The organism is Micromonospora sp. NPDC049903 (assembly GCF_044460945.1).
GTDB lineage: Bacteria > Actinomycetota > Actinomycetes > Mycobacteriales > Micromonosporaceae > Micromonospora.
The window spans coordinates 500,880-616,222 of the sequence record NZ_JBITKL010000002.1; the positions used below are offsets into that span (position 1 = coordinate 500,880).

General features: G+C 71.5%; 89 protein-coding genes and 2 CRISPR repeat arrays (1 of these 91 only partly in view). Of the genes, 45 read left to right on the forward strand and 44 right to left on the reverse strand.

The features are described from left to right. The 4 genes from ACIBO1_RS07130 to dacB all read right to left on the reverse strand — a co-directional run. Positions 1-719 carry the beginning of a gamma-glutamyltransferase family protein gene (locus ACIBO1_RS07130; protein WP_396742199.1) on the reverse strand. The gene continues 916 nt to the left of window position 1, outside the view, so only the first 719 of its 1,635 coding nucleotides appear in the window; its start codon is at positions 717-719; the stop codon falls past the left edge of the window. Beyond that, positions 716-1,744 carry a tRNA lysidine(34) synthetase TilS gene (gene tilS / locus ACIBO1_RS07135; protein ID WP_396742201.1) on the reverse strand — a complete coding sequence of 343 codons (1,029 nt, stop codon included), beginning with the start codon at positions 1,742-1,744 and terminating at the stop codon, positions 716-718. Before tilS ends, ACIBO1_RS07130 begins: the two co-directional genes overlap by 4 nt. Before the next feature lie 2 nt (positions 1,745-1,746). Further along, positions 1,747-2,814 carry a zinc-dependent metalloprotease gene (locus tag ACIBO1_RS07140; protein ID WP_396742203.1) on the reverse strand — a complete coding sequence of 356 codons (1,068 nt, stop codon included), beginning with the start codon at positions 2,812-2,814 and terminating at the stop codon, positions 1,747-1,749. A 66-nt stretch (positions 2,815-2,880) separates the two neighbouring features. Next, positions 2,881-4,371, reverse strand: coding sequence for a D-alanyl-D-alanine carboxypeptidase/D-alanyl-D-alanine-endopeptidase (gene dacB, locus ACIBO1_RS07145; RefSeq protein ID WP_396742475.1), 1,491 nt, complete (start codon positions 4,369-4,371; stop codon positions 2,881-2,883). 535 nt (positions 4,372-4,906) lie between these two features. Between dacB and ACIBO1_RS07150 the strand changes: the two genes are divergently transcribed. Beyond that, positions 4,907-5,413 (forward strand): inorganic diphosphatase, encoded by a 507-nt coding sequence (locus ACIBO1_RS07150; RefSeq protein ID WP_350698623.1) that lies wholly within the window; start codon positions 4,907-4,909, stop codon positions 5,411-5,413. A gap of 30 nt (positions 5,414-5,443) precedes the next feature. Here ACIBO1_RS07150 and eccD read toward each other — a convergent pair whose 3' ends face one another. Further along, entirely contained in the window at positions 5,444-6,841 is a 1,398-nt protein-coding gene (gene eccD / locus ACIBO1_RS07155; protein WP_396742205.1) for a type VII secretion integral membrane protein EccD, read from the reverse strand. A gap of 101 nt (positions 6,842-6,942) precedes the next feature. Between eccD and eccCa the strand changes: the two genes are divergently transcribed. The 3 genes from eccCa (at position 6,943) to ACIBO1_RS07170 (ending at position 13,074) form a co-directional block, all read left to right on the forward strand. Then, the gene (gene eccCa / locus ACIBO1_RS07160) at positions 6,943-10,890 is read left to right on the forward strand and encodes a type VII secretion protein EccCa (RefSeq protein WP_396742207.1); all 3,948 of its coding nucleotides are present in this window, start codon (positions 6,943-6,945) and stop codon (positions 10,888-10,890) included. A 74-nt stretch (positions 10,891-10,964) separates the two neighbouring features. Next, positions 10,965-12,281, forward strand: coding sequence for a type VII secretion-associated serine protease mycosin (gene mycP / locus ACIBO1_RS07165; RefSeq protein WP_396742209.1), 1,317 nt, complete (start codon positions 10,965-10,967; stop codon positions 12,279-12,281). 67 nt (positions 12,282-12,348) lie between these two features. Further along, positions 12,349-13,074, forward strand: a complete 726-nt coding sequence (locus ACIBO1_RS07170; RefSeq protein ID WP_396742211.1) for a phosphatase PAP2 family protein — start codon at positions 12,349-12,351, stop codon at positions 13,072-13,074. A gap of 3 nt (positions 13,075-13,077) precedes the next feature. Here the strand turns inward: ACIBO1_RS07170 and ACIBO1_RS07175 are convergent, their stop codons facing one another. The 6 genes from ACIBO1_RS07175 to ACIBO1_RS07200 form a co-directional block, all read right to left on the reverse strand. Further along, entirely contained in the window at positions 13,078-14,256 is a 1,179-nt protein-coding gene (locus ACIBO1_RS07175; protein WP_350698629.1) for a MarP family serine protease, read from the reverse strand. 63 nt (positions 14,257-14,319) lie between these two features. Further along, positions 14,320-15,051: an NUDIX hydrolase gene (locus ACIBO1_RS07180; protein ID WP_396742477.1), complete on the reverse strand. Its 732-nt coding sequence runs from the start codon at positions 15,049-15,051 to the stop codon at positions 14,320-14,322. Between the two features lie 5 nt (positions 15,052-15,056). Continuing rightward, a complete protein-coding gene (locus ACIBO1_RS07185; RefSeq protein WP_396742213.1) occupies positions 15,057-15,665 on the reverse strand; it encodes a TlpA family protein disulfide reductase in 609 nt (202 codons plus the stop codon). Then, positions 15,662-16,477, reverse strand: a complete 816-nt coding sequence (gene nth, locus ACIBO1_RS07190) for an endonuclease III (RefSeq protein ID WP_396742479.1) — start codon at positions 16,475-16,477, stop codon at positions 15,662-15,664. The genes ACIBO1_RS07185 and nth overlap by 4 nt, the downstream gene beginning before the upstream one ends. Before the next feature lie 24 nt (positions 16,478-16,501). Further along, on the reverse strand, positions 16,502-17,587 hold the full coding sequence (locus ACIBO1_RS07195) for a CapA family protein (RefSeq protein ID WP_396742481.1): 1,086 nt from the start codon (positions 17,585-17,587) through the stop codon (positions 16,502-16,504). Positions 17,588-17,827: 240 nt separating this feature from the next. Continuing rightward, positions 17,828-18,490: an adenosylcobinamide amidohydrolase gene (locus ACIBO1_RS07200; RefSeq protein ID WP_396742215.1), complete on the reverse strand. Its 663-nt coding sequence runs from the start codon at positions 18,488-18,490 to the stop codon at positions 17,828-17,830. A 217-nt stretch (positions 18,491-18,707) separates the two neighbouring features. On the opposite strand from ACIBO1_RS07200, the gene ACIBO1_RS07205 reads away from it, so the two are divergent. The 8 genes from ACIBO1_RS07205 (at position 18,708) to ACIBO1_RS07240 (ending at position 28,875) form a co-directional block, all read left to right on the forward strand. Next, positions 18,708-19,385 carry a Crp/Fnr family transcriptional regulator gene (locus ACIBO1_RS07205; protein ID WP_013736306.1) on the forward strand — a complete coding sequence of 226 codons (678 nt, stop codon included), beginning with the start codon at positions 18,708-18,710 and terminating at the stop codon, positions 19,383-19,385. 190 nt (positions 19,386-19,575) lie between these two features. Beyond that, the gene (locus ACIBO1_RS07210) at positions 19,576-20,211 is read left to right on the forward strand and encodes a TetR/AcrR family transcriptional regulator (protein ID WP_396742217.1); all 636 of its coding nucleotides are present in this window, start codon (positions 19,576-19,578) and stop codon (positions 20,209-20,211) included. An 18-nt stretch (positions 20,212-20,229) separates the two neighbouring features. Further along, positions 20,230-21,039: a TIGR03084 family metal-binding protein gene (locus ACIBO1_RS07215; protein WP_396742218.1), complete on the forward strand. Its 810-nt coding sequence runs from the start codon at positions 20,230-20,232 to the stop codon at positions 21,037-21,039. Beyond that, complete coding sequence (locus tag ACIBO1_RS07220; protein ID WP_396742220.1) at positions 21,036-22,805, forward strand: acyclic terpene utilization AtuA family protein; 1,770 nt, start codon at positions 21,036-21,038, stop codon at positions 22,803-22,805. The genes ACIBO1_RS07215 and ACIBO1_RS07220 overlap by 4 nt, the downstream gene beginning before the upstream one ends. Next, positions 22,802-24,004 carry an acyl-CoA dehydrogenase family protein gene (locus tag ACIBO1_RS07225; RefSeq protein WP_396742222.1) on the forward strand — a complete coding sequence of 401 codons (1,203 nt, stop codon included), beginning with the start codon at positions 22,802-22,804 and terminating at the stop codon, positions 24,002-24,004. Before ACIBO1_RS07220 ends, ACIBO1_RS07225 begins: the two co-directional genes overlap by 4 nt. Then, the gene (locus ACIBO1_RS07230; RefSeq protein WP_396742224.1) at positions 24,001-25,602 is read left to right on the forward strand and encodes an acyl-CoA carboxylase subunit beta; all 1,602 of its coding nucleotides are present in this window, start codon (positions 24,001-24,003) and stop codon (positions 25,600-25,602) included. The genes ACIBO1_RS07225 and ACIBO1_RS07230 overlap by 4 nt, the downstream gene beginning before the upstream one ends. 91 nt (positions 25,603-25,693) lie before the next feature. After that, positions 25,694-27,700 carry a biotin carboxylase N-terminal domain-containing protein gene (locus tag ACIBO1_RS07235; RefSeq protein ID WP_396742226.1) on the forward strand — a complete coding sequence of 669 codons (2,007 nt, stop codon included), beginning with the start codon at positions 25,694-25,696 and terminating at the stop codon, positions 27,698-27,700. Next, positions 27,697-28,875, forward strand: coding sequence for an acyl-CoA dehydrogenase family protein (locus ACIBO1_RS07240; RefSeq protein WP_396742228.1), 1,179 nt, complete (start codon positions 27,697-27,699; stop codon positions 28,873-28,875). Before ACIBO1_RS07235 ends, ACIBO1_RS07240 begins: the two co-directional genes overlap by 4 nt. A gap of 9 nt (positions 28,876-28,884) precedes the next feature. On the opposite strand, the gene ACIBO1_RS07245 is transcribed toward ACIBO1_RS07240, so the two are convergent. Continuing rightward, on the reverse strand, positions 28,885-30,009 hold the full coding sequence (locus ACIBO1_RS07245; protein WP_396742230.1) for a hypothetical protein: 1,125 nt from the start codon (positions 30,007-30,009) through the stop codon (positions 28,885-28,887). Then, positions 30,006-30,947, reverse strand: coding sequence for a transporter substrate-binding domain-containing protein (locus tag ACIBO1_RS07250; RefSeq protein ID WP_396742232.1), 942 nt, complete (start codon positions 30,945-30,947; stop codon positions 30,006-30,008). The genes ACIBO1_RS07245 and ACIBO1_RS07250 overlap by 4 nt, the downstream gene beginning before the upstream one ends. Before the next feature lie 390 nt (positions 30,948-31,337). Between ACIBO1_RS07250 and ACIBO1_RS07255 the strand changes: the two genes are divergently transcribed. The 10 genes from ACIBO1_RS07255 (at position 31,338) to ACIBO1_RS07300 (ending at position 44,623) form a co-directional block, all read left to right on the forward strand. Continuing rightward, complete coding sequence (locus ACIBO1_RS07255; RefSeq protein ID WP_396742234.1) at positions 31,338-32,039, forward strand: tryptophan 2,3-dioxygenase family protein; 702 nt, start codon at positions 31,338-31,340, stop codon at positions 32,037-32,039. A 44-nt stretch (positions 32,040-32,083) separates the two neighbouring features. Next, the gene (locus ACIBO1_RS07260; protein ID WP_396742236.1) at positions 32,084-33,343 is read left to right on the forward strand and encodes a tryptophan 2,3-dioxygenase family protein; all 1,260 of its coding nucleotides are present in this window, start codon (positions 32,084-32,086) and stop codon (positions 33,341-33,343) included. Next, positions 33,340-34,518, forward strand: a complete 1,179-nt coding sequence (locus tag ACIBO1_RS07265) for an aminotransferase class V-fold PLP-dependent enzyme (RefSeq protein ID WP_396742238.1) — start codon at positions 33,340-33,342, stop codon at positions 34,516-34,518. Before ACIBO1_RS07260 ends, ACIBO1_RS07265 begins: the two co-directional genes overlap by 4 nt. Continuing rightward, a complete protein-coding gene (locus ACIBO1_RS07270) occupies positions 34,515-35,546 on the forward strand; it encodes a methyltransferase (RefSeq protein ID WP_396742240.1) in 1,032 nt (343 codons plus the stop codon). Before ACIBO1_RS07265 ends, ACIBO1_RS07270 begins: the two co-directional genes overlap by 4 nt. A gap of 280 nt (positions 35,547-35,826) precedes the next feature. Further along, positions 35,827-36,492 (forward strand): YceI family protein, encoded by a 666-nt coding sequence (locus tag ACIBO1_RS07275; protein ID WP_396742242.1) that lies wholly within the window; start codon positions 35,827-35,829, stop codon positions 36,490-36,492. A 139-nt stretch (positions 36,493-36,631) separates the two neighbouring features. Then, positions 36,632-37,264: an HNH endonuclease family protein gene (locus tag ACIBO1_RS07280; protein WP_396742244.1), complete on the forward strand. Its 633-nt coding sequence runs from the start codon at positions 36,632-36,634 to the stop codon at positions 37,262-37,264. 134 nt (positions 37,265-37,398) lie between these two features. Then, positions 37,399-38,340, forward strand: coding sequence for an AEC family transporter (locus ACIBO1_RS07285; protein WP_396742246.1), 942 nt, complete (start codon positions 37,399-37,401; stop codon positions 38,338-38,340). A 278-nt stretch (positions 38,341-38,618) separates the two neighbouring features. Further along, positions 38,619-40,061, forward strand: a complete 1,443-nt coding sequence (locus ACIBO1_RS07290) for a family 43 glycosylhydrolase (RefSeq protein WP_396742248.1) — start codon at positions 38,619-38,621, stop codon at positions 40,059-40,061. Then, the gene (locus ACIBO1_RS07295; RefSeq protein WP_396742249.1) at positions 40,058-43,333 is read left to right on the forward strand and encodes a discoidin domain-containing protein; all 3,276 of its coding nucleotides are present in this window, start codon (positions 40,058-40,060) and stop codon (positions 43,331-43,333) included. Before ACIBO1_RS07290 ends, ACIBO1_RS07295 begins: the two co-directional genes overlap by 4 nt. A gap of 192 nt (positions 43,334-43,525) precedes the next feature. Beyond that, positions 43,526-44,623 (forward strand): NAD(P)/FAD-dependent oxidoreductase, encoded by a 1,098-nt coding sequence (locus ACIBO1_RS07300; protein WP_396742250.1) that lies wholly within the window; start codon positions 43,526-43,528, stop codon positions 44,621-44,623. On the opposite strand, the gene ACIBO1_RS07305 is transcribed toward ACIBO1_RS07300, so the two are convergent. Both ACIBO1_RS07305 and ACIBO1_RS07310 read right to left on the reverse strand, forming a co-directional pair. Continuing rightward, a complete protein-coding gene (locus tag ACIBO1_RS07305) occupies positions 44,598-46,307 on the reverse strand; it encodes a sugar ABC transporter permease (protein ID WP_396742251.1) in 1,710 nt (569 codons plus the stop codon). The two genes, ACIBO1_RS07300 and ACIBO1_RS07305, sit on opposite strands and share 26 nt — an antisense overlap. A 171-nt stretch (positions 46,308-46,478) precedes the next feature. Then, positions 46,479-47,927, reverse strand: coding sequence for a thrombospondin type 3 repeat-containing protein (locus tag ACIBO1_RS07310; protein ID WP_396742252.1), 1,449 nt, complete (start codon positions 47,925-47,927; stop codon positions 46,479-46,481). A gap of 131 nt (positions 47,928-48,058) precedes the next feature. Here ACIBO1_RS07310 and ACIBO1_RS07315 point away from each other — a divergent pair, with 131 nt between their 5' ends. Next, positions 48,059-49,504 carry a LuxR C-terminal-related transcriptional regulator gene (locus ACIBO1_RS07315; protein WP_396742254.1) on the forward strand — a complete coding sequence of 482 codons (1,446 nt, stop codon included), beginning with the start codon at positions 48,059-48,061 and terminating at the stop codon, positions 49,502-49,504. Positions 49,505-49,654: 150 nt separating this feature from the next. On the opposite strand, the gene ACIBO1_RS07320 is transcribed toward ACIBO1_RS07315, so the two are convergent. Beyond that, entirely contained in the window at positions 49,655-50,602 is a 948-nt protein-coding gene (locus ACIBO1_RS07320) for an FAD-dependent oxidoreductase (RefSeq protein ID WP_396742256.1), read from the reverse strand. 151 nt (positions 50,603-50,753) lie between these two features. On the opposite strand from ACIBO1_RS07320, the gene ACIBO1_RS07325 reads away from it, so the two are divergent. The 3 genes from ACIBO1_RS07325 to ACIBO1_RS07335 all read left to right on the forward strand — a co-directional run bounded on the left by ACIBO1_RS07325 (position 50,754) and on the right by ACIBO1_RS07335 (position 54,910). Next, on the forward strand, positions 50,754-53,231 hold the full coding sequence (locus ACIBO1_RS07325; protein WP_396742258.1) for a M14 family zinc carboxypeptidase: 2,478 nt from the start codon (positions 50,754-50,756) through the stop codon (positions 53,229-53,231). 236 nt (positions 53,232-53,467) lie between these two features. Beyond that, positions 53,468-54,001, forward strand: coding sequence for a DUF1772 domain-containing protein (locus ACIBO1_RS07330; RefSeq protein ID WP_396742260.1), 534 nt, complete (start codon positions 53,468-53,470; stop codon positions 53,999-54,001). Between the two features lie 117 nt (positions 54,002-54,118). Next, positions 54,119-54,910: a hypothetical protein gene (locus tag ACIBO1_RS07335; RefSeq protein ID WP_396742262.1), complete on the forward strand. Its 792-nt coding sequence runs from the start codon at positions 54,119-54,121 to the stop codon at positions 54,908-54,910. A 385-nt stretch (positions 54,911-55,295) separates the two neighbouring features. Here the strand turns inward: ACIBO1_RS07335 and ACIBO1_RS07340 are convergent, their stop codons facing one another. The 4 genes from ACIBO1_RS07340 to ACIBO1_RS07355 form a co-directional block, all read right to left on the reverse strand. After that, a complete protein-coding gene (locus ACIBO1_RS07340; RefSeq protein WP_396742483.1) occupies positions 55,296-55,985 on the reverse strand; it encodes a response regulator in 690 nt (229 codons plus the stop codon). Positions 55,986-56,220: 235 nt separating this feature from the next. After that, positions 56,221-56,586, reverse strand: coding sequence for a hypothetical protein (locus ACIBO1_RS07345; RefSeq protein WP_396742264.1), 366 nt, complete (start codon positions 56,584-56,586; stop codon positions 56,221-56,223). A gap of 318 nt (positions 56,587-56,904) precedes the next feature. Next, positions 56,905-57,999 carry a three-Cys-motif partner protein TcmP gene (locus tag ACIBO1_RS07350; protein WP_396742266.1) on the reverse strand — a complete coding sequence of 365 codons (1,095 nt, stop codon included), beginning with the start codon at positions 57,997-57,999 and terminating at the stop codon, positions 56,905-56,907. 104 nt (positions 58,000-58,103) lie between these two features. Beyond that, positions 58,104-58,868, reverse strand: a complete 765-nt coding sequence (locus ACIBO1_RS07355) for a DUF5131 family protein (RefSeq protein ID WP_396742268.1) — start codon at positions 58,866-58,868, stop codon at positions 58,104-58,106. Positions 58,869-59,526: 658 nt separating this feature from the next. Here ACIBO1_RS07355 and ACIBO1_RS07360 point away from each other — a divergent pair. The 6 genes from ACIBO1_RS07360 to ACIBO1_RS07385 all read left to right on the forward strand — a co-directional run bounded on the left by ACIBO1_RS07360 (position 59,527) and on the right by ACIBO1_RS07385 (position 66,277). Next, positions 59,527-60,726: a helix-turn-helix domain-containing protein gene (locus tag ACIBO1_RS07360; protein ID WP_396742270.1), complete on the forward strand. Its 1,200-nt coding sequence runs from the start codon at positions 59,527-59,529 to the stop codon at positions 60,724-60,726. Between the two features lie 396 nt (positions 60,727-61,122). Continuing rightward, positions 61,123-61,317: a hypothetical protein gene (locus tag ACIBO1_RS07365; RefSeq protein ID WP_396742272.1), complete on the forward strand. Its 195-nt coding sequence runs from the start codon at positions 61,123-61,125 to the stop codon at positions 61,315-61,317. After that, positions 61,314-61,574, forward strand: a complete 261-nt coding sequence (locus ACIBO1_RS07370) for a hypothetical protein (RefSeq protein WP_396742274.1) — start codon at positions 61,314-61,316, stop codon at positions 61,572-61,574. Before ACIBO1_RS07365 ends, ACIBO1_RS07370 begins: the two co-directional genes overlap by 4 nt. Before the next feature lie 127 nt (positions 61,575-61,701). Continuing rightward, the gene (locus tag ACIBO1_RS07375) at positions 61,702-62,898 is read left to right on the forward strand and encodes a multiprotein-bridging factor 1 family protein (RefSeq protein ID WP_396742276.1); all 1,197 of its coding nucleotides are present in this window, start codon (positions 61,702-61,704) and stop codon (positions 62,896-62,898) included. 977 nt (positions 62,899-63,875) lie between these two features. Beyond that, positions 63,876-65,471, forward strand: coding sequence for a diguanylate cyclase (locus ACIBO1_RS07380; protein WP_396742278.1), 1,596 nt, complete (start codon positions 63,876-63,878; stop codon positions 65,469-65,471). A gap of 275 nt (positions 65,472-65,746) precedes the next feature. Then, positions 65,747-66,277: a hypothetical protein gene (locus ACIBO1_RS07385; protein WP_396742280.1), complete on the forward strand. Its 531-nt coding sequence runs from the start codon at positions 65,747-65,749 to the stop codon at positions 66,275-66,277. Between the two features lie 3 nt (positions 66,278-66,280). Here ACIBO1_RS07385 and ACIBO1_RS07390 read toward each other — a convergent pair whose 3' ends face one another. Beyond that, positions 66,281-67,162, reverse strand: a complete 882-nt coding sequence (locus ACIBO1_RS07390) for a LysR family transcriptional regulator (RefSeq protein WP_396742282.1) — start codon at positions 67,160-67,162, stop codon at positions 66,281-66,283. Positions 67,163-67,230: 68 nt separating this feature from the next. On the opposite strand from ACIBO1_RS07390, the gene ACIBO1_RS07395 reads away from it, so the two are divergent. Both ACIBO1_RS07395 and ACIBO1_RS07400 read left to right on the forward strand, forming a co-directional pair. Next, the gene (locus ACIBO1_RS07395; protein WP_396742284.1) at positions 67,231-68,133 is read left to right on the forward strand and encodes an EamA family transporter; all 903 of its coding nucleotides are present in this window, start codon (positions 67,231-67,233) and stop codon (positions 68,131-68,133) included. A 97-nt stretch (positions 68,134-68,230) separates the two neighbouring features. Next, positions 68,231-70,375 carry an APC family permease gene (locus ACIBO1_RS07400; protein WP_396742286.1) on the forward strand — a complete coding sequence of 715 codons (2,145 nt, stop codon included), beginning with the start codon at positions 68,231-68,233 and terminating at the stop codon, positions 70,373-70,375. A gap of 11 nt (positions 70,376-70,386) precedes the next feature. Here ACIBO1_RS07400 and ACIBO1_RS07405 read toward each other — a convergent pair whose 3' ends face one another. The 3 genes from ACIBO1_RS07405 to ACIBO1_RS07415 all read right to left on the reverse strand — a co-directional run bounded on the left by ACIBO1_RS07405 (position 70,387) and on the right by ACIBO1_RS07415 (position 73,748). Continuing rightward, positions 70,387-72,777: an ATP-binding cassette domain-containing protein gene (locus ACIBO1_RS07405; RefSeq protein ID WP_396742288.1), complete on the reverse strand. Its 2,391-nt coding sequence runs from the start codon at positions 72,775-72,777 to the stop codon at positions 70,387-70,389. A gap of 105 nt (positions 72,778-72,882) precedes the next feature. Continuing rightward, positions 72,883-73,293, reverse strand: coding sequence for a VOC family protein (locus ACIBO1_RS07410; RefSeq protein ID WP_396742290.1), 411 nt, complete (start codon positions 73,291-73,293; stop codon positions 72,883-72,885). A 5-nt stretch (positions 73,294-73,298) separates the two neighbouring features. Beyond that, entirely contained in the window at positions 73,299-73,748 is a 450-nt protein-coding gene (locus ACIBO1_RS07415; protein ID WP_396693755.1) for a helix-turn-helix transcriptional regulator, read from the reverse strand. 142 nt (positions 73,749-73,890) lie between these two features. On the opposite strand from ACIBO1_RS07415, the gene ACIBO1_RS07420 reads away from it, so the two are divergent. Then, positions 73,891-74,403 carry a VOC family protein gene (locus ACIBO1_RS07420; RefSeq protein ID WP_396742292.1) on the forward strand — a complete coding sequence of 171 codons (513 nt, stop codon included), beginning with the start codon at positions 73,891-73,893 and terminating at the stop codon, positions 74,401-74,403. Between the two features lie 87 nt (positions 74,404-74,490). Here the strand turns inward: ACIBO1_RS07420 and ACIBO1_RS07425 are convergent, their stop codons facing one another. After that, the gene (locus ACIBO1_RS07425; RefSeq protein WP_396742294.1) at positions 74,491-75,672 is read right to left on the reverse strand and encodes a hypothetical protein; all 1,182 of its coding nucleotides are present in this window, start codon (positions 75,670-75,672) and stop codon (positions 74,491-74,493) included. A 165-nt stretch (positions 75,673-75,837) separates the two neighbouring features. Here ACIBO1_RS07425 and ACIBO1_RS07430 point away from each other — a divergent pair, with 165 nt between their 5' ends. Together ACIBO1_RS07430 and argS are read left to right on the forward strand one after the other, a co-directional pair. Then, the gene (locus ACIBO1_RS07430; protein WP_396742296.1) at positions 75,838-76,782 is read left to right on the forward strand and encodes a hypothetical protein; all 945 of its coding nucleotides are present in this window, start codon (positions 75,838-75,840) and stop codon (positions 76,780-76,782) included. Positions 76,783-77,047: 265 nt separating this feature from the next. Beyond that, on the forward strand, positions 77,048-78,766 hold the full coding sequence (gene argS, locus ACIBO1_RS07435) for an arginine--tRNA ligase (protein WP_396742298.1): 1,719 nt from the start codon (positions 77,048-77,050) through the stop codon (positions 78,764-78,766). A gap of 104 nt (positions 78,767-78,870) precedes the next feature. On the opposite strand, the gene ACIBO1_RS07440 is transcribed toward argS, so the two are convergent. Further along, a complete protein-coding gene (locus tag ACIBO1_RS07440) occupies positions 78,871-79,638 on the reverse strand; it encodes a glyoxalase (protein ID WP_396742300.1) in 768 nt (255 codons plus the stop codon). Between the two features lie 292 nt (positions 79,639-79,930). On the opposite strand from ACIBO1_RS07440, the gene ACIBO1_RS07445 reads away from it, so the two are divergent. Further along, positions 79,931-81,382 (forward strand): glycoside hydrolase family 43 protein, encoded by a 1,452-nt coding sequence (locus ACIBO1_RS07445; RefSeq protein ID WP_396742302.1) that lies wholly within the window; start codon positions 79,931-79,933, stop codon positions 81,380-81,382. A gap of 60 nt (positions 81,383-81,442) precedes the next feature. On the opposite strand, the gene ACIBO1_RS07450 is transcribed toward ACIBO1_RS07445, so the two are convergent. Further along, complete coding sequence (locus tag ACIBO1_RS07450; RefSeq protein ID WP_396742303.1) at positions 81,443-83,398, reverse strand: LuxR C-terminal-related transcriptional regulator; 1,956 nt, start codon at positions 83,396-83,398, stop codon at positions 81,443-81,445. 271 nt (positions 83,399-83,669) lie between these two features. On the opposite strand from ACIBO1_RS07450, the gene ACIBO1_RS07455 reads away from it, so the two are divergent. From ACIBO1_RS07455 to ACIBO1_RS07475, 5 genes are all read left to right on the forward strand, one after another. After that, positions 83,670-84,920: an Nramp family divalent metal transporter gene (locus ACIBO1_RS07455; protein ID WP_396742305.1), complete on the forward strand. Its 1,251-nt coding sequence runs from the start codon at positions 83,670-83,672 to the stop codon at positions 84,918-84,920. Between the two features lie 45 nt (positions 84,921-84,965). Further along, on the forward strand, positions 84,966-85,247 hold the full coding sequence (locus tag ACIBO1_RS07460) for a hypothetical protein (RefSeq protein ID WP_396742307.1): 282 nt from the start codon (positions 84,966-84,968) through the stop codon (positions 85,245-85,247). Beyond that, complete coding sequence (locus ACIBO1_RS07465) at positions 85,228-86,361, forward strand: cupin domain-containing protein (RefSeq protein WP_396742308.1); 1,134 nt, start codon at positions 85,228-85,230, stop codon at positions 86,359-86,361. Before ACIBO1_RS07460 ends, ACIBO1_RS07465 begins: the two co-directional genes overlap by 20 nt. Positions 86,362-86,540: 179 nt before the next feature. After that, positions 86,541-86,768: a potassium transporter TrkA gene (locus ACIBO1_RS07470; protein WP_131053759.1), complete on the forward strand. Its 228-nt coding sequence runs from the start codon at positions 86,541-86,543 to the stop codon at positions 86,766-86,768. A gap of 51 nt (positions 86,769-86,819) precedes the next feature. Continuing rightward, positions 86,820-88,295, forward strand: coding sequence for a cation:proton antiporter (locus tag ACIBO1_RS07475; protein WP_396742310.1), 1,476 nt, complete (start codon positions 86,820-86,822; stop codon positions 88,293-88,295). Between the two features lie 9 nt (positions 88,296-88,304). On the opposite strand, the gene ACIBO1_RS07480 is transcribed toward ACIBO1_RS07475, so the two are convergent. From ACIBO1_RS07480 to ACIBO1_RS07490, 3 genes are all read right to left on the reverse strand, one after another. Further along, positions 88,305-89,036: an MIP/aquaporin family protein gene (locus ACIBO1_RS07480; protein ID WP_396742312.1), complete on the reverse strand. Its 732-nt coding sequence runs from the start codon at positions 89,034-89,036 to the stop codon at positions 88,305-88,307. Positions 89,037-89,198: 162 nt separating this feature from the next. Continuing rightward, positions 89,199-90,815 carry an FGGY-family carbohydrate kinase gene (locus tag ACIBO1_RS07485; RefSeq protein ID WP_396742314.1) on the reverse strand — a complete coding sequence of 539 codons (1,617 nt, stop codon included), beginning with the start codon at positions 90,813-90,815 and terminating at the stop codon, positions 89,199-89,201. Between the two features lie 5 nt (positions 90,816-90,820). Further along, the gene (locus tag ACIBO1_RS07490; protein WP_396742316.1) at positions 90,821-93,112 is read right to left on the reverse strand and encodes an aminotransferase class III-fold pyridoxal phosphate-dependent enzyme; all 2,292 of its coding nucleotides are present in this window, start codon (positions 93,110-93,112) and stop codon (positions 90,821-90,823) included. Positions 93,113-93,234: 122 nt separating this feature from the next. Here ACIBO1_RS07490 and ACIBO1_RS07495 point away from each other — a divergent pair, with 122 nt between their 5' ends. Then, on the forward strand, positions 93,235-94,428 hold the full coding sequence (locus ACIBO1_RS07495; RefSeq protein ID WP_396742318.1) for a PucR family transcriptional regulator: 1,194 nt from the start codon (positions 93,235-93,237) through the stop codon (positions 94,426-94,428). A 270-nt stretch (positions 94,429-94,698) separates the two neighbouring features. Continuing rightward, complete coding sequence (gene abc-f / locus ACIBO1_RS07500; protein ID WP_396742320.1) at positions 94,699-96,336, forward strand: ribosomal protection-like ABC-F family protein; 1,638 nt, start codon at positions 94,699-94,701, stop codon at positions 96,334-96,336. A 119-nt stretch (positions 96,337-96,455) separates the two neighbouring features. After that, a CRISPR array of direct repeats spans positions 96,456-97,887; the repeat unit is 29 nt; unit sequence CGGAGCACCCCCACGTGCGTGGGGAGGAC. Between the two features lie 17 nt (positions 97,888-97,904). On the opposite strand, the gene cas2e is transcribed toward abc-f, so the two are convergent. The 14 genes from cas2e to ACIBO1_RS07570 all read right to left on the reverse strand — a co-directional run bounded on the left by cas2e (position 97,905) and on the right by ACIBO1_RS07570 (position 115,293). Next, a complete protein-coding gene (gene cas2e, locus ACIBO1_RS07505; RefSeq protein WP_396742321.1) occupies positions 97,905-98,237 on the reverse strand; it encodes a type I-E CRISPR-associated endoribonuclease Cas2e in 333 nt (110 codons plus the stop codon). Between the two features lie 11 nt (positions 98,238-98,248). Continuing rightward, positions 98,249-99,211 carry a type I-E CRISPR-associated endonuclease Cas1e gene (cas1e, locus tag ACIBO1_RS07510; protein ID WP_396742323.1) on the reverse strand — a complete coding sequence of 321 codons (963 nt, stop codon included), beginning with the start codon at positions 99,209-99,211 and terminating at the stop codon, positions 98,249-98,251. Further along, positions 99,208-99,828: a type I-E CRISPR-associated protein Cas6/Cse3/CasE gene (cas6e, locus tag ACIBO1_RS07515; RefSeq protein ID WP_396742325.1), complete on the reverse strand. Its 621-nt coding sequence runs from the start codon at positions 99,826-99,828 to the stop codon at positions 99,208-99,210. The genes cas1e and cas6e overlap by 4 nt, the downstream gene beginning before the upstream one ends. After that, entirely contained in the window at positions 99,825-100,610 is a 786-nt protein-coding gene (cas5e, locus tag ACIBO1_RS07520; protein WP_396742327.1) for a type I-E CRISPR-associated protein Cas5/CasD, read from the reverse strand. Before cas5e ends, cas6e begins: the two co-directional genes overlap by 4 nt. Next, positions 100,607-101,749, reverse strand: a complete 1,143-nt coding sequence (gene cas7e / locus ACIBO1_RS07525; RefSeq protein WP_396742329.1) for a type I-E CRISPR-associated protein Cas7/Cse4/CasC — start codon at positions 101,747-101,749, stop codon at positions 100,607-100,609. Before cas7e ends, cas5e begins: the two co-directional genes overlap by 4 nt. Next, entirely contained in the window at positions 101,746-102,402 is a 657-nt protein-coding gene (gene casB, locus ACIBO1_RS07530) for a type I-E CRISPR-associated protein Cse2/CasB (protein WP_396742331.1), read from the reverse strand. The genes cas7e and casB overlap by 4 nt, the downstream gene beginning before the upstream one ends. Continuing rightward, complete coding sequence (casA, locus tag ACIBO1_RS07535) at positions 102,399-103,871, reverse strand: type I-E CRISPR-associated protein Cse1/CasA (RefSeq protein ID WP_396742333.1); 1,473 nt, start codon at positions 103,869-103,871, stop codon at positions 102,399-102,401. The genes casB and casA overlap by 4 nt, the downstream gene beginning before the upstream one ends. Positions 103,872-103,978: 107 nt before the next feature. Beyond that, entirely contained in the window at positions 103,979-106,738 is a 2,760-nt protein-coding gene (cas3, locus tag ACIBO1_RS07540) for a CRISPR-associated helicase Cas3' (protein ID WP_396742485.1), read from the reverse strand. 118 nt (positions 106,739-106,856) lie between these two features. Further along, positions 106,857-109,144: direct repeats of the CRISPR family, unit length 28 nt; unit sequence GTCCTCCCCACGCACGTGGGGGTGCTCC. 63 nt (positions 109,145-109,207) lie between these two features. Beyond that, entirely contained in the window at positions 109,208-109,891 is a 684-nt protein-coding gene (locus tag ACIBO1_RS07545) for a hypothetical protein (protein ID WP_396742335.1), read from the reverse strand. A gap of 95 nt (positions 109,892-109,986) precedes the next feature. Next, the gene (locus ACIBO1_RS07550) at positions 109,987-110,958 is read right to left on the reverse strand and encodes a lysostaphin resistance A-like protein (protein ID WP_396742337.1); all 972 of its coding nucleotides are present in this window, start codon (positions 110,956-110,958) and stop codon (positions 109,987-109,989) included. Positions 110,959-111,466: 508 nt separating this feature from the next. Next, positions 111,467-112,360, reverse strand: coding sequence for a hypothetical protein (locus tag ACIBO1_RS07555; protein ID WP_396742339.1), 894 nt, complete (start codon positions 112,358-112,360; stop codon positions 111,467-111,469). Between the two features lie 13 nt (positions 112,361-112,373). Further along, entirely contained in the window at positions 112,374-113,135 is a 762-nt protein-coding gene (locus ACIBO1_RS07560) for a class I SAM-dependent methyltransferase (RefSeq protein WP_396742341.1), read from the reverse strand. Beyond that, positions 113,132-113,785 (reverse strand): GNAT family N-acetyltransferase, encoded by a 654-nt coding sequence (locus tag ACIBO1_RS07565; RefSeq protein ID WP_396742343.1) that lies wholly within the window; start codon positions 113,783-113,785, stop codon positions 113,132-113,134. The genes ACIBO1_RS07560 and ACIBO1_RS07565 overlap by 4 nt, the downstream gene beginning before the upstream one ends. Before the next feature lie 14 nt (positions 113,786-113,799). Next, on the reverse strand, positions 113,800-115,293 hold the full coding sequence (locus ACIBO1_RS07570) for an APC family permease (protein ID WP_396742345.1): 1,494 nt from the start codon (positions 115,291-115,293) through the stop codon (positions 113,800-113,802). Between the last annotated feature and the right edge of the window lie 50 nt (positions 115,294-115,343).

Sequence of the window (115,343 nt, forward strand, 5' to 3'; positions counted from 1 at the left end):
CCGGTCCGGGCCGCGTGGTCGGCCAGGGCCGCCGCGATCCGGCCCCGGTAGAACTCCTCGGCCCCACTCTGCGCGATCAGTCGCAGGGTCCGCGCGGCGTCCGGGTTGCGCCAGCGTTCGCCGGAGCGGGGTGCCCGTCCCTCCGGGGCGAAGACCCGGGCGAACTCGGCGTACTCCCCGCCGGTGCGGCCGGCGTGTCCGGCGGCCGCTCGGGCCCAGGTCTCGGCGGTACCGGTGGAGACCGGGTGGCCGTGCTCGGCGTACCCGATGGCGTCGGTGAACAGGTCGGCGAAGGGCAGCGAACCGAACCGGTCGTGCAGGTCGCGCCAGCCCGCCGGTACGCCCGGCACGGTCACCGGCAGCCAGCCACGGGCCGGCATCGCCGGTCCCCGGGCCTGCGCCCCGCCCAGCGCGTCGGCGGGTTCGGCACCCCGGCCGTCGGTGGCGGCCAGGACCAGGTCCCGGGTCAGCGCGGCCGGTGACCGGCCGGAGGCGTTCAGCCCGTGCAGCCGGTGGCCGTCCCAGACGATGGCGAACAGGTCACCGCCGATGTCGTTCGACGGCGGCTGCACCACGGTCAGCGTGGTCGCGGTGGCCAGGGCGGCGTCGACCGCGTTGCCGCCCCGGCGCAGCACGGCCAGCCCGGCCGCCGTGGCCAGCGGATGACTGGTGGCGACCGCGCCGTGCGGGGCGAACAGCGGCCTGCGGGGGTACGTCACGTGTCGACCTCGTCGTCGTCCGTCGGGGGTGTGGCGGGCCGGTCCGCCGGCAGCAGGCGGTCGCGGTGTCGGCGAATCCGCAACCCACCCGGCAGGTACGCCGCGCCCTGGCCCCGCCAGCCGGTGACCAGCGTGTCCAGCGCGACGACGTGCCGGTGCGACAGGGCGGCCGGCGCGGCACCCAGTTCGTGCGCCCAGGCACGCAGCACCCGACCCCGCAGCGCGGGAGCGAGGTCGGCCAGCGCCTTGACGGCCAGTCCACCGTCGGGATGCCGGGCGGCGGTCAGCGCCTCGACGGCCAGCCCGTCCAGCACCGCGTTGTCCGCCGCGACCAGCCGGGCGGTACGGGCCAGGTTGTCCACCACCGCCGGGCCGAGCGCCTCGACCAGCGCGGGCAGCACGTCGGCCCGTACCCGCGACCGGGCGTACGCCGGATCGGTGTTGTGCGGGTCCTCCCACGGGGTCAGGCCCAGCGCCGTGCACGCCGCCCGGGTCTGCTCCCGAGCGGTCTCCAACAGCGGCCGGAGCAGCGGCACCCCAGCCAGTTCCCGGTACGCCGGCATCCCGGCCAGCCCACGGGGGCCGGCGCCTCGGGCCAGCGCGAGCAGGACCGTCTCCGCCTGGTCGTCCCGGGTGTGCCCGGTGAGCACCGCCGCCGCCCCGTACCGACCGGCGACCTCGGCCAACGCCTGGTAGCGGGCCTGGCGGGCGGCGGCCTCCGGGCCACCGGGTCGGCCGGCGACCTCCACCCGGACCACCTCCACCGGTGCCAGCCCGCTCTGCCGCGCCCAGTCCGCGACCGCCTCGGCCCGCTCGGCGGATCCGGGCTGCAACCCGTGGTCGACGGTGACCAGCCCGGCGGCCCGTCCCGACCGGGGTGCCACGAACGCGGCGGCGGCGGCCAGGGCGAGCGAGTCGGCTCCGCCGGAGCAGGCCACCAGCACCGGTCCGGACGCCGTCAGCTCGGCCAGCGCGCGACGGACCGCGACCCGGATCGCGGCGACCGGCGGGGCGAGTGGGGTCATGCTCAGTCGGCGGGGGGCTTCGGCCCGACGGGACCGTGCACCCGGGCCACCCAGGCGTCCGGTTCGCTCAGCTCGGAGAGGCGGGGCAGCGTCAGCGGGGACTGGAAGATCCGGTTGAAGCCTTCCATCCCGACCCGGTCCACCACCGCGTGGACGAACTTGCGGCCCTCCGCGTACTGCCGGAGCTTGACGTCGATGCCGATCAGGCGGCGGACCGCCTTCTCCACCGGGTTGCCGGCCTCCCGACGCCGGTCGAATCCGGCTCGGATCCGCTCGACACTCGGGATCACCTGCGGCCCGACGCCGTCCATCACGAACTCGGCGTGCCCTTCCAGCAGCGTCATCAGCGCGGTCAGCCGGTCCAGCACGGCGCGCTGCCCCGGGGTCTGCACGATGTCCAGCACGCTGGCCCGGCTCTCCGGGTTGCGGACCACGTCGGCGAGGGTGCCCACGCCCCGGCGCAGCCGTTCGACCAGGTGCTCGCCCCCCTGCGAGGCGTCCACGAACGCCTGCACCTCACCCAGGAAGTACGCCCGCATCCACGGCACCGCGGTGAACTGCGTCCGGTGGGTCACCTCGTGCAGGCACACCCAGAGCCGGAAGTCCCGTGGCTCGGCGCCCAGCTTCCGCTCCACCTCGACGATGTTTGGCGCGACGAGCAGAAGCTGACCCGGGTCGGCGGAGAAGACCTCGTACTGACCGAGCACCCGGCCGGACAGGTACGCCAGCACCGTTCCCGCCTGGACTCCGGTGACCCGCGACCCGATCGCCTCGGTGAACGCGCCCGGCTGCTTGTCCTCGGCGAGCCGGCCGACCAGCGGGGTGATCACCTCGCGCAGGCCGGCGATGTTGGTCGCCGCCCAGTCGCGCCGGTCGACCACCCGCACCGGCGGATGGGCCACCTGCGACGTCAACCCGGTGTAGTCGGCGACGTGCCCGGCCGCCTCGTCGGTCAACCGACGCAGCTCGGTGACCACCTCGGTGGCCTCGGCGTACGACACCCGGGGGCCCGACTTACCCAGCGCCCCCGCAGTAGCGGCGGCCAGATCCCAGTCCACGAACTGCGCCATGCCACCCACCGTACCCGCGCCACGACACCCGTCCCCGGATCGCGCCGGGTGCACCGGCCTTCCCGGTCAGGGGCAGCCGCAGGTGGCGAGCGCCGCGGCGATCCGGTCCAGGGCCACCCGGGCGGGTTCCATGCCCTCCGGCGGCACCTGGTCGGTGAGCACCGCGAAGGTGAGTAGCCGTCCCTCGGCGGTGGTCACCACACCGGCGATGGCGTGCACCCGGGTCAGCGTGCCCGTCTTGGCGCGGACCACCCCTACACCGGCGTCCGTGCCGGGCGCCGAACCGTAGCGGTCGCGCAGCGTGCCGGACCAGCCACCGACCGGCAGTCCACCGAAGATGCCGCCCAGTTCGGGCCGGTCCGGACCGGCCGCGAGGGCGAGCAGTTCGGTCAGCAGCGCGGGGCTGATCAGGTTCTTCCGGGACAGGCCACTGCCGTCGGCGAGCGTCAGCCCGTCCACCGGCAGGCCCAGTTCGGGCACCAGCTCGGCCATCGCCGTGGCGGCGCCGGCAAACGACGCGGGCTGGCCGCGGGCCAACGCGACCTGGCGGGCCAACGCCTCGGCGACGATGTTGTCGCTCTCGCTGATCATGACATCGACCAGACGGATCAACGGTGGCGAGTGCACCACGCCCAACTCGGCGCCGGGTTCGGTGCCGCCGGTCGCGTCGACCGGGGCCACCGGGGCGGTGCCCTTGCGTACCGCACCGGCCGGTACGCCGAGCAGCTTGGCGAAGGCGCGCCCGGCGGTCAGGTCCGGCTCGGGCACCCGCTCGGCCCAGCCCCGCCCCGCCTTGGGGTCCTTGCGGGCACCGTCGAGCATCAGCGCGGTGATCGCGCCGCCGTAGCCGCCGGTGGGGATGTCGTCGTCCCAGCCCGGCCCGAACACCGGCCCGGGATAGAGCGACGAGTCGACCACGACGCTGGTCGGCGGGGTGCCACCCAGGGCCGTACGCACCTGCTCGGCGAGGTTTTCCAGGCTCGCGGCACCGGTGTAGAAGCCCTTGGCACCGGCGGACAGGGACGGGTCCCCGCCACCGACGATGACCACCTCACCAGGCTGGGCGCCCGCCACCACCCGGGTCGGGAGCCGATGACCGGGGCCGTGGGCGGTCAGCACGGTGACCGCCGTCAGCAACTTCGTCACCGAGGCCGGCACGGTGGCCTCGGCGCCGCCCCGGTCGAAGAGCAACTGCCCGGTCAGGGCGTCGGCCACGGCGAGGTTGACCCGGTCGCCAAGCGCGGCGTCACCGATCAGCGGGTCGAGCAACACACGCATCCCGTCGGCACTGGGCACGGGCGCGCCGACGTCGGCCGCAGCCAGCACCGCGACCGGATCGGGCTCCGGCGACTCCGCGACCGTCGACGTGTCGGGGTCGTCGCCCAGCCACTGACCGACCGGGCCGGGGCGTACCACGGCCACCCCCACCCCGACCAGCACGAGCGCCAGCACGGCGGCGAGCACCAGCGGCAGTCGGCGGCGCGGGGCGGACGGCGGCGCGGGCGGCGTCCCCTGGCCGGCCGGGGCGGCGGTGTCCCCGGGTGGGGCCGGCGGCACCGCGCCGGAGTCCGCCTGCGGGCCGGACGGCGTGTCGGCCGTCCCGGACGCCGCTGCGGCCGGGACCGCCGCGGAACCGGCCGGGACGCTCACCCGACCGACCGAACCGGACCCGGTGCCGGGCGGCACGGACGCGGTACCGGGCGGCACCGAGGCAGACGCGGTGCCGGACGGCACCGGCGGTACGGACGCGGTGCCGGAGGCGGGTGGGGTGGCACCGGGTGCCGGGCTCGTCGGAGCGGGGTCCGCGGGTGTCGGCGACGGTGTCCGGAGCAGGTGCGCGCCAGGCACCACTACCCGCCCGGTCGCCGGTGTGACCGGCGGTGTCGCGGTACCACCTTCGGCGGCACCCTCCGGACGGTAGTGTGAATCTTCCCTCCCCACGACCCCCTCCTCCCCCACCGGAAACCGGCCTGGGTGACACTACTTCGGTCCGAAGACTATGCGGCGGCCGGACTCGGTGGGCGAGCATTCGCCTGTCCGGGCTGGTCGCCGGTTCCGTCAAGCCAGCGTCGGCGAACGAGGGAGCGTGCGAATGGATTTCGACGTCACGGTTGAGATCCCCAAGGGTCACCGCAACAAGTACGAGGTGGACCACGTGACCGGCCGGATCCGGCTGGACCGCACGCTCTTCACCTCCACCCAGTACCCGGCCGACTACGGCTTCATCGAGGGCACCCTCGGCGCGGACGGCGACCCCCTGGACGCCCTCGTGCTGGTGCCCGAGCCCACCTTCCCCGGCTGCCTGATCCGGTGCCGCACCATCGGCATGTTCCGGATGACGGACGAGAAGGGCGGCGACGACAAGGTCCTCTGCGTGCCGTACGAGGACCCCCGGCAGGAGCACCTGCGCGACATCCACCACCTCGGCGAGTTCGACCGGCTGGAGATCCAGCACTTCTTCGAGGTCTACAAGGACCTGGAGCCGGGCAAGTCGGTCGAGGGCGCGACCTGGGTGGGGCGCACCGAGGCCGAGACCGAGATCCTGGCCTCCTACCGGCGGGCCAAGGACGCCGAGGAGCGCGGCGAGACCACGCACTGACCCGACCTCGCGACGGGCCCGCCGGATTGCTCAGCCGAGCAGTCCCCGGGCCCGTTCGTAGAGTCCGAGCACCGCACAGGCGACCGGCACCACGGAGATCACCAGAGCGGTGTCGGTGAGGTCGGCGATCCGCCCGGCATAGGGCGAGACCGGCCGGTGGGCGTAGCCGGTGCCGGCCGCCGCGACCGTGAGACCGACCAGCAGGCCGCCGACCGGCAGGAGCAGCGGTCCGGTCGCGGTGTCGACGGCGAGCACCGTGCCGAGGGCCGCGTACCCGGCCAGCCCGGCGAGCAGCGGCGGCACCCGGTGCCGTGCCGCCGCGAAGAGCCGGGCGCGCAGCAGGAACACCATCGAGGTCACCCCGACCAGCAGCCAGCCGGCGACGCCACCGCTGACGGCGAGCACCAGGCCGGCCACGCCGGCCAGCACCGCGTGCCCGATCAGCATTCCGGTCAGCATCTCCTCGGTGCGGGCCACCGCCGCATACACCCGGCCGCGATCGGGCAGGTCACGAGCCTGGTCCAGGTCGTGGGCGGCGCCGCTCGGCAGAGTGGTCGGCGGCAGCGGCACCCGGCCCAGCCGGATCGCCAGCAGCGGGACCGCGCCGATCGCGAAGGCGAGCACGCAGAGCAGGACGGCTGTCGCGCCGGCCGGGCCGAGCAGCACCCCACCGAGGGCGGTCGGGACGCCGACCGCACCCACCACCACCCCGGCCACGAAGACCCGCTGTCGGGTGGCCACGCCGAGCAGCCCGAGCACCGACACCAGCAGCAGTGTCACCGCTGCGGCCAGCGCCTCCTCCGCACCGACCCAGCGCAGCGGACCGAGCGGGCCGACCGGGTCGCCCGAGCTGACCGCCAGGGCACCGGCCACGGCGGCGTACGGCAGCGCGTACCCGCCGAGGACGGCACCGGCCGTGCTGTCGCCCCGGGCCCGGGAGAACACCGTGCCGGCGAGCACCAGCAGGACCGTGACCAGGGTCGTCACCGGCCAGGCGGCCTGAACGTCGGGACCGGAGGCGATCAGGGCGACCAGGCCGACGCCGAGCGGCACTCCGGCACCGGCCAGCGCGGCGACCCGGGTGGCCTCCGGTGACCAGGCGGCACCGCGTTGTCGTGCGCCGTCGGCGATGGCCTCCACCACGTCGTCGTACTCGGGCTCGGGCCACTCGGCGCGGCCCGGCACCAGATGCAGCACCTCGCCGTCGCGGACTCCCTGGGCGAGCAGCGCCTGTCCGGTGGCGAGTGTGCTGCCGTCGGCCCGGCGCAGCAGCCAGCCGCCGTGCCGTTCGCCGTCGTCGGCGAGCCCGACACCGGCGTGCCGGAGCACCTCGGGCAGCAGCTCGACGAGCGGCACCTGCTCGGGCAGGGCCACGTCGACCCGGCGGAGGGGGGAGCTGACGGTGACCCGGGCCAGCCCGATCGTCATCGGCTGATCTCCATATCGAGCGGGGTGACGGCCTGCGCGGACGGAAGGAGATTACCTACCATGAGCCAGGCTCGGGTCACCGTGCGTCGTCGGGAGGTCGAGTGTCCACTGTCGTCGTCCGGCGGCCGGCCCGACGTCCGGCACCGGAGATCCCCGTCGGCGAGGTGCCGGTGCAGGCCCCGCCGGAGATCCCGGCCGGCGCCGGTGGACGCTGGCACCAGATGCTGATGGTGCTGCCGATGCTCGGCGGCACGGTCGCGATGGCGATGATGTTCGGGCGGGGCGGCGGCGCGTACGCGTACGTGGTCGGCGCGATGTTCGGCCTCTCCACGCTGGCGATGCTGGTGACCTCCTGGGGCAGCGCCTCGGGCAGCCCGCGGAAGTCCGAGATGATGGCCGCCCGCCGCGAGTACCTGCGGCACCTGGCGACGTTGCGACGGCAGGTCCGGCAGACCGCGGCCCGGCAGCGCAGCGGCCTCTGCTACCGGCACCCGGATCCGCAGGGCCTCTGGTCGACGGTCGAGAGCCACCGGGTCTGGGAACGTCGCCCCACCGATCCGGACTTCGCCGTGGTGCGGGTCGCCGTCGGGCCGCAGACGCTGGCCACTCCGCTGGTCCCACCGGTCACCCGGCGGCTGGAGGAGTTGGAGCCGATGACCGCCGGGGCGCTGCGTCGTTTCCTCGACGCGTACTCGGTGGTGCCGGACCTGCCGGTGGCGGTGTCGCTGCGCAGCTTCGCCCGGGTGTTCGTCCGGGCCGCGCCGGCCGGTCCCACCGGGTCACCGGCCGCGCAGTCGTTGGTCCGGGCGATGCTCACCCAGCTCGCGGTCTTCCACTCTCCGGACGAGCTGCTGATCGCGGTCTGCGCCGGGCCGGAACGGCGGGCTGCCTGGGAGTGGGTCAAGTGGCTGCCGCACGCCGGTCACCCGTCCCGGGGTGACGCCCTCGGCCCGGTCCGGCTGGTCGCCAGCGCGGCGGTGGACCTGGAGAAGCTGCTCGACGAGGTGCTGGCCAGCCGGTCCCGGTTCAGCCCGGCCGGTCCGGCCACCGACGGTCCGCACCTGGTGGTGGTGCTCGACGGCGGCGACCTGACCGGCGCCACCGAGCTTGCCGGTGACGGCGGCATCGACGCGGTCACCCTGATCGACCTGAGTTCCCCGCCGCCGCGCCTGCTGGACCGTTTCGCCCTGCTGCTGGAACTGCGCGGGGGCCGACTGCACTCGCACTCGGCGGACGGACCGGCCGAGGTGGGCACGGCCGACGCGCTGCGGGTCGCCGAGGCGGAGGCGGTGGCCCGCCGGCTGGCGCCGTTGCGCCCGGCCGCCGCCCGTGGTCCGGACGCCGCGACCGGTGCCGAGCCGGGCCTGCCGGAGCTGCTCGGCATCGGCGACCCTGAGGGCTTCACCACCGAACAGGGCTGGGCACCCCGGTCGGCCCGCGACCGGCTGCGGGTGCCGATCGGCGTCGGTGCGGACGGCGCCGCCGTCGAGCTGGACCTGAAGGAGTCGGCGCAGGACGGCATGGGTCCGCACGGGCTGCTGATCGGGGCCACCGGCTCGGGCAAGTCCGAGCTGCTGCGGACCCTGGTGGTGGGGCTGGCCGCCACGCACTCCTCCGAGCAGCTCAACTTCGTGCTGGTCGACTTCAAGGGCGGGGCCACCTTCGCCTCGTTCGACCGGCTGCCGCACACCGCCGCCGTCATCACCAACCTGGCCGACGCGTTGCCGCTGGTGGACCGCATGGTCGACGCGATCAACGGCGAGTTGGTACGCCGGCAGGAGCTGCTGCGTCGCGCCGGCAACTTCGCCGGCCTGCGTGACTACGAGCGAGCCCGGGCGGCCGGCAGCGCGCTGGCCCCGCTGCCGTCGCTGCTGCTGGTCTGCGACGAGTTCTCCGAGCTGCTGTCGGCCAAGCCCGACTTCGTCGACCTGTTCGTGCAGATCGGCCGGTTGGGGCGGTCGCTCGGGGTGCACCTGCTGCTGGCCAGCCAGCGGTTGGAGGAGGGCCGGCTGCGGGGGCTGGACACCCACCTGTCGTACCGGATCGGCCTGCGGACCTTCTCGTCGCTGGAGTCGCGGACGGTGCTCGGCGTGCCGGACGCGTACGAGCTGCCCCGTTCGCCGGGTCACGGCTACCTGCGCTCCGGCACCGAGCCGCTGGTGCGTTTCAAGACCGCGTACGTCTCCGGGGCGGTCCGTCGACGTACTGCGGCGGTCGGCGCGGCCGGATCCGAGCGCCCACGTCTGCTCACCTTCACCACCCACTTCACACCCGAACCGGAGCCGCCCGTCGCTGCGGTCATCGAGGAGGACGAGGAGCCGGGCCGGGAGACTCTGCTGGACCTGCTGATCGGACGCCTCGCCGGCCAGGGGCCGCCGGCACACCGGGTGTGGCTACCGCCGCTGGACGGCGCACCGGGGCTGGACGAGGTGGTCGGGCCGGTGGCCGTGCACCCGTCCCGGGGGCTGAGCTCCGGCAATCCGGAGCTGCACGGGGCGTTGCAGGTGCCGGTGGCGGTGGTCGACAAGCCGTACGAGCAGCGGCGCGACCTGCTCTGGCTGGCGTTGGACGGCGCCGCCGGGCACGTGGCGGTGGTCGGCGGTACGCAGAGCGGCAAGTCCACCGCGCTGCGGACGCTGATCTGCGCGCTGGCGCTCACCCACACTCCCGCCGAGGTGCAGGTCTACGGTCTGGACTTCGGCGGCGGCGGGTTGGCCGCGCTGCGCGACCTGCCGCACGTCGGCGGGATCACCGGTCGTGCCGACCCGACCGGTGTGCGCCGCACCGTGGGCGAGATGGCCACCCTGCTGACGGACCGGGAACGCGCCTTCGCCGAACTCGGTGTCGAGTCGATGGCGGCCTGGCGGCGTCGGCGTGTCGAGCAGACCGCCGACGCCGCGCCCGGCTCCGACCGGTTCGGCGACGTCTTCCTGGTCGTCGACGGCTGGACGACGCTGCGCGGCGAGTACGACGACCTGGAGCCGCTGATCACCGACCTCGCCACCCGGGGACTCTCCTACGGCGTGCACGTGGTGGCAACGGCGGTGCGGTGGTTGGACTTCCGACCGGCCATCCGGGACCTCTTCGGCTCGCGGCTGGAGCTGCGCCTCGGTGACCCGTCGGACTCGGTGGTCGCCCGGCGGGCGGCGGCGGACGTGCCGGAGCGTACGCCGGGTCGCGGCATCACCACCGGGAGCCTGCATTTTCTCACCGCTCTGCCGCAGCTCGCCGACGCGGACACCGCCGCTCTGGTGCGACGGGCGGCGGAGGGCTGGTCCGGTCCGCTGGCGCCCCGGGTACGGCTGCTCCCGGCGGTGCTGCCCTATGCCGAGGTCGACCTGACCACCACCGCCGGGCTGCGGATCCCGGTCGGGATCGCCGAGGCGGACCTGCGTCCGGTGGTGCTCGACTTCGCCACCGAGCCGCACTTCGTGGTCTACGGCGACGCCGAGTGCGGCAAGTCGTCGTTCCTCCGCGCGCTGGCCCAGACGATCGTCACCCGGTTCACGCCGGAGCAGGCGCGGGTGATCCTGGTGGACTACCGGCGCAGCCTGCTCGGCGCGATCGGGACCGAACACCTGATCGGGTACGGCACCGCCGCCGCGCACACCGCCGACCTGGTGGAGTCCGCAGCCGGCTACCTCCAGGACCGTACGCCCGGTCCGGAGGTCGGTCCGGCGCAGTTGCGCGACCGGTCGTGGTGGACCGGCCCGGAGTTGTTCGTCCTGGTGGACGACTACGACCTGGTGGCGAGCGGGCCGGCGAACCCGCTGCGGGCGTTGGAGGAGCACCTGCCGCACGCTCGCGACGTCGGGTTGCACCTGGTGCTGGTCCGCCGCTGCGGCGGTGCCGCCCGCGCCCAGTACGAGCCGGTCGTGCAGCGACTACGCGAACTGTCCACCTCGGGCCTGGTGATGTCGGGCAGCCCCGAGGAGGGTGCGTTGGTCGGTGCGGTCCGGCCCGGTCCGCTGCCGCCCGGACGTGGTCGACTGTCCACTCGGCGGGAGGGCGTCCGCCTGGTTCAGCTGGCGTACCTGCCGCCACAGTGACGTCGAGTCCACGGAACGTCCCTGGAAGCCGGAGTGAACCGGTAATCTCCGATCGTCATGTGTCCCTGCGACGAATGGCTGAGGATGTGACCAGGGTGCGGCAGAGCGGCCCGCCGGGGCCGCGACGGTTCGCGCATCGCGTGCTGCTGGCGGCGGCGGTCACGGCGCTGTCGGTCGCGGTCGCGGTCGTGCCGGCCGCCGCCGTGCCGGTCGCCCCGACCTCGTTCGGCGTGCCGGTGGCCTTCGCCCCGGACACCGCCGAGCGCGCCGACCAGGTCCGTGACGAGCAGTGGCAACTCGACAAGCTCGGCGCGCAGATCGCCTGGCGTACCTCGACCGGGCGCGGCGTGATCGTCGCGGTGATCGACTCCGGCGTGGACGGTTCCCACCCGGACCTGGCCGGCCAGGTGCTTCCCGGTCTCGACCTGGTCTCCCCGGACGGTGCCGCCGAACCCGATCCGGTCGGGCACGGCACCACGGTCGCCGGCCTGATCGCCGGACGCAACGACGACCGCCGGGGCGTGGTGGGGCTGGCCCCCGACTCCCGCATCCTGCCGGTACGCGTGCTCGACGAGGAGAACCGGTACGACGACGCGTTGATCGTCGCCAAGGGTGTCCGGTGGGCGGTCGACAACGGCGCCAAAGTGATCAACCTGTCGCTCGGCGGTAACGGCGACAGCCCCGCCCTGGCCGCCGCCATCGACTACGCCTTCGCCAAGGACGTGGTGGTGGTCGCCTGCACCGGCAATCTCGCCACGTCACCGGAGGCGAAGGTGTGGTACCCGGCCCGGGAGCCGGGCGTCATCGCGGTCTCCGGGTTGGAGCGCAACAGCGACAACCTGTGGAGCGGCGCGATCACCGGTCGCGCCACCGTCCTCACCGCCCCGGCCAGCGGCCTGGTCGGCGCCCGACCGCCGCAGGGGTACTGGCGGGTGCAGGGCACCAGCTTCGCGGCGCCGCTGGTCGCCGCCACCGCCGCCCTGGTCCGGTCCCGCTACCCGCAGATGTCCGCCGGGGACGTGGTGAACCGGCTGCTGGTCACCGCCAAGGACATCGGGCCCACCGGGCGCGACGACCGGTTCGGCTACGGGCTGGTCGACCCGATCGCGGCGCTGACCGCGGACGTCCCGCTGGTCGGTGACAACCCGCTGGACGACAACGACTCGCCCGGGGTGACCGGCTTCGGCCCGGCACCCGGCTCGGTGCCGGTCGGCGACCACGACGCCGAGCAGCTCGGCCTGACCGGATCGCAGCAGGAGACCCGGTGGCGGGCGCGCGCCGCCGGGGCGGCGGAGGACACCGGCCCGGTACGCCTCTGGGTCGGCTCGGCGGTCCTCGTCGCCCTGGTCACCGGCGCGGCGCTGATGGTGCGCCGGCTGCGGCGACGCTGAGCGGGTCCGCCGGGCAATCCGGCGATCCCGGGTCTTCGATCCTGCTCGGCGGGGTACAACCGTCGGCGTGAGTGCCTCAGGCTGGCGTACGACGGCGTGCCCGCCGGTCCGCGACCCGTTCGGTCCCGCGGACGGCCCGTCGGGCCTGCGTCCCGGTCACACCGCCTCCGGCCTGTCGATGCTCGTGCCGTTCGTGCTGCTTGCCACGCTGGTGGTGGGCGACTGGCCGCCGCTGCGCCGGCTGGACGCGGCGATCACCGCCGACCTGCACGACTTCGCCCACGACCACCCGGCCTGGGTGTCGGTGATGGGCCTCTGGACGGACGTGTTCGCGCCGATGCCGCTGCGTGCCGGCGCGTTGTGTCTGGTGGTCTGGCTGGCCTACCGGGGTGCGCGGCGGCTGGCCGTCTGGGTCACCACCACCATGGTGCTCGGCGGCCTGCTCGGGCCGCTGCTCAAGCTCGTGGTGGGTCGTCCGCGACCGGATCTGCCCGAGCCGGTGGCGCTGGCCCCCGGCCTGTCCTTCCCGTCGGGACACGCGCTGAACGCGGCGCTGGCCGCCGGTGTGCTGCTCGTGGTGTTCCTGCCCCGGACCAGGGCGCGGTCGGCGGCCCGGGCGGCGGTCTGGTCCGCCGCGCTGGCCATCGCCCTGGTCACCGGGTTCAGTCGGATCGCGCTCGGCGTGCACTGGACCAGCGACGTGGTCGCCGGATGGCTGCTCGGCACGGCGGTGGTCACCGCGACCACCGTGGCCTTCACTCTCCTGGCCCGGCGCTCGCCGCCCGACGACTGACCGTCAGGTGCACTCGCCGGTGCCCACGCCCCGGGTACGCTCCGCACCGGCCAGCGCCACCGGCCGGGCCTCGGCGGCGGTCACCGCGAAGCCGGTGTTCGGGTCGTACGCAGCCGCCGCGAAGATCACCCCGAGCACCAGGCCGTTCGAGGAGACCAGCGGCCCGCCGGAGTTGCCGCTGCGCACCAGGGCCCGGATCGTGTAGATCTCCCGGGTCACCTCCCCGGACGAGTAGATGTCCGGCCCCTTGATCCGGTCGACGTCGCGGATCCGCGCCGACTGGGCGTTGTACGGTCCGTCCAACGGGAAGCCGAGCACGATGGCGTCCGCGCCGGAGGTGGTGTTGCCGGCGGCGAACCGCATGGACGGGCCGGGCAGGTTCGGCACGTACAGCACGGCCAGGTCTCGGTCCGGGTCGTAGACGACCACGACGCCGTCGTACCGCTCGCCGCGCAGTTCCACCGCGACCGAGTCGGTGCCGGCGACCACGTGCGCGTTGGTCATCACCCGGTCGTCGGCGTACACGAAGCCGGAGCCCTCGATGCGGCGCGAACAGCTCTTGGCCGAGCCGAGCACCTTGACCACCGACTGTTGGCCGTTGGCCACCACGGGCGATCCGGCCAGCGCCGGGTCGGGCGGCTCGACCTGCCGGGCCTGGGTACGGCGCAGGCCGTCGAAGACGTCCGGGAAGCCGTTGGTGTCGACGGTGTCGCGCAGCGCGGTGGAGAGCTGTTGGGCCTGGTCCGGCATCACCTGGTCGACCACGTTGAGCAGCGCGCTGCTGCGTACCGAGTTGGCGAGCCAGGGCACCGAGGAGGAGCCGAGCGGCACCGCCACCAGCCAGGCGACCAGGAGCACCGCGAAGAGCGAGACGAATGCGCCGCCGATGTCGTCGAGCCGCCGACCCGTGTCGCTGGCGATCGTGCGGCGCAGATGGGAGCCGAGCCATCCGGCGAGCGCCTGACCGATCACCGCCAGGCCGAAGATGGCGACGAGCGAGATCAGCACCCGGGTGCCGCTGTCCACGAACTGCTGGGCGAACATCGGCCCGATCTGGAGCCCGATCAGCGCACCGAGGAAGAACCCGGAGAACGAGAGCACCCCGATGACGAACCCCTGTCGGTATCCGCTGATCGCGAACACGAGCATGAGTAACAGCAGAACGAGATCAACGGCCGACACGGGTCAAGCGTACGGGCCGCAGGCTCGTGGGATGACGATCGCTTGCGGAAGGTGACTACGCGGTCAGCGGACCGCGCTCTCGTCCACCTCGTCGGTGCCGGCCGAGGGGGCGGGTGACGCGCCGGACGGGGGCAGGTCGATCACCCGTCCGTGCGGCCACGGCCGGCTCCAGCCACCCATCTCCAGCAACGCGGCGAGCACCCCGGCGGTGAAGCCCCAGACCAGCATGCCGCGGACCGAGAAGGCGGGGCCGACCCAGCCGCTGGAGTGGCGTACCCGGACCCGGTTGTCGGGGTCGACCAGTTCGGTGACCGGAAGTCGGGCCACGTGTGCCACCTCGGCCGGTTCCCGGGGGTGCACCCGGTGCGGCGCGTGCCACCAGGCGAGCACCGGCGTCACCACGAACTCGCTGACCGGGATCCACAGTCTCGGCAACTCGGCCAGCACGGTGACGCTGGCCGGGTCGAGGCCGACCTCCTCGTTGGCCTCGCGTAGCGCGGTCGCGGCGGCGTCGGCGTCGCCCGGGTCGGCGGCACCGCCCGGGAAGGCCGGCTGGCCCGCGTGGTTACGCAGCGTCGCGGCCCGCTGGAGCACCAGCACGTCCGGGCCGGTCTCGGCGTCCTCACCGAGCAGCACCAGCACGGCGCTCTCCCGGCCGCCCTGCTCCGGGGTGCGGACCTGGGTGAAGTCCTCTATGCGTGCGGTACCGAGCCGGACCAGCAGCGGGTCCAGCCAGTCCGGCACCGGCCGCCGCGTGCCGGACGCCGCCCGGCCCCCGGTCACACCGGCTGGCATCTCGCTCACGCCGGTACCGCGATGTCGAGGTGCTGCTGGACGAGTTCGGCGAGGCGGGCGTCGTCGAGGGCGCCCGAGGTGTCGATGTGCCGCACACCGCCGTCGGCCCCCACGAACACCGTCATCGGGAACGCGTTGCGTTCCAGGGCCCGTTGGAACGCCTTGCCCTGGTCGAACAGCATCGGGAACCGTACGCCGAAGTCCTCGCCGATGGACTGCGCGGCGCGGCGGCTGTCCTGGGTGTTCACCCCGACCACCCGCAGTTGCCCCTCGGTCTGCTCGCTGAGCCGCTGGAAGGCGGGCAGTTCCTCGCGGCAGGGCGGGCACCAGGAGGCCCAGATGTTGATCACGGCCGGCCCGGGGATGTCGCGCACGGCGACCGGGGTGCCACCGGTGAAGCAGGTGAGGGTCAGCTCGGGCAGCCGGTCGCCCCGCGGAGTGCCGTTCCCGGCAGCGCCGGGCTCGGCGACGAGGGAGGTGCACTCCTCGAACGGGGACGGCCGGCTGGTGCCCGTGTCCGGCCCGGCAGCGGAGGGCTGGTCATTCTCGGGCGTGCACGCCACGGTGCCGAGCAGCAGCAGCGGCAGGGACATCAGGGCCAGTCGGCGGATCATGGCGCCTCCGCCCGGACCGCCTGCACCGGCACCAGGTCGGGGTCGACTCCGGCGGCAACGGCCAGGTCACGGGCCCGGGGGCCCTTGAGCAGCTTCGCGGCGGCGGCGGCCTCGGTCGGGCCGGTGCCGTACGACGGGCAGAGCTTTGCCAGCGTGCACGCGCCGCAGGCGGGCTTGCGGGCGTGGCAGACCCGTCGGCCGTGGAAGATGATCCGGTGCGACAGCATCGTCCAGTCGCGCTTCGGATACATCGCCCCGATCGCGTGCTCGATCTTGACCGGGTCGGTCTCGGCGGTCAGTCGCCACCGCTGGACCAGCCGCTGGAAGTGCGTGTCGACGGTGATGCCGGGCACGTCGAAGGCGTTGCCGAGGATGACGTTGGCGGTCTTGCGGCCGATCCCGGGCAGGGCCACCAGGTCGGCCAGCCGGCCCGGCACCCGGCCGTCGTGCCGCTCGACGAGGGCCTGGCCGAGGTGGATCAGCGAGCTGGTCTTGTTGCGATAGAAGCCGGTCGGCCGGATCAGCTCCTCCATCTCGTCCCGGTTCGCCCCCGCGTAGTCGGCGGCGCTCGGGTAACGGGCGAAGAGCTTCGGCGTGACCTCGTTGACCTTCTTGTCCGTGCACTGAGCCGACAGGATGGTGGCGACGGCCAACTCCAGCGCGTTGCCGTGGTTCAGCTCACAGTGGGCGTCGGGATGCGTCTCGGTCAGCACGCGGCCGATCCGCCGCGCCCGACGCGTACGACCGAGGTCGGTCTCGGGGGCGCTTCTGGTCACGACGGCCAGCCTACGTCGCCGCGCCGACGCTCCGATCGGCCCACACGGCCGAGCCGGCGATCAGCCCTCGTCCGGCGGGCTGATCTTGCCTGACTTGGTGAACTGCGCACCGGTCTCCGGGAAGTCGAGCTTGGTGAGGTCGCGGAGCAGGCCGAGGCCCCGGTCGTCCGGGTCCATGGTCGGCTTGCCGATCCCGTTCATGTACGTCGAGACGAACGACCCCTCGGACCAGGTGCCGTCCGGCTCCAGGGTCACCTTGAGCACGCCGCCCCAGCCGAGGCGGCCGTTGTTGCTCAGCATGCCGCCGCCACCGGCGAAGTTGCCCAGGCTGTACGCGATCAGCCGACCTTTGTAGAACTCCATGCCCCGCAGCACGTGCGGGCCGTGGCCGACGATCAGGTCGGCGCCGGAGTCGATCATCGCGCGGGAGAACTTGATCGGGTCGCCCCGGTTCTCGCCGAGGAACATCTCGGTGCCCGGACGGGTCCGGGTCATCTCCGAGCCCTCGCCCCCCATGTGCACCTGCACCACCACGATGTCGGCCATGGTGGCGGCCTTCTCGATCACCTTCTTCGCGGCCGGGATGTCGACCAGGCTGTTCGACCAGCGGTACGACGAGAAGCCGGCCACCGCGACCTTGACGCCGTCGACCTCGACCACGGTGATCTGGTCGGGCGCCCCGGTGTGCGCCAGGTCGTGCTCCTCCAGCGCCTTCTGGGTGTTCTCGTATCCCTTGGGCCCGAAGTCGTAGCCGTGGTTGTTGGCCTGGTTGAGCAGGTCGAACCCGGCGTCGGCGAGGTGCGCGGCGTACTCCGGCGGCGCGCGGAACTGGAAGCAGCGGGTCGAATTCGCCCCGCACTTGCCGGTGCCGGTGTCCACCGTCAACGGCTCTTCCAGGTTGCCCATCGCCACGTCGGCGGCGATCGCCTTCTTGACCGAGTCGAAGAAGCCCTTGCCGCCGTTGGGCGGCAGCCGGTTGGGCGCGTTGCCCATCACGATGTCACCGGTGGCGGAGAGGGAGATGGTCTTGACCTCGGGCGGGGTCGACTCGACCGGCCCGGCGGTCCCACCACCGCCCGCGCCGGGCTGCCAGACCGGCTCCTGACCGAGATCGGCGCAACCGGCGAGCAGCAACACGGCGAGCAGCGCACCGAACGCGGCCGGGAAACGGCGACGCGAACGTGACGCGAGAGCGGCGTGGGGGCGCGGACGCGACGCCGTGGAGGCACGGCGGCGTGGACGCGACGCGAGGGGGGCGCGGCGGCGTGGACGCGACGCGAGGGGGGCGCGGCGGCGTGGACGCGACGCGAGGGGGGCGCGAGCATACATCGGGGGCGACCCTACCGGGCGGGAAACACCGCGACGACGGCCGATCGGGTGGAGGATTCAGCCTCGGAGCCGATCCGACCATGGGACGACGGTGTCGGTGCCGACCGCCGCGACCGCCGCGTGCACCGCGCGGGCCAGCGGGGCGCCCCAGGCCGAGCGCGGGCCGCCGTAGGCGCTGACCGGCCCGTCCGGCGGGCAGAGCACCGTGACCGCGTCCGTCGGGGTGCCGGTGCCGGGCAGGCCGAGGTCCGAGATCGCCTGCGCCTTCGCCTCCGTCGCGGTGGCCACCGCGTTGACCAGGGCCGCGTCGCCGAGCCGAGCCGGCACATACACCACGATGTTGACCGTGCCGACCCGCTGGGCCGGGGCCGCCACGTCGGGTGCCGCCGCGGGCACCGGGGTACCCAGGCCGACGGTGGCCCAGACCTGCACGCCGGTGTCGGTCCGGGCGACCACCTCGGTCACGTCGACGCCGGTCAGCAGACCCACCCCGGGTCCGTCGAGGCCGAGCCGCCGGGCCATGCCGGCCAGGTGGTCGGCGGGGTCGTCCCGGTCGTACGACATCGGCACGGTCGCGTTCAGCACCCATCGCCGTACGCCGAGCCCGCCACCGAGCGGGCCGGTGCCGACTGCCCGCAACGGCCGCACGGCGCGCCACACGAGTAGCGGAATGTCCCTTCCGTCCTCGTGGCGGGTGGTCACCTGGGGCTCGCTCAGCACGCCGTGACCCTACGGCCGACGGCCTCGCCGGTCGTCGGCGGCCCGCGCGGGCGAGCGATGGTACCGGGCGACCGACACGGGAAGGTTACGCCCAACGATCAAGATTCCAGGGGTGCACCTCTGATTCCTGCTCACGTGCGCCTAGACTGGGCGGCGCGCGAGGGATCAGCGGACGGCGACCCGGCCGACAGACGGCACGCGCAACCGGAGGTGCGCGATGGACGAGGTACTGGCCCGCAGCGGGATCTTCCAGGGAGTCGACCCGGAGGCTGCCGAGGCGCTCGCCAAGGAGATGGAGACGATCGAGGTCCGCAAGGGCGAGGTCGTGTTCAACGAGGGCGAGCCCGGCGACAGTCTCTACATCCTGCTGTCCGGCAAGATCAAGGTCGGACGACGGGCCGCGGACGGCCGGCAGAACCTGATCGCGGTGATGGGCCCGTCGGACATGGTGGGCGAGCTGTCGCTGTTCGACCCGGGTCCGCGTACGGCCACCGCCACCGCGGTGACCGACAGCCGCCTGGCCCGGCTGCGCAAGCAGGCGCTGCGTCCGTGGCTGAACAACCGGCCGGAGATCGCCGAGCAGCTGCTGCGCGTGCTCGCTCGCCGACTGCGCCGGACCAACGACGCCCTGGCCGACCTGATCTTCACCGACGTCCCCGGCCGGGTCGCCAAGAACCTGCTCCAGATGGCCGGCCGCTTCGGCACCCGGGACGGCGGCGTGTTGCGCGTGACGCACGACCTGACCCAGGAGGAGATCGCCCAGCTCGTCGGCGCCTCCCGCGAGACGGTCAACAAGGCGCTGGCCGACTTCGCCTCGCGGGGCTGGCTCCGGCTGGACGGCAAGAGCATCATCATCCTCGACCCGGAGCGCCTGGCCCGCCGCGCGCGGGTCTGACCACCCTCTTTCCTCCACCGCCCGGTCGCCCACTCGCGGCCGGGCGGTGTCGTGTCCAGGCGGGGTCGCGGCCGGGCGGTTTTCGTGTCCGGATTCGCCGCCGTCGCCGGTGACCGTGACGGGCGGCGCACTGCCCGGCCGCAAAAAAGTCAGTCTTGACTGTTTGTTTTTCGGGCGGCAGGCTGTGTCCGTGCCTCCCGCATCGACCCGCGTCCCTCAGCAGCAGCGCAGCCGCGCCACCCAGGCCCGGCTGCTGGAGGCGACCGTCGAGTGCCTGGTCGAGCACGGCTGGTCCGGCACCACGACCACGGTGGTGGCGGCCCGGGCCGGCGTCTCCCGAGGCGCCCAGCTGCACCACTACCCGACCCGGACCGCCCTGGTCACCGCCGCCGTGACACACCTGACCGAACGCCGGGCGGCGGAGTTGCGGGCCGAGGCGGAGGCGCTGCCGGCCGGCCCCCGTCGGCTGGACCGGGTGGTCGACCTGCTCGCCGCCGCCTTCACCGGGCCGCTCTTCGTGGCCGCCCTCGAACTCTGGGTGGCCGCCCGCACCGACGCCGAACTGCGGGCCGCGTTGCTGCCCCTGGAGACCCGGGTCGGGCGGGAGATGCACCGACTGACCGTCGAGCTGCTCGGCGTGGACGAGCGACGGCCGGGCGTACGCGAGGCGGTGCAGGCCACCCTCGACCTGCTCCGAGGACTCGGCGTGGCCAACCTGCTCAGTGACGACTCGGCCCGCCGGGCCGCCCTGCTGCACGCCTGGAAACGCCAGTTCACCACCCTGCTCACCCCCGCCGACGCCCAGCCGGAAGGCGAGCGGGACTGATCCCCCACCGGAGGCACCGTGGTCGACCTGGCCGTCCTGCTCACCGACCTGGCCGCCGAGTCCGCGCAGCTCGACGCGCTCGTCGCGCCCCTGCCCGAGGCGGAGTGGGAGCGGCCCACCCCGGCGGCGGGCTGGACGGTCGCCCACCAGATCGCCCACCTGGCCTGGACCGACCATGTGTCCCACCTGGCCGCGACCGACCCGGACGCGTTCCACGCCTCGATCGCCGCCGCCCCGGACCCGGCCCGTCTGGTCGACGCGGGCGCGGAGGCGTTCCTCGCCCCGCCGGAGGTGCTGCTGAGCCGCTGGCGGGTCGGCCGCAGCACGCTCGCAGCGTCACTCGCCGCCGCTCCGACCGGACAGCGACTGCCCTGGTACGGCACCCGCATGTCGCCCGCCTCGATGGCCACCGCGCGGATCATGGAGACCTGGGCGCACGGCGAGGACGTGGCCGACGCGCTGGGCGTGTCCCGGCCGGCCACCGCCCGGCTGCGGCACATCGCACACCTAGGCTCCCGTACCGTCGGGCACAGCTTCGCCGCGCACGGCCGGGCGGTGCCGACGGTGCCGGTCCGGGTCGAGCTGCGGGCACCGGCCGGGGACACCTGGGCCTTCGGTCCGCCCGACGCGACCGACCGGGTCACCGGCCCGGCGCACGACTTCTGTCTGCTGGTGACCCGGCGGCGACACCGCGCCGACACCGCCCTGGTCGCCGACGGGCCGGTGGCCGCCGCGTGGCTCGACGTGGCACAGGCGTTCGCCGGACCACCCGGTCCCGCCCCCGCGCCCCGGTCACCGGGCGACGACCGGGCCGGAGCCGCCGCGTGAGCGCGTCCGGCCGACCGGCCGGCACCGATGTGCTGCGGGTCGGCAACGCGTCCGGCTTCTACGGCGACCGGTTCTCCGCCTGGCAGGAGATGCTCGACGGCGGCGAACTGGACGTGCTGACCGGCGACTACCTGGCCGAGTTGACCATGCTGATCCTCGGCCGGGACCGGATGCGCGACCCCGACCTGGGGTACGCGAGGACGTTCCTGCGACAGCTCGAAGGCTGCCTCGGCACCGCCTTGGACCGTCGGGTCGCGCTGGTCACCAACGCCGGCGGACTCCACCCGGCCGGGCTGGCCGCCGCGATCCGCACCCTCGCCGACCGGCTCGGGCTGCCCGTGCGGGTCGGGTACGTCGAAGGCGACGCCCTGGCCCGCCCGGACGCGCTCACCGCGAACGCGTACCTCGGGGCGTTCGGTATCGCCGCCTGCCTCGACGCCGGGGCGGACGTGGTGGTGACCGGCCGGGTCACCGACGCTTCCCTGGTGGTCGGCCCGGCCGTGGCCCACTTCGGCTGGACGCACGACGATCTGGACGCGCTGGCCGGCGCCACCGTGGCCGGGCACCTGATCGAGTGCGGGGCACAGGTCACCGGCGGCAACTACAGCTTCTTCACCGAGCTGCCCGACGGCGGCCATCGGCCCGGCTTCCCCGTCGCCGAGCTGCGTCGCGACGGCTCGTCGGTGCTGACCAAGCACCCCGGCACCGGCGGCGCGGTCACCGTCGAGACGGTCACCGCGCAACTGCTCTATGAGGTCGGTGCGCCCGCGTACCTCGGGCCGGACGTGGTGACCCGGTTGGACACGGTCGCGCTGAGCCCGGACGGGCCGGACCGGGTACGCGTCTGCGGTGTCCGGGGCACGCCACCGCCGGAGACGCTCAAGGTGGGCGTCAACAACCTCGGCGGTTTCCGCAACTCGATGACGTTCGTGCTCTGCGGGCTGGACATCGAGGCGAAGGCGGCCCTGGTCCGGGCACAACTGGAGGCGGCGGTCGGCACCGACGGGCTGGAGTTCCAGTTGGCCCGTACCGACCACCCGGATGCGACCGACACCGAGGTGGCGAGCGCGCTGGTGCACGTACACCTGCGCGACGGCGACCGGACGCGGGCCGGGCGGACCTTCTCGGCGGCGGCGGTGGAGTTGGCGCTGGCCTCGTACCCCGGTTGCACGCTGACCACGCTGCCCGGCGACGCCACCCCGTACGGCGTCTTCACCACCGACACCGTTCCGCAGGACGCGGTCACCCACGTCGCCGTACTGCCCGACGGCACCCGCCGCCCCATCCCCCCACCCCCGGTGCGGTGTAAGGAGGGGTCCCTTCCTATACACCAGGCGATAGCAGGGGACCCCTCCTTGCATCCGGCGGCGGTGCGGCGGGGGCCGCTCGGGGAGCTGGTCGGGGCGCGCTCGGGCGACAAGGGCGGCGACGCGAACCTCGGCGTGTGGGCGCGTACCGATGCGACCTGGGCGTGGCTGCGCGGTTGGCTGACCGTGGCCAGGTTGGCCGAGCTGCTGCCGGAGACGGCCCCGCTGACCGTGCGACGGTACGAGCTGCCGAACCTGCGCGCGGTCAACTTCGTGATCGAGGGACTGCTCGGGCCCGGGGTCGCCGGATCGACCCGGTTCGACCCACAGGCCAAGGCGCTCGGCGAGCTGCTCCGCGCCCGGGTGGTCGACCTGCCGGCGGAGCTGCCCACCGGGCCGGCATCGGCCGACGCGGAGCTGCCCGCCGGACCGGCGGCGGCCGGGGGGCCGCAGGCGTGACCATCGTGGACACGCCGGAGCGGCGTCAGTTGCGCGAGCTGACCCGGGCCTTCGTGACCCGGGAGGTGCTGCCGCACCTGGCCGACTGGGAGAAGGCCGGTGAGGTGCCCCGCGCGCTGCACGTCACCGCCGCGCGGACCGGGCTGCTCGGCGTCGGTTTCCCCGAGTCGGTCGGCGGCAGCGGCGGCGACCTGCTCGACTCGATCGTCGTCACCGAGGAGATGATCCGCTCCGGCGGATCGTCGGGGCTGGTCGCGGCGCTGTTCACGCACGGCATCGCGCTGCCGCACATGGTCACCGCGGCCGGCGGCCGGCTCGGCGGCACGCTCCCGGGCGCGGCCGGCCCGCCGGTGCAGCGCCCGCCGGCCGATGACGACCTGGTCGACCGGTACGTCCGGCCGACGCTCGCCGGTACGACGATCGGTGCGCTCGCCGTCACCGAGCCGGAGACCGGCTCCGACGTCGCCGGGATCCGCACCCATGCCCGCCGCGACGGCGAGTACTACGTGGTCAACGGTGCGAAGACGTACATCACCAGTGGCGTCCGGGCTGACTTCGTGACCACGGCGGTGCGGACCGGCCCACCGGGCGGCGGCGAGTTGAGCCTGCTGGTGATCGAGAAGGGCATGCCCGGGTTCACCGTCGGGCGACGGCTGGAGAAGCTCGGCTGGCACTGCTCGGACACCGCCGAACTCTCCTTCGTCGACGTACGCGTCCCGGTGGCGAACCGGATCGGCGAGGAGGGCACCGCCTTTCTCGCGATCATGCAGCACTTCGCCGCCGAGCGGCTCTCCCTGGCCACCCAGGCGTACGCGATCGCGCAGCGCTGCGTCGAGCTGTCCGTGCGCTGGTGCCGGGACCGGTCCACGTTCGGTCGTCCGTTGGTCGGGCGGCAGGTGGTCCGGCACCGGCTGGCCGAGATGCACACCCGCGCCGAGGCCGCCCGGGCGTACGTGCACCAGGTGGCCGCCCGGGTCGTCGCCGGGGAGCCGGTGGTGACCGAGGTGGCGATGGCCAAGAACGTGGCCGTGGCGGCCGGTGACTGGGTGGTCGACCAGGCCCTGCAACTGCACGGCGGCTTCGGCTACCTGCGCGACGCCGAGGTGGAGCGGCACTACCGGGACGCCCGGATCCTCGGCATCGGCGGCGGCACCACCGAGATCATGAACGAGATCGTCGCGAAGGGCATCGGCCTATGACCACGTTGCAGAGCACGGTCGACCTCACCTCGCCGACCCACCGGGCAAACCGGGAGGCGTTGCGGGACCGGATCGCCGAGCTGGACGCCGCGCTCGACCAGGCACGGGCCGGCGGTGGCGAGAAGTACGTGACCCGGCACCACGCGCGCGGCAAGCTGCTCCCGCGCGAGCGCATCGAGCTGCTGCTGGACCGGGACAGCCCGTTCCTGGAACTGTCCCCGGTGGCCGCGTACGGCACGGACTTTCCGGTCGGGGCCAGCGTGGTGACCGGAATCGGGGTGGTCGAGGGCGTCGAGTGCCTGATCGTGGCGAACGACCCGACGGTACGCGGCGGTGCGGTGAACCCGTGGTCGCTGGCGAAGACCCGGCGGGCCGGGGAGATCGCGCTGGCCAACCGGCTGCCGATGGTGAACCTGGTCGAGTCGGCCGGCGCGGACCTGCCCACCCAGGCGGAGATCTTCATTCCGGGCGGCCGGGTGTTCCGTGACCTGACCCGGCTCTCGGCCGAGAAGATCCCCACGGTCAGCGTGGTCTTCGGCAACGCCACCGCCGGTGGCGCGTACGTGCCCGGGATGTCGGACTTCACCATCATGATCCGGGAGCGCTCGCAGGTCTACCTGGCCGGGCCGCCGCTGGTGAAGATGGCCACCGGCGAGGACGCCGACGACGAGTCGCTGGGTGGTGCGGCGATGCACGCCACCCGCAGCGGCCTGGCCGACTTCCTCGCCGCCGACGAGCGGGACGGCATCCGGCTGGCCCGACAGTGCGTCCGCCGGTTGAACTGGCGCAAACAGGGGCCGGGTCCGCGTACGCCGCACCCGCGCCCGCCCCGGCACGACCCGGAGGAGTTGCTCGGCATCGTCAGCGCCGATCTCAAGGTGCCGTTCGATCCGCGCGAGGTGCTCGCCCGACTGCTCGACGGCAGCGAGTTCGACGAGTTCAAGCCGGCGTACGGCACCGCTCTGGTCACCGGGTGGGGTGAACTGCACGGGTACCCGGTCGGCGTACTGGCGAACGCCCGGGGGGTGCTGTTCAGCGAGGAGGCGCAGAAGGCGACGCAGTTCATCCAGCTCGCCAACGCCGCCGACACCCCGCTGATCTTCCTGCAGAACACCACCGGCTACATGGTCGGCACCGAGTACGAGCAGCGCGGCATCATCAAGCACGGCGCTCTGATGATCAACGCGGTGTCGAACTCGACGGTGCCGCACCTGACGGTCAACCTGGGCGCCTCGTACGGGGCCGGGAACTACGGCATGTGCGGCCGGGCGTACGAGCCGAGGTTCCTGTTCACCTGGCCGAACGCGCGCTCCGCGGTGATGGGTCCGGCCCAGTTGGCCGGCGTGCTGTCCATCGTGGCCCGGCAGGCCGCCGCCGCCCGGGGCCACGAGTTCGACGAGGACTCCGACGCCGCCATGCGGATGATGGTCGAGCAGCAGATCGAGTCCCAGTCCGGCGCGCTGTTCCTCTCCGGACGGCTCTACGACGACGGGGTGATCGATCCCCGGGACACCCGTACCGTCCTCGGGCTCTGTCTGTCGGCAGTGCACAACGCACCGGTACGCGGTGCCGCCGGCTTCGGCGTCTTCCGGATGTGAACCCCCGTGAGCGCGAGGAACGCAGCGCAGCGGAGTCCCGCAGTCGCGAACCAAAGACAGGCCCCGTTAGCGCGAGAAAGGCTCTGCTGCCATGATCACCAGGCTTCTGGTCGCCAACCGGGGCGAGATCGCCCGCCGGATCATCGCCACCTGTCGGGTGCTCGGCGTCGAGACGGTCGCGGTGCACTCCGACGCGGACGCTGACGCGCCCTTCGTCGCCGAGGCCGACCAGGCGGTACGCCTGCCGGGGAACACGCCCGCCGAGACGTACCTGCGGATCGACCTGATCCTGGCGGCTGCGCGCCGGTGCGGCGCGGACGCCGTGCACCCGGGCTACGGCTTCCTCGCCGAGAACGCCGACGTCGCGGCGGCGGTGACCGACGCCGGGCTGACCTGGATCGGCCCTTCGGCGAAGGCGATCGCGGCGATGGGCGACAAGCTCGCCGCCAAGACGCTGCTCGCCGAGGCGGGCGTGCCGATGCTGCCCTCCTGGACCGATCCGGGCCAGGTCACCGACTTCCCGGTGCTGGTGAAGGCGTCCGCCGGTGGTGGCGGGCGCGGCATGCGCATCGTCCGGGACGCCGACGGTCTCGCCGAGGCGGTGGCGAGCGCGGGCCGCGAGGCGGCGTCGGCGTTCGGCGACGGCACCGTCTTCATCGAGCGGTACGTCGAGCGGGGCCGCCACGTCGAGGTGCAGATCGTCGGCGACCGGCACGGCAGCGTGCTGGCGCTCGGCGAACGGGACTGTTCGATCCAGCGCCGGCATCAGAAGATCGTCGAGGAGGCTCCGGCGGTGCTCACCCCGGAGCTGCGGGAACGGCTGCACGCGGCGGCGGTGGCCGCCGGCCGGGCCGTCGACTACGTCGGCGCGGGCACGGTGGAGTTCCTGCTCGCGCCGGACGGCGACTTCCACTTCCTGGAGATGAACACCCGTCTCCAGGTGGAACATCCGGTGACCGAGGCGGTCACCGGACTGGACCTGGTCCGGCTGCAACTGCTGGTCGCCGAGGGCGAGCCGCTGCCGCTGACGGTGACGCCGCCGGTCGAGGGCCACGCGATCGAGGTGCGGCTCTGCGCCGAGGACCCGGCCCAGGATTTCCTGCCCGCCACCGGCACCCTGCACCGGTTCGCGGTCCCCGGGGTGGTCGGTCAGTTCGCGCCGACCCGGGGCCTGCGGCTCGACTCCGGGGTGCGGGACGGCTCGGCGGTGCAGGTGCACTACGACTCGATGCTGGCCAAGCTGGTCGCCTGGGCGCCCACCCGTGCCGAGGCCGCCCGTACGCTGGCCGCCGCGCTGGCCCGCGCCGAGCTGCACGGCGTGACCACCAACCGGGACCTGCTGGTCCGGGTGCTGCGCAGCCGGGAGTTCGGCGCGCTGGAGGTCGACACCGGGTTCCTGGAACGCCATCCCCAGGTCTTCGCCCCGCTGCTGCCGCCCGGCGAGGTGCCGCTGGCCGCGCTCGCCGCCGCGCTGGCCTCGGCGGCGGCCCGGCGTGCTGCCGCGCCGGTGCTGGCCGGACTGCCCTCCGGGTGGCGCAACGTGCCCGCCTTCCCGCAGGTCGCCCAGTTCACCGGCCCGGACGGGGAGGTCGAGGTGCGTTACCGGCTGGACCGCGCCGGCGGTCTCGCCGAGTGGTCGACAACGCCGGCGACCGGGACGCAGAAGACCGGGACGCCGGAGGACAGGTCACCGGCGGTCACCCTGGTCGAGGCGGGCCCGGAGCGGGTGGTGCTCGACGTCGACGGGGTGCGTCGGGCGTACCGGGTGCACCTGGTCGGTGCGTCGATCTTCGTGGACGGCCCGGACGGGGCGGCGAGCCTGACGGCGCTGCCGCGCTTCCCGGTGCCCGGTGCGGAGCTGGCCGCCGGGTCGCTGCTCGCCCCGCTGCCCGGGGCGGTGGCCCGGGTGTACGTGGAGGTCGGCCGGCGGGTGGCCGCCGGTGACCTGCTGCTGACCCTGGAAGCGATGAAGTTGGAACACCCCGTGCTCGCCCCGACCGACGGCGTGGTCACCGAGCTGCCGGTAGCGGTCGGCGGCCAGGTCGACACGGGCGCGGTGCTGGCCGTGGTCACCCCCATCGAGGAGGCATCGTCATGAACGTCGACCTGAGCCCGGAGCAGGAACAGCTCCGCGACGCGGTCCGGTCGCTGGGCCGGCGGTACGGCCACCGCTACTTCGTGGAGAAGGCCAAGGCCGGCGAGCACACCGACGAGCTGTGGCACGAGGCCGGCCGGCTCGGCTACCTCGGCGTCAACATCCCCACCGAGTACGGCGGCGGGGGCGGCGGCATCACCGACCTGGCCATCGTCTGCGAGGAGTTGGCCGCTGCCGGTTGCCCGTTGCTGCTGCTGGTGGTCTCCCCCGCCATCGCGGCCACCGTCATCGCCCGGCACGGCACCGAGGACCAGCGCAAACGCCACCTGCCCGGCCTGGCCGACGGCTCCCAGAAGATCGTCTTCGCGATCACCGAGCCGGAGGCCGGGTCGAACTTCCACCGCCTCGGCACCATCGCCCGCCGCGACGGCGACGAGTGGGTCCTCTCCGGTCGCAAGTGCTACATCTCGGGTGTTGACGAGGCCGGGCACGTCCTCGTGGTGGCCCGAGCCGGGGACGAGAACGCCACGGACGGCGCGGGGCAGCGGTTGAAGCCGGCCCTGTTCATCGTGCCGACCGACGCGCCCGGGTTGACCTGGTCCAAGCTGGACATGGAGATCCTCTCGCCGGAGAACCAGTTCCTGCTCTATCTGGACGAGGTCCGGCTGCCCGCCGACGCGCTGGTCGGCGAGTCGCTCGACGCCGGACTGCCGGCGTTGTTCTCCGGGCTCAACCCGGAACGCATCACCGTCGCCGCGATGGGCGCCGGCACCGGCCGGTACGCCATCGAGCGCGCCTCGGAGTACACCGCCACCCGCAAGGTCTGGGGTGGACGCACCATCGGTACGCACCAGGGCGTGTCCCATCCCCTGGCACACGCGGCCGTCCAGGTGGAGCTGGCCCGGTTGATGATCCAGAAGGCGGCGGCGCTCTACGACGCGGGCCGCGACCTGGAGGCCGGGATCTCCGCCAACATGGCCAAGTACGCCTCCGGCGAGGCCGCCGCGCTCGCGGTCGACACCGCCGTGCAGGCGCTCGGCGGTGCCGGCATGACCACCGAGTACGGCGTGGCCACGCTGCTCGGGGCGGTACGGGCCGGTCGCATCGCCCCGGTCAGTCGCGAGATGATCCTGAACTTCGTCGCCCAACACGTGCTCGGTCAGGACAAGTCCTACTGAGCCGGGAGTTCACCGGCAGGCGGCGTCCACCCGGTGCACCGGGCGTACCCGCCGGCCCAGTCCCTCCAGCAGCGAGTCCTCAACGTGGAAGTCGTGGATCCACAGCCGGTAGCGGGGCAGCTCCTCCTCGGAGGGGCAGAGCACCTGTTCGCGAACGAAGTCGACGGGTACGTACCGGACGCCGCCCCGCTCCTGGAGGATCACCGTGTGCACGTCGTCGGTGGTCACCACGTGCCCCCGGATCTCCTCGGTGGCCTCGGCGGTGGCTCCGACGGTGGTCACGGTGAGCGGCAGCACCGGTGTGCTGATCACGGGCAGCGCCGCCCAGACCAGCACCACCAGCACGGCGGCCTGACTCAGTGGGGCGAAGGCCCGCAGCACCACCCGGGGCAGCGGCCCGGCGACGAAGAGCGCCAGCAGCGGCGGCACCACCAGCAGCGCGATCGGCAGCGGTTCGGCCTGCCGCCACGCGTCGCGCAACATGGGGGCGAGCAGCCACAGGTAGCCCGCGTACCCCGCCGTGATCATGAGCGCGCGAACCGCCGCACGCTCGTGCAGCCGGACCGGCGTGAGCCCGAACGCCGCCGCCAGCGTCGGCAACAACAGCGGAAGGTACAGCAGCGGCCAGGTGACCAGGGCCATCAGGAAGCTCGCCGCGATGAACCAGCTCGGCGTGACGTCCATCCAACGGGCGAAGAGCGAGCGGCGGGCGGTGGCCTCCCGGCTGGCCGCGAGCACCCCGCCGAGCGCGAACACCGCGACCAGCGCAGTACAGAGCAGGCGGGCCGCCGTGGTGAGGAAGCCGGCCAGCATGTTGACCGGTCCCACGTTGGCCACCAGCAGCAGCGTGGTCTGCAACTCGCCGCCGGCCTCGACGCCGAGCCGGAGCACCGAGAAGATCGCCGGTACGCCGACCACCGCCGTCCAGAACGACTGGCTGGCCCGGGCCCGGCGCTCGGTCCGGTCCGCGTCCCCGCGCCCGGCAGGCCCGGCAGGCTTGGCGGGGCCGTCCGGCGGGGCCGGGTCGGCGGGTCCTGCGCGGTCGTCCACGGGCCGTCCGGAGGGCGCCACCTGGTACGGCACCGGCCGGTCGGCGTCCGGGGCGTTGCCGGTGGTCGCCGCCGGTGTGCTCATCGCCCCGGCACCTTGTCGTCGAAGTCGACCAGTCGGGGCACGTCGAGCGGTTGTGGTTGCCGCTTCTCCGTCCGCAGCCACGGACCCAGCGTCCGGTTGTACGCGACCTGCCACGGGCTGATCTCCCCGTTGCGTCCCTGCCGGTAGCTCTTGTCGAGGAAGTACGCCACCAGGTCACGCAACGCGGGGTCGCCGATGGGCACGCCGATGCCGAGCAGTTCGCTGGTGCCGAAGGGCATGTCCACGATCTCGAACTCGGTCGGATACCGGGCGACGAAGCCGGCGAGGATCGTCTCGTCCGAGCTGACTGCGTCGTACCGGCCATCCCGGATGCCCTCGACGCAGTCGCCGACGTCCTTCACCACCACCGCGCGCACCTGGTGCTGTTCCAGCTCCGCCTCGGTGGTGGAGCCACCGCTGGTGCAGATCTGGAACTTCGGGTTCCGCAGGTCCTCGATGGTCCGGATGGTGTCCCGGTGTCGGCTCGGGACCAGCACCTCCTGGGTGGTCACCAGGTACGGCCCGGCGAAGCTGACCTCCTTCTTGCGCTCCTCGGTGATGGAGAAGCTGGACACCACCAGGTCGACCATGCCGCCCTGGAGGGCGGGGATGCGGTCCTCGGTGGAGACCGACACGAACTCGATCCGCTGGTCGCCCTCGAAGCCGAGCGAGGCGGCGACGTAGCGGGCGATCTCGACGTCGAAGCCGACGTGCCCACCGTCGCGTACGTCGCCCATCAGCGGCTCGTTGGTCGCCACTCCGATCCGCAGCACGTTCTGTTCCCAGATGTGGGACTCGCGGAGCTTTTCCTGCACCGAGGGCAGTTCCGGCTCCTGCTGGCTGTCACAGCCGGCCGCCGCGCCCAGGAACAGCGTCAGGGCGACCGCGAGGGTGGTGGCCACCGAGCGGAACCGGGTGGTGGAGAACCGACTGACCATGGATCACCTCGCTACCTTCCGAAGTTGTCATGACACCGAAAGTAGCGAGCGCCTGCCAGTCGACACCGCCGTGAAACGCACCGGGGTGGGGGGGGGGGGCGCCGGCGCCCCCCCCCCCCCCCGCGGGGGGGGGGGGGGCGCCGCCCCCCCCCCCCCCCCGCCTCGCGCTGTCCGGCGCGCAATCCCAGTCGGACAGGTTGACTGGTTTTCGTCAATATGATAACTGACCGGCTCATTCGGATGGCGGCTCTCCTCCGCACCGCCGACAGTTGACTCTCGGTGATTTTCCGGCGACGTCTAGCGTAGAACAGATCCACGTTGGATAATATCCGGGCGTCAGTCGCCCAGCATTGCCAATTCGGGCTGTGCCGCCGGTGGAGGGACAATTCCGTGAAGCGTGACCAGTCACCTGTGCTACCTGGCGACGGTGCCACGGACTACGCACGTTATATGCGTACGGAGGCGTTGCTCGGGTTGCAGCGGTCCCCGGCGGAGATGATCCACCGCGACGAACTGCTGTTCCAGGTGGTGCACCAGTCCACCGAGCTGTGGCTGAAGCTGGCGGCGGCGGAGTTGGTCGAGTCGGTGGCTCGGGTGGATGCCGGTGAGTTGGTGGCGGCCGAGGCGTTGCTCGGTCGGGCCATCCTCGGTGTCCGGCTGGTCACCGACCAGATGGAGATGCTCCGGTACCTCTCACCAGCGGATTTCCAGGCCATGCAGCCTGCGCTGGGTAACGGCTCCGGTGCCGAGTCGCCGGGATGGCGGCAGGTCCAGACGCTCAGCCGCCGGCTCGGCCGGGCCTTCCACGACCATCTCGACGGTCGGGGCCTCGCCCCGTCGTCGCTGCCTGACCTGGACCCGACGGACCCGACGCACCGGTTGGCCGAGGCGATGGTGGAGTGGGACGAACGGGTGTCCTCCTGGCGGGTGCGGCACTACCAGGTGGCGCTGCGGATCGGTGGCCACCCTCCGGCCGGCACTCCGGGCAGCCCGGCGAACATGCTCGCCAAGCTTGTCGGGCACCGATTCTTCCCGGAATTGTGGCAGGTGCGCCTGCACACCCCCGACGCGGAATCCGCCGCTCTGCACTGACGTTTCCTCGGCCCTCGGCCGACCCGATTGCGATCCTCTTCGGAATGTCGAGGTGCGGTTTCGTGCGCGAATTGACGGGCTGGTCGGCGGGCGCAGCCGATCCCGATGAATTTCCCTACGACCAGGTGGTCGACGCATTTCACCGGGTCGGCAAACATTTCGTCGACAAGGAACTGCTCGCCCGGCTGGACGAGGCGCGCGCGAGGGTGACCGGGCACGACGAGCCGGCGCGGCTGCTGCGCGACTTCCTCGACGTCGCGCTGGACAAGTGGGACGGCCGCTACGACTACCGCAGCTACCTCGCGCTGCGCCTGCTCCGGCTGCCCGACGGGACCGACGATCCGCCGCCCGACACCGGGGCCGCCGCCCGGCGGGCCCGGGACCGGCTGGTCGTCCGGCTGGTCGCCGACGCGGTCTCCTTCGAACTGTCGGCCGCCGCCAAGGTCACCGGACTGCTGCCGGAGCAGCGCCCGGGGCGGGCGGTGGTGGCCAAGCGTTGCCGGCTCGGCGTCCGCGCCGCCCTGCCGGCCCTGGGTCGCCTCGGCCTGCGCACGACGATCGACGACGACACACCCGCCACCGCCGCCACCACGCTGTCCGCCGTCGTCGCCGGCCTGGACACCACCGGCGACCCGTCGCTGCGGCTGAGCATGCTGCCGGTCCACGTCACCCACGACGAATACCTGTTCATCCGGGTGCTCCAGGCCTACGAGTGCGTCTTCGCCGGGGTCGCCGACGAACTCCGGGGCGTGGTCGCCGCTCTGCGCACCGGGCCGCCCGCCCCGGCGGTCGACCGACTCGGGTACGCCCGCGACCTGCTCGGCACCGCCGGCACGTTGTTCTCGCTGCTGGCCACCATGCAGCCCGCCGCGTTCCAGACGTTCCGGCAGTACACCGAGGGCGCCAGCGCCATCCAGTCCCGGTCGTACAAGCTCGTGGAGTCGCTCTGCCGTACACCCGCACCGGACCGGCTCGACTCGGTGGCCTACCGGTCCGTGCCGGAGATCCGCGCCCGGGTGGTGGACGGCCAGCCGACCATCGACGAGGCGTACCGTCGCGCGGTCCACGAGGGACGGCTGGACGAACCGTCGCGCCGCCTGCTGGAGGTCTGCATGGGCAGGTTCGCCGAGGCCCTGGCGCAGTGGCGGCGGACCCACTACGGGGTGGCGGTGCGGATGCTGGGCCGCCGTCCCGGCACCGGCTACACCGAGGGCACCCCCTACCTGGCGGCGGTACGCGACCTGCCGGTCTTCGACGCCGTCGGCCCGTACCCGTCCCGTCCGACCGGAGGTCGTCCCGCGTGAACCCCGCCGACATCCCGCCCGGGCCCGAGACGCCGGGCTGCCTCGACCCGGCCGTGCACGCGGCGCTGCGCGCCGAGTTCCCGCTGCTGGGCACCTGCGTCTACCTGAACAACAACTCCACCGGCGCGGTGCCCGCCGGCGCCGAGCGGGTGCTGCACGACTACTGGGACACGCTGCGCACCTGGCGCGACGACGCCTGGCAGGACTGGCACGTCGGCCTCGACCGGTACGCCGACTCGGTGGCCGCCCTGCTCGGCGCGCCACCGGGCAGCGTGGTCACCGACGCCAACCTGAGTACGCTGCTGGCCCGACTGGCCTCCTGCTTCGACTACCGGCCGCCCCGCGACCGGGTGATCGTCACCGACCTGGAGTTCCCGACGGTCCCGTTCGTCTTCCGGGCGTTCGGTCGCTACGGCGCGCGACTCGACGTGGTCGGCACCGGCGGACCGGACCTCGACCAGGACGCCCTGGAGGCCCGCCTGGACGAGCGGACGCTGCTGGTGTGCGTCACGCACGCCGCCTTCACCTCCGGTGCCACCGTGGACCTGCCCCGGCTGGTGGCCGCGGCCCACCGGGTCGGCGCGCTGGTGGTGGTGGACGCCTTCCAGACCGTCGGGGTGGTGCCGCTGGACGTCACCGCGCTGGGCGTCGACGCCGTCCTCGGCGGCGCGAGCAAGTGGCTCTGCGGCGTCGGCACCGCCTTCCTCTACGTCCGGCCCGACCTGGTGCCGCACCTGGAACCGGCGGCGACCGGCTGGCAGGCCGGCGACCGCGCGCTGACCTTCCGGCCCTCCACCGGCTGGGCCCCCGGTGCGCGCCGGTTCGCCGGTGGCACGCCGTACCCGCTGACCTCGCTGGTCTCCCAGGTCGGGCTGGACCTGCTGGCCGGCGTCGGCGTACCGGCGATCCGCCGGCACTCGCTCGCCCTCACCCAGCGGGTCCTGGACCGCGCCGCCCAGGCCGGCATCGCGGTGGTCAGCCCGACCGCCGCGCACCGGCGCGGGGGCGTGGTGTTCCTGGACGTGCCCGATGGCGAGGCGGTCAAGCGACGGCTGGCCGCGCAGCAGCTGATCTGTAGCTGGCGCGGCCACCTGCGGGTCGGCCCGCACGCCTACAACACCCTCGACGAGATCGACGCGTTCATGGACGCGTTGGGCAAGGAGTTGGGTCGATGACCGTCACGCTCTCCCCGCGCGCGTTGATGAGCCTGCTCGCCAACGGGCCCAAGGCGATGGACGTGCTGGAGACGGCGCTCACGCTCGGGCTGCTCGACGAGCTGGAGCCCGGCCCGGTCCGGCTCGACGCCCTGGCCGACGGCCTGAAGGTACGCCCGCTGCGGCTGTACAAGTTCCTCGACTGCCTGGAGAGTCTCGGCTTCCTCGTCCGGGAGGAGTCGGGCGACGACATCGGCGCCACCCGCTACCGGTCGGTGCCCGGACTGCGCGCGGCGGTCGAGGCGGTGGTCGGCCCGGACGCGCTCGAACGGGACCGGGACCGCTACCCGTGGCGGCTGCTGCACGGACGGCTCGCCGACAGCCTGCGGGGCGAGGTGAGCATGGGCGACGACGACTTCGCCTGGCCGCCGAAGACCGACGAACAGACCGCCGACTTCGAACGCAGCATGGCCGTCGGGTTGGGACCGGTCGTCGAGGCGGTCCGGCAGCACGCCGACCGGCTCTGGTCGGGCCGACGTCGGCTGCTGGACGTGGGCGGTGGCGACGGCACCCTGGCCGCGCACGTCCTGGACACCGCGCCGGAGCTGCACGCCGACGTCTACAACCTGCCCGCGGTGGCACCGCTGGTGGACCGCACCCGCGTCGCCCGGGGCCACCCGGACCGGCTCGGTTTCGTCGGTGGTGACTTCCTCACCGAGGAGCTGCCCTCCGGCTACGACGCGATCTCCTTCGTCCGGGTGCTGCACGACTGGCCCAACGAGGTGGCCCGGCACCTCGTGACCCAGGCGCACGCGGCCCTGGAACCGGGTGGCCTGCTGCTGATCTGCGAGGAGTTCCGCACCCCCGACCGGCTGGCCATGCAGTTCTTCTGGAGCTACTTCCTGATCGGCGTCGACACCTGCGTGAGCCGGCTGCGTGAGGCCGAGTACTACACGGCGTTGCTCGCCGAAAGCGGCTTCACCGAGGTGACCGTCCTGCCCGGCACCTGGGAGTTGGTGACCGCCCGGAAACCGACCGTGCCGGGCTGACCGTCATCCGTCGGCGTCGCGGTGGGCGATGCATTCCCTCTCGTACGACAATCGGCTTCGCACACCATTTGACGACCGATTCGCGGAATCGTCCCCCGCTGCCGGGTGGGCCCGCCGAGGGCGGCCGTGATTGTGCTCACGACCGGCACCCCGCAAGCGTGGGGGAGTGCCTTTGATCTCCCTATGCTGGCCAGACGATCGCCCGTTCCCGTCCGCCCCGCGCGGCGAGGCGGGCAGGTGGCGGGTGCCTTGCGCGAGGCGGGGGAGGAAGTGGCGAGCGATGACCAGCTCCACACGGATCTGGGACGGGCTGTCGATTCCCGCCCCCGGCACCTACCGGCTCGATCCGGCGCACAAGCGGATCGGGTTCCTCGCCCGACACATGATGGTCAGCCCGGTGCGGGGCGAGTTCCGGGACGCCACCGCGCAGATTGTCGTCGCCGAGGATCCGCTTGGATCGACGATCGAGGCGACCATTCAAGCGGGCAGTATCGATACGGCGAGTACGGATCGGGACACGCATCTGCGTAGCGCCGATTTCCTCGATGTGGAGACGTTTCCCACCCTCGAGTACCGCAGTACCGGAATTGCGCGACTGGAGAAGACCGATCCGATCTTCTACTGGGCGAAGCTCAGGAACCACCGCCTCGGTCGACGGCCGGCCCCGGAGGAGTCGGCCCGGCCGGCGAGCCCGGCGACCGCTCGGTTCGTGCTCGCCGGTGAGTTGACCGTCAAGGGGATCACCCGCCCCGTCGACCTCCAGGTCGAGTTCGGCGGTGCCCGGCGTGACCCGTACGGGCAGGACATCTTCGGGTTCAGCGCGACGGCCGAGATCGACCGCGAGGACTACGGCCTGGTCTGGAACGTGATCCTGGAGAGCGGTGGGGTGCTGGTCGGCAAGAGCGTCCGCATCGAGATCGCCGGTGAGGCGATCCGGCAGGCGTAGCCTTCACGCCGCGTTCACCGCAGATTGACGGCGGATACGCATCCATTGATCGCGATGTCTGCGACAATCCGTCTGTCCCTGCCATCCCGTCAGGTGGGACCCCCGCCCACCGTGGCAGGTGACAGTCAGGAGTCGCCCAGTGACTCGCATCCGTACCGTCGCCCTCGGCGCGGTGGCCGCCGTCGCCCTGTCCCTCGTCGTGGCCCCGTCGCCGGCCGGCGCCACCCCGCCCAACATCCCGTCACACAGCACGGCGGTGAGCCGGCTCGGCGCGCTCACCGTGGCCGCCGAGTCGCACCAGTCCAGCTACAGCCGGGACCTCTTCCCGCACTGGATCACCATCACCGGCACCTGCAACACCCGGGAGCAGGTCCTCAAGCGGGACGGCAGCAACGTGGTCGTCGACGCCAACTGTTATCCGACCTCCGGGTCCTGGTACAGCCCGTACGACGGGTTGACCCGGACGAACCCGGCCGACATCTCCATCGACCACGTCGTGCCGCTGGCCGAGGCGTGGCGGTCCGGGGCCTGGTCCTGGACCACCGCCCGGCGGCAGACCTACGCCAACGACCTGGGCGGTCCGGAGTTGTGGGCGGTCACCGGCAGCGTCAACTCGTCCAAGGGCGACCGGGACCCGGCGGCGTGGAAGCCGCCGCGAGCGGCCTTCCACTGCACCTATGCGCGCGCCTGGATCCAGGTGAAGTGGTACTACGGCCTCTCCGTCGACAGCGCCGAGAAGTCCGCGCTGGCCGGCATGCTCAACACCTGCTGACCCGGATGTAAGGAAGGGACCCCTACTAACGCCTCGTGTATAGGAAGGGTCCCTTCCTTGCATCCGGACGGTCGCTTCGCGGTCAGAAAACTGAATCCCGTTACCATTAGTGCTGATCCACGGAGGGGGACGGGGTGCAGGGCGTACTCACCGGTTTCGCCGTCATCGCCACCGTCATCGCGATCGGCTACCTGGTGGGGCGCATCGGACTGTTGGGGCCGGAGGGGCCTGCCGTACTCTCCCGGGTCTCGTTCTTCGTCGCGACGCCCGCGCTGCTCTTCGAGACCGTCTCCCGTGCCGACGTGTCCACCGTCTTCTCGTCGGCCCTGCTCGTCACGCTGATCAGCACCACCGTCGTCGCGGCGGTATTCGTGGCCGTGGCGATGCTGTGGTGGCGACGACCGGCGCCCGAGGCGACGATCGGCGCCCTCGCCGCCTCGTACGTCAACGCGGGCAACATCGGCATCCCGATCGCGGTCTACGTGCTCGGTGACGCCGCGCTCGTCGCGCCGGTGCTGATGTTCCAGGTGGTCGTGATGGCGCCCCTGGCGTTCGCGGTGCTGCAGTCGTCGGCGGCGCGGGATTCGTCGGCGGTGCGGGAGCGTCGGTCGGTGGTCCGGGCGGCGGTGCGGCCTCTGCTGAACCCGATCACCGTCGCCTGCGGCCTGGGGGTGGCCGTGAGCGTCGCCGGCTGGTCGCCGCCGGAACCGGTGATGCGGCCGGTGGAACTGGTCGCCGCGATGGCGGTGCCCGCCGCACTGCTGGCCTACGGTCTGTCCCTGCGTGGGGCAGCGCCGCCCGGCTCCGGCGACACCGCGTGGGACGTCCGGCTCGCCGTGGTGCTCAAGACGCTGGTCCACCCGGCGGTCGCCTACCTGGTGGCCCGCTACGGCCTCGGGCTGTCCGCGCCACTGGTGCTGGCCTGCACGGTCACCGCGGCCCTGCCCACGGCCCAGAACGTCTTCGTCTACGCCGTCCGCTACGGCCGGGGCGTCGTGCTGGCCCGCGACGCGATCCTCCTGTCGACCGCGACCGCCGTCCCGGTGCTGATCGCGGTGGCGCTGCTCGCCGGCTGACCCGCGGCCCCGAAAGCATTTTGCATCCTTTTCGACGCGCCGCCCTGGGGGCGTGTCGGTCGGAAGCGCGCTCGGATACGCCTCACCGGCCCTGTCATGAGGGCGGACCGGGAGACCTTGCCGAAATGGTTTTCGGGGCGCACGCTGTCGGCGGACAGTGATATCTGTCGATCAACTGTCGGGTCGACACACACCGCGTCGACCTCGCGCCGGTGCCGTTTGCGCCGGTGCCGGCACACCACCCGCCCCCGTCCCGCCCCCGTCGACTGGAGACCTCGATGCGACGACGACCCGTTGTCCGCACCCTGGCCGCCGGCTGCGCCGCCGCGCTGGCCGCGACCCTGGCCCTCACGGCACCCGCCACGGCCGCCAACCCCGTCATCACCACCATCTACACCGCCGATCCCGCACCGCTCGTGGTCGGCAACACGATGTACGTCTACGCCGGGCGCGACGAGGCACCGGTGGGCACCAACAACTTCGTCATGCGCGAGTGGCACGTGCTCTCCACCACCGACGCGGCGAACTGGACCCACCACGGCGCCCGGGCCGGCATCGGCACCTTCGGCTGGGCCGGCGCCGACGCCTGGGCCAGCGAGGTGGAGCACCGCAACGGCCGGTACTACTGGTACACCTCGGTCAACGGCAACGGCCCCGGCTGGATGAACATCGGCGTGGCGGTGGCCGACAGCCCGCTCGGCCCGTTCACCGACGCCAAGGGCGGGCCGCTGATCAGCGACAGCACCCCGAACTCCGCGCCGCTGAACATCGACCCCACCGTCTTCGTCGACGACGACGGCCAGGCGTACCTGTACTGGGGCGGCTACTGGGGAGCCCGGGCGGTCCGGCTGGCCGGCAACATGATCGACACGGTGGGCTCGGTGGTCACCCCGCAGGGACTGACCCACTTCTGGGAGGCCCCGTTCATGTTCAAGCGCAACGGCCTCTACTACATGCTCTACGCGGCGAACGACACCCAGGGCTGCGTCACCTCGTCGAGCTACGCCTGCCAGCGCTACGCCACCGCCACCAACCCGATGGGCCCCTGGACCCACCGGGGCGTCGTGCTCGGCCAGGTCTCCTCGACCACCAACCACGCGGGCGTGGCCCAGCTCAACGGCCAGTGGTACATGGTGTACCACAACGCCAACGCACCCGGCGGCGGCAACTTCCGGCGCTCCGTCGCGGTGGACCGGATGTACTTCAACGCCGACGGCACGATCCAGCCGGTGGTGCAGACCACCACCGGGCCGCCGCCCAACCCCGGCGGCGGTGTCGCGCCACCGGTCGGCACCAACCTGGCACCCAGCGCCACCGTCTCCACCTCGCACGTCTCCGCCTGGGAGAGCCTGGCCGCGATCAACAACGGCGGGGTACCGGCCAGCTCCGCCGACCGGAGCAACCTGGCCTACGGCAACTGGCCGCAGCAGGGCACCCAGTGGATCGAGTACCGCTGGCCGACCGCGCAGACCATCAACCGCACGGCCACCTACTGGTTCGACGACGGCCAGGGCATCGACCTGCCCGCCTCGTGCCGGGTGCAGTACTGGAACGGCAGCGCCTACGTCGACGCGCCGAACCAGTCGACCTGCCCGGTGGCCGGTGACACCTACAACGTCACCACGTTCGGCCCGGTCAGCACCACCCGGCTGCGGCTGAACATCACCTCCCGAACCGGCTCCTCCACCGGAGTCCTGGAGTGGATGGCGTTCCAGTCATGACCGGGACCCCGCGCGCGTACCTCGCCGCTCTCGTCACCGCCGTCCTGGTCGCCGGCACGCTGGTGCTTCCCGGCACACCCGCCTCGGCCGCCCAGACCATCGGCTATCCCACCTTCTCTGGGCCGGCGGTGCCGGTCCCGCCGGTCGGCTACACCACCGGCAACACCATGCGGGCCATCTACGACGCCGAGAGCGCCGGCACCGACTTCTGGATCGACCGGCTGCTGGCCCGCCCGGGCAACGACCCGGCCGGCCCTTGGCTGATGACCCGGGGACGCGGCCTGTTCATGTACACCCACAACCCGTCGGTGATCGGCTTCGGTGGCAACACGGCCTACTGGGACAACATCAGCAGCCAGGGCGCCTACACCGTCACGGTCGGCTCGGGCACCCTCACCGAGCAGGTGGCGCAGCGCTGGCAGGCGCCCAGTCACTGGCGCAGCGTGCACACCGGCGGCTCGCTGCGCGTCGACGTCACCAAGTTCATCACCCGGCAGAACGTGGCGGTGACCAACCTGACCGTCACCAACACCGGCTCGACCAGCAGCACCGTGCCACTGCGGGTCACCTCCCCGTACGCCACCACGGGCAGCGGCAGCGAGCTGACCGGCAGCCGGCAGGTGAAGAACAACCTCACCACCATCCGGCCCCGGCTCTCCGCCGACGGGTTCACCGTCAGCAGCGGCGGCCTGAGCCGGTCGGTGACCCTGGCCGCCGGGCAGAGCGTCACCACCAAGGTGCAACTGGGCGTGGTCACCGACGAGATCCCCGAGTCGCTGACCGAGTACACCGGTTACCGCACCGCCACCCCGGCCGCCGCGTTCGCCACCCACGTACGCGAGTACCACCGCTGGTGGGCGGAGAACGTGCCGTACATCGACGTGCCCGACCCGGCGATCAAGAAGAACATCTACTACCGCTGGTGGCTGATGCGCTTCAACCACCTGGACGTCGACATCCCGGGCCAGGACTTCCAGTTCCCCACCTCGATCGAGGGGGTGACCGGCTACAACAACGCCATCGTGCTGACCCAGCCGATGCACGTCGACGACCTGAAGTACCTGCGCGACCCGATCCACTCGTACGGGCCGTGGCTGTCGGTCGGGCAGTCCTCGGCCAACGGCCGATACGTGGACAACCCCGGTGACCCGGAGAACTGGTCGAACAGCTACACGCAGTACCTGTCCGAGGCGGGCTGGCGGGCGTACCAACTGCACGGCGGGCAGCCGGCGATGCTGCACAACTTCGCCCGCTACGCCGAGATGGACGTGAAGGGCCAGCTCGCCACCTACGACACCAACAACAACGGGGTGATCGAGTACGACTGGGGTGCGATGACCGGCAACGACGCCGACGCGGTGTCGTTCCACTGGCGCTCCGGCAACCTGGACCGGGCCGAGGGTGCGTACGTCTACAGCAACGCCCTGGCCGCCGCTCAGGCGTACGAGGCGCTCGGCAACACCGCCAAGGCCACCGAGATGCAGACGCTGGCCGACCGGGTCCGCGACGGCATCGTGAACGTGCTCTGGAACCCGAGCCGGCGACTGCTGGAGCACCGGCACGTCGCCACCAACACCCACGTGCCGTGGAAGGAGATCAACAACTACTACCCGTACGCCGTCGGGCTGATGCCGAACACCGCCACCTACCGGGAGGCGCTGCGCCTGTTCGACGACCCGGCCGAGTACCCGATCTTCCCCTTCTATACCGCCAACCAGCGGGACAAGGCTGCTGCGGCGGCGGCCGGGAACCCCGGCAGCAACAACTTCTCCACCATCAACTCCACCGTGCAGTTCCGGCTCTACTCCTCGGTGCTGCGCAACTACCCCAACCAGTGGATGACCGCCGAGCACTACAAGAAGCTGCTCTACTGGAACGTCTGGGCGCAGTACGTCAACGGCAACACCCAGTGGCCGGACGCCAACGAGTTCTGGTCCAACTGGAACGGCTCGTCGATCACCTACCGCTCCTGGATCCACCACAACATCCTGGGCAGCAGCAACTGGACGGTCGTCGAGGACGTGGCCGGGCTGCGCCCGCGCAACGACACCACCATCGAGCTGCACCCGATCCCGATCGGCTGGTCCCACTTCGCGGTCAACAACCTGCGCTACCGCAACGCCGACCTGAGCGTGGTGTGGGACGATCCGGCCGACGGGATCACCCGCTACCCGGGTGTCCCGCAGGGCTACTCGATCTATCTCAACGGCACGCGGGTGGCCACCGTGGACCGACTGACCCGGGTGCTCTACGACCCGACCACCGGGGCGGTCACCCTGCCGGCGGGTGGCACCACCACCTTCAGCACCGCGTTCGCTGGCCTGCAACTGCCGCAGAACGTCAGCCACGGCAGCGCCCGGATGGTGGACATGTTCGCCAAGGCCGGAGTCGACCTGACCGCCACCACGCCGAACCTGGCGCAGGGCGCGACCACGTCGGCGTCGTACACCGCCTCGGGCACCTCCACCGGCGCGGCGGTCGACGGGTTCCCGACCAACGCGCCGATCTGGGGCAGCTCCGGGTCGTCGAACGCCACCGACTGGTACGAGGTCACCTTCGGCCAGACCCGGACGGTCGACGACGCCTGGCTGTACTTCCGGGACGACCGGGCCGGCAACCGATACCGCGCACCGGCGTCCTACCAGGTCCAGTACTGGAACGGCAGCACCTGGGTCACCGTCGCGAACCAGGTGAGGACCCCGGCGGCGGCACGGGCCAACCACAACCGGGTCCGGTTCACCCCGGTCAGCACCCAGCGGATCCGGGTACAGCTCACCCACGCCTCCGGATTCCGCACCGGGCTGACCGAGCTGAAGCTGTACGCCCGGGGCGCTGGCCCGCCGCCGTCGGGCAACCTGGCCGGGTCGGCGACGCCGTCGGCGTCGTACACCTCGTCCTGGGAATCGGTGGCCGCGCTCAACGACGGCATCGACCCGCCGTCGTCGAACGACACGGTCAACCCGCGCTGGGGCACCTGGCCGAACCAGGGACAGCAGTGGGCGGAGCTGACCTGGCCCGCCGCGCAGACCCTGAGCGCGGCGGAGGTGTACTTCTTCGACGACAACGGGGGAGTGCGGTTGCCGGCGTCGTGGCGGTTGCAGTACTGGACCGGCACCGCGTACGCCGACGTGCCGGGAGTCGCCGCGTACCCGATCGCGCTCCACCAGTACAACCGGGTCACGTTCCCGGCGGTGAGCACGGCCCGGTTGCGGGTGGTGTTGGAGAGCGGCGCGGGCTCGGTCGGACTGTTGGAGATCAAGGCGACCGGATGAACGGTCGGTGACCGACGCGGCGGGCGGGTGCGACACTCGCCCGCCGCAGGGCGGGGCCACTCACTCCACGGAATGGAGGCGTGCCTGTGCCGATCACCGCACCGCTGTTGTGACGGGCGTCACCCGCACTGCTGTCACGTCACCGCACGCTCGCCACGTCGCCTCGGTGAACCCTCGGCCTGGGAGGCGAGCATGAAGGTTGTCGTGGTGGGCGCCGGATACGCCGGCACGCTCGCAGCGAATCGGCTGGCGAAGAAAGCACCCGAGGCACATGTCACCGTGGTCAACCCCCGGTCCGACTTCGTCGAGCGGGTACGGCTGCACCAGCAGCTTGCCGGCACCGGACGGGCCGCGACACCGCTGTCGGACATGTTGCGCGAGGGCATCCACTCGCGGCTGGCCATGGTGCGCAAGATCGGCGACGGCAGCGTGACCCTCGACCCGGGCAAGACCTTGGACTTCGACTACCTCGTCCTGGCCGTGGGCAGCACCACCCGCCCGCTGGCGGGCACGGTCCCGATCGGCACATGGGAGGGCGCGGAGCAGGCCCGTGCCGCACTGGCGAAACTGCCTGCGGGCAGCACGGTCACCGTCGTCGGTGCCGGTCTGACCGGCATCGAGACCGCTTCCGAGGTGGCCTGCGCCCGCTCCGACCTGCGGGTGCGGCTGGTCGGGCAGAGCCTGGCGCCGACCTTCTCGCCCGGGGCGCAGCGGCGGATCCACGCCGGTCTGGAGCGTCTGCACGTGTCGGTGCTGCGTGACACCGTGGAGGCTGTTCTCCCGGCTGCGGGTGAGGGGAGTGCGGGCACGGTGCGGCTGCGGTCCGGCGAGGAGTTCGGCTCGGACCTCACACTGTGGGCCGTGCTCGGTGCCGTTCCCGACCTCGCCGCCCGCAGCGGTCTACGCGTCGACGACGACGGGCGTGCCGTGGTCGACGCGTACCTCCGCAGCGTGAGCGACCCGCGTGTCTTTGTCGTCGGCGACTGCGCCTCGATCGCCGGCTCACGTCCGGCCTGCCAGACGGCCGGACCGCAGGGCGCACACGCGGCGGACACCCTGGTCCGACTGACGAAGGGCCGCGATCCCAAGCCCTACTCGCAGGGGTACACCGGAACAGCCCTGAGTATCGGGCGACGGGACGCGGTGATCCAGTTGACCCACCAGGACGACAGCCCCACCCGCTTCTACCTCACGAGCCGTCTCGCCGTGGTGGGCAAGGAGCTCGGGGCACGTACGGCGAAACACTGCGCCCGTACCGCTACCATCACGTGGCGGTCTGGTCCGGAGTGACCGACCGACCGACCCGGATCGCCAGCCGGTCGAGGTAGCGCACCTGGAGCACGACCAGCGCGATCAGGAACAGCAGCAGCATCGGCAGCGGGAGCAGCGCGCCGAGGGCCAGTTCGTCGGCGGGGATCCGGCCGGTGGTGCCCTGCGCCAGCGCCTCGACCGGTGCGGTCCGGGTGCTCGGGGTCTGTGCCACGATCCACGGCCACAGCAGTTGCCCGGAGCTGACCAGCCAGGTCACCAGACCGGCCAGCAGCACCATCGGTACGGCCGGGGCGAGCATGGTGCGGCCGAACCCGCCACCCGCCCGCCAGCGGGGCTCCAACCCACGGAACAGCAGCGTGAACAGGAACAGCGCGGGGATGCTGACCCAGCCGGGCGGGATCACCCCCAGGAAGGTGTTGACCTGGTCGAAGTCACGGGTACGCAGGTAGGACTCGACGGCGAGCGGCCCGGTGCCGACGAAGAGCCACGGCGCGAACGGCAGCAGGAGCAGTTCGCTGAACCGGCCCAGCGGGCGCAGCCCGCCGATGGCGAAGCCGCCGGCCACCGCGACGGTGATCGTGACCAGCGTCGCGACCAGCGTCGGCAGCCAGGTCCAGATGAGCATGTCGGACAGAGCGGCGCCCGGCACCGGTCCGAAGTCGTTGGTGAACCGGAGGCTGCGCCGCAGCCAGGGCCACGCCACCCACAGCATCAGGCCGACGGCGACCACACCCACCACGGCCAGCCCGATCCGGGCCGGCCCGCTGCCGCCGCCCGTCGGCCCGCTGCTTCCGCCCGTCGGGGCGTCCGGCGGGGTGGACGCCGGCCAGGTCGGTGCGGTGGTCGCTGCTGGCGTGGAGGGGGTGCGGCTGTCGGCGGCGTCGGCGAGCTCGATCCGGGCGCGGGTGACCAGCAGCAGCGTGGTCGCGGCCAGGCCCAGCACGGCCAGGACGGCGAGCAGCAGCACCGCCTCGGCAGAGCCACGGCCGAGGTCCATCCGGGCCAGGGACTGCACCACGATGGTCGTCAGCGGGAACGACGCGCGGTTGCTGGCGGCCAGCAGCGGTGCCACGAAGCTCTGCAACGTGGCCGCGACGATCCCGAGCACCAGCAGACCGGCCACGGTCGCCGCCGCGGGCAGCGCGTCGGCCGGGCGGCGACGGCCGCGCAGCGTGGCGAGGAAGGCGGTGGTGGCGACGGCGACGACCAGCCCGGCGCTGCCGACGGCGGTCAGTTCCACGAGCGTCGCGTACGGGCTTTCCACGGCCGCTCGGGGCTCGACGCGGTCGAGACGCCAGCCGAGCAGCAGCGCCACCGGGGCGTACCCGGCGACCGGCACGGCCAGCAGGGCACGGGCCGCGAGCCGGGGCCCGCGACCGGCCCGGTCGGCGAGCAGGGCCAGCAGCGGGGCGACCAGCAGGGCCAGCACGAGCGGCACGAGCGTCAACAGCAGCGCCATCCGGTACTCGCCGACGACGCCCTGCTCGAAGCGCTGTCGATAGTGCTCGGCGCCGACGTCGGTCGCTGGACCGAGCAGGTTGTCCCGGGTCGTCGACCGCGCGATCGCCAGCCCGGTGGGTAGCAGATAGGACCAGAGCAGGGCGAGGAAGGCGGGAAGCAGCAGCACGAGCCCGATGCCGACGCGGGCACCGGTGCCCAGTCGGTCGGAGGGCTTCGTCACGGAGAGTACCGGGCTGGTCATGGTGCTCCTCGCTTCGTCGGATCCCGGGCCGGGCCCGACGATAGGCGCAACGATCAAGCCGGGCCACCGGAGCGAAGATCTTTCGTCCGCACGGCCCACCAGCGATGCCGATGCGGCGGGGGAGCATGAGCAGGCCGGGCGCCGTCGGGTCGACGACGCCCGGCCAGTGGCTCAGCAGAGGCCGTTGCAACCGTCCGGGTTCGGCGGCGGGGCACCGATCCAGGGCTGGGAGAGGCCGGGTACGTGCTCCGGCTGCGCCCCGCTGATCCGGGGCTCGGAGAAGACCGTGTTGTACGCGTTGGCGGTGTCGTCGACGTAGATGATCCCGCTCAGCTTGTTCTCCGGGATGGTGCCGTTGGCGTACGGCGGCGTCCAGTTCCGGACCGGCGTGATGTTCGCACCGAGGAAGCGGGTGATGCCGTCGGCGCCGGTCAGCACCGAGATCACGTCGCCGGAGTAGTCGGGGTTGACGTACCCGTGGTCGCCCTCCTGGTCACCGTGGCCGCTGCCGTCGTCGCCCCCGTCGTCGCCGTGCTCGCCGCCGGTGTCGTCGTCGGAGTCGTAGTGGGTGTTGATGCCGTCGCCGCAGTTGCCGCTGTTGTCGCAGGTGGTGACGGTCTGGTTGCCGGAGCTGTGGGTCGAGCTGTTGAAGGTGACGCTCTCCACATGGACGGTGCCGGTCTTCTTCCCGTTCTGGTCATAGAGGTGCACGGTCGTCTCGGAGTGGGTGTCCGACTGGCCGTTCTTCGTGTGGCTCTTGGTGGTGGTCTCGCTGATCAGGCGGCCGTGCGGGTCGAAGACCATGACGGTCTGCTCGGTGTAGAGGTCGCCCGTCTCGCCGCGCTCCTCGTACTGGGTGAAGATGGTGTTGCCCTTGGAGTCGTCGGCGTTGACGTGCTGGCGCACCGACCCGCCCGGCACCAGGTCGACGTCGTCGCGCGACCCGTCGGCGTAGTGCAGCCGGTAGTCGGGGTCGCCGAACCACGGCTTCTCGGTCTTCACGACCCCGCCGTACGCGGCCGGGCTGTGCGTCGTCTCGCCCGGCTCGAACTCGACGAACATCGACTCGAACGGCGTGATCAGCGGATTGCCCTGCTCGCCGACGGCCTGCGACCGGGTGCCCCGGCCGATCGCCACGCCGTCGCGCTGCACCGAGAGCTTGAGCGCGTCGAACTGCTTGAGGTCGACGCCCAGCCGGGTGTAGGCGTCCTGCCGCACCGGAAGCGCGAAGACCCCCAGGCTGGGCAGGTTGGTGGTGGTCTCCCGGAGCTTGATCAGCTCCGCCGGGAACGCGATGAAGCTGCCCCGCCCGTACCCGAAGGACGGCAGCTTGTTCACCGAGGCCAGTTCCGCGGCGACCTCCAGGCTGGGCCGGCTCGCCGGGTCCCATGGGTCGGTGCCCGCCGCCACCTCGTCGGCGTCGCTGAAGCCGTCCTTGTCGCTGTCCACCACCCGCCAGGACAGGTAGCAGCCGGTCGGGTCGCAGATCCGGGCGTACGACAGCTTCTTGCGCGGCGGCTTGTCGGCGGAGGCGGCGGTGCTGCCGGCGGTCAACGCCAGCGGTATGGCGAGCAGCGGGGCGACGACCATCGCCACTCGCCTGCGGTTACGAAGGATCATGAGCGGTACCGTCGCACCCGCCGGGGCGCTCTCCAGTCGCTGAGTCGGCAATCAGTCGCCGGGTCGCGGCACCCTGGGGGGATCCCCAGCTAGGGTGTGGCTGCTGCGCTGGTACGACGAAGGTGACGGACGTGGACATCGACCGGTGCGGCCATCGGCCGGAGGACGCCGACCGACTGCTGGCCGCCGCCGATCGGGCCGCCGACCCCGTGACCGCCGCCCGGCTGGTGGCGGAGGCGTTCGTCGCGGTGTCCCGGACCGCCGACCCGACCGTCCTGCCGCCGATCGTCGCGCGGCTGGCGCGGCTGCGCACCCACCCACCCCGTCCCGAGATCGAGTTCCTGCACCACGCCGTCGGCTGCGCGGTGGGCGCCCGGACCGGGCGGCGGGTCGCCGTCCGGGAGACCGACGAGGCGTTGCGCCTGTTCACCACCGCCGGCCCGCACGACGATCCGCTCCTTCTGGAGTGCGCGATGATCGCCACGTTGAGCGCGCTGCGACCCGACCAGGTACGCCCGAGGTTCGCCGCCCTCGTCGAGCGCTGGGTGTCCGGCGAGGCGGCGACCGACCCCGCGCGGCGGGCCCGGTTCACCACCATGCTCGGGATGGGCGACGCGTGGTCCGGGGACCTGCTGCGCGGCCGGGCGACGCTGCGTCGCGCCCAGGCGTACGCGGTCGAGGCCGGACGGCTCGACCTCCAGGCCGAGATCGTGTCGTGGCTGGCCAAGTGCGAGGCGCTCTGCGGTGACCTGGCGCAGGCGCGGCGCTGTCTGGACGAGGCGCGGGTGCTGGCGGCCCGCTCGGGGTCGGCCTGGGTCGGGTTCCACATCGCCGAGTGCGCCGCCGCGCTGCACCTGGCCTCGGGCGACGTCGAGGCGTGGGTCGGTGTCGTGGGGCGGCTGGTCGCCTCGGCGGTCGGCAGCAGCTCCGGGCTCGTCTTCGAGCACCGGTGGGAACTCGCCACCCACCACGCGCTGGGCGGCGACGCCGAGGCCGCGCACGCCGTCCTCGCCGCCATCGCGGACCCGCCGCTGGACTGGCCGGGTGCGCCGGCCCTACCGGCCTGGCGGGCCTGGATCGCCGACCCGGCGGACCCGGCGGCGATGGGCTGGCTGGAACAGGCGCTCGCCGGGCTCAACCGGCCGGTGGAGCGGCTCTCCCGGGCCCGGCTGGCCTGGCTGCTCGGCGCCCAGCACGCGCGCCTCGGCCGGCGGGTCGACGCGATCCGGCTGCTCGAACTGGCCAGCAGCGAGTACGCGGCGACCGGTGCGGCGGGCCTGCTCGCCCGCGTCGCCGTGGACCTGGACGCGGTCACCACCGGTCCGGTCGGTATGCCGTGGCCGCCGACGGCGGGGCCGTCGACCGGGCGCGGCCGACCGGCCGGTGCCGAGGCGGAGGTCCGGCTGACCGCGATGGAGACCAGAGTGGCCGGTGCCGTCGCCGACGGACTGAGCAACCAGGAGGCGGCCCGGCGGCTGTCAGTGTCGGCCAAGACGGTCGAGTTCCACCTCGGCAACATTTATCGCAAGCTCGGCGTCCGTAACCGCACCGAACTCGCCCGGCACCTGTCGCGCTGAGCCGTGGCCGGGCCGCCGAGCTGAAAGGAAGGGTCCCCGGCTAACGCCTCGTGCATAGCAGGGGACCCCTTCTAACACCCGCGCGCCCCGGCCTGTGGGCCGCGCCGGCACCGCCCCGGGTCCCTGCCCGCCGGTGCCGGCGCGGCCCGGTCAGTCGAGTGCCGCCACCAGCTCGGCGACCTCGGCGGCGCAGCCGTAGGAGAGCGTCACCCCGGCGCCGCCGTGGCCGTAGCAGTGCACCACCGGGCCGTGCGCGGTCCGTTCGGTCTCCAGCCGGACGCTCGGTCGGGCGGGACGCAGCCCCACCCGGTGCGCGAGGACGCGGGCCGCGCCGAGCGCGGGAACGAGCGCCGTGCAGCGGGCCACGATCGCCTCCGCCGTCTCCGGGCGGGCGTGCCGTTCCTCGTCGCCCTCCTCGGCGGTGCCGCCGAGCAGCACGGTGTCCGTCCGGGGCACGACGTACCGCAGGTGTCCGGGGTCGGTCTGGTCGAGCAGCCACTCGTCCAGGCCGACCTGGGTGACCACGACGACCTGTCCGCGTACCGGGGTGAGGGAGGTGTCGCCGGTCAACTCGCGTGCGTCCAGGCCGGTGCAGTTCACCACGGTGTGCACGCCGTCGGTGAAGGCGTCGGCGAGGGCGGGAACCCGTCCGGGTCGGATCTCGACGCCCGCGCGCACCGACCGGTCCCGTAGCCAGGGCAGGTGCCGTGCCATGTCCACCACCGGCACGGTCAGCTCGTACCCGTCGACGTAGCCGGGCGGCAGCCGGTCGCCGCGTACCCGGTCCAGTGTGGGCACCGCGGCCCGCCACCACGGCTCGGCGGTGGGCCGGCGGAACAACTCCCGGCCCCGGCGCAGCCGGACGCCGGTCGCCGGGTCGTCGGCCAGCTTGCAGAGCACCCGGTAGGTGGTGGCCGACCAGCCGGTCACCCGGGCCCGGGGGTGGGCCCGGTAGGGGTACCAGAGTGCGGCGGCGACCGACGAGGTGGTCTGCTCACCCGTCCCGGCGGCGACCACGTCGACCCGGTGTCCGTCCTGCGCCAAGCGTAGGGCGCAGGTCAGGCCCACCACGCCCGCACCGACGACCCTGACCCTCATGCCTGGAGATCACACCACACCCTCGGCGGTCGTGGGAATCCTCAAGGTTTCCTCAACCGCGCAGCTCAAGATCTATCGACCTCCGTCGTCGCGACTAGTTTGACGGCAACCGATGGACGTGCGTGACACGCCACAAGCAGGAGGAGGGGAGATGCGACGCACACGACTGCGCCTCGCGCTCTTCGCGCTGCCCGCCCTGGTGGGCGGAGTACTCATGGCGGCGGCATCACCCGTGCCGGTGGGCGCGGTGCCCGCCGGCACGGGTGGTCCGGCCGACACCCATCTCGACGAACCCGACCACGTCGGCCACGTCCGCGTCCACATGACCGGCGCCGACATGCTGGACCGGGTGGCCGCCGCCGGGTTCGACATCGAGCACGGTCTGACCCGGGTGCCGGACGGCATCGAGGGCGAGGTGGCGGCGACCGCCGAGGAGCGCGCCGCGCTGGAGGCGATGGGTGTCCGGATCCTCGCCGACGACGAGGGCTTCGAGTGGAGCGACGAGGCCGACGGGGGCCTGCCGGGCGTCGCGGCCCGCACCCTGACGGCGGCCGGGCCCGACGGCACGGTCCGGATCGCCCGCGCCGACTGGTTCACCACCAAGGGCCAGGGTTTCCTGTACGTCGAGGCGCGCACCACGGAGGGCAACCAGACCACGCCGATCGTCGGGATGCAGGTGGAGAACGACTCGGGCAAGGGCACCGAGTTCGGCTTCGCCCGGACGATGAGCCGGTTCGTCGACTCCGGGCAGTACATGTTCCACCGGAACCTGTTCAAACTCGACACCCGCCCGGACCAGATCCGGGTGACCAGTTCGACCGGCGGTGTGGTCACCGGCCCGGTCTCGGACTGGTTGGAGGACGGCGCTCCGCCGCTGACGTCGAACCCCGGCTACCGGTCGGACTTCGTCGACGGCTACCGGCACCCGCAGCAGCTCTTCGCCCGGGCCAAGGAGATCGCCCGCGAGTACCCGCAGATCGCCGAGATCGTCTACCTGCCGCACCGCACCAACGGCTACCAGCGCAAGGCGCAGGCCACGATCGGCGGGACCGGACAGTCGGCGGTGGTGGTCAGCACGGCGGCGTGGGGGCACGAGGGCGGCAACGACGTCACCGTCGAGTTCGCGCACCAATCGGGGGAGAACCTTCCGCTCACCGTCGAGGTGACCGGCACGGCGGTCCGCGTCCTGCTGGGCACCGACGCCACCGGCGCGGCGGCGAGCACGGCCACCGAGGTGGCGCAGGCGTTGCGTACCCGGTCGCAGGGGCTGATCGACCGGGCGCACCCGTACCGCAGCAACGCCGGAACCGGCGTCGTGGCACCGACCACCGGCCCGGTGGCACTGACCGACTTCCTCGACCAGAAGCGGGTCGGCGCGCCGGAGGGTGAGGTGCCGCGCGGTCCGGCCACCATCCCGGTGCTGCGGATCGGCAAGCACCGCGACGGCCGCAACCCGGGCGTGCTGATCCAGGCGCAGGACCACGCCCGTGAGTGGGTGCCGCCGACGACCACGCTGGAGACGGCCGAACGTCTGGTGCACAACTACCGCACCGACAAGGAGACCAAGAAGATCGTCGACAACACCGACGTCTTCCTGATCCTCTCCAACAACCCGGACGGCGCGAACTACAGCTTCTACAACTTCGCCTCGCAGCGCCGCAACATGACCAACCACTGCGCGGACGACAACGCCGACCCGGCCCGCCGCAACGCCTGGGGCGTGGACCTGAACCGCAACTACCGGGTCGGTTCGGGCCACGACGGGTACGCGGGCGGCTCGACCAGTTGCGTCAGCGACACGTTCCAGGGACCGGAGAAGCTGTCCGAGCCCGAGTCGAAGAACGTCATCTGGCTGGTCGAGACGTACTCGAACATCAAGTTCATGATGTCCGTGCACTCCAACGGCGGCCAGTTGTTCTGGCAGCCCGGCGCGTACATCGCGAACGGGCGGATCACCACGCCCCGGCCGCCGCTGGGTGACGAGGCGTTCTACTGGCAGTCGGCGGCGCGGATCCTGTCGCAGGTGAAGGCGCACCGGGAGACCGTGGTGACGCCGCAGAACGTGGGCGGTTCCTCGGACGTCCTCTACTCCTCGGCGGGCAACGTCCGGGAGGACCTCTACCACACGTACGGCATCTACTCGTTCGGCTGGGAGGTCGGCGGCTCGATCTACAACCCTGCCACCGGCAACTGGCAGGGCGGCTCGTTCCAGCCGCCGTGGGTGGGCAACCCCGAGCTGGTCAGCGGGCACGCCGAGACGATGGAGTACGCCAACGGCATCATGGAGATGTTCCGGATCGCGGCGGACTGGGGCAAGGACAAGAAGAAGCCGACGTCCACGCTCGTGCCCGGCGGCGGCCGGTACGCGGGCCCGGTCGACGTCCGGTTCGAGACCAGCGAACCGGCCACCATCTACTACACGACCGACGGCAGCCGCCCCACCCTGGACTCGCCGCGCTACCAGGCGACCGAGTTCCGGGAGCCGGGTCAGGTGTTCCGCGTGACCGAGACGACCACGTTCCACTGGTTCTCGGTCGACACGGCGGGCAACGTCGAGAAGGGCTACGACCCGACGAAGAACGACAAGCGCAACAACTTCCGCAAGGCGACGGTCACCATCACCCGGTAGGCCGCGTCCGGTGACGACGCCTCGTCGGTGCGGGTCGCCCCGCGCCGACGAGGCGTCGTCGTGCGCGCGTCGACGCGGACCGTCGCCGCCGCGCGTCGGGAACACCGCGCCGGGTACGCCCACGGGCGACCCGGACCGCGCCTGCGGGCGGCAGACGGTGCGGGCCGCCGGACCCAGCATGGGAGACGACATCAGCGCGCCCGGTCCGGGCGCCGTCGCGCCAGGAGGTGCCCGTCGTGACCCGTACCCGACTGACCTGGATCGTGCTCGTCGCGCTCGTGTGGGCGGCGATGATGTCCTTCGGCGGCGTCGCCGCCGAGACGGTCATGCTCTATCCGAACATCTTCGACGACGCCCCGGCATCGCTGCTGCGCGCCCGCGAATTCCTGGTGGTCAGCGGTCCGAGCGACTACTTCCCGCCGCTGGGCGCCTCGGTGATCCTCGGCAGTCTCGCCGCCACGGCGCTCACCTGGCGCGAGCGGCGGCTGCGCTGGTGGGTGGCGTCCGCGACGGCGGTCTTCGTGGTCTGCGAGTTCCTCTTCTCGGCGGTCTTCTTCTGGCCGCGCAACGAGATCATGTTCGTGGACCCGGTGGGCACCCACTCGCCGGAGTACCTGCGTCAGGTCGCCGCCGAGTTCGTCGCCGGGCACTGGGTACGCCTCGTCGGCGGCGCGGTCACGGCGGCGCTGGCCTTCACCGCGCTGCTGCGTTTCGCCCGCGACACCGGCCGCGCGAGTAGTGACCACGGGGCGGTCCGGGCCGTCTCCTGACGTCCTGCGGGTAGGGATCGGCAGGTCAGCACCATGGCGGGCTCGACGGCACGTGCTAGGAAGTAGGCGTGAATCGTGATCGTCTTTCCGCCGTGCCGCCGGTCCCGGTGACGACGCATGGCTGAGCGCAGACTCCGGACCGGCCTCGCGTTCGTGCTCGGTCTGACCGTGTTGTCCGGGTGCGCCGTCAACAAGGGCAGCGCCCTGGCCGCCGACTTCGAGGCCGACTGGGCCGGTACGCCCGACGTGGCGACCATCCACGCCACCGAGGAGAACACCCTGCCCTTCTTCGGCACGTCGACCGGCACCCTGACCGTGCAGGAGGGCACCTCGGCCGACCGGGTCAGCGAGCTGGCGGGCGAACTGCGGCAGTACGTCGCCGGCCGCGACGACGTCACGGGCAAGATCAACGCCGCCGACATCACCTTCACCGTCGTCCCGGACAGCGCCCGCACCGACGAGGTGGTGTCGTTGTGGCGGTCGATGAGCACCGACCCCCAGGTGACGTCGGCCCACATCTCGCGCCCGTCCCGGGCCGACGTCAACCGGTGGCGGATCGTCGGCTCCGCGCCCAACGTGGTCGGCGCGATGGAACTCTTCGACGACCTGACCACCGGCGGCGGCCGACACGGCACGCTGACCGGCGTCACGACGGTGCTCATCGCCACCGACCGCACCGTCGAGCCGGCCGTCTCCGTGGAGACCGGTGCGGACGGGGCGGTCCCGGTGGAGGCGATCGCCGCGTTCCGGGCGGTCGTCGGCAGGTATCCGGTGGTCCGGGCAACCCTGCGGGTCGACCGGGTCAGCATCGTCCTGACGCGGCCCGAGGACAGGTCGGCCGCCGAGGAGGTGGCCCGGGCCCTGGCACCGAACCTCGGCACCGTCGAGGTAACCAGCCAGAACCGCTGAACCACGGCAGGCTGGCCCGAGGCGGTGACGGTTCACATCGGAGAGGTCACTGGTTCGATCCCATTGTTTTGCCGGGGCGTGCGCACTCCCTCGGGTCGTGAGGCTTCCGTAGGGCTTTGAGGATCATGTCAAGAATGCGGTTGTCAAGCATCAGCCGGGACAGCACAGTCGCAGCTGACAGTGCCTTGCCGAATTCGTTTCTTCAAGATCAAGGAGTCGGGTAAACGCGGCCCGGCCGCCGCACTCGGCCAGCTGGCGACTTCCGTCGGGATCGGCCAGCGCGACGGGCCACACGGAAGCAGGGTTCCTGAATCGGATATTGCATAACCTTAGTCTTCACATACGCAGCGGCCCGCCAGCACCGTGGGCGTGCAAATTCAGAGCATCAGGTCGCTTCTCCCTGGCTGGACTGCTTGATCGGTTCGGTGTGGCGCGCATCGGGACCCATCTCGTCGGGGTGGACGAGGCCATCCTCAATGGCTCGGGCCAACAGTGCCTTCTTGGTAGCAGCGGGGCGGCCGATGCGGGTGTACTTGATCCGGGCGCGGTCGATGTACTGCTTGACGGTGTGTTCGCTGACTTGCATGCGGCGTGCCACCGATGCCTTCGACATTGACTGGAACCAGAGCAGCAGGGCCTCGCGCTCTTTGGGGGATAGATCCGGCCGGTCGGGACTCTGGTCAGCGACGATCGCCCCAGCTAGGACGGGTGGCACGTAGGGCCGATCGTTGGCCGCTGTAAGTAGGGCTTGGACAAAGTGCTCGCGCGACTCATTCTTGCCAAGAAAGGCGATTGCGCCCGCGTCCAGCAGAGACAGGGCAGTAGCAGGGCTCGTGTCTTCCGAGTAGATCACCACTCGCGTACCTGCCCTACAGAGCTCGGCGACCTTGTCAATCACCAATCGGCCTCCCGACTGCAAGTCGAGTAGGATCACGTCGACCGATGACTGTCCATCGGCCAGCAAAGTCTCTAGGTCTGTGCTGGTCGAGAGCAGCGTCAGCCGAGGTTCGGCGGCAAGCCAGGAGCGGGCACCTTCAATCATCATCGGATGGTGATCAACGATGGCTACTCCGATGCGGGACCGTTGCGGTAGTTCCTCATCACGGGTCGGCGCTGGTGACTGTTCTGTCGGTCCTGTTGCCTCCTGCGGAGGAGCGGTCGGTCTTCTCCGCTGCGACGGCACCAGGGTATGCATAGTCGACTTGCTGCGATGATTTGCAATACGCCTGACTGGTTCGGGCGTTTCACGGCCGAGCTTGCGATCGAGAACGACGCGCAGCTGAGCGGCTGCCACATGCTCTGCGGTTATGTCACGCTGCTCGGTCATAGCGATGGCCGCCCTCACTGTTGCCCGAGAGGTCGCTTAAGAGTTCGTCGAGTACGCGACCTTGAAATACATCGATTAGCAGACACTCATCGCGCTTCGCCAAATCGGACTGTGCGAGCTTGGTCAGCAGCTTGAGCCCCGTGACCCGCTTCACCGGAGCATCATCCAATGCGAGTTCTGCTGCCCAGGTGAAGCGCCGCCACCATTCCTCCCGACGCCCTGCTAACTCCCGCTGTTCAGTCGCCCGATCAGACCCATGTACGGAGAGTCTGATTCCGATCAAGGCACCGACCGCCGTCATCAAGCCGACCACGACCGACATGCCGGCCTGCAACCAGGTATTCACCATCTCGTCCTGAGCTTTTGGGGGTTGGAGATAGGATGCTACTGCCATAGGTGGTGGACTGACAGACCGCTAGTGGCCTATTGCCTGCCGTTACGATCGCGTGGGTGGTCGGCGGTCGTCGTGGCCACTGCGATCGCTGCCGCGCTGGCTTCGCCGACTTGCCATCGGAAAACCGTGCTCCAGGCGCGCGGAGCCGCCGAGGGGGCGAGCCGCCACCGACCAAACGGCCGGAGGCGAAAGCCGCGCCAGTCGCGCCTTCCCCCAAGGTCGACGCATCGCCACACCAGTTGACTTTAGGCAAAGCCAAAAGATCACAAGACGCTACACGGCAGATGTCCTGACCAGCGAGACGACGGAGGTGCGCCGAAGCGCTCCGCCGCCTTCAATACTCAGAGCGCCTCGGTCTACCAGTGGCTTCAGCGCTCTGATCACATGCTCCGGTCGGTACACCGTTTCTAAAAGAGCGAATTGGCGCAGATCTTCGACACGGACTGACCCGCTGGTCCGTAGCCGTTGAGTGAGTAATCGAGTGAGTGGTCCGAGTTGTGGCTCATCGATGTCGAACAGCGTCTCGGCCTGCTCGTCGCGAGGATCGCGGAAGCCGACGCCTTGGGCGCGGTCCACCTCCCAGAGGCTGTCCTTCATCTTTTGCACGCCGAGGCGATGGCCGGTGCCGAAGATCAGGTAGAGTGGTTGTCCCTTTCGGGGGATCAGTTCGAAGTCCAGAAGGTAGGGAAAACCTGCTGCGCGGAGTGCTTGCCGGTAGCAGGTGAGGATGTGCCGGCTCTTCGCTTCTGGTGCCAGGTTTGCCACGGTTCGCCAGGTGGGGTCGCCGCCGAATACCGCGTCGCCGGCTTCGCCGAGGTCGCTGACGAAGCGGACGAAGTGCTGTGGAAATAGGGTGACGATGACCTCGCTGGAGATGTTGCCGGCCAGGCGCCGCAGGAGGCGGTACGGCACCGGAGCGTTACCCCAGGAGTCGAGGTTCGCGAAGATCGGCTGTCCCCATGCGCGCATCTCGTCGAGGGTGGCCTCCAGATGCGTGGCGCAGGTGCCCTTAACGATCTTTACGGGCATGGCAGCGTCGGTGCGCGGCCGTTCAGGGAACGCCTTCGTGAGGGTAGTCCCTAGCATGTCGACGCAGCGCTCGTCGTCGTCGATGAAGGCAAAGCGGGCGACGCCCTTGGTCTTGGGCACCTTGGTGACGAGCGCTTTCATCGCGATGACCGGAGAGCCAGGCTCACCGCCCTTGTAGATCCCGGGACCGGAGAAACCCTCGGAGTAGGTGACCGACGGGTAGGCGTTCGAGCCGGCAAGGAGGATCGGGAACCATCGTTCCAGGTAACGCTGGTAGATGTCGTGTTTAGCGCCTGTGTGTGGAGCGCATTCCCATGGCACTTCACCCTTGACCGGCATCGCACCCCCCGCCTACCGAGTGTTAGCAGTCAGTTTCGCATCGTCGATCCCCTGAGGGAACCCTTCAACTTGGCTGAGCTCAATGGACGGGCGGCTCCCGGCCGTCACTTTGTAGGCACGGCGGCATGGACGAGGCGAGCAGGCATCTCGGAGTGCTCCCGCCCATCCAGTTCGCGGCCACCAGCCTTTGGACTGCGACCTCCCCACTGCTTGAAGAAGAACGCTGTTCCCGCAGCGCTGCACCGGTCCCGAAGATCTCGGACCCACTGCGGGTCGACGGGGCGATGGTTCGGCCCGGACTCGCCGCCGGCGATAAGCCAGTCGACCCCGGCTAGGTTCAAGTCTGTGAGCGGTCCGAGTAGCGGCTCCGCCGAGACGAACCGGACGGCAGCCGGAACCTGCCGCAGGTCGTCAACACGCGCCAACTCCGTTGCATCCTCCACACTCACCCCAATCCATACATTTGGGGTCCACTCCAACTGCGGCGCCACCTTCGCCAACCTGGCCGCTCGCTTGGTCAGCAGCTGGTAGGTGTGCTGCGGCGTCTCCCGCATCACCTCAAACACCCGCTGCACGAACGGCAACGGCACCCGAGCATGAAAGAGGTCAGACATCGAGTTCACGAATACGACCCGGGGGTCACGCCAATGTCGGGGGATGTCCAGCGCGGATTCGTGAACAGCAACCCCGAAGCCAGGCCCGGAGGTTCGCGGGTCGCCGTCGGTCTGATACTTGGCCGAGCCCATGGCTTTCAGCCGCTTTGACAGCGCGAGCGCGTAACAGTTGTCGCAGCCCCGGGAGATTCGATCACACCCCGTGGTGGGATTCCACGTCGCCTCTGTCCACTCGATGGAACTGTGGTCCGCCACCACATCACCTCCCCGCCAGACCATCCTGTCGAACGTTCGTACGATGCGGAAGGGGATCTTTGAACATCATTTCTGAGTCGGCCGCCCTCGGTTTCGCGTCACCCCGTACAACGGCCTTTGGCGTCCAGGGACGCTGGCAGTGGCAGATGAGCTCAGTGCGAGACGGGACATCCCGGCCGGACATCTTATGACGAATCAGGATGGTGAGCTGAGCGATTCGTCGGTTCGACCTCGCACCGGCAGGCGCAGATGACCTCATCGTGGGTCATCCAGAATCACCAGACATCGATCCAGGCTAGATGGGGCAGCGGTAGGAGTCCTGGCAGGAGACTGTCCGATACCACCCGACCAGCTCTGCGACGTGCCGGGACGTTGAGCCGAAACGGCAGTTCAACGGCATCGAGCGGGACCGGCTGGAGCGGCAGATGCTGGCCGTTACCGAGGCTCGTCGGACGGAGCGCCCTGAACTTACAAGGGAGAGGTCGCAGCAGCCCTCGGCCCAGAGGTGTGCCGAAGGTCGGAAGCGCTCGCCGGGCGGTCGCGGTGCCAACCGTCGTGGTGGGGCGCGTCTGGGCGATGGACGGGGGTACCGTCGACTGTGGTGGTCCGCCGGTGTAGTGACTGGTGGGCCGCTGCCCAGACCGCTACCTGGGAGACGATGATGAGCGATTCCGCGACCTTCGGTGCGCGCCTTCGGATGTATCGCGAGCGTGCGGGGAAGACTCGGCCCGTTCTCGGCGGTCTGGTCGGGCGTAGCGCGGAGTGGGTCAAGGCTCTGGAGAATGGGCGGCTGCTGCCGCCACGCCTGCCCATGTTGCTGCGGCTGGCCGAGGTGCTCGACATTTCCGATCTTGCGGATCTGACCGGTGATCAGTCGTTGCCGGTGGCGTCGGTGACCAGGGCGGGGCATTCCGAGGTCGGCAAGGTGGCGGCGGTAATGCAGCGGGCGTCGGTGCCGGTGGGCGCGGTGACGCCGGTTGTCGTGATGCGTGATCTGGTGGATCAGGCGTGGGCCTTGTGGCATCGGTCGACGACCGAGCGTTCGGCGGTGGCGGCGGTGCTTCCCGGGTTGCTGACGGATGCGCAGCGGAGTGCCCGGATGCTCGATGGCGGGGACCGTCGGCTGGCGTTCGTGGAGTTGGCGCGGGTGTATCACCTGGTGCAGTTGTACCTGGCGCACCAGCCGTTGCCGGAGTTGGTGTGGCTGGCTGCCGACCGGGCGATGTCGGCTGCCCAGGACGCTGACGACCCGGCGGCGATGGCGGTGGCGGCCTGGTACTACGCGCACGTCTATCGGGGTGCGAACCAGATGGATGCCGCCGAGCAGGTGCTGGTCGAGGCGGCAGGTCTGGTCGATCCGGCGGCGGGTGGTGAGCAGTTGGCGCGGTGGGGGCAGGTGCAGCTCGGCATCGCGCTGGGACACAGCAAGGCTGGCCGGGCCGGTCGGGCGTGGCGGGCGTGGGATGCCGCCGACTCGGCCACGAGCCGGCTCGGCGGTGGGTACGTCCATCCGTGGCTGATGTTCGGATCGGCGGCGTGTGCGGCGTACGCGGTCACCATCGAGACGGACCTGTGTCGCACGGGGGAGGCGGTGCGGAGGGCCGACGCCACCGACTACCGAGCGTTGCCTTCGCAGACTCGCCGGGCTGCCGCGCTGATTGATGCCGCTCGGGCGCACATGTTGGACCGTGGGGAGGTCGCGGCGGTCCACCTGCTCGGCCGGGCGCTGCGGGAGAGCGTCGACACGGTGCGCCACAACCCGTACGCCCGCACTGTCGCCCTGGAACTGTCGAACCGGCCGGGCACGGTCGGCGAGGACGCCCGAGAGTTGGCCCTCGCCATCGGCATGATCGGGTAACCCTCCCTCAGGTACAAACTCTCCCTCCCGCAGCCGATGACCGCTCGTAGCGTTCCCGTCACTGGCGGCGGCGAGCCTGTGCCTGCCTGAGACCCGATAGGGTCGGACGGAGTCTCGTCGCCGCTTCCTGTTTCGCGATCGAGGGGGCGAGTCTGTGGCGACCTGGTCTGAACTGCGCGCGTTGATGCGGTGGGTGTTTCGGCGGCCTCAGCCGCCGCCACCGCCCGGGACCGGGCAGCGCTATCAGGACGTCGAGCAGGCGGCGGCGCAGCAGCGTCTCCTCGACCACGCGAGGCAACTGCGGCGCTGCCAGGGCGATCACGAATCAGCCAGCACACGCCGACCGGACAGCATCCGGTGACCCGACGCGTGGACACATCGTCCGGCCAGCCAACCGTGAGCACCCGGCGCGTGTCGTATGACGAGTACATCTCGGCCACCGCGTTGACCCTCGCCCGGCGGCATCGGCCGGTGTGGTCCTGGCAGCACTGGCGGCGGATCTGCAACTGTGGTGCCGACCTGCCGTGCCGAGCCCGACACCGGATACCGATCAACCGAGGACACTGGCCGCAGGCGGAGGACCAGCGGTGACCAGCCACGGTCCGGTCATGCCGATCTGGAGCTGCGGGGGCTGTGACCTGCCATGGCCGTGTCCGACGCGGCGGCGTGAACTGCGCGCGGAGTACGCGGATGCGCCGGTGTCGCTGGCCCTCTACCTCGGGGCCTACCTCGTCCAGGCCGCCGAGGACATGCCCTGGGCACCCGCCGGCACCCTGCACCGCCGCTTCATCGGCTGGACCAGACAGCTGCCGGAAGCACAGCAGCGAACTACAGGTCGCGGACGCTGACGGACCCCGCCGGACGGACGCCCAGAACTTGCAAGCGAAGGGTCATCGACGTGCGACATGTCGGGGTACCGTCCGACGAGGTGGTGGCCGTTGAGGTCGCCTGGCCTCTTGAGCTTGGAGCGGCACTATGGCCTCGTCCGTCGACCCGCGCTTCGGTTTAGTCCTGCGTGAGTTTCGGGAGCGGCGCGGTCTGTCGCTTCGTTCCCTCGGGCAACTCGCCCATCGGAGTAAGAGCCATCTGCACGAGTTGGAGGCGGGGCTCAAGGCTCCGACGGTCGACACGGCTCGTCACCTGGACCGCGTTCTCGACGCGGGGGGTGTGCTTGCTCGCTTGGTGGAGGCACCGATCGACCATGCGGCTGAGGCTGGCGAGTTGCGGGCGAGAGTCGCCGCCAGTGATGTCAGCGGAGACGTGCTCGATCGGATCGAGCAGGGCGTCGACGATCTTGCCAGTTCCTATCCGACGATGGCCCCGGCGGATCTTCTGCCGTTGGTGCGGCGGCATGTCGCCTATGTCGGGCGGTTGTTGGACGGGCGGGTCACGCTTGCTCAGCAGCGACGGCTGTTGGTTGCCGGTGGCTGGTTGGCGGTGCTGCGGGCGACCGTACACATCGACCTCCGGCAGCGGGCCGCTGCGGCTGCCCACTTGCGAGCCGCCCGTGATCTCGCCGAACACGCTGAGCATGGCGAGATCCAGGCATGGTGTCTCGAAACCCGAGCCTGGGACGTGCTGACTCAAGGTGACTACCGGACGGCACTTGATCTTTCCCGGCAGGCACAGCGGATCGCTCCGAAGGGGAGTTCTGCCCGCATCCAGGCGACTGCTCAGGAGGCTCGTGCGTGGGCTCGGATCGGGGATGTCGGTGCGACCCGGCGAGCGTTGGACCGGGTGGAGCGGCTGACGGCGAATCTGCCTGTTCCTGAGCGAGCCGAGCACCACTATCGCTACGACCCGGCCAAGGCCGCCGCGTACACGGCCACGACTTTGGCGTGGGCGGGTGACCCCGGTGCCGAGCAGATAGCGCGGGCGGTGCTGGCCGTTCTGGATCCGTCCGGCGATGGGGGAGCGCGACCTCGCCGGTCCGCGTCGGCCCGTCTCGACCTTGGTCTTGCCCTGGTCGCTGCCGGTCAGCCGGATGAGGCGGCGGCTCTGGGTGCACAGGCGGTGGCGTCCGGACGGGTGGTGCCGTCGAACTGGTGGCGGGCCGCGGAGTTGCTGGCGAAGGTGGAGCAGTCGGGGGCGCCAGAGGCGGCGACGTTGCGTGAGGCGTGCATCGAGTACGCACCTGGGCGGCGGCCATCAGCGGACAGCACACGTAGTTAGCGGACGCTCACCCTCTGGCTCGGTGAGCGTGCCTGGCGTGACGCTGGACCTCACTGAAACCGGGCGCGGACGAGGCACATCAGCAGGTGCCCTCCATGCCCTGAGGACGGAGGGCCGGCCACATGACGGTGAATGTTCGACTCCTGCGGAGCGTTGTCAGCCGGTACTTCCCGTTGTCGCCGTCGGCGGCTCCCGGCATCGGAGAACGCATCCAGGCGATGGAGCAGGAGGCCGCCCGACGACGGTTGTTGGATCTCGCGCGAGGCATACCACCGCACCCGGCGTCGGGCGGGAATGCCTTGTGGTCGAACCGGCGCATCTCGTACGACGAGTATCTGGCGGCCACGGCTCTGACCCTCGCCCGCCGGCATCGGCCGGTCTGGTGTTGGCGGCGATGGCGGCGGGTCTGCCGGTGCGGAGTCGACTTGCCCTGCCAGGCCCAGCACCGAATCCCGATCGAGCGCGGCCACTGGCCCGGGAACGGTGAGCGGTGACCAGCGGCGCAGAGCTTGCGATCCAGGCGGATCACCTTCGAGGACGCGACGGCTGGTTTCTGGGCGGTGTGCGGTGACCAGTCACGGTCCGGTGATGCCGATCTGGAGCTGCGGCGGCTGTGACCTGCCGTGGCCGTGTCCGACGCGGCGGCGGGAACTGCGCGCGGAGTACGCGGACGCGCCGGTGTCTCTGGCCCTCTACCTCGGGGCCTACCTCGTCCAGGCCGCCGAGGACATGCCCTGGGCACCCGCCGGCACCCTGCACCGCCGCTTCGTCGGGTGGACCAGACAGCCGCCAGACGTACAACAGCGAAGTACAGCGACCGTGCCAACCGAAACCCAACACCGCCAGACCGGATGACCTCGTACGACACCCGATTCGACCGGCCTGCCGTGATTGCACACCGAACGGCGGCGGATCGTGATGGCGGATTCATGTCGTAACATCGTCCTGTTTCTTTCCTGGGCGGTGCGGAGGACCGCATGGACGATGTGACCCTCCGGGCGCTGCGACTCGTCGAGGAGGCCCAGACCGGCGCCGCCGCCCCGGCGTTGGCGACCGCCGAGACGACGCTGCGCGAGGCCACCGGGGAGATCGCCGACGGACCGGCGGCGCTGCACTTCGCCCGGGTCGTGGCGTTGACCCGGCTCGGTGAGCTGCGGGCCGCCGTGGCCGCCGCCGACCTGATGCTGGCCGCTGCGGACCGCGAGGGCAGCGCCGGATGGCGGTCGTGCGCGCTGTCGCTGCGTGCCACCCGGCGGCTGCGCGTCGGTGACAAGGACATCTCCGAGTACGACGTGGAGACGGTGCTGCGGGACCTGGTCAGTGCCGAGACCGCCCTGCTCGTCGACGAACCCGACCCGGTGATCATGGGTAACGCGCACACCGGGATCGCCATCGGCTACGCCCAACTGCGGCTCTACGAGTTGGCCGCGCCGCAGTTCGAGGCGGCCTACGAGACGACGCGACACCCGGACTACCCGGACAACGGCAACCGGGCCATGTGGCTGTGCAACCTCGCCGAACTCAACCTGCTGTGGGCGCTGGAGTTGTACCAGGTGGGCCAGGTCGCGGTGGCGGAGCGGCACACCACCACCGCCGAGGCGCACGCGACCCGCGCGGCCACCGAGGCGTCCGGCCCCCAGGCGCGGGTGTGGCGGCTGCTGGCGCTGCTCTATGCCGCCTGCGCCCGCGCCGACCGCCAGGACCCGGCCGGCGCGGCGGCCGACATTCCCCGGTACGCGGCCCTGCTGGAGGACTCCGGTCTGCGACAACACCAGGAACTGCTGCTGTGTCGACCGTTTCACGCCGTCGCGTTGCGCCGCTCGGGGCGACCGGGTGAGGCGCTACGGGTCATCGAGCAGGCGGTCTCCGCCCTGCCGGTCGAGACCGACTGGCTGATCTCGGCGGCCCTGCACCGGACGCATGCGGTGCTGCTGACCATCAACGGGTCGTCGGACGCCGTACCGGGGCTCACCTACGGTGACGCGCTCGCCGAACTGCTCTGGCGGCAACGGCACCGTTGGCTGCACACGGCGATGACCATGCAGTCGTACGACCTGTTGCGCTGGCAGCACGAACAGGCCGAACGGGCGGCGCAGACCGACCCGCTCACCGGTGTCGCCAACCGTCGGGGACTCGACGTCTTCCTGCGGACCCTGGCCGCCTCCGGCACCCCCGCCGACCGGCCGGTGGCGGTGCTGGCGGTGGACATCGACCGGTTCAAGCACATCAACGACTCGCTGGGCCACGCGGCCGGTGACGAGGTGCTGCGGGCCGTCGCGCAGGTGCTCACCGCCAGCGTCCGCAAGGGCGACTTCGTGGCCCGGCTCGGCGGTGACGAGTTCGTCGCGATCCTGCCCGACGCCGACACCGCCGACGGCACGAAGGTCGCCCGGCGGGCGGTGGACGCGGTGGCCGGGATGGCGGTGTGGCGCGCCCGGGTTAGCGTCGGTGTGGCCAGCGGACCGGCGTACTCCGTCGGCGACGCCCTCACCCAGGCCGACCGTGCCATGTACGCGGCGAAACGCGCGGGCGGCAACCAGGCGACCTTCCGCCCGGCGGTCGTCGAGCAGTGATCCGCGAACCCTTGGTCGACGGCGGCGACTACCGTGTGTGCGACACTCGGCGACAGAGGAGGACCACGTGAAGCCCTGGCACCTCACCGCTGTGGTGATCACCGTGGCGCTGCTCGGATTCGTCGTCTGGGGCGTCATCGCGTTCCTTCAGGGTCGACGCGGCGGTCCGTCGGACCGGTGACGCCGGGCCGGTCGCCGTCTGGGGACCGGGCGGCCGGTGTGCTGACGCCGGGCCGCCGGTGCGGCGCGTCGGTCGCTGCGGCTACCCTGCGGCGGTGGCTGTCGACGCGGAACGGTTGGCGGCGTCGTTGGCGGTCCGGCTCGACGCGGTCACCTTCACCGACCTGACCGTCGACCAGGTCACCGCCCGGCTGATCGACGAGGTCGTGCACTGGGCGGGGGAGCGGGGCTGGCGGGTCTATCGGCGCGCGCCCAGCGTGGTGCCGTTGCCGCCGCCGATGTCGGACCGGCAGTCGGTCCTGGACGTGGCGTGTGCCCGCCCGGACGGGCCGCCGGTCGTCGTCGAGGTCGACCACGGCACCCGACGGCGTACCTGGGACAAGCTGCTCGCCGAGGCCGACGCCGGGCGCGTACCGCTGTGGGTGCGGTGGGGTGCCGGCCGGTTCACCGCGCCGCCGCCGCCGATCCTGATGGTGACCTGCGAGGTGTCCGGGCGGACGGACCCGACCGGCGGGCGTCTGCACAGCCGGCTGCCGCGTACCGACATGCGTCCACCGGCGCACTCCGCCACGCCGGTCGGGGAGGCGTCCCCCGTCGAGCTGCCGCTCCCGCCGCCCGGCTCCTGAGGGCTATCCGGCCTGCTCCGCTGCGGGTCGGCCGCTGCGGTACGCCTCGCACGCGAGAGTGACCAACTCGGTGAGGTGGGCCGGCGGGTCGTCCTTCCACCAGGCCAACCAGACCGGGATCGGCGGGGTGTCGCGGACGGCCCGGTACGCCACCCCGGGGCGGGGATTCTGGTTGGCGGTGGCCTCCGAGGTGATACCGACCGCCTGACCGGCCGCGATCAGGGTGAGCCACTCGTCGACGCTGTGCGTGGTGCGGATGGTGCCGGGTGCCGCACCCGGTGGGAACAGGGCGGGGGTGGTGGTGCCGGTGCGGCTGTCGATGGCGAACGGGTACCGGATCAGGTCGGTGACGCGTACCGACCGTCGTCGGGCCAGCGGGTTGTCGGTGGCCATGGCGGCGTAGCGGGACTCCGTCCCGAGCAGGGCGCTGTCGAAGCGGGGGTCGGTGAGCTGCCGCCGGACCACGGCGACGTCGGCGGTGCCCTCGCTGAGCCCGGCGGTCGGGGTGTTGCAGTGCACGAACATCAACGGCACCTGCGGGTGGGCGGCGGCCCAGGCGCGTTGCAGCCGTCGGGTGTGCTTGCCCAACGCCGCCCAGGCGTAACCGAAGCGCAGCTCGGCGCGGGACTCCTCGACGATCCGGTGCAGGTGGGCGACGTCGTCGAGGACCCGGCGCGCGGCGGCGAGGACGCGGGTGCCGGTGCCGGTGAGCGAGACGTGCCGGGTGGTCCGTTGGAGCAGCCGGGCGCCGAGCGTGGCCTCCAGCGCGCCGATCGACCGGGAGACGGCCGCCTGGGAGACCCCCAGGACCCCCGCCGCGTCGGTGAACGTCCCGGCGTCGACGACCGCGACCAGTGTACGGAGCTGACGTAACTGCACATCCATACGCTCAGCGTATAGGTGACGCGGTCGATGCATTTCCGGTATGAGTCGGGGCGTTCGACACTGCCCTCATGACGGTACGGACAGTGGAGCGCGACGACGTCACCCCGAGCGACGGTCGGCCGGCCGATGTCGGCCGAGGGCCGCTGGTGCGGGGGATCGCCACGATGACCGCCAGCGCGGCGAGCAACCAGGTCGGGGCGGCCCTGGGGGCGCACGCCTTCGGTGCCATCGGGCCCGCCGGGGTGGTGGCCGTGCGGCAACTCGTCGCGGCGGCGGTGCTGCTGCCGACCGTACGCCCCGACCTGCGTCGCTTCACCTGGGCGCAGTGGTGGCCGACCCTGCTGCTCGGGGTGGTCTTCGCCGCGATGAACCTCAGCCTCTACAGCGCGGTCGACCGGATCGGTCTCGGCCTGGCCGTCACCCTGGAGTTCCTCGGCCCGCTCGCCGTCGCGCTGGCCGGCTCCCGGACCCGCCGCGACCTGCTCTGCGCCCTCGGCGCCTGCCTCGGCGTCTACGTGCTGGTCCTGCCGGGCCCGACCAGCGACCTCGTCGGGGTGGCGCTGGGTCTGCTCGCGGCGGCGTGCTGGGCGTCGTACATCCTGCTCAACCGGCTGGTCGGGGCCCGGCTGCCGGGGTTGCAGGCCCCGGCGGCGGCGAGCCTGGTCTCCGCCCTGCTCGCCCTGCCGGTCGCGATCACCCTGCTCGCCCAGGGACGACTGGTCGGCACCGCGCTGCTGTTCGCCGTGGCCGCCGGTGTCCTCGCCTCGGTGGTGCCGTACGCCGCCGACCTCGTGGCGCTGCGCACCGTGCCGGCCCGGTTCTTCGGCGTCTTCATGAGCATCCACCCGGTGCTGGCGGCGCTCGCCGGTCTGCTGCTGCTCGGCCAGGTGCTCCAACCGCACGAGTGGCTCGGCATCGCCATGGTCGTCACGGCCAACGCGGTGGCCGTCCGGTCCGCCACCACCGGCTGACACCACGAGCCGGTGTCGCTTCCGCCGATCGGCGTTGCCCGCACGGTGTTCCTGGAATGGTCGACGGTGCGGGCAGCGGGCACGAGGCGGAGGCACGGTGGGCAGGTCGGGGCAGGACCCGGAGCAGGCAGCGGGGTCGGCGACCTTCAGCCCCTCCGCCGAACTGCCGCCGCTCTCCCCGGCCGACCTCGACGTGCTGCGGCGACTCGGCGCGCGGTGGCGGGTCGACGACACCGTACGGGCGCTGCCGGTGGACCCGCAGGCGGACGAGGTGCGGACCGCCGAGGGCGCGGGCCGACACCGGGTGCTGTTCGTGCCGGACGAGGCGGGTCGGCTGACCGCCACCCCCACCGCCGAACGGCAGGACACCGTGGAGGGGCGAGCACTCGGCCGCCTGCGTCGACTGCTGCTCGGGCCGCCGCTGACCAGCGGGGCGATCCTGCGCGAGCGGATGCCGAAGTTCCTCGCGCTGCCGGTGCTCGCCTCCGACCTGCTCTCCTCGGTCGCGTACGGGCCGGAGGCGATGCTGACCGTGCTGGTCCTCGCCGGCAGCGGCGCCCTGGGGCTGTCGTTGCCGATCGCGGCGGGACTGGTCGTGCTGATGCTCGCGGTCGGCACGTCGTACCGGCAGACCGTGTACGCGTACCCGCACGGCGCCGGGTCGTACCTGGTGGCCAGCGACACCCTCGGGCCGCGCGCGGGCCTGGGCGCGGCGGCCGGTCTCGTCCTCGACTACGTGCTCACGGTCGCGGTGTCGGTGTCCGCCGGTGCCGCCGCGATCACCTCGGCGCTGCCCGCCCTCGCGCCGTACAGCGTGCCGTTCGCGCTGGTCGTCATCGGCCTGCTGCTGACCGGCAACCTGCGCGGCATCCGGGTCGCCGGCAACGTGTTCGCCGCGCCGACGTACTTCTTCCTGGTCGCCGTGCTCGGGCTGATCGCCGTCGGTCTCGTACGCGCCGCCGCCGACGGGTTCACCGTCGTCGCCCCGCCGCCGACGCCGGCCGTGGAGGGGCTCGGGCTGCTCCTGGTGCTGCGGGCCTTCGCGTCCGGCGCGACGTCGATGACCGGCATCGAGGCGGTCTCCAACGCGGTGCCGGTCTTCCGCCCGACCGAGTGGCGCAACGCTCGTACCGTGCTCACCTGGATGGTCGGCATCCTGATCGCGATCTTCGTCGGTCTGGTGGTGCTGTTCCACCTCAACGGCCTGACGCCCCGTGCCGACCAGACGCTGCTGTCCCAACTGGCCCGGCACACCTTCCCCACCGGCCCCTGGTACGCGCTCGTCCAGGCCGCCACCGCCCTCGTGCTGCTCCTGGCCGCGAACACCGCCTTCAACGACCTGCCGCGACTGCTGTACTTCATGGCCCGCGACGGCTACGTCCCGCGCCGTTTCCTGCACCTGGGGGACCGGCTGGCGTTGAGCAACGGGCTGATCGCGCTCGCGGTGGCCGCCGCGGTGCTGCTCGTCGCGTTCGGCGGTCGGACCCACTCGCTGATCCCGCTCTACGCGGTCGGTGTCTTCCTCGCCTTCACGCTCTCCCAGACCGGGATGGTCCGCCACTGGCAGCGGCACCGTGAGCCGGGCTGGCGGCGGCGCGCCACCCTGAACGGCGTCGGCGCGACGCTGTCGGCGCTGGTGCTGGTGACCGCCGCGGTCACGAAGTTCACCGAGGGCGCCTGGGTGGTGGTGCTGGCCGTACCGCTGCTGGTCCTTCTGTTCCGCCGGGTCCGCCGCCACTACGACCACGTCCAGCAGGCCCTCGGCCTGCACTCGGTGGCGCAGACCGACGGCGCGGGCCCGGCCGGGGACGTACCACCGCCGATCGTCCCGCAGCAGGTCCGGCACCTGTTCCTGGTCCCGGTGGCCCGGCTCAACCAGGCGGCCCTGCGTACCCTCGCCTACGTCGGCTCGCTCGGCCAACCGGCGCTCGCCCTGCACGTCAGCCCGGAGCGGGTCGAGGCGGACCGGTTCCGCGCGGAGTGGGCCACCTGGGGCGACCACGTCCCGCTGGAGACGATCCTCTCGCCGCACCGCGTGATCATCCCGCCGCTGGCCGGGTACGTCAGCGCGCTGCGGCGCAGCCGTCCGGACCTGACCCTCACCGTGGTGGTGCCCGACGTGATCGTGGAGCACCCCTGGCAGCGGCTGCTGCACTACCGCACCGAGCAGCGCCTGCGCCGGGCCCTGCGCCGGCACCCCGGCATCGTGGTGACCAGCATGCCCACCCACCTGACCCGCTGAGCCATCGACGGTCAGCGGCCCACGTAGGCCGCCAGGTGCTCGCCGGTGAGGGTGGAGCGGGCGGCGACCAGGTCGGCCGGGGTGCCCTCGAAGACGATCCGGCCGCCGTCGTGGCCCGCGCCCGGACCGAGGTCGATGATCCAGTCGGCGTGCGCCATCACCGCCTGGTGGTGCTCCACCACGATGACCGACCGGCCGGCGTCCACGAGCCGGTCGAGCAGGCCGAGCAGGTGCGTGACGTCGGCGAGATGCAGGCCGGTGGTCGGCTCGTCGAGGACCCAGACGCCGCCCTTGTCGCCCATGTGGGTGGCGAGCTTGAGCCGCTGCCGCTCGCCGCCGGAGAGCGTGGTGAGCGGCTGCCCGAGGCTGAGGTAGCCGAGGCCGACGTCCGTCAGCCGTCCGAGGATGGTGTGCGCGGCCGGGGTACGCGCCGCACCGGCGCCGAAGAACTCCCGGGCCTCGCTCACCGGCATCGCGAGCACCTCGCTGATGTCCCGATCGCCGAGCCGGTACTCCAGCACCGAGGCGTCGAACCGGCGGCCCTCGCACTCCTCGCAGGTGGTGGCCACCCCGGCCATGATCCCCAGGTCGGTGTAGAGCACCCCGGCGCCGTTGCAGGCCGGGCAGGCGCCCTCGGAGTTCGGGCTGAACAGGGCGGGCTTCACGCCGTTGGCCTTGGCGAACGCTTTGCGGATCGGGTCGAGCAGGCCGGTGTAGGTGGCCGGGTTGCTGCGGCGCGAACCCCGGATCGGCGTCTGGTCCACCGACACCACGTCCGCCCCGGGCGGGATCGAGCCGTGCACCAGCGAACTCTTGCCGGAACCGGCCACCCCGGTCACCGCCACCAGCACGCCGAGCGGGATGTCGACGTCGACGCCCCGCAGGTTGTGCGAGCGCGCACCCCGGATCTCCAGCGTGCCGGTGGGCTTGCGGACCGACTCCTTCAGGGCGACCCGGTCGTCCAGGTGTCGACCGGTGACGGTGCCGCTGGCCCGCAACCCCTCGACGGTGCCCTCGAAACAGACCGTGCCACCGTTCGAGCCCGCGCCGGGACCGAGGTCGACCACGTGGTCGGCGATCGCGATGGTGTCCGGCTCGTGCTCCACCACGAGCACCGTGTTGCCCTTGTCCCGCAGCCGCAGCAGCAGGTCGTTCATCCGAGCGATGTCGTGCGGGTGCAGACCGGTGGTGGGCTCGTCGAAGACGTACGTGGCGTCGGTCAGCGAGGAACCCAGGTGACGGATCATCTTGGTGCGCTGCGCCTCGCCGCCGGAGAGCGTGCCCGCCGGCCGGTCGAGCGAGAGGTAGCCCAGCCCGATCTCCACGAACGAGTCCAGGGTGTGTCCCAGGGCGGCCAGCAGCGGGGCCACCGAGGGCTCGGCCAGGCCACGGACCCACTGCGCCAGGTCGCTGATCTGCATCGCGCAGGCGTCGGCGATGGAGACATTCTTGATCTTCGAGGAGCGGGCCGCCTCGCTGAGCCGGGTGCCACCACAGTCCGGGCAGGTGGTGAACGTGACCGCCCGGTCCACGAAGGCCCGGATGTGCGGCTGGAGCGACTCCCGGTCCTTGGCCAGGAACGAGCGCTGCACCTTGGGGATCAGCCCCTCGTAGGTGAGGTTGACCCCCTCGACCTTCACCTTGGTCGGCTCCCGATAGAGGAAGTCCTGCATCTCCTTCTTGGTGAACTTCCGGATCGGCTTGTGCGGGTCGAGGAAACCGGACTCGGCGTACGTCCGCACCGTCCACCAGCTGTCCGACTTCCAGCCGGGGATGGTGAACGCCCCCTCGGCGATCGACTTGGAGTCGTCGTAGAGCTGGCTCAGGTCGATGTCGGAAACTGAGCCGCGCCCCTCGCAGCGCGGACACATCCCACCGGTACGGGTGAAGGTCTGCCGCGTCGTCTTACCGGCCCCACGGTCGACGGTGATCGTGCCGCTGGCCTTGACCGAGGCGACGTTGAAGGAGAACGCGTTGGGCGAGCCGATGTGCGGTTTCCCGAGCCGGCTGAACAGGATGCGCAGCATGGCGTTGGCGTCGGTGGCGGTGCCGACCGTGGACCGGGGATCGGCCCCCATCCGCTGCTGGTCGATGATGATCGCGGTGGTCAGCCCGTCGAGCACGTCCACCTCGGGCCGGGCCAGCGTCGGCATGAAGCCCTGCACGAAGGTGCTGTACGTCTCGTTGATCAGCCGCTGTGACTCGGCCGCGATGGTGTCGAACACCAGCGAGCTCTTGCCCGACCCGGAGACCCCGGTGAACACCGTGAGCCGGCGCTTGGGGATCTCGATGCTGACGTCCGCCAGGTTGTTCTCCCGTGCGCCGTGCACCCGGATCAGGTCGTGGCTGTCGGCGACGTGCGCCGCGCCCGCCTGCGAGCGGCTCTTCGGGACCGTGCTCATCGTGTCTCCCTCTGTCTCAGCGACCGGCGGCTGTCTCACCGCACCGGCGGCCGTGGCGCGTCCCGTTCCCGGCCGTCGGGCGTCGGCTCCCGGCCGGACGGCGGCTCAGGCGATCTGCTGGATGCGGATCAGGTTGCCGGCGGGGTCGCGGACGGCGCAGTCGCGGATGCCGTACGGCTGGTCGATCGGCTCCTGCACGACGTCGGTGTCACCGGCCTGCAACTGCGCGAACGTGGCGTCGACGTCCCTGGTCGCCAGCACGATGCCGGCGTACGTGCCCTTGGCCATCATCTCGGCGACGGTGCGCCGCTCGTCGTCGGTGACGCCCGGGTCGGCGTGCGGCGGGTGCAGGACGATAGAGGTGCCGGGCTGGTCGGGTGGACCGACCGTGATCCAGCGCATCCCGCCGTACCCGACGTCGTTGCGGACCTCGAAGCCGAGCGTGTCCCGATAGAAGCGCAACGCGGCGTCCGGGTCGGTCTGCGGGAGGAAGCTCGCGTGAATGGTGATGTCCATGCCGGTCACGTTAGTTGCGGCTGTCTGACCTGTGCTTCTCGATTCCTGATCGGTCTGGTGACCTGCTTCGACAGGCACGCCGGGATGCCCGCCGTCGCCTGGGCCGCCTCGCGCCGGTAGACACTCGGCGGCACACCGACCAACTCGGTGAAGCGGGTGCTGAAGGTGCCCAGCGAGGCGCAGCCGACCGCGAAACAGACATCGGTGACGCTGAGGTCGCCGCGTCGCAGCAACGCCATGGCGCGCTCGATGCGCCGGGTCATCAGATAGCCGTACGGCGACTCGCCGTAGGCGAGGCGGAACTGACGACTGAGGTGCCCGGCCGACATGTTCACCCCACGGGCGAGCGCCTCGACGTCGAGCGGCTGGGCGTACTCGCGGTCGATCCGGTCCCGGACGCGGCGCAGCCGCGCGAGATCGCGCAGGTGGGCCGCTTCGGCGGCGCTGCTGGTCACCCGCCGAATGGTGCCACGTCCCACCGACGATGCCCAGCACCGACGGTGCCGCGAGCGCCCGCGCTCACGGTGTCGGGCCGCCGGTATGGTCGGGCGGGTGTCGCGGCCTCGCGGTGTCGCGCCGGAGCGGAGGGGGACGACGGTGACGAGTCCGGGTGCGGTACCGCCGGTGCGCCAGTTGCGGCTGGTGGTCGAGGCCGACGACTACGAGGCGGCCGTCCGGTTCTACCGTGACGTGCTGGGCCTGCCCGAGCAGGCGGCGTACTCCGGCGGCGACGGTGCCGAGGTGGTGATCCTGGACGCCGGCCGGGCCACGTTGGAGATCGCCAACCCGGCGCAGAAGCGGATGATCGACGACGTCGAGGTGGGCCGGCAGGTCGCGCCGCGCATCCGGGTCGCGTTCGAGGTCGACGACGCCCGGGCCACCACACAACGGCTGGTCGACGGTGGCGCCGCCGAGGTGGCCCCGCCGACCACCACGCCCTGGCAGTCGGTCAACGCCCGTCTCGACGCGCCGGCCGACCTGCACATCACCGTCTTCCAGGAGCTGCGCACCCTCGACGAGCGCGCCGCGCTCGACGGGTTCGGCACCGACGGCTCGGGCACCGACGGGGACCCGGCACCGGTCGCGGACGGCCCGCCACCGACCCGCTGACTCCGCACCGGCCCACCAACCGCGCCACCGGTCCGCTGGTTCGCCGGCCACGCCACCGGCCCGTGGTGCCGGTGGCGTGGCCGCCGCTCAGAGACTGCGGTTCGTCCAGCTCCAGTAGCTGCCGTTCCACCATCGGCTCCACAGGTTGCCGGCGGTGTCCCTCAGGAAGATCGCCGGTCGGGTGGAGTTCTGCGGCGCGAGCACCGCCGTACCGGTCAGGGAGGGCCGGAACGGCGGACTCTGGTCACTCCAGTACCAGTTGAGCCCGTCCCAGTAGTTGATCCACAGGCCGCCCCCGTTGGTGGCGAAGAAGGAGAACGGCGAGGTGCCGTTCACCGAGAGGGCACCGAGCGTGCCCGGGACCAGTTGCTCCGGCGGTGAGCCCAGGTTGTGCCACTCCCACTGGGTGCCGGTCCACCAGCGCAGCCACGCGTTGTCGTCGCTGCCGGTAGCGAGCAGGTACGGCCGGGCGTCCGGTGCGACCTGCACCGCGCTGCGGGCGCCGAAGGGCGTACCCGCGTCGGTGAGCCAGACGCCCGGCGGCTGGCCCAGGTCGACCCAGGGCGCGGCCGTGTCGTCGAAACGGGTGGTCCAGAGCCGGCCGGCGTTGCTGACGGTGTAGACCTGCGGCGTGCCGTTCTCCAGCAGCACACCGACCGGTCCGGTGGCCGCGATGCCGTCGGGCGGCGAGTCGATGTTCGTCCAGTTCCACACCGCCCCGTTCCACCAGTTGACCCACACCGTCTCGTCGCCGTCGCTGCGGACGAAGAGGTACGGGCTGGTGTCGTCCACCGCGACGGCGGCGAAGCTCGGCCAGCTCACGAAGTTGGCCCCCGGGGGGCTGCCCTGGTTGCGCCACTGCCAACTCGTCGCCGACCGCCACAGGCTCCAGACGTTCTGGTCGGTGCCGAGAAGGAAGGCGTACGGGCGGCTGAAGCCGTCGACGATGGTCACGCCGATCGGCATCCGCAGGCCGACCCCCGGTGGTGTGCCCATGTTCGACCAGTTCCACTGCTCTGACTGGTCCTGCCAGTTGATCCAGAGGTTGCCGTCGGTCCCGATGACGAACACGTACGGATACCTGTCGCCCACCGCGACCGCGCCGACGATCTGCCGGGTGACCGGCGCAGTGCTCGCGGCGGCCCGGGCGAGCGGATCCGTACCGCCGACGGCCGGTGCCGCCGTCACCGGTGTGGCCAGCGACGCGACCCCCAGCGCGATCGCGGTCGCGACGGCCAGGAACCGGCGCGTGATGGTGCTGACTCGCATGCTGTCCTCTCGTGGCAGGAGCATTTCCCGCAGGGAGTATGAGCCCTGCTCGCCTTCCCGCAGCCGGGAAGTCGACCGGATCGCTTTGCCGACAACGGTTGGCGGTTCCGTCCACCCCGATCTCCCGCCACCGCAACGGAATCGGCGACGGCATAGGGTGGGCCGATGCTGCGGATCGGCCTTCCCGGGGTGCTCGCCCTCGCGCACTGCACCGACGTCGGCGGTGACCTGGTCGTCGTCGGCCCGGACGGGGGCGACGAGTTCGTCGTGGTCTGGGTGACCGGGACCGGTGCACGGGTGGTCGACCTGGACGTCGTGCTGTCCGAGGCGCAGCGGTACGCCAACCCGACCGTGGTGGCCCACCCGGACGGTGGGGTCGTGGTGCTGGCCGGTGTCGACCGTGCGGTCTTCGTCGCCGGGCCGGACGCCGCACCGGTGCCGCTGCGGGTGACCGGCCTCGACCGGCTCGCCACCGTCCGCCCGCTGCCCCTGATGCACGGCGGATCGGCCGTCTCCGACAGCCCGGTCTGGCACCTGGTGCTCTCGCACGGCAACCTGATGGGCGATCTGCGGTACGCGGCCCCGCTGCGGGTCGACCTCGCGGAGCGCGCGGTGCACTGGGAGGCCGAGCCGTGGCAGCTCGCCCCGGACGACTTCCCGGTCGACCTGGCGGGCATCCCGGAGCACGACCCGCACGTGTCGCTGAGCGCGACGCTGCTGCGGGCGGGCGTGCGCTACGTCTGCTCGGAAGGCTCCCGGATCCGGAACAACATCGGCTCCGGGGCGGACTTCTTCGGCTGCGTGACGCTGGCCGCCGACGGCACGGTGGCCGAGTGGATCCACCAGGCATCCGGGTGGCGGCAGATCAGCGGCAAATGGGCGATCCGGGGCCGGTTCACCGGCTGCGGCGACTACGCCCTGCTGGCACCGGTCTTCCGTCGGCTCTGGAACGGGCGTACCCGGGTGCTGCGGCTGGCCGACGGCGAGCTGCTGACGCCACGGCTGCCGCGCGGCCTGACCAACGCCGAGATCCTCGACCACCACCCCGAGCGGGGCTGGTGGCTGCGCCTGGACGACGAGGTCGTGGCGGTGCCGGACATCGTCGGTTGACGGGTCGATCCCGGGTCGGCGTGACAGGCACGCCGGCCGCGACGGGTGGCGTGACCGTCGCCGCGTACACTGGTCGGCACCTGGCCGCGCTTCGCGGCCCTCGCGCGAGGCGGTGATGGACATGGTGCTGGTCACCGTCCGCCGCTCGCGCCTGCGACGACGATAGTCGTCCGCTTCTCCGCGCGTTCCTCCCGTCGTGCCCGCCTTCGTGCGTGCGCGCGACGTGTCTCGTGACGATCCTGCTCGATCCCCACCGGGAGTCCCCGTGACCGTGCCTTCGCTGGCCTCGTCGTTGTCCGCCGCCGTCACCACCGCCGCCGCCGCGCTGCCGGGGTTCGCCCCGCTGGTGCGCCGATCCGAGCGGGCCGACTTCCAGGTCGACGGCGCGTTGGCGGCGGCGCGGACGCTACGGCGCAACCCTCGGGACGTGGCGGCGGAGATCGTGGCGGGCCTGCCGGTCGGTGCTCTGGTGGCCACCGCCGAGGTCGCCGGGCCGGGATTCGTCAACCTCGGCCTGACCGACGCGGCGTTGCTGTCCCAGGTCGCGGGCCGGCTCGCCGATCCCCGGCTCGGCGTCGGCACCCCCGAGGTGGGCGTCACCACCGTGGTCGACTACTCGCAGCCGAACATCGCCAAGGAGATGCACGTCGGTCATCTGCGCTCCACGATCATCGGCGACGCGCTGGTGCGGATCCTGGAGCACCTGGGCGGGACGGTGGTGCGACGCAACCACGTCGGCGACTGGGGTACCCAGTTCGGGATGCTGATCCAGTACCGGTCCGAGCATCCCGCGCCAGACGCGGAGGAGGCCACCATGCGGGGGCTGGCTCTGCTCTACCGCCGGGCCCGGGCGGCGTTCGACGCCGACCCGGCGTTCGCCGAGCGGTCCCGGCGGCGGGTGGTGGCCCTGCAGGGCGGCGACCCGGAGACGACGCACGCGTGGCGGCAGATCGTGGCCGAGTCGACCCGGTACTTCACCGAGGTCTACGACCTGCTCGGCGTACGGCTGACCGCCGCCGACGCGGTGGGGGAGAGCGCGTACAACGCCGCCTTGCCCGGGGTGGCCGCCGACCTCGCCGCCCAGCGGACGGCGGTGACCAGCGACGGCGCGCTCTGCGTCTTCTTCGACGACGTACGCGGACCGGACGGCGAGCCGACGCCGTTGATCGTGCGCAAGCGCGACGGTGGGTTCGGGTACGCCGCCACCGACCTCGCCGCGCTGCGGCAGCGGGTCAGCGAGCTGCACGCCGACCGGCTGTTGTACGTGGTCGACGCCCGGCAGGCCCTGCACTTCCGGATGGTGTTCGACACCGCGCGGCGGGCCGGCTGGCTGCCACCGGACGTGCCCGCCGCCCACGTCGCGTTCGGCACCGTCCTCGGCCCCGACGGGCGGCCCTTCAAGACCCGGGCCGGAGACACCGTCCGCCTGGTCGACCTGCTCACCGAGGCGGTGGACCGGGCCCGCGAGGTGGTCGCCGCCAAGAACCCCGACCTCTCCGACGCGGCACGCGACGAACGGGCCCGGCAGGTCGGCATCGGCGCGGTCAAGTACGCGGATCTGGCCACCAGCCGGACCCGCGACTACACCTACGACCCGGACCGGATGCTGGCGCTGACCGGCAACACCGGGGTCTACCTCCAGTACGCGCACGCCCGGGTGCGGTCCATCCTGGCCCGCGCTGAGGGCGCCGACGAGACCGTCGACACAGGCGTCGCGCTGGACCCGGCGGAACGCGCGCTGATCCTCGACCTGGACGCCTTCGCCGACGTCCTCGACGAGGTGGTCGCCGGGTACGAGCCGCACCGGCTCTGCGGGCACCTGCACCGGCTGGCGCAGAGCTTCACCACGTTCTACGAGCGGTGTCCGGTGCTGCGGGCCGAGCCGCCGTACCGGGGCAACCGGTTGGCGCTGTGCCGCCTCACCGGCGACACCCTGCGTACCGGCCTGGGTCTGCTCGGCATCGACGCCCCCGAGCGGCTCTAGCGTCTCGTGCGGAGCAAGCGTCGTCGGGGTAGGGCTTCGGTGTAAGGAGGGGTCCCCTGCTAACGCCTGGTGTATAGCAGGGGACCCCTCCTAACACCCAGCGCTCAGCGCGGCGCGGACAGCCAGGGAGTGAGGGTGTCCGGTGCCGCGACGGCCTGCCGGACCCGGTCCTGTTCCGCCGGGGTCAGACGGAGGGACCGCAGCCGCTCGCCCCACTCGGGTACCCGCTCCGGCTCGTCCAGCGCGTCCGACAGCTCGATCAGGCAGGCCAGCGCCACCGCCTGCGCCACCGGTGGCGCGGCCTCGCCGTGCCGGCGCAGTCCCGAGTCGAGCGCCCGGAACGCCGCCCGGTCGTCGCGCTTGAATTCGCGCAGGATCCGCGCGTTGTCCAGCACCCGGGCCAGTCCGGTCAGCTCCTTCGCACCGCCGTAGTCGAGGTCCGCCGGCTCGTCGCGTCGGATGAAGACGACGGTGTTGCCGGACGGGTCGACGACGCTGAACCGCGACGCGCCGGGCCGGTAGCGGGTGATCCGGGGCAGCCCTCGGGAGAGCACCTTGCCGTAGGTGCGACGCATCGCCTCGGTGAACGTCGCGTGGTAGGGCGCGACGGAGTCGACCAGCACCAGACAACTGCCGGTGTTCTCGGCCGCCGGGTCGAGGCCGCGCGGTGCCGGGCCGTAGTGCAGCTCGAAGCCGCTCCACCGGAAGGCCAGATAGACGTACGGCTTGCGCTGCTCGTAGGTCACGGTGAAGCCGAGTGCTCGCCAGAAGGCGAGCATCTCCTCCGCCGAGGTGCAGGGCAGCAGGGGCACGGTGGTCTCGTTCGGGCGGACGCGGTCGTCGGGTTGCTCCTGCGGGCTCGGGTGCGACATGCCGGCAGTGTGCCAAGAGTGGCCGGGCCGGGTCGGCACACCCGCTCGCGCGGCGGGCCGACGCGATCTGATCTCGGGGCGGTCCGGCGGGTGCGTATCGGGTGCTGTGGTGCACGCTCACACCGCCGTGTCGGGGGCGGCGCACGACCGAATCGACACCCGTCTTGACAGTCGGCGAAGGGGCGTCGAGACTTCGAAACAAGCCCGAAACAGTGATTCTCGCCGATCGGTTTCGAGGGGCTTGTTAACGCTCACAATCGTTTCGATCCGGTGTGCCCGAGGAGAGTCGTCGATGCCGAGAGTCCTGGCCCGGGTGAGCGCCCTGCTCACCACCTTCCTGCTGATGGTGTCCGCCGCGCCTGCGCCGCGTGCCGACGCCGCCGCACTCGACCCGTTCACCGGATACCTGATGGCGCACTTCATCGGGGAGTCGGCGAACGGCGAACAGCTCTACCTCGCCCACAGCCGCGACGGGCTGACCTGGCGTGACCTGAACAACGGCGCACCCGTCCTGCTCTCCACGATCGGCACGAGGGGCGTGCGGGACCCCGCCCTGGTCCGCTCGCCGGCCGGTGACCGCTACTGGATCGTCGCCACCGACCTGCGCATCGCCAGCGGCACCTCGTGGAGCGACGCGGCCAACCGGGGCAGCACCAACCTGGTCGTGTGGGAGTCACGCGACCTGGTGAACTGGTCGGCCCCGTGGCTGATCAACGTCGCCGGGGCTATCCCCGGTGCCGGCAACGCCTGGGCCCCCGAGGCGATCTACAACGCGGCCACCGGCGACTACGTCGTCTACTGGGCCACCAACTCCGCGCGCAACGGCGTCACCAAACACCGCATCTGGTACGTGCGGACCACCGACTTCCGCAGCTTCACCGCACCCCAGCTCTACATCGAGCGCCCCGGAACCCAGGGGCTGATCGACACGCAGATCGTCGAGGTGCCGAACAGCGTCGGCGGCTACCGCTACTACCGGGCCTCCGCCGACGGGCACATCACCATCGAGGCCAGCAACTCGATCCTCGGCTCGTGGACCACCCTGGGCAACCTGTCGCACCTCGGCATCTCCAACGGCACCGGCGGTGGCAACGTGGTGGAGGGGCCGATGTGGGCCCAGTTCAACGGCCGCAACGAGTGGGCGCTCTGGCTGGACCAGTACGCCACCGGGCGCGGCTACATGCCGATCACCTCGACGAACCTGGGCAGCGTCAGCAACTTCCGGACCCGCACCGACTACGCCATGGGCGGCACCCGCAAACGGCACGGCTCGATCCTCAACCTGACCGCGGCCGAGGAGAGCCGGGTGCTCGCCCGCTGGGGCACCAGCACGCCGGTCAACCGGATCCAGGCGTACACCCACCAGGACCGGTACGTGCGGCACGTCAACTACGACGTCCGCATCGACCCGAACGTCAACCCGGCCCAGGACGCCCAGTTCCGGGTGGTGCCCGGTCTGGCGAACGCCTCCGGGAACGTCTCCTTCGAATCCGTCAACCACCCCGGGTACTACCTGCGGCACTACGGTTTCGACTTCGTGCTGGCGGCCAACGACGGCAGCTCGGTGTTCGCCGCCGACGCCACCTTCCGGCAGGTCGCTGGGCTGGGCAACGCGTCCTGGAGTTCGTTCCAGTCCTACAACTACCCGGACCGCTACATCCGGCACTACGACTACCAGTTGCGGCTCGACCCGGTCGGCGACACCCAGGCGCGCAACGACGCCACCTTCCGGCTCACCTCCTGACCGGTACGCCCGGCAGACCTGCCGGCTCCGGCGCCACCCCCCGGCGCCGGAGCCGGCGGCTCACGTCTTCGGCGGCTGGTGCCGGTCCCAGACACGTACCAGCTCCAACCGGCTGCTGATGCCGAGCTTGTGATAGATCGACCGGACGTGGGTGTCCACCGTGTGGAAGGAGACGAACAGGCTCCCCGCCGCCTGTTGTTTGGTGGCGCCCGCCGCCAGCATCGCCGCCACCCGGGCCTCCGCCGGGGTGAGGGCGTCCACGCCGCTGCGCCGCCGCTCGTCTGCCCGCCCGACCCGCACCCGGCGGCTGGTGGCCAGCTCGTCCGCGCGCCGTTCGGCCGTCCGCTGGTCTCCGACGGCCCCGATCCGTCCGTACAGTCCGGCGGCCTCGCGGGCCGCCTCCCACGCCTGCGCCCGCCGGACCCGAGCGCCGTGTGCCAGGTCGAGCAGCGCGTCGGCCAACGCCGGCCGGGCCGCGGTTGTCCGCAGCCCGTCGACGGCCGCGAGCAGCGCCCCGGCGTCTCGGGCCACCAGTCCCCGGGACTGGTCGGCGAGCGCACGCCAGAGCGGCACGGGCGTCTGCGTGGCCACCTCGGCGACCAGTTCGGCGACCCGCCGGGCTGTGTCCGGGTCACCACCGGCCAGGGCGGAACGGACGAGCCGGGGGCCGAACTGCGGCACCGGCAACAGGGGGTGGACCGAGCGGCGCAGGTCCTCGACGATGCCGGTGAGCAACCGGGGCCTCGCGGTCGACGCCGGGTCGGTTGCGGCGACCCCGATGACCGTCGTCCACATCACCCGGTCCGGCCACTCCCGGTCGTCGTCGAGGCAGTCGTGCAGCAACGCCCGCGCCGCGCCCGGTTCGCCCCGGCGGTAGTACACCTCGGCGAGCACCGCGACCAGCAGCGCGCGTACCTCCTGGCTTACCTGCGGGGCGCGGGGATCGAGGGTGGTGGCGGCCAGCGCCGCGGCCTCGGGAAGCTCGCCGATCGCGACCATCCGCAGGCAGTCCAGGGCGGTGACCGGTCCGTGGCCGAGCAGGCCGGCGTTCAGCGTGTCGGCGCGGGCGTGACCGATCGCGGCCCGGGCCTCCGCATACTGACCGAGTGCGAGCTGGCTGACGATCCGCTCGACGCGGATCTGGGCCGCCTCCCGCCGCAGGGCCGGCGCGTCCGGATCGAGAGTGGCCAGCAGGTCGCGGGCGCCCCGCAGGTCACCCCGGGCCGAGCGGGCGGCGGCGCGGCCGAGCGTGAGGTGGGCGGCCGAGGCGCTGTTGCCGCCGGTGGCGTGGGCGCTGCCCGCCACCCGCAACAGGGCGGCGGTGTCGGGATGACCCAGCCGGGCCGCGAGCGCGCCGACCATCGCCAGCAGGGTGACGCGGCTGGTGGCGTCCAGCCCTTCGTGCGCCAGCGCGCCGCGCAGGCAGGCCAGGGCCACCGACGGTCGCTGTCCGGCGTACAGCTCCGCGAGCCGGCCGAGCAGTCGACTCCGGTACGCCCCACCGTCCCGGTCGGCGGCGATCTCCGCCGACAGCACCCGCAACGCCTGTGGGCCGCGCCCGGCCAGCACCAGACTGTCCGCCAAGGCGAGCAGCCAGCGGCGCCGTTGTGGCACGTCGGCGGCGATGGCCCGACGTTCGGCGGCGAGCAACAGGTCGGCCAGGGCACCCGGCTCGGGGGACGGCGACGCCACGAACGCATCGACGACATCCGGCTCGATCCGGCCGGTGAGCACCAGCGCGGCGGTCGCGTGGCGGACTGCGGCGGTCGGCGCGGCGGTCGCCAGCATGATCGCCGCGCGGGTGTGCAGCAGGCCCCGCGTGGTGCCGGAGAGGGCACCGAGCACCTGTGCCGCTGAGGTGGCGGGCCCGAAGTCGACGCCGCCGGGCGTCTCAGCCAGCAACCCCCGGGCGTACGCGTCGTCCAGCGCTGCACCGAGTACGAGATCGTGGGCGGAGGTCATGGCCCGGACGAGCCAGACCGGGCAGGGCCGCTCGCTGACCGCGACGACACGCAACAGGGTCTCTTCGAGAGGTATGGCGGACACCGCCTGTGGCGTTGCGTCGTACCCGGGTGAATCGGACAACGGCGTTCCCCCCCGGTTCTCACACCCGGCGTCCCGGCATTCGTCCTGCGATCCGAGCGTAGCCACGGCGGCCCGGGCCGGCGGCCGGATCCGGGGCGACGTCGTCGTTTGCGTCGCACGTCCCGGACGTCCGGAATCACCTGCCGAGGATTGGCGCGATCACGTGATGTGCCGGACCGGCACGGTGTCGAGCATCGGAAGCATGGCGACGACCCTTCTGCGACCACCATCGGAGACCCGGCGCCCCGCCCTCATCGCCCTGCTCGGGCCGGGCTTCGTGGCGGCCATCGCGTACGTCGACCCGGGCAACGTGGCCACCAACCTGACCGCCGGGGCCACCACCGGGTATCTGCTCGTCTGGGTGGTGGTCGCGGCCAGCCTCATCGCCATCCTGGTCCAGTTCCAGGCGGCCAAACTCGGCGTGGCCACCGGCCGGAGCCTGCCGCAACTGAGCCGGGAACGGCTGCCCCGCTGGCTCAACCGGCTGCTCTGGGTGCAGGCCGAACTGGTCATCCTCGCCACCGATCTGGCCGAGTTCGTCGGGGCGGCGATCGGCATGTGGTTGCTATTCGAGATGCCGATGCCGTTGGCCGCGCTCTGCACGGCGGTGGCCGCAATGCTGATGCTGGAGCTGCGCCGACGTGGTCGCAACCGGCCGTTCGAGCTGCTCAGTGCCGGGGCCCTGCTACTGATCGGCGTCGGGGTCGGCTACAACCTGGTGACCACCGGGCACCAGTCGCCAGCCGGGGCGCTCGGCGGTCTCGTGCCACGCGTCGACGGCTCCGCCTCGCTCCTACTGGCCATGGGCATCGTCGGCGCGACCGTCATGCCGCACGCCATCTACCTGCACTCCGCCATCGCCCGGCGGGCCGGCTCCGTCCCGGAGTCGGCCTGGCGCTCGCCGGCCCTCGTCCGGCGGGCGCTGCGGCTGGACTGCGGCATCGCGCTCGGCGCGGCCACCATCGTCAACGTCTCGATGATCGCGCTCGGCGTGGGCCTGGCCGCCGCCACCGCGGGTGGCTGGACCGGTGACCTGCTCCAGGCCCACGCCGAGTTGGGCACCCGCATCGGTGGTCTCGCCGCGCTGATGTTCGCCCTCACACTGCTCGCCTCCGGCCTGTCGTCCAGCGGCGTCGGGACGCTCGCCGGCGATGTGGTGATGGCCGGGTTCCTGCGCCGGCAGCTCCCGGTCCGGCTACGCCGGCTGATCACCATGGCGCCGGCGATCGTGGCGCTGTTCGTCGGGGTGCCGTTGACCATGCTGCTGGTGCTCAGCCAGGTGCTGATCTGCCTCGGTGTGCCGATTGCCCTGTTCCTGCTCGTTCACTTCTGCCGCGACGGCCGGGTGATGGGTCCACTGGTCAACTCCCGGGCCACCACCGTGGTCGCCACCGTCGCCGGTGGCGCGGTGGCCGCCGTCGCCTGCTCCCTGCCCCTGCTCCTCCTGCTCTGACCGGGCTGCCGTGCCGACCGGCGACAGCCGAGAAAGAGAGGTCGTATGACGCCCACCGAACTCCGAGGCGTACCCGCCCGGCCGCCGGGCCTGATCCGTCTGCGGCTGACGCTGGCCGCGCTGGCGCTGTTCGCCGTCGCCGGAGGCGTCGTCGAGATCCCCGGCTGGGGGCGACTGCTGCTGGTCGCGACCGCCGTGGCGATACCCGGCGCGGTGGCGGTGCAGCACGGCCGGGCAACGGTCCGTCCGCTGCTCGGGCTGCCCGCCGCCAAGGTGTACCCCGTTCCGACCACCGTGAGGAGTCGACATGCCCAACACCGATCCTGAGCCGCGTCGCGGCGACCAGGGAGGCCCGCCCATCGCCGGTCGCAACGTCGAGATGGAGCGGCAGAACCCTGATCTGCTCGTGCCGCCCACTACGGACAGCCGCCTGGTGCCGAACCTCAAGTTCTCCTTCTCCCAGGCGCACACCCGCATCGAGAAGGGCGGGTGGACCCGGGAGGTCACCAACCGGGACCTGCCGATCGCCACCCAGATGGCCGGCGTCCAGTTCGGACTGGAACCCGGGGCGTACCGGGAGATCCACTGGCATCAGGAGTCCGAGTGGGCGTACATGCTCAGCGGCAGTTGCCGGATCAGCGCGGTGGACCACGAGGGGCGCAACTTCACCGAGGACGTCCAGGCCGGTGATCTGTGGTTCTTTCCGCAGGGCATCCCGCACCACATTCAGGCGCTGCAGGACGGTGCGCAGTTCCTGCTGGTCTTCAACGACGGCACGTTCTCGGAGAACAACACGTTCCTGCTCAGCGACTTCTTCGCGCACGTGCCGAAGTCGGTGCTGATGAAGAACTTCGGCTGGACGGCACAGCAGGTGGCCGACCTCGCCCAGCAGGAGAAGTACATCTTCGCCGGCGACGTGCCGCCACCACTGTCAAAGGACCGCATCGTCAGCCCGACCGGTGACGTGCCGCGCAGCTTCAAACACCGGATGACCGCACAGGCCCCGCAGCACTTCCGGGGTGGCACCGTACGCGTCACCGACTCCACCAACTTCGCGGCCTCCACCACCACGTCCGCCGCGCTGGTGGAGGTGGAGCCGGGCGGCATGCGCGAGTTGCACTGGCACCCGACGACGGACGAGTGGCAGTACTACATCTCCGGCACGGGACGAATGGGGGTGTTCGCCGGATCGGCCGCCGCCCGGACCTTCGACTTCCAGGCCGGCGACGTCGGCTACGTGCCGTTCGCCTACGGTCACTACGTGGAGAACACCGGCACCGAGCCGCTGGTCTTTCTGGAGATGTTCCGCCATCCCCGCTTCGAGGACATCTCAGTGATGCAGTGGATGGCCAACACCCCACACGAGGTGATCGCGGACACCATCGACGTGTCGCGGTCGCTGATCGACGCGCTGCCCCAGGAGAAGCAGGTGGTGATCTGACCGGGTGAAGCGGCGACGGGTGGGCCGGTCCGATGCGGGCCGGCCCACCCCGTCGCCCCTCGGGTCGGGTCGGCCTTGACTGGCCGGGTCGTCGACCACTCGCTGGTGGTGGTGTCACGAAAGGCCGGCGGGCTCGTACGATTGCCCCGGGATCGTGGACAGGACAGCGGGGAGGGGTCATGGGCAAGGGCATCTACGTGCAGGAACTGCCGGGCATCGGCAAGCGGTACGACGTCGACCTGGGCAGCAACACCCAGCGCATCTCGATCGTGGTACGCCGCGACGGCAACCGCGACCTGTACGTCTTCGCCGCCGGCGCGGACGACCCGGTGGCCGTGATCGAGATGTCCGAGGAGCAGGCCCGCAAGGTGGGCGCGCTGCTGTCCGGCACGTACTTCTCCGAGTAACCGGCGCGCCGCCCGCTCCGCTCCGTCTAGCCCGCTCCAGGAGTCCTCACCGTGCACGCTGACCTCGTGGGCTTCGGTGCCCTTGTGCTCATCGCCGGGTTGCTGGCCCGCTTCGGCCGCCGGATCAACCTGCCGACCGTGCCGTTCTTCATGCTCGCCGGCATCCTGTTCGGGCCGGGCACCCCAGGCCCCGTGCTGGTCGCCCATCCCGAGGACCTCAGCCTGCTGGCCTCGCTGGGGCTGGTGCTCCTGCTGTTCCACCTGGGCGTGGAGTTCCCGGTCGAGCAGGTGCTCGGTAGCGGCAAACGGCTGTTCGTCGCCGCCGCCGCGTACATCGCCCTGAACGTCGGCGCGGGGCTCCTCTTCGGGCTCGCCCTCGGTTGGGGCGGCTACGAGGCGTTCGTGATCGCCGGGGCGCTCGGCATCTCCTCGTCGGCCATCGTCACCAAACTGCTCATCGAGTTACGCCGGCTCGCCAACGCCGAGACACCGGTGATCCTCGGCATCATCGTGATCGAGGATCTCTTCCTCGCGCTCTACCTGGCGCTGCTGTCGCCGCTGCTCTCCGGAGCCGGGTCGGCCGGCGAGCTCACGCTGCGCATCGGGCTGAGCTTCGCGTACCTGGTCCTCCTCTTCGCCGTCGCCCGGTTCGGCGCCCGCCTGGTCGGCAAGCTGATCGACAGCCACGAGGACGAGTTGCTGGCCGTCCTGATGGTCGGGCTGGTGGTGCTGGTCGCCGGCATCTCGGCCGAGATCGGCGTCTCCGACGCCATCGGCGCGCTGATGATCGGCCTGGTGGTGGCCCGTACCCCGATCCGGGAACGGGCCGAACGCCTGGTGCTGCCGCTGCGGGACGTCTTCGCGGCGGTCTTCTTCGTGGTCTTCGGCCTGAGCATCGACGTCGGCGACTTCGGCTCGGTGGCCCTGCCGGTGCTGGCGGCCGTCGCGTTGACCATCGTCACCAACGTGCTGGCCGGTCTGATCGCCGGGCGGCTGTTCGGGCTCAACCAGCGGGGCGCGGCCAACGTCGGCCTGACGGTGCTGGGGCGCGGCGAGTTCTCGCTGATCCTGGCCACCCTCGCCCTCGGCGCCGGCCTGGACGAGCGCCTCGGCCCGTTCATCGCCCTGTACGTGCTGGTGCTGGCGGTGGCGAGTCCGCTGCTCGCGGCGAACTCGCGCTACCTCGCCCGGATCATCCCGGACCGGCTGCTGCACGCCAGTTGGCGGTACGTGCGGGAGGAGACGATGAGCACCGCCTGCACCCACCTGGACCGCATCCAGATCACCGAGAGCGACGCCGAGGCGTGCCCGCAGTGCCTGGAGACCGGTGACGACTGGGTGCAGCTGCGGATGTGCCTCACCTGCGGTGCGGTCGGCTGTTGCAGCGACTCGGTCAACAACCACACCGAGGAGCACTACCGGCAGACCGGCCATCCGTTGATCCGGTCCCTGGAGGAGGGGGAGGACTGGCGGTACTGCTACATCGACGGCGCGCTGGTCCGGGCACCGATGGGTGCCGACCGCTGAGGCGGACGCTCAGCGTCCCGCCGGTCGGGGCGTACCGACCCGGGTGACGCCGGAGCCGTGCTCGACCAGCGGTGCGACAAGTGCGGCGAGGACTCCGCCGAGCAGCGGGAAGACGATGAACACCCAGAGCTGGCGGAGGGCGGTCCCACCTTCGAAGATCGCCGGTCCGAAGGCCCGCGCGGGGTTCACCGCCGCCCCGGTCAGCGCGACGCCGACCAGGTTCGCCACGGCGAGGGCCATCCCGATGGCCAGGCCGGCGAAGCCGGACAGGTCGGTGCTGCGCTTGCCGACCACCAGCACGACCAGGACGAAGAGGAACGTCAGGACGGTCTCCAGGAGCATCGCGCCACCGGCGTTGATGTGGGTGCCGTAGCCGTTGGTGCCCAGCACACCCGTCTGGTCGGTCACGCCGCCCCAGCGGACCAGCACCCAGAGCAGGAACGAGCCCAGCGCGGCACCGGCGAACTGGGCGATCCAGTACGCCACCGCCCCGATCGGCGAGATCTTGCCGGAGAGCAGGACGCCGAGGGTCACCGCCGGGTTCACGTGGCTGCCGGAGAGCTGACCGATGGTGTAGACCAGCGCCAGCATGACGAACCCGAACGACAGCGCGACCACCACCACGCCACCTTCGACGCGGGCCGCGACGGCGCTGCCCACTCCGAGGAACACCAGCAGGAATGTGCCGATGAACTCGGCCACGTACCGCCTGAGGTCGACCATGGCGTCAGTCTCACCCACCCGGTCACCCGACACACCCGTTTCCCCTGATCACCACTCCCACCCGGCGTGCTCCTCATCGATCATGGAGTGGTGGTGGCCGCGAATGCCCTGTACCGGCGCAAACCGCTGACCACAAGTCCATGATCGACGGGGCAGGCGCCGGGCCCGGGTAGGCGCGGGTCAGCCTCGGGGGGCGCGGGACCGGTCCGGGCGGTTCAGTCGGCGGTAGAGCGGTGCCAGTCGGCGGTGCAGTTCCCGGTAGTCGGCGAAGATCTCGTCGTAGGTGGCCCGGTGCGCCGGGTCCGGGGTGAAGATCCGGTCGGTCCGCATCAGGCCGGGGATGTCGGGGAAGGCGAGCATCCCGGTGCCGACCGCGCCGATCCAGCCCGCGCCCCGGGCGTTGACCGCCAGCGGCTGGGCGTCGCGCCGGATCTCCACGTCGAGCACGTCGGCGAAGATCTGGCACCAGGAGTCCGACAACGCGCCGCCGCCGGTGATCGCCATCGAGGTGACCCGGGAGCCGAGGAACCGGTCCACCGCGCCGGCCAGCCAGCGGGTGTTGAAGGCGACCCCCTCGAAGACCGCCCGCAGCAGGTCGGAGCGGTTGGTGTCGAGCGAGATGTTGAGGAAGGCGGCGCGCAGGTTCGGGTCGTCGACGGGGGCGCGTTCGCCGTACAGCCAGGGGGTGTAGAGCACGCCGTTGGCACCCGCCGGCACGGTCGGGATGATCGCGTCGAACGCGTCGAAGATGGTGCCCTCGTCCCGACTGACGTGCCCGGCGGCGAGCAGCAGGTCGTCGTACTCGACGATCTTGTCGCGGAGCCAGGTCAGGTTGGCCCCGGCGGTGGCCTGGAGGGCGGTCATCAGGTAGCGGTCGCCGATGGCGCACGGCACCGACGCGATGCCCGCCGCCACGTCGGTCTTCTTGCCCGGCACGTGCGCCGCGATCCAGGACGAGGTGCCGAGATACAGGTGAGGTTCGTGGTCGCCGGTGGTGCCCGCGCCGATCGCCGCCGCGGTGTTGTCGATCGCGCCGGCCACCACCTCGACCGACTCCGGCAACCCGAGGTGCGTGGCGGCGGCCGGGGTCAGCGTGCCGATGACGTCGGTGCAGGCCACGATCGGCGGCAGCTTGTCGGCGTCGATGCCACAGTCGGCGACCAGGGCGGGGGAGTAGCGGATGTCGCCGGGCCGCCGGTTGTCGGTCACCCACGAGGTGAGGATCGAGTCGACGGTGGCCACCGTCCGCCCGGTCAGCTTCAGGTTGATCCAGTCCAGCACGTTGAGGAAGGACGCGGTCCGCGCGTACACCTGCGGCATCTCGTCGCGGACCAGCAGCATGTGCGCGGCCGGGTCCTTGCCGGTGGGCGAGGGCATCCCGCCGGTGAGCCGCAGCCACCGCGCGATGCGGCGCACCGACATCCCCTGGTACGCCGGGAAGCCGCCGAACTGTCGACGCAGGTGGGGTGCGCCGCGCATGTCGAGCCAACTGATGCACGGCGTCAGCGGGTCCCCGGCGGCGTCCACCGCGATGGTGCCCTCGCCCTGCGTGGAGGCGCAGACCGCGTGGACCGCCCGCATCTGCTCCGGATGCGCCCGACCCAGCTCGGCGGCGACCTCCCCGAGCGCCGTCCACCAGGCCACCGGGTCCTGCTCGGCACCGCCGCCGGGCAGCACGTGCAGCGGCACGGGCCGCTCGGCCCACCCGGTCACGGTGCCGTCGGCGGCGACCAGGGCCGCCTTCATCCCGGACGTGCCGAGGTCGATCGCCAGGATCTGCGGCGCGCTGGCGGCCACCCGCCTCAGACCCCCTCGACCTGCGCGAAGACCCGGTCGAACCGGGCCAGCGCGTCGTCGATCACCTCGTCGGTGTCGGCCATCGAGGTGTACATCCGGGAGCCGGCCAGCGTGACGATGCCGTGCGCGGTGTACGCGGCGCCCATCTGCTCCATGAGCCGCTTGCGGGCCTTGTTCTCGCGCAGCAGCTTCACCGGGTTGCGCATGTCCAGCAGCATCACGCCGCTGCACTCCAGGTGCACGATCGAGCCCTGGTTGTACGCGACGTACGGCAGGCCGTACGTGTCGATCAGCCGTTGCAGGCCCCGGGTGAGCCGGTCCCCGGCGCGGCCGGCGATCACCGGAGCGTTGGTGCGGGCCATCTCCTCGATGGCGAAGTACCCGGCCGCGCAGGACAGCGGGTTGGCCGACAGCGTCCCGCCGACCTGGATGTGCGCGCCGCTCTTGCCGTCCAGCCCGGAGCCGAAGACCGCCATCACGTCGGAGCGTCCGCCGACCCCACCGGCCATCGGGTACCCGCCGGAGACCGCCTTGCCCAGCACGGTCAGGTCCGGGGTCACGCCGAAGTAGCCGGCCGCGCCACCCAACCCGAGGCGGAAGCCGGTGACCACCTCGTCGAAGACCAGCAGCGCGCCGAACTCGTCGCACAGCTCGCGAACCCCGGCGTTGAAGTCGCGGGGCGCCGGCCGGGTGCCGGACTCCGGGCCGACCGGTTCCACCACCACCGCCGCCGTGCCGCCGCGCAGCCGGTTCTCCACCAGCTTGCGCTTGAGCTGCCCGAGGTCGTGCGGGAACGCCTCCCGGGTCCGGCTGGTGGCGCCGAACGGGATGCCCTTGGCGTTCATCCGGTACGTGCCGGGCACCCGCAGCCCGTACACCATCGTGTCGGACCAGCCGTGGTACGCGCCGCCGACCTTGATCACCATCTTCTTGCCGGTGAACGCGCGGGCACCCCGGACCGCCGCCATCACCGCCTCCGTACCGGACCCGAGGGAGCGGTACATCTCCACGTGCGGCATGTAACGGTGGATGATCTCGGCGAGCTTGAGTTCGTACTCGTGGAACAGTCCGGTGACCGGCCCGGAGGCGCGGACCACCTCGGCCACCCGCTCGTTGACTGGGCCGTAGTTGCTGCCCAGGATCGTCGGCCCGCCGGCCTGGAGGAAGTCGATGTAGGTGTTGCCGTCCCGGTCGACCAGGTACGCCCCGTCGGCCTTCTCGATCGCGAGCGGGAACGGGTAGTTGAAGGCCAGGTTGTGCTGCACCCCGCCGGGGATGCGCAGCTTGGCCCGGTCGGTGATCTCCTTGCTGGCCCGGCACTTCGTCTCGAAGTAGTTCAGCACGTCCAGCATCGCGTCGTGGCGCAGCCCGCGCAGCGGCTGGGCGGTCAGCGCCTTGAGTCGGCGCATCACGTCGTCGACGTCCGGATACTCGCTGATGGCGTACCCGAGTCGGGCGGACTCCGCCCCCGGCGCCTCGACCTCGGCGGCGGCCCGGGCGTCAGTCGCCCCGGCCTCGGCGTCGGTCCGGGTGGCGGCTGCGGTCTGGGCGGTGGCGGTCGCGTCGGCGCTGGGCAGGTCCTCGTCGGCGGGTACCCGCAGTGGCTCGACCGCCTCGGTGATCTGCGCGGCGATCCGCTTCTCGTCGGCGCGCAGCTTGCCGAAGGCGATCTCGCGGATCGCGGTCGGGATGGTGTAGACCTTGCCCGTCTCGCTGGTCAACGCCAGCAGGTACGCGATGGAGACCTTCTCCAACAGCGCCATGTTGAACACCGCCCGGTCCGGGTCGGTGCCCACGGCCACCACCCCGTGGTTGGCGATGATGAAGGCGTTGTCCCCGCTGGCCACCTTCTTCTGCACGTTGCGGGCCAGGAAGCCGGTGCCGGACGGGGCGTAGTCGATGATCGCCACCTCCCGCCCGAGGAAGCGCACCTGCTCGTCGGTGAGCGCCGGGATCGGCTTGCGCAGGAAGGCCAGCGCCGACGCGTACGGCTGGTGGGTGTGCACGATCGCGTTGACGTCCGGGCGCTCCCGATAGATGTTGGCGTGCATCCCGCACTCGATGGACGGCTTGAGGTCGGCCCCGGAGCCGTCCGGCACGTGCTTGCCGTCGAAGTCGACCAGACAGATGTCCTCGACCCGCATCCGGTCGTAGTCGTAGTTGCTCGGGGTCACCGCGTACAGCCGGTGGCCGGGCACCCGGACCGAGACGTTGCCCTCGGTGGCCTTCAGATATCCCCGGGCGAGCATCGTCCGGCACATGTCGACCACGTGCTGTCGGGAGAGTCGGTGCTGCACGGTGCGCTCCTCGGTCGGATCGGCGGCGTGCCCCATCCTCGCCCGGGGGAGCGGATCGAAACACCGTCCCGTCGGCAGCGAGAATCGGCGGCTCTTTTATCCCGGCGTGACAAAATCGGCCGGTGAACGCCCCCGTCTCCGCCACCCCCTGGCGGCGTCTCCCCGCCGACCTGGCCGCGTCCATGCGTCCGCACCTGCCCTCGACGGTCGCCGCCGTGGCGGGCGCGGTCACCGAGGCCACACCCGCCTTCGCCGGCATCGCCGACGACAAGTTCGTCCGCGACGTGCACACCGCCGTGCAGGTGGCCCTCGACCGGTTCCTCGACCTGGTCGGCACCGACGAGCCCGCGTTGCCGCCCCGGATCCGGGAGGTCTTCGTCGCCCTCGGCGCCGCCGAGGCCCGCGAGGACCGGGGGCCGGAGGCCCTGCTCGCGGCCCTGCGGATGGCCGCCCGGCTGCTGCTGCGGACCGCCTCGCAGTCGCTGGCCCGACTCCGCCCGGTCGACACCGAGGAGCTGATCGACCTCTCCGACGCGGTCAGCGCGTACGTCGCCGAACTGGCCGCGGCGAGCACCGACGGGTACGCCCTCCAGGTGCGCGAGCAGGCCGGTGAGGGTGACCGCCGCCGGCAGCTCGCCGAACTGCTGCTGCGCGGCGACGGGATGCCGAGTGCGGTGGCCGCAGCCGCCGCCCGGATCGGCTGGCCCGAGCTGGACAGCGTGGTGCCGGTGCTCCTGCCGCCCGACCAGGCCCGCGACGCCCGGTTCCGTTACGGCGTCGACGGCCTGGTCATCGAGCGCGGCCGGGACGCGGTGCTGCTGCTGCGGGCCGGTCCCCGGGCGGCCCGCGCCCCGCTGGCCGAGGCGCTGGCCGGTCGGCGGGCCGTGGTCGGCCCCGAGCTGGACTGGCCCCAGGTGCCGGCCGCCGTACGCCTCGCCGAACTGGCCGCTGGCCTGGTCGGCCCCGACCCCGGCCCGGTCTTCGCCGACGACCACCTGATCCCGTTGACCCTGCGCGGCGAACCGGGGGCCCTGGCGGTGCTCACCGCCCGCCGGCTGGCGCCACTGGCCCACCTGCGCCCGGCCCAGCGGGACAACCTGCTGGTCACGCTGCACTCGTGGCTGCGGCACTGGGGCTCGCGGGCCGAGGTCGCTGCCGTTCTGTTCGTCCACCCGCAGACGGTCAGCTACCGGCTCAAGCGTCTGCGCGACCTGTACGGCACTGACCTGGACGACCCGGCGACCCGCTTCGAGCTGCTGGTGGTGCTCACCAGCCACCTCAACGCCCCACCGCCCCGCGTCGGCCGACCGGACTGACCGGCGTGGTCACTCCCGCCGCTGACGGCTCGTCGGCTGCGGAATTGACGTGCGCGACCATGCCGTGAAGTTGTTAGGCTGGCTGGGCGCGGGTCAGCCGCGCGTACGCGGAACGAGGAGCGCGACATGCTGTCGGGGGACGACGACATCTCAGGGTGAGTGTGCCCGCCGCCGACCGGCCACTGCCGGGGCGGCCCGTCACGTCACCGCCCTGTCTGTCCGACCGGGGCGCCGGTCGCGTCCCGGCTTTCCTCCCGAGGTCTGTCTGCCATGTCCGACGTCTGCGTCGTCTGCACCAACCTGTCCTTCTCCTGGCCCGACGACACCCCCGTGTTCCGGGACCTGTCCTTCACCGTGCCGCCCGGCCGCACCGGCCTGGTCGCCCCGAACGGCGCCGGCAAGTCGACCCTGCTGCGCCTGATCGCGGGGGAACTGGCCCCCACCGGCGGCGGGGTGACGGTCGAGGGGGTGCTCGGCTACCTGCCGCAGGACCTCCCGCTCGCCGGTGAGCTGACCGTCGCGCAGGTGCTGGGCGTCGCCCCGACCATCGCGGCGCTGCGGGCTATCGAGGCCGGCGACGCCGGCGAGGAGAACTTCACCGTCGTCGGCGACGACTGGGACGTCGAGGACCGCAGCCGCGTCGAACTCGACCGGCTCGGTCTGGACGAGGTGGCGCTCGACCGGCCGCTGCACACGCTCAGCGGCGGGCAGGTCGTCTCCCTCGGCCTGGCCGCCCAACTGCTGCGCCGCCCCGACGTGCTGCTGCTCGACGAACCCACCAACAACCTCGACGTCGACGCCCGGCACCGGCTGTACTCGGTGCTGGAGAACTGGCCCGGCTGCCTGCTGCTGGTCAGTCACGACCGGATGCTGCTGGACCGGATGGACCGCATCGCCGAACTCGACGGCGGGCAGGTCCGGTTGTTCGGCGGGAACTTCACCGCCTACCAGGAGGCCGCCCGGGCGGCCCGGGAACTGGCCGAGCGCACCGTGCGCAGCGCCGAGTTGGAGGTCAAGCGGGAGAAGCGGGAGATGCAGCAGGCCCGGGAACGGGCCGACCGACGGGCCGGCAACGCCGCGCGCAACCTCGGCAACGCCGGCCTGGCCCGGATCGTCGCCGGTGGACTCAAGCGCAGCGCACAGGAGTCGGCCGGACGGGCCCAGCAGGCACACGCCAGCCGGGTCAGCGACGCGCAGGTACGCCTCGACGAGGCCAGCCGGGCGCTGCGCGACGACCAGGCGCTCACGCTGGACCTGCCGGAGACCGACGTACCCGCCGGTCGCACGCTCGTCGAGGGACAGCGGATGCAGGTGCGCCACGACGGCCGTCCACTCTTCCCCGGCGACGGCCTGGAGCTGACCATCCGGGGGCCGGAACGGATCGCGCTCACCGGCCCCAACGGCGTCGGCAAGTCCACCCTGCTGCGGCTGCTCACCGGCCAGACCGCGTCCGAGGGCGGGCAGGTGCGTCGGGCCGACGGCCGGATGGCGTACCTGTCGCAGCGGCTGGACCTGCTCGACCTGGACCGTACGGTGGCGGAGAACCTAGCCGCGTACGCCCCGGAGCGACCGCAGTCGGATCGGATGAACCTGCTGGCCCGCTTCCTGTTCCGGGGCGCCCGGGCCCAACTGCCGGTCGGTGTGCTCTCCGGCGGCGAGCGGCTGCGGGCCACCCTCGCCTGTGTCCTCTACGCCCAACCCGCCCCGCACCTGCTGCTGCTCGACGAACCCACCAACAACCTGGACCTGGTCAGCGTGGGCCAGTTGGAGAACGCGCTGAACGCCTACCGGGGCGCGTTCGTGGTGGTCAGCCACGACGAGCGCTTCCTGCACGACATCGGCGTACGGCGGTGGCTGCGCCTCGACGGCGACGGTCTGCGCGAGGTGCCGGCTCCGGACGCCGACTGAGTGAAGGTGGGTGGATTTGTTGTCGTCCCAGCGGCTAGCCAAGGATCATCACGTTCCTTACCTGCCCAAGCGCTGGTGATAGAAGCGACAGTTGACCTTGACAGGCCATCACGTGGGATCGGAGCACCCCCACGTGCGTGAGGAGGACCCGGGATCGATCTCGGTTGCCGCCGCCGTCGAGCGGAGAACCCCCACGTGCGTGAGGAGGACCCGTGCTCGTCCACCGCGTACAGCACGATCAGCGGAGCACCGCCACGTGCGTGGGGAGGACCAGGAGCAGCGCAACAGCGCCCTCGCCACGATCGGAGCACCCCCACGTGCGTGGGAAGGACCTCGACCAGCTCACCGACGTGGTGAACGCCGCCGGAGCACCCCCACGTGCGTGGGGAGGACGCGCTTTCGTGTGTCCAGGGTCAGGCGTCGGGCGGAGCACCCCCACGTGCGTGGGGAGGACGCCCATGACGTGCAGCACGGTGTGGCCCTGGTCGGAGCACCCCCACGTGCGTGGGGAGGACGGCGCGGCGGGGCGGTGGTGCCATCTCGGCTCCGGAGCACCCCCACGTGCGTGGGGAGGACGCGTGGTTGGCCTGGCCCTCGGTCTCCTTGAGCGGAGCACCCCCACGTGCGTGGGGAGGACAGGTTGATCGCCGGCCAATCGCGCTTGCCGATCGGAGTACCCCCACGTGCGTGGGGAGGACGGCGGCGGCCCGGTGGCCCCGGAGGAGGGCGACGGAGCACCCCCACGTGCGTGGGGAGGACGGTGACCGTCTGGGTGGGGGCGCCCGAGCTGGCGGAGCACCCCCACGTGCGTGGGGAGGACCGGCCGCAGACCGGTACGCCCACCCGGGCAGGCGGAGCACCCCCACGTGCGTGGGGAGGACACCGGCGTGCCGAACTGTGGCTTCTTCGGATTCGGAGCACCCCCACGTGCGTGGGGAGACCAGGAACAGCGGAACTCGGCCCTGGCGACCATCGGAGCACCCCCACGTGCGTGGGGAGGACGCCACGGTCGACGGCGCTGAGCAGCCGACCGACGGAGCACCCCCACGTGCGTGGGGAGGACGACGTGCCGCAACCGGGGGCTCTGATGCGTACCGGAGCACCCCCACGTGCGTGGGGAGGACGCGATCTCCACCTGCTGCTGGGCGCTCGCCACCGGAGCACCCCCACGTGCGTGGGGAGGACGTCTCCAGCGCGGCCACGTACGCCGGGAAAATCGGAGCACCCCCACGTGCGTGGGGAGGACTGGCTGATCCGGTTGCCGTCGTCGGCGGTGCACGGAGCACCCCCACGTGCGTGGGGAGGACGCACGGACAGGCGAGACGCAGCACAGGTTCATCGGAGCACCCCCACGTGCGTGGGGAGGACATCGCCCGGTAGCCGGCGGTCAGCAGTCGGTGCGGAGCACCCCCACGTGCGTGGGGAGGACAAGTTGACGTCGCGGTCGAGGACGACCATCGACGGAGCACCCCCACGTGCGTGGGGAGGACCCCCCCAGCAAGGCGACGCGAGCACAGGACGCCGGAGCACCCCCACGTGCGTGGGGAGGACCTTCGCGACCTGCGGTTTTACCAGCCCTCTGGCCAGATGTGTTCCGACGTTGGGGGCTCGGGGTCCTTCGGTTCGAGAGGGCTCATTGCCACCAGAGTGAGGCCGTCAAAGTCGACGGGGCGGCGTCTGCGTTCTCCTGCGGTTCGCAGGGTGAAGCCTTGCTCGGTGTTGTCGGGTTGGATGAGGACGGCGGCACCGTCACCGACGACGGCGCTGGCGGCGTTCCACAGTTCGTCGCGGACTTTGGCGGAGAGGGTGCCGACGAACAGGCCGGGTTTGACTTCGATCATCCAGCGGCTGAGTGCGCCTCGGAGGTGGTCGGGCACGGCGGTGGTAGCGAGGACGACCATGGCGGCCATGGTCAGTCCCAGGGTTCGGAGCCGTAGTTGACTCCGGAGGGCAGGGCTCCCATGTCCGGGTCCCACAGCGAGGTGATTTCGGCTACGGGTTGCCGCTGCTTGGGTGTGCTGTCGGGGTCGAGTAGGTGCTGGATGTCGGTGACGATCGTCGGCATCAGCTTCAGTAGGCGGAACTCCTCGCGCAGTTTGCGCCGTACCTCGCGTTCAGGTTCGGTGGAGGTGCTCATGGAGAAAGCGAGGGGCACAGTGATCTTCGCTTTGTAGAGGTCCGCGACGTCGTAGACGAAGGCGTGTTGGGTGCTGGCGTGGACGAAGCCGAGGGCCGGTGAGCAGCCCAGGGCGAGGATCACGGCGTGGACCACTCCGTAGAGGCAGGCGCTGCCGGCTGACAGCGCGAGGTTGACGGGGTCTTGGGTGTCCCAGGCGTCGGGGTCGTAGTTGCGGCGGAACTTGCCGGTTCGGTACTTCTGCGCGAGCAGTCGGTAGAGCGTTTTCATCCGCTGGCCCTCCATGCCCCGAAGTTGGGCCAGGGTGGTGTCTTCGGGGACGGGCTCGCCGAAGCGGCGTTCGTACATGCGGACGGCCACTTGCAGACGCTGGTTGTCGTCGGCCCAGCAGTGGACCTGCTTCTCCAGCCAGTTGGTGGTCAGGGAGGTGGGGGTGATGCCGGCGTAGCAGCGGACGGCTCCGGAGCCGACGCAGACGACGCTGGTGCCGTGTCGGGCCAGGGTGGACAGGGCACGGTGGGTGATCGAGGTGCCGGGTCCGAGGAGGAGGCAGCTGATGGCGGCGGTGGGCAGGTAGACGCGTTCGGTGCCTTTCGGGGTGTCGACCTGGGCGAGGACGCCGGTGTCGTCCTGGACGATGCGGACGATGTCGGCGTACAGGAAGCTCAGCGAGTCCGCGACGCGGGGCAGCATGGCCAGGGTCGGTGCGGCGAGACGTCGTCGGGCGTTCGTGCTCATCGTGTGGGAGCGAGGCTGAGTAGCCCGCAGCCGAACGACCGGCCGCGGCCGATCCCTGCCAGCAGTGCGGCGCGGGCCTGCTCCGCGTCGGCGATCACTGCCTGGCCTTCGAAGAGGGTGATCGCGTGGCGTACCGGGGTGGCCCGGCCTCGGGCGGCCGGTTGGGGCTGGGCGCGTAGGTGACGCAGGTCGAGGCCGCTGGCGTCGGCTTTGCGTTGCCACCACTGTTCGGCGTGCTGGCCGGACAGGGCGACGATCTTGCCGGCGTTGTCGCCGTTCCACGCGCGTTTGGAGGCGTTGGCGGCGATCCGGTAGTGCACCGTCATTCCGGTGGTCAGGGCTTTGATCAGTGGAGTGATGTCGCGGGTGGCGACGGTGCCGTAGCCCTCGGGCAGCCGGGACGGGTCCGGTGGTAGGGCGGTCTGGATCAGCAGGACGGGGCCGAGGGTGGTGTGATCGAGTCGGAAGAGCACACCGGCGCGATGCCGTGGTTGTTCGCCCAGGTCGTCGGGGACCAGTGACATCACTCTGCGGTGCACTGCGGTGATGTCGCGCAGGTCCCGTCGTGCCACCGGGTGGCGGAGATCGGGTGCGATCCGGGTCAGCCAGGCGGTCACGTTCGGACTCCTCGCAGGTGCTCGTCTAGCGTGTCCAGGTACTTGATCCCGGTGCCGGCGCACAGGGCGGCGGGCAGGGCGCGGGTGGTGACGTGGACCTGGCGGGTGAGGTAGCGGCGTGAGCGTGACTGCCGGTCTCCGGTCACCGGCTCGGAGACCAGGTCCATGGGTATGTCGTTGAGGGTCAGCCGGCTGCCGGCGCCGTCACCGTCGGGTTCCTCGGTCACGAAGTCGACCGGGACGCAGTCCGCGTCGCCGACGGGTCTGCGGCGGTTGAGCGGTAGGTGTTCGAGGTGGGCGACCGGGTCGCGGGTCGGACCGGACAGCAGGAACGGTTGTTCCGCCGGGCAGGACCGGCGTCCGAGGTACGGGGCCCACACCGGCATGGTCAGGGCCTCGTGCACGTGCTCCACGATCGTGTCCGGGCCGGTGACCGCCACAATAAACACCGCGTCGACCAGGTAGAACCGACGCGACACGATAGTCCCCGCGCCGGGCTGTCTCCGTTTGCCCTCGGCGGTCGGTACCGTCCGGTCCGGAGGCAGGCCGCCACCGACGGTGTGGAAGTCGTCCATCATCGTGCCGGGCCGGTCGACGCGAACGGTGAAGCGCAGCGTCGTGAGGTCGCCCAGCGGCTCGCCGCGGTGCAGGCCCTTCGCTGCGGCGAGCATTCCGATCATCGCCGACCGGGTGGGGACGGTGGCGGTGTCCCGAACGCTGAAGGTGCTGTGGTCCCCCCAGGACTGCATCGGCCCGGCCAGCCGCAGCAGCAGACCGCTCATCGCGCTCTCGTGTGGTCGATGGCGGCGGCGATCAGCGCGTCGAAGCTGGGGCGGGCCTCACCGAGCTGCTCCAAGCCCTTGTCGTCGATGGTGGCGTGCCCGTGGTAGATCCTCCCCTGGTCGCCGAGGAGGCGGTGGATCCGGCCGGCGTACTCGGCGAGCTGGCGGCGTGACGGTTCGGCGTATCCGCTGTCGAGCAGCGCTCGGACGGGGGTCTCGAAGGCGCTGGCCAGGGAGACCGGCCGGTCGGAGCGGACCGAGATGTAGGCCAGGTCGGGGACCGTGAACGGGGCGGTGGAGTTCTTCTTTGCCTGCGGCATGGCGGTGATGAACGTCGCCAGGAACGCTGCGGTGAGCTCGACCGCCGTGGCGGCGTCATCGAGGTTCTTGGTGAGGTCGTCGAGGTTGACGCTGGCGTACCGGTAGAACGTTCCGGCGCTGAACTCGGCGCTGTTCATGTGGCCGCTGCCGGTCTGGTCGGCGTCCGCCTTGAGGTCGTCGACGGCGGTGAAGAAGTCGACCTGCGGGTCCGTGCCGTGGGTGGTGAAGGCGTGGGCGACCTGGACTGCGCCATCGACGTTGGTGCCGGGTAGCTCGGCGAGCATCCGCCCGAACAGGTTGATCACGTCGTTGCGGCGGCTCATCGCAGCCCGTACGCCGTCGGCCGGCAGCGGCGCCTCGCCCTTCTTCACCTTGACCGCACCCGACTGCAGGCCGGTGATCCGTTCGCGCTGCTGCACGCAGAGGTCGGCCAACTCGTCGAAGGCCCGCTGGGGCAGGTAGAACAGCACCTGCGCCTCGCCGGTCTCCTTGTCCACCTTGAAGCCATCGGCCTTGACCGCGATCGAGGCGAGCGTGACCATGACCTGCGCGGCTGCGTAGCCCGCCAGCTCCGGCTCCCAGCCCCGCTCGACGAGACGGTCCTGGACGGCGCGCGGCAACCGCCGGGTGCGCTTGGCCGCATCGCCGGAGTACGTCTCCAGGTCCTGCCGCACGGCACGCTTCCAGCACTGGCTGGAGACCCGCGTACGGTCCGCGTCGCCATAGCGCACCGACTTCGGGGAGCCCAGGTCGTCGCGGTTGAGGTTGGCGTACGGCACGGTCTGCAGCAGGTGGATCTCGACGTAGCGGGCGGTCATGCTGACTCCTCCGGGTTCAGGTTCCGCCGTTCGGCCTGGCGGTCGGCTTCGTGCAGGGTGCGGTAGTACGACTGGAGCCACTGTTTGGCGACCCAGTCCCGCCGGTACCGCCACTGGCAGAGGTCGTCGAGGAGCTGCCCCCAGTTCACCTCGACCTCGACCAGGCCGAGGTGCCGGACGATCCCGGGAAGCTGCTGGTACACGGCCGGGTAGCTCTGCCGGACCAACAGGTGCAGCCGTTTCTCGGCGGTGGCCCTGTTCATCGGACGGCGCCCCCGGCCCGGCCGGGACACCGCCCACGCCAGCGACGTCCCCAGGTTGGGGCGGGCGGGCCTGTCGGCCTCGGTGGTGACCTCGGCCGTCTCCTCCGCGTCGTCGAGGTCGGGAGCTTCGTCGGCGAGGTCTGTTGCCGGTCGGTCGCGGATGCTCGACGCGATCATCGCCGCGACCGCGTAGTAGGCGTACTCGCGATCCGCGGTCACCGTCGCCGGAAGCAGCGGCGCGACCACCACGTGCATGGTGTGCGCCTGCTCGGGAGAGCGGCGCAGGCCACGACGCAGGGCCGAACGCCGACCACGATCACGCAGGCACTGCTCGGCGACCCGCCGCGCGAACCTGTCGGAGGGCTTTTCTTCGATGTCCGCGGACGTCACGGGGCAGATCCCTTCTTCGGTGGTGTTGACAGCAGCCGATGCGCGGTCTCGACCGCCCGCACCAACCGCGGTGCACCGGCCTCACGGTCCGCGGCGTAATCGATGGCCTGATGTCCCAGACGGGCGAAGGCACGAGGGCCCTCGGTGAATCGACCGTCCCGCACGTACTCCCAGAAGACCGTCTCGGCCCGCGCCCAGTAGTACGCCTCGCCAGCACGAGCCCACGGGCCTTCCCGGTCCTTGACGTTCGTCAGCTCCCGCCACGCCTGCCGCAGCACCACACCGAGCCGCCGCCCGATCGCCTCGGCCGCGCGGGTCAACGCGGCCACACTGCTGGCGGCCTCCGGATCGCGTTCACGCATCCAGCCGAGGATCGGTGGAGTCACCGCGGTGAACCACTGCCGGTCCTTGGCCTGCCCGTCCTGGTCGAACCCGTACGCCCGAACCCGCCCGTCCAGACCGAGATCAGCGGCAGCCGTCATGATCTCGGGACGGTGGGTCTTGACCTCGGAGTTGTTACTCAACAAGGCGTCGACGTCCCGCCACAACGCCCGGGACCCGTCGGCCGGAAGCTGGTACCAGCCACCGTCCATGTTCTGCTTGCGCACCACGTACGGGTCGGCCTGCTCCCCGACCGGCAGCCGCCACGCCCACGTGACGTAGGCGTCCACCACCGCCTCACCGGCGGCGTCCGCCACCAGCAGTACCGCATGCCGCGCCCCGCCGGCCAGCACGCCACCCGGGTACGGCACACCGAGTGGATCGGGCAGCTCGTTACGCTCCCACGGAAACCGATCCGACCCACCGTCCAGCGCCGCGCCCCCTGGCGGCACACCCACCACCAGAGACTCGAACAGACTCTCCCCGAGCGGGTGGTACGACATGGTGCCGCGCAGCGGACCGGCGGTGCTGTTGGCGAACTTCTGCCCGGCCACCTCACGACTGCTACATCGGCCCGACGCGCCGTAGTACAGCTGCGCGATCAGATACCACGCCGCCTCCCCTGGGGGCAGAGCTGCAGCATGGGCGTCCGTGTGGTGACCGAACCACACCTGCGTGTTGCCCGCCGGACGGTCGAACACCAGCTTGTTGACCCCCGACGACTTGGCACACTCTGCGGCCAGCCGGGGATCCTGCATCCACGGCCGATCCCGATCAAAGAGGTCGAAGCGCCCGCGGCACTCATCGAAGTAGGCATGGACGCGCTCGACGTCGAACTCACCCTTGTCGAGCACTTGTTCCTGTCGCAGTCGCCAATCCTTGCCCCGCAACGCGTCCAGCCCCGTCACCCGTGCGGTGATCCCATACAAGATCCGCCACAAACCCGACGCAGCCGGCGGCACCGGAAGAACGAGATCATCGAGCACCGCCGCACGAACAAACAGCTCACGGAGCCCAAGCAACTCCGACGGGCCCCCTGCCGTCACCGGAATCCATGGTCGATCAATCAGATCGAAAGATGTCGTCATTGGACGTGATCACTCCCCTGAGACGAGCCGGGCCGAGGCTGCCGAACTCACGGCTCGACGCAAAGCCTCTTGTCGGATGACTGACTGACCGCAGGGCATTGTCTCGATCACGTTCCGCGAACGACCAGGCCAAGTTCCCCATCAAGCTCAGCCATACGCTGGTCCCAAACGGCCGGCTGCGGGCCCGTAGGCCCGAGAGGAAACCACAGAGGCCGCAGACTCTTGAGCCAACCGTTGTCACTCCAGCTCGCCGGAAAGACAGCAGCGGGTTCGTAGCCCTTCAGCAGACTCGCCCTCACCGGGATCGTCTCCTGAAGGATCACCCGCACCTCCTCGTTCCTGAACCGGCCGCCCGTTGCGGTGCCACGCTCAGGAAGTGGGACGCGTTGGTCCGGGTCGAGCCACTGCGTGCCGTCGGCACCGAGGTAACAACACAGCACCCGCTCCGACTCAGCCCCCAGGCGCGTGGACGCCACCCACTCCGGCGTGTCGTTACGGCTCAGCATCACCAGATCGGTCACCTCAGCGGGCTCGGGGATGACACCAAGCTCGGCCAGCCCCCGCACCGCCCCACCGTCGGCGCGATACTCGTCGTACTCCGCGCCGAGAACCGGATCGTCACGGATCGGTCCAGGTACGTACACCGCCTCGACATGCTCCTGCACGGAGTGCGGCACGGCGATCGTGTCGATGTTCGCCAGGCGACCGTGCGTGGCCCGCAGCAGATACCGGGCGTACACGTCTCCCCAAGCGGCCGGCCTGACGTGCTCATCACCGCCAGAGCCACGCGGGTCGAGGACAACGACCCGCGGATGTTCAGCCCAGGCCGGCCTTGCTCGCGGATGCCGATGACATCGACCGGCCCGCTGCAGCAATTGCGCCATCGGGGCGAGATCCGTCACCAGGAGATCGAAGTCCAGGTCGAGCGACTGCTCGATCACCTGAGTCGCGATCACGATCGTCGAGACGGACCGGTCGCCGTTCCTCCCCAGCCGCGCGGTGATCCGCCCCGTGATTTCCTCCCTGCGGCGTGCCGGGAACCGCGAATGCAGCAGGATCACCGACACGTCGGCGGGTGCCCAGCCGCGAACGACGCGATAGGTCTGCTGCGCGTCGCCGACCGTGTTACAGACCACCGCTGCACTGCCTCCGCACTCCACCACCGGCGCCAGCACCTGCCGCACGACAACCCGCCGATCAATAGGATCGACATCCTTCCCCGTGAGATGACGAACCGGACGCACATCGAGTGCGAACTCCATAGTCCGGCCCGCCACCACCCGTTCCCGGGCTGAGGGCGAGATCGTGATGGCGCTGCCCTTCGCCGCAGCAGGCACGAACGTCCAACCCGGATACGGCACGGACACCGTGGCTGGCACCGTGCCGGCACCCTCCTCGTACGCCCGCACGAGTGCCGCCGCCTGCGATGACGGCAACGTCGCCGACAGAAGCACGACGGGACACCCATACGTTCCTAGCCAGGTCATCAAACGCCGCAACAGAGTGGTCATATAGTCGTCGTAGGCGTGCGCCTCATCAACGATGAACACCTTGCCCGACAGGCCGAGCAGACGCAGCGCGTTGTGCTTGGTGGTCAGCGCGGCCAGAAGCGCCTGGTCGACCGTGCCCACCGCCATGGGCGCCAACAAACCGCGCTTGCGGCCCCGCAGCCACTCCGGCGCCACCACAGCGCAGCCGGGATCGTCGGACACGACACCACCCGGATCATCGAGGTCGACAGCGGCACGCGCCTCGTACTCGGCGTTCAGCCAGGACATGCTGTGCAACAGCGTCACCGGCGCCGGCCCGTCGGCAAGCTTGGCCGCGAACGTTCGCACCCGGCGATACATCTCGTCGGAAGTCGCCATCGTCGGCAACGCGAAGAAGAACCCGTTCGCGCCGGACACCTCGGCCAACCGGCGAGCAGCCACCAGCGCAGTTTCGGTCTTGCCATCCCCAGTCGCCGCTGTCAGCACCAGCAGCCCCGGACCATCGACCAGCGGCACCAACTCATCGAGAATCGACTGCTGAAGTGCGTTCGGACGGTACCCGAACAGATCCTCGAAGCTCGCAGCCCGCAGCGACGGCGTTCCCAGACCAGCCTCGGCGAGCAAGCCAGCGGCAGGCTTCGACAAGTCCGCGAGGTGCGCTGCCACAGACTCCACAGCTGAGTTCTGCGGCACCAAGGGAAGCTGCTGCCGTAGGAAGTGCTCCTGACTGGCAAGCCAATCCGCCAAGATCACAAGCCCCGTAATCAGAACACTGGCAGCCGCGTCCACACTCACAGGCGCTGCCGGCGAACCCACCACGCCGTGCACGACCCGCACCAGCGCCTCGCGCTGCCGCGCCCAACGCCCCCCACCCAGATGCAGACGACCGCCATGAGACCCGGTGGTCTCCTGAAACCGACCATGGTGACCACCGACGATCTGAGCCACCCGATAAGCAACCCAACGGCTCGCTCGCCGACCACGCGGTGGATACCCGAGACAAGCCAGCAGATCCGGTAGAGCCAACTGGCCAGCGACATCATGCCGCAGCGACTCACCGCCAGGGCAATCCTCGTAAGAGCCAGCCCGCCGTAACGCGGCCAACGCATCGGGGTCCTGCCCCTGAAAGCCGGGCGTCGCCTTACCGACATCGTGCAACCCGGCCCAGAACATGACCAATGACCTGGCATGTCTCTCATCGACACCCAGACCGTCAGCGATGATCCGCCGTTGGTTCGGAGCCAGGTACACATCCCACAACAGCCCGGCAACAGCGGCCGTGTCGATCAGATGCCAGAGCAGCGGGTACGGCATCGGAAGGTGCCTAGACTTACCCCAAACCCCGGCATCGACCTCTGCATGATCGGCCACTCCAATGTCCTCCCTCCACGCTCACGGACGCCACGGCAGCCGCATGCAACCACAGCCCTACGACACTTCCGATCAGCCGACAGAAAACCGCGCACCGGCTCAGTAGAACCGCAGGTCGCGAAGTGTCCTCCCCACGCACGTGGGGGTGCTCCGTCGATGTAGACGACCCGCCCACCGGCGGCGAGGTCCTCCCCACGCACGTGGGGGTGCTCCGCAGTGGGGTCAGTACCGCCCCGGAGGTGACCCGTCCTCCCCACGCACGTGGGGGTGCTCCGGCGCGGGCGGCGGGTAGCAGCTCGTCGACGGGGTCCTCCCCACGCACGTGGGGGTGCTCCGGCATCAGGCCTGGTCTCCTTCGTGCTGGTGGTGTCCTCCCCACGCACGTGGGGGTGCTCCGCTGCTCGACCTCGGGCAGATCGTCGGCACGCCGTCCTCCCCACGCACGTGGGGGTGCTCCGGAGGCCGGGATCCCCCGGATCCACCCGCACAAGTCCTCCCCACGCACGTGGGGGTGCTCCGAACTTGGTGAGGTCGCCGCCCTTGCAGGCGGCGTCCTCCCCACGCACGTGGGGGTGCTCCGGGCGTCCGGGTTCCGCAGCACCAGCGACCCGGGTCCTCCCCACGCACGTGGGGGTGCTCCGCACCTGGTCGACGCGGCGGAACGGCCGCACGTGTCCTCCCCACGCACGTGGGGGTGCTCCGACCGGCGGGCACCCCTCACGGTGACCTGCCCCGTCCTCCCCACGCACGTGGGGGTGCTCCGCTCCCGGGTTGCGCGGTCCTCGTCGGCGGCCCGTCCTCCCCACGCACGTGGGGGTGCTCCGGATGCCCGGGGCTTTCGGTACGACGCAGCCCTGTCCTCCCCACGCACGTGGGGGTGCTCCGGCAGGTGGGGCGCTTCGATGTTGGTCGGTCCCGTCCTCCCCACGCACGTGGGGGTGCTCCGAACACCCCGGACCCCCACTCCTCCGGCTCCTCGTCCTCCCCACGCACGTGGGGGTGCTCCGTTGGCCAGGGTGACCGCTGCCGAGATCCTCGAGTCCTCCCCACGCACGTGGGGGTGCTCCGCTGCGCGGATCGTGGCGGACTCGGCTCGCCTGGTCCTCCCCACGCACGTGGGGGTGCTCCGGCCGACGCCGGCACCGCATTCCACGCCGGTATGTCCTCCCCACGCACGTGGGGGTGCTCCGTGGGGCATCGACTTCATCGGTGAGGCCACCATGTCCTCCCCACGCACGTGGGGGTGCTCCCCGATACCCGGTCAGGGCTGGGTGTCGGCCGGCGTCCTCCCCACGCACGTGGGGGTGCTCCGTACGGCGCGCTAGTGCAGGCCGCCGCTTCGGTGTCCTCCCCACGCACGTGGGGGTGCTCCGGAACTGGGCGTCACCTCCGCCGAGGCCGCCAAGTCCTCCCCACGCACGTGGGGGTGCTCCGGAGGCGCACGGTGAACGCCCTGCCCAAGGCACGTCCTCCCCACGCACGTGGGGGTGCTCCGCAGGAACAGCACATCAACGACCTGCTCGAACGTCCTCCCCACGCACGTGGGGGTGCTCCGACGCGTGCACACATGTTCCGTCGGATCGGGAAGTCCTCCCCACGCACGTGGGGGTGCTCCGTCCTTGCGGATCTTCCCCGGCGTCCTGCCTTCGTCCTCCCCACGCACGTGGGGGTGCTCCGCGCTTCGCGAACAGCTCGTCGAGCCTGGTCCAGTCCTCCCCACGGACGTGGGGGTGCTCCGCCGATCGCCAGGCCGGAGATGCCGATCCGGGCGTCCTCCCCACGCACGTGGGGGTGCTCCGTAGGCCGGGCTGGCGAACTGGGCGTTGTCGGCGTCCTCCCCACGCACGTGGGGGTGCTCCGAGATGGCCGTTATGGTCCCGCTTCCGGATACCGTCCTCCCCACGCACGTGGGGGTGCTCCGCCCTCGGCGAAGGAGCGGCCGGTCTTCTGACCGTCCTCCCCACGCACGTGGGGGGGGGCTCCGTCGACCCCCGCGCCGGTCGTCGACACCAACCCGTCCTCCCCACGCACGTGGGGGTGCTCCGGCGAACCCGCCGGGGGTGACGCGTGAGCACCCGTCCTCCCCACGCACGTGGGGGTGCTCCGAACATCACCGGTCGGGCCAAAGGGCGCCAGCGGGTCCTCCCCACGCACGTGGGGGTGCTCCGCCCCCGCTGGCACCTGCACCGGGTGCGGTGCTGTCCTCCCCACGCACGTGGGGGTGCTCCGCTGAACAAGGACAACACCAACGGTGTCCGGTTGTCCTCCCCACGCACGTGGGGGTGTTCCGGCACTCAAGATCAGGAGCCCGTCGCGAGTCATGTCCTCCCCACGCATGTGGGGGTGCTCCGGCGATGGCGACGCCGTCGAGGGTGAAGGGGACGCCCTCCCCACGCACGTGGGGGTGCTCTGTACGACGCGGGGTTCGCGCTCTCCTTCGAGGCGTCCTCCCAACGCACGTCAGAAATATGCTGATCAATGGGCTCGGTGGCGGAAGAGGTGCCATAGTGCGGTGCTGATGGTGGGCAGGACGGCGACGGTTCGCCATTCGGGATCGGCGGTGTGGGTGAAGCCGCGGGCGTGGAGGCCGGTGTCGATGCCGCGGACGTGGACAGCGCCCCAGATCATGACGACGTCACGGTCGGTGGAGTCGATGCCTTGCAGGGCGGCGCGGTCGCGGGCGTCGATGAGGATCTCGTCGCCGGGCGTGTAGGGGATCTTCTTGGTGCCTCGTGACGCGCCGATGCGCAGTCCGATCGCGGCCTGGAGGGCGAACAGTGCGGCTGCTCGCGGTCTGCGGGTCTGCCAGTCGTCGGTGGCCCACGCGAACCGGCGCTGGTGTCGGGCGATCTGGGCGCCGATGACGGTCGGTCCTGCGAGGCGGATGATCTGCAGCGGGTCGAGGTCGTGTTCCTGCCAGGACGGCGGGATGTCACCGAACGCCTCACGCTGATGCACCCACCCCAACGTGGCGATAGCGCGATCCTCACACGGCCCGCCACTCTTCATCGCCTCCAACACCCGCCTCTCTTCCTCAATCACGTCCGGCGGGATGGGCTGCGACCGGATGAACTCGGTATGCACCGCCGCACCGCCGTTCTCGGCGTCGCTGATCGTGTCGAGGAGGCCGGTGAAGTAGGCGGGCGTACCGACGTGCATGGCGGCGACCAGCGTGACCCGACGCCGGGTGTCGGGGTGCTGGTATCGGTAGATCGGGGTGTGGACCACCGCGCCGGACAGGCGCAGGTACTCGATCATGAGGGGGTGTGTGCTTCCTGATCGTGGAGGGACTCGGACGAGGGGCTAGCAGAGGGACAGTTGGGAACGGCATTCGGCAGGGCCACGCTCTGGGCGGTGTCGCCGGTCTGCTGTGAGGCGGGATCGCGGGTGAGGGTGGTCTGCGGGTCCGGGACGGTGGTGGTGACGCCTAATGGTCGGATCAGCATGTTGGCGAGCAGGACGTAGCCGGTGGCAGCCCCGGCGAGGATGAGGGCCTGGGGCCAAGAGCCGGTGGCGGCGTTGTCGGTGGGGCTCGTAGCCCCGTAGACCACAGCTACGAGTGCGGCCAGGCTGTTGACAACGATGTGAAAGGCAATGGCGGCTGCCAGGCCGCCGGTGCGGACGGTGATCCAGCCGAGCGCGACCCCGACCACCATGACGCCCACCATGCCCCACACCTCACCGGCGCCGTGCAGGGCGGTGAAGACAGCGGCTTGGACGACGATGGCGGGCCACGGGGAGCGGGTGAGGCGACCTGCGGCCTGCAGGATCACGCCGCGGGTGACGACTTCCTCGGCTGCGGTCTGGACCACGATGAGGCACAGCAGGATCGGCAACACGGTGAGGCGCTCACCGATGTCGTTCAGCGTCAGGGTGCCTGACTGTTCGGGTGGGCCGGCGGTGGTGAGGGCTACGGCGATCATGACGGTGGTGCCGATGACCGCCACCATTGCCAGGCACATCGCCGCGAGTGCGCCGTACAGGGCCAGCAACCGCCAGGACAGGCGGCCGGTGACGCCGGCCAGTGTGCCGATACGTCGGCCCTCACCCACCCGAACGATCAGCAGGGTCATCGGCAGGATGCAGGCGATCGCCACGAGCGAGAGGACCAGTGGTGTGAGGTCGCCGAGGATCGGTAGCCCCTCGGGCGGCAGCCGTCGGCTGATCAGGGTGGCGGGGATCGGCGCGACCTGGGTGGCGATCAGCACGGCAGCCAGCGCCAGCAACGTCCGCCACCAGGGGATCCGCGTGGTCAGCCGATGGTAGGGCGTTCCGGCCAGCGGCATGTGCATAGGCATCGAGCGGTGGTCCTCAACGGATAGCGGGTGTGGTCGTACGGGTGGAGGTCGTCACGGGTGTGTCGGAACCGGTGGTGCAAGGCTCCGCAGGATGCAGCGCACACAGACCAAGTGCACGGTCCGGGCTGTGGCCACGGCGTCACCGACACCGGTAGCGGTGTCGGTGATGGTGGTGGGTTGGCCGGCGAGGTGCAGGTGCAGCGCGATCATCGCGATGACCGCGAAGTACTGGAGCACAGAAGGTCGGTCCCTTTCGAGTGGGTCGTGCGACGCGCTGTCCGTCGTGGGAGGCCGGTGGCCGGACAGCATGCAGGTGCGTGGCGGTGGGGGTGGCCGGCGGCAGGAACACCGGGGGTGGTCCGCTGCCGCCGGCCGGAGACCAGCCGTCTCCTGTCTTTCGGGTCCAGGTGGGGCGGCTGGTCGGGTCGTCACCCGGTCACCGGTCGGCGGGTGGTGTGACGGCGTCGGTGGTGTGGCCTCGGGCCAGGATGAGGACGTAGGAGAACAAGCCCGGCGTGATGCTGCCGCTGATGCGTTCGTGCGCGGCGAGTAGCTCCCCTGTGGTCGGGTCGATGATCAGCACGGTGGTGGACCCGTCGGCGGTGACGTGGAACGCCAGGCCGGTGCGTCCAACGAGGTCGGTCGTCGTGCCGGTGTAGGTGATGCCGGGGATCCGCGCGAATACGCGTAGTGCTGTGGCCCGCTGGGCGTGGTGGAGGTGTTGGCTGGTGGCCAGGCCGATGACACCGCCTGCGAGCAGCCTCGGGTGGGCGGGCTCGCCGGCCAGTTCGGCTGGTGCCAACAGCTTGGCGAGCTGTGCCGGGTCGGCCGGGACCGGCTCGGGGAGGTACGGGTGCAAACTTCCCGGAGGGTGGCGGTGCGTGGTGGGGGTAGCGTGGTCGAACAGGGGCAGTTCGTCGGGTCGGGGCTGGTGGTCCACGCCCTTCAGATCGGGTGCCCGGCGCGTGACTTCGCGGCCCGAGCCGTCTGTCTGTCGCCAGCGTCGGGTGTCGGTGCGGATGATCGTGTTCGTCGCGCGTGCCCAGGTTTGCAGGTGCAGATAGACGTAGGGCAGGTCGATGGTGGTGTCGGCTTGCGTACTGCTCAGGGTGTCGGCGAGCAGCGTCAGCCGCTGCTCTGCGGTGAGGCCGGCGTCGGTCGCGGTCCTGGTGGGTGGGCTGGCCGACGGTGTTGCGGCGGCGGGTGTGCCGGTCGTGTCCGGTCGAGGGGCTTCGGTGGAGTCGGCCTGGCAGGCGGCCAGGAGAAGAACGCCGCTGCCGAGGAACAGGCGCAGGAGAGAACGGCGGGCTGGGTGGGGCTGTGTCGTCATGGTGTTCGCGTTCTCAGTCGTTCTTGCGGGCGTGGATGAGGCGGTGCGTGTAGGAGGCGAGGAGTACGCGCGGGTCGGCCATGAGGGCAGCGAACCGGCCGAGTTCGTCGTCGCTGAACTGGGTCAGCAGTTCGGGGCGTAGGTGGGTGACGATGTCGGCGAGGAGTCGGCAACCGGGCCGGTTACCGGTCCAGGTTTCGGTGCCGAGGTGGATGCAGTGTTGTGTCATGCCGCGGTTGACCAGCAGGGTCTCGATGTCGCCGGTCCACGTGCTCGCGTCGTCGCCGCCGGTGAGGATGTGTCGGGCCCGGTTCATGACGGCGGTGATCAGGTGGTCGTCGTCGGTGTCGGGTGCCCGGTAGACCGTCGGCGTGGTGGGCGCGATGTCGGCGAGGACGAGCCAGCCGCCGGGGCGTAGCCGGGCGATCATCTGTTCCAGCACGTCGACGGGGTCGCGGAGGGGGCCGGTGGTCCAGCGGGCGATGATGTGGTCGTAGGCGTCGGTGGTGCCGGGCAGGATCTCTTGGTCCAGGTCGCGTTGCTGTATGTCGATGACGGTGGTGGGGGTGAGTCGGCTGGTGTCGGTGTCGACGGTGGTGACCAGCCCGTAGCGGCCGACGAGCTGCGCCAGGCGGGCGGTGGTCTCCCCGCCGCCGGCGCCGATCTCCAACACGGCGTGGTGGGGTTGGATGTCGAGTCGGTCCAGGATTGTGCGGATGGCTGGGTCGAGGAGTCGGTGCATCGGTCCCGGACGCGTCGACAATGCTGTGGTCATGGGTTCCTCCGCGTGGTGTGCGGGAACGGGGTCCGGCCGCCGTTGGTGGTGGGGGTGCCGCGCCACATGCGCCAGATGGTGGGTCCGTGGGTGGGCAGGGTGATGGTGTGTCCGGCGGTGTAGCCGTGGCGCAGGTAGAGCCGCCGGTTGTGCAGGTTGCTGGCCTCCAGGTAGGCCGGGATCCCGATGTCGTCGAGGTGGCGGTGGTGGTCGGTGAGGAGTGCGGCGCCGATGCCCTGGTTGTGGTGGGTGGGGTCGACGGCGAGGTAGGCGAGGTAGTGGTGTGGTGTGTCGGGGTGGACGGCGTCGAACATCTCCTCCAGCAGCACGAACTTCGGCGCGTAGACGCCGGCGATGCGCTCCAGCGTTTCCAGTCGCTGGTGGTGGTCGGTGGGGGCGGGTTCGGGGCGGGGGTACCAGATGGCGACGGCGGTCTGGTCGGAGGTGGTGTGGACCTGCCCTTGTTCCAGTCCGGCGTGGAGGGCGTCCTTGAAGTAGCGGTAGTAGACGGTGCGTCGTTCGTCGGGGTCGGGGATGAGCCAGTCGGCGAGGGGTCCGTGGTGGAACGCTTCGGCGAGGACGGCGATCAGCGGCCCGGCGTCGGCCTTCGCGGCGGCGCGGACGAGTGGTCTGTTGTTGGTACGGGTCACGGCTTCTCTCTTGGTCAGGCGGGTTGGTGGACGGTGTCGGGGGTGCGGTGGGGGCCGGTGGCGCTGTCCGCGCCGAGGCCGACTGCCGCGTAGACGTCCGGGCGGGTGGTGCGCAGGGTGAGCGCCCAGGTGATGCCGAGTAGTGCGGCGGCGGCGTAGGCGGTGGGGAACGCCCACCGCAGTGGCGAGTCCGGTGCCACGCCGAGGAGGGTGGCGAATTCCCGCAGGGTGACGGTGAGGATCCCGGCGAGCGCGACCGTCGCGGCCCCGGGTGCGACCGCCGAGCGCCAGGGTCCTTCGGTGTGGGTGATGCGGGCGAAGAAGCCGATGACGGCGGCGGAGGTGACGGTCATGAGGATGAGGACGCCGAGGCCGCCGGTGACGGTGATCCAGAAGAACAGGTGCACGATCGGGTCCGCCCCCGCGACCGCATAGCCGACCAGCACGGCGAAGGCGAGACCGCTCTGCACGAGGGAGCCGACCTTCGGTGCGCCGGTGCGGCGGCTGGTGCGACCGAACACGGCGGGCAGGACCCGTTCCCGGCCGAGCGCGAACAGGTACCGGGCCACGGTGTGGTGGAACGACAGCAGGGCGGCGAAGAGGCTGGTGATGAACAGGACCCGGGCGACGGTGATGACGCTGTCGGCCAGGTACGGCGACACCAGGTTGAAGATCAGATCAGTCCCGTCAGCGCGGGCCGCCTCCACGATGCGGTCGGGGCCGGTGGCCACCGACATCGCCCACGCGGACAACCCATACAGCAGACCGGTCACCGCGACGGCGATGTAGGTGGCGCGAGCGATCGTCCGACGCGGATCCTTCGTCTCCTCCGAGAACACCACCGTGCCCTCGAAGCCCACGAACCCGGTGATGGCGGTGACCAGGGCGGCGCCGATTCCGGCGGCGAAGATGTGGGAGGGGGCGAGGGTGGCGAAGCTGACGGTTCCGTCGGCGGGGTGGGTGACCATGATCGCGTCGAACGTCAGCGCGACGACGCACTCCGCGACCAGGACGACGGCGAGGACCCGGCCGTTGAGGTCGATCCGCGCGACACCGAGCCCCGCGACGATGGCCCAGAAGGCGAGGGCGCAGATCCACCAGGTGAGGTGCCAGCCGTAGCGGTCGTTGAGGAACTGCGCGGTGACCGCGCCCGCCCCGCCGTACAGGCCGATCTGCATCGCGTTATAGGCGACCAGCGCGACCATGGCGGCGGCGACTCCGGCGGGGCGGCCGAGTCCTCGGGTGACGTAGGTGTAGAAGGCGCCCGCGTTGACGATCCGGCGGGACATGGCCACGTAGCCGACCGCGAACAACGCCAACACCGCCGCCACCACCAGATACGACACCGGGATACCGGTGACACCGGTGACCGCATACCCGGTGGTCGCGCCACCGGCGACGACGGTCAGGGGTGCGGCGGCGGCGATCACGAAGAACACCACCGACGGGATACCGAGCCGTCCCCTGGCCAGGACAGCGGACACGGTGTCAGGTCTCGTGTGAGACATCAGTTCTCTCTCCAAACAATTCAATGGGTCAGCAAGCGCCCGGCGCGGCA

Excerpts from the sequence above, each read along its gene's own strand:
- ACIBO1_RS07395 (WP_396742284.1), top strand. The coding sequence starts at position 67,231 with ATGACGGTACGGACAGTGGAGCGCGACGACGTCACCCCGAGCGACGGT.
- ACIBO1_RS07345 (WP_396742264.1), bottom strand. The coding sequence starts at position 56,586 with ATGGTGAATACCTGGTTGCAGGCCGGCATGTCGGTCGTGGTCGGCTTG.
- ACIBO1_RS07390 (WP_396742282.1), bottom strand. The coding sequence starts at position 67,162 with ATGGATGTGCAGTTACGTCAGCTCCGTACACTGGTCGCGGTCGTCGAC.
- ACIBO1_RS07205 (WP_013736306.1), top strand. The coding sequence starts at position 18,708 with ATGGACGAGGTACTGGCCCGCAGCGGGATCTTCCAGGGAGTCGACCCG.
- cas7e (WP_396742329.1), bottom strand. The coding sequence starts at position 101,749 with ATGACCGCCCGCTACGTCGAGATCCACCTGCTGCAGACCGTGCCGTAC.
- ACIBO1_RS07470 (WP_131053759.1), top strand. The coding sequence starts at position 86,541 with ATGGGCAAGGGCATCTACGTGCAGGAACTGCCGGGCATCGGCAAGCGG.
- ACIBO1_RS07230 (WP_396742224.1), top strand. The coding sequence starts at position 24,001 with ATGACCACGTTGCAGAGCACGGTCGACCTCACCTCGCCGACCCACCGG.
- ACIBO1_RS07325 (WP_396742258.1), top strand. The coding sequence starts at position 50,754 with ATGCGACGCACACGACTGCGCCTCGCGCTCTTCGCGCTGCCCGCCCTG.
- ACIBO1_RS07275 (WP_396742242.1), top strand. The coding sequence starts at position 35,827 with ATGACCAGCTCCACACGGATCTGGGACGGGCTGTCGATTCCCGCCCCC.
- cas1e (WP_396742323.1), bottom strand. The coding sequence starts at position 99,211 with ATGAGCACGAACGCCCGACGACGTCTCGCCGCACCGACCCTGGCCATG.
- tilS (WP_396742201.1), bottom strand. The coding sequence starts at position 1,744 with ATGACCCCACTCGCCCCGCCGGTCGCCGCGATCCGGGTCGCGGTCCGT.
- ACIBO1_RS07250 (WP_396742232.1), bottom strand. The coding sequence starts at position 30,947 with ATGGTCAGTCGGTTCTCCACCACCCGGTTCCGCTCGGTGGCCACCACC.
- ACIBO1_RS07465 (WP_396742308.1), top strand. The coding sequence starts at position 85,228 with ATGCCCAACACCGATCCTGAGCCGCGTCGCGGCGACCAGGGAGGCCCG.
- ACIBO1_RS07380 (WP_396742278.1), top strand. The coding sequence starts at position 63,876 with ATGGACGATGTGACCCTCCGGGCGCTGCGACTCGTCGAGGAGGCCCAG.
- ACIBO1_RS07445 (WP_396742302.1), top strand. The coding sequence starts at position 79,931 with ATGCCGAGAGTCCTGGCCCGGGTGAGCGCCCTGCTCACCACCTTCCTG.
- ACIBO1_RS07545 (WP_396742335.1), bottom strand. The coding sequence starts at position 109,891 with ATGCACGTCGGTACGCCCGCCTACTTCACCGGCCTCCTCGACACGATC.
- ACIBO1_RS07335 (WP_396742262.1), top strand. The coding sequence starts at position 54,119 with ATGGCTGAGCGCAGACTCCGGACCGGCCTCGCGTTCGTGCTCGGTCTG.
- ACIBO1_RS07310 (WP_396742252.1), bottom strand. The coding sequence starts at position 47,927 with ATGATCCTTCGTAACCGCAGGCGAGTGGCGATGGTCGTCGCCCCGCTG.
- abc-f (WP_396742320.1), top strand. The coding sequence starts at position 94,699 with ATGTCCGACGTCTGCGTCGTCTGCACCAACCTGTCCTTCTCCTGGCCC.
- ACIBO1_RS07185 (WP_396742213.1), bottom strand. The coding sequence starts at position 15,665 with ATGATCCGCCGACTGGCCCTGATGTCCCTGCCGCTGCTGCTGCTCGGC.
- ACIBO1_RS07405 (WP_396742288.1), bottom strand. The coding sequence starts at position 72,777 with ATGAGCACGGTCCCGAAGAGCCGCTCGCAGGCGGGCGCGGCGCACGTC.
- cas5e (WP_396742327.1), bottom strand. The coding sequence starts at position 100,610 with ATGAGCGGTCTGCTGCTGCGGCTGGCCGGGCCGATGCAGTCCTGGGGG.
- ACIBO1_RS07570 (WP_396742345.1), bottom strand. The coding sequence starts at position 115,293 with ATGTCTCACACGAGACCTGACACCGTGTCCGCTGTCCTGGCCAGGGGA.
- ACIBO1_RS07305 (WP_396742251.1), bottom strand. The coding sequence starts at position 46,307 with ATGACCAGCCCGGTACTCTCCGTGACGAAGCCCTCCGACCGACTGGGC.
- ACIBO1_RS07430 (WP_396742296.1), top strand. The coding sequence starts at position 75,838 with ATGCTGCGGATCGGCCTTCCCGGGGTGCTCGCCCTCGCGCACTGCACC.
- ACIBO1_RS07300 (WP_396742250.1), top strand. The coding sequence starts at position 43,526 with ATGAAGGTTGTCGTGGTGGGCGCCGGATACGCCGGCACGCTCGCAGCG.
- ACIBO1_RS07350 (WP_396742266.1), bottom strand. The coding sequence starts at position 57,999 with ATGCCGGTCAAGGGTGAAGTGCCATGGGAATGCGCTCCACACACAGGC.
- cas2e (WP_396742321.1), bottom strand. The coding sequence starts at position 98,237 with ATGGTCGTCCTCGCTACCACCGCCGTGCCCGACCACCTCCGAGGCGCA.
- ACIBO1_RS07375 (WP_396742276.1), top strand. The coding sequence starts at position 61,702 with ATGGCCTCGTCCGTCGACCCGCGCTTCGGTTTAGTCCTGCGTGAGTTT.
- ACIBO1_RS07150 (WP_350698623.1), top strand. The coding sequence starts at position 4,907 with ATGGATTTCGACGTCACGGTTGAGATCCCCAAGGGTCACCGCAACAAG.
- ACIBO1_RS07425 (WP_396742294.1), bottom strand. The coding sequence starts at position 75,672 with ATGCGAGTCAGCACCATCACGCGCCGGTTCCTGGCCGTCGCGACCGCG.
- ACIBO1_RS07240 (WP_396742228.1), top strand. The coding sequence starts at position 27,697 with ATGAACGTCGACCTGAGCCCGGAGCAGGAACAGCTCCGCGACGCGGTC.
- mycP (WP_396742209.1), top strand. The coding sequence starts at position 10,965 with ATGGCTGAGGATGTGACCAGGGTGCGGCAGAGCGGCCCGCCGGGGCCG.
- ACIBO1_RS07245 (WP_396742230.1), bottom strand. The coding sequence starts at position 30,009 with ATGAGCACACCGGCGGCGACCACCGGCAACGCCCCGGACGCCGACCGG.
- ACIBO1_RS07410 (WP_396742290.1), bottom strand. The coding sequence starts at position 73,293 with ATGGACATCACCATTCACGCGAGCTTCCTCCCGCAGACCGACCCGGAC.
- ACIBO1_RS07455 (WP_396742305.1), top strand. The coding sequence starts at position 83,670 with ATGGCGACGACCCTTCTGCGACCACCATCGGAGACCCGGCGCCCCGCC.
- ACIBO1_RS07260 (WP_396742236.1), top strand. The coding sequence starts at position 32,084 with ATGTCGAGGTGCGGTTTCGTGCGCGAATTGACGGGCTGGTCGGCGGGC.
- ACIBO1_RS07235 (WP_396742226.1), top strand. The coding sequence starts at position 25,694 with ATGATCACCAGGCTTCTGGTCGCCAACCGGGGCGAGATCGCCCGCCGG.
- ACIBO1_RS07140 (WP_396742203.1), bottom strand. The coding sequence starts at position 2,814 with ATGGCGCAGTTCGTGGACTGGGATCTGGCCGCCGCTACTGCGGGGGCG.
- eccD (WP_396742205.1), bottom strand. The coding sequence starts at position 6,841 with ATGACGATCGGGCTGGCCCGGGTCACCGTCAGCTCCCCCCTCCGCCGG.
- casA (WP_396742333.1), bottom strand. The coding sequence starts at position 103,871 with ATGACGACATCTTTCGATCTGATTGATCGACCATGGATTCCGGTGACG.
- ACIBO1_RS07270 (WP_396742240.1), top strand. The coding sequence starts at position 34,515 with ATGACCGTCACGCTCTCCCCGCGCGCGTTGATGAGCCTGCTCGCCAAC.
- ACIBO1_RS07180 (WP_396742477.1), bottom strand. The coding sequence starts at position 15,051 with ATGCCAGCCGGTGTGACCGGGGGCCGGGCGGCGTCCGGCACGCGGCGG.
- ACIBO1_RS07295 (WP_396742249.1), top strand. The coding sequence starts at position 40,058 with ATGACCGGGACCCCGCGCGCGTACCTCGCCGCTCTCGTCACCGCCGTC.
- ACIBO1_RS07320 (WP_396742256.1), bottom strand. The coding sequence starts at position 50,602 with ATGAGGGTCAGGGTCGTCGGTGCGGGCGTGGTGGGCCTGACCTGCGCC.
- ACIBO1_RS07560 (WP_396742341.1), bottom strand. The coding sequence starts at position 113,135 with ATGACCACAGCATTGTCGACGCGTCCGGGACCGATGCACCGACTCCTC.
- ACIBO1_RS07440 (WP_396742300.1), bottom strand. The coding sequence starts at position 79,638 with ATGTCGCACCCGAGCCCGCAGGAGCAACCCGACGACCGCGTCCGCCCG.
- ACIBO1_RS07360 (WP_396742270.1), top strand. The coding sequence starts at position 59,527 with ATGATGAGCGATTCCGCGACCTTCGGTGCGCGCCTTCGGATGTATCGC.
- ACIBO1_RS07460 (WP_396742307.1), top strand. The coding sequence starts at position 84,966 with ATGACGCCCACCGAACTCCGAGGCGTACCCGCCCGGCCGCCGGGCCTG.
- ACIBO1_RS07290 (WP_396742248.1), top strand. The coding sequence starts at position 38,619 with ATGCGACGACGACCCGTTGTCCGCACCCTGGCCGCCGGCTGCGCCGCC.
- ACIBO1_RS07555 (WP_396742339.1), bottom strand. The coding sequence starts at position 112,360 with ATGACGACACAGCCCCACCCAGCCCGCCGTTCTCTCCTGCGCCTGTTC.